The organism is Streptomyces sp. NPDC001868, assembly GCF_040297125.1.
Taxonomy (GTDB): Bacteria; Actinomycetota; Actinomycetes; order Streptomycetales; family Streptomycetaceae; genus Streptomyces.
Genome location: NZ_JBEOYO010000012.1, coordinates 1 through 115343, shown reverse-complemented (window position 1 = coordinate 115343; position 115343 = coordinate 1). Strand labels below are relative to the sequence as shown.

Annotated in this window: 93 protein-coding genes, 1 tRNA gene, 2 pseudogenes and 1 riboswitch (1 of these 97 running past the window's edge); of the genes and pseudogenes, 60 read left to right on the top strand and 36 right to left on the bottom strand. The window is 71.4% G+C overall.

The window, feature by feature from the left end; translation table 11 throughout:
• Positions 1 to 734, top strand: the end of a protein-coding gene (locus ABT147_RS16880) for an ABC transporter permease (protein WP_351406547.1). 1846 nt of this gene lie to the left of the window's left edge; the window shows 734 of its 2580 coding nt (coding positions 1847-2580); its start codon lies off the left edge, out of view; the stop codon is at positions 732 to 734.
• 119 nt (positions 735 to 853) lie between these two features.
• Here ABT147_RS16880 and ABT147_RS16875 read toward each other — a convergent pair whose 3' ends face one another.
• Positions 854 to 2317 (bottom strand): DUF2079 domain-containing protein, encoded by a 1464-nt coding sequence (locus ABT147_RS16875; protein ID WP_351406545.1) that lies wholly within the window; start codon positions 2315 to 2317, stop codon positions 854 to 856.
• 367 nt (positions 2318 to 2684) lie between these two features.
• On the opposite strand from ABT147_RS16875, the gene mfd reads away from it, so the two are divergent.
• Positions 2685 to 6218 (top strand): transcription-repair coupling factor, encoded by a 3534-nt coding sequence (mfd, locus tag ABT147_RS16870; RefSeq protein ID WP_351406542.1) that lies wholly within the window; start codon positions 2685 to 2687, stop codon positions 6216 to 6218.
• Positions 6219 to 6246: 28 nt separating this feature from the next.
• Here mfd and ABT147_RS16865 read toward each other — a convergent pair whose 3' ends face one another.
• Complete coding sequence (locus tag ABT147_RS16865) at positions 6247 to 6918, bottom strand: TetR/AcrR family transcriptional regulator (RefSeq protein WP_351406540.1); 672 nt, start codon at positions 6916 to 6918, stop codon at positions 6247 to 6249.
• Positions 6919 to 7147: 229 nt separating this feature from the next.
• Here ABT147_RS16865 and ABT147_RS16860 point away from each other — a divergent pair, with 229 nt between their 5' ends.
• On the top strand, positions 7148 to 7984 hold the full coding sequence (locus ABT147_RS16860; RefSeq protein WP_502983098.1) for an SCO6745 family protein: 837 nt from the start codon (positions 7148 to 7150) through the stop codon (positions 7982 to 7984).
• A 247-nt stretch (positions 7985 to 8231) separates the two neighbouring features.
• Positions 8232 to 8951, top strand: coding sequence for an HNH endonuclease family protein (locus ABT147_RS16855; protein WP_351406535.1), 720 nt, complete (start codon positions 8232 to 8234; stop codon positions 8949 to 8951).
• A 49-nt stretch (positions 8952 to 9000) separates the two neighbouring features.
• On the opposite strand, the gene ABT147_RS16850 is transcribed toward ABT147_RS16855, so the two are convergent.
• Positions 9001 to 9738, bottom strand: coding sequence for a hypothetical protein (locus ABT147_RS16850; RefSeq protein WP_351406533.1), 738 nt, complete (start codon positions 9736 to 9738; stop codon positions 9001 to 9003).
• A gap of 213 nt (positions 9739 to 9951) precedes the next feature.
• Here ABT147_RS16850 and ABT147_RS16845 point away from each other — a divergent pair, with 213 nt between their 5' ends.
• From ABT147_RS16845 to ABT147_RS16820, 6 genes are all read left to right on the top strand, one after another.
• Positions 9952 to 11979, top strand: a complete 2028-nt coding sequence (locus ABT147_RS16845; RefSeq protein ID WP_351406531.1) for an N-6 DNA methylase — start codon at positions 9952 to 9954, stop codon at positions 11977 to 11979.
• 179 nt (positions 11980 to 12158) lie between these two features.
• The gene (locus ABT147_RS16840; protein ID WP_351406528.1) at positions 12159 to 12779 is read left to right on the top strand and encodes a hypothetical protein; all 621 of its coding nucleotides are present in this window, start codon (positions 12159 to 12161) and stop codon (positions 12777 to 12779) included.
• Between the two features lie 44 nt (positions 12780 to 12823).
• Positions 12824 to 14317, top strand: coding sequence for a serine/threonine-protein kinase (locus ABT147_RS16835; RefSeq protein WP_351406741.1), 1494 nt, complete (start codon positions 12824 to 12826; stop codon positions 14315 to 14317).
• 63 nt (positions 14318 to 14380) lie between these two features.
• Positions 14381 to 15259 carry a glycoside hydrolase domain-containing protein gene (locus ABT147_RS16830; protein ID WP_351406526.1) on the top strand — a complete coding sequence of 293 codons (879 nt, stop codon included), beginning with the start codon at positions 14381 to 14383 and terminating at the stop codon, positions 15257 to 15259.
• 215 nt (positions 15260 to 15474) lie between these two features.
• The gene (locus ABT147_RS16825) at positions 15475 to 16146 is read left to right on the top strand and encodes a SurA N-terminal domain-containing protein (protein ID WP_351406524.1); all 672 of its coding nucleotides are present in this window, start codon (positions 15475 to 15477) and stop codon (positions 16144 to 16146) included.
• A gap of 70 nt (positions 16147 to 16216) precedes the next feature.
• Positions 16217 to 17314, top strand: a complete 1098-nt coding sequence (locus tag ABT147_RS16820; RefSeq protein WP_351406521.1) for a nucleoside triphosphate pyrophosphohydrolase — start codon at positions 16217 to 16219, stop codon at positions 17312 to 17314.
• A 54-nt stretch (positions 17315 to 17368) separates the two neighbouring features.
• Here ABT147_RS16820 and ABT147_RS16815 read toward each other — a convergent pair.
• Positions 17369 to 17536: pseudogene (locus ABT147_RS16815) on the bottom strand (IS110 family transposase); the annotation flags it as partial.
• 106 nt (positions 17537 to 17642) lie between these two features.
• Between ABT147_RS16815 and ABT147_RS16810 the strand changes: the two are divergent.
• The 11 genes from ABT147_RS16810 to ABT147_RS16760 all read left to right on the top strand — a co-directional run bounded on the left by ABT147_RS16810 (position 17643) and on the right by ABT147_RS16760 (position 30102).
• Positions 17643 to 18947: a cytochrome P450 family protein gene (locus tag ABT147_RS16810; RefSeq protein WP_351406519.1), complete on the top strand. Its 1305-nt coding sequence runs from the start codon at positions 17643 to 17645 to the stop codon at positions 18945 to 18947.
• A 186-nt stretch (positions 18948 to 19133) separates the two neighbouring features.
• On the top strand, positions 19134 to 19958 hold the full coding sequence (locus ABT147_RS16805) for an RNA-guided endonuclease TnpB family protein (protein WP_351406517.1): 825 nt from the start codon (positions 19134 to 19136) through the stop codon (positions 19956 to 19958).
• Positions 19840 to 20268 (top strand): zinc ribbon domain-containing protein, encoded by a 429-nt coding sequence (locus ABT147_RS16800; RefSeq protein WP_351406739.1) that lies wholly within the window; start codon positions 19840 to 19842, stop codon positions 20266 to 20268. Before ABT147_RS16805 ends, ABT147_RS16800 begins: the two co-directional genes overlap by 119 nt.
• Before the next feature lie 230 nt (positions 20269 to 20498).
• Positions 20499 to 21557, top strand: coding sequence for a LysM peptidoglycan-binding domain-containing protein (locus ABT147_RS16795; RefSeq protein ID WP_351406737.1), 1059 nt, complete (start codon positions 20499 to 20501; stop codon positions 21555 to 21557).
• Between the two features lie 183 nt (positions 21558 to 21740).
• Positions 21741 to 21940: riboswitch (cyclic di-AMP (ydaO/yuaA leader) on the top strand.
• Positions 21941 to 21944: 4 nt separating this feature from the next.
• The gene (locus tag ABT147_RS16790) at positions 21945 to 22649 is read left to right on the top strand and encodes a transglycosylase family protein (protein ID WP_351406515.1); all 705 of its coding nucleotides are present in this window, start codon (positions 21945 to 21947) and stop codon (positions 22647 to 22649) included.
• Positions 22650 to 23123: 474 nt separating this feature from the next.
• Entirely contained in the window at positions 23124 to 24404 is a 1281-nt protein-coding gene (gene eno, locus ABT147_RS16785) for a phosphopyruvate hydratase (RefSeq protein WP_013003053.1), read from the top strand.
• 127 nt (positions 24405 to 24531) lie between these two features.
• Positions 24532 to 25014 carry an FtsB family cell division protein gene (locus ABT147_RS16780; protein WP_351406513.1) on the top strand — a complete coding sequence of 161 codons (483 nt, stop codon included), beginning with the start codon at positions 24532 to 24534 and terminating at the stop codon, positions 25012 to 25014.
• 71 nt (positions 25015 to 25085) lie between these two features.
• Complete coding sequence (locus ABT147_RS16775; RefSeq protein WP_351406511.1) at positions 25086 to 25640, top strand: DUF501 domain-containing protein; 555 nt, start codon at positions 25086 to 25088, stop codon at positions 25638 to 25640.
• A complete protein-coding gene (locus tag ABT147_RS16770; protein WP_351406509.1) occupies positions 25637 to 26578 on the top strand; it encodes a Ppx/GppA phosphatase family protein in 942 nt (313 codons plus the stop codon). The genes ABT147_RS16775 and ABT147_RS16770 overlap by 4 nt, the downstream gene beginning before the upstream one ends.
• A gap of 483 nt (positions 26579 to 27061) precedes the next feature.
• Positions 27062 to 28447 (top strand): NAD(P)/FAD-dependent oxidoreductase, encoded by a 1386-nt coding sequence (locus ABT147_RS16765; protein WP_351406507.1) that lies wholly within the window; start codon positions 27062 to 27064, stop codon positions 28445 to 28447.
• Between the two features lie 353 nt (positions 28448 to 28800).
• Positions 28801 to 30102 (top strand): class I SAM-dependent methyltransferase, encoded by a 1302-nt coding sequence (locus ABT147_RS16760; protein WP_351406505.1) that lies wholly within the window; start codon positions 28801 to 28803, stop codon positions 30100 to 30102.
• 67 nt (positions 30103 to 30169) lie between these two features.
• On the opposite strand, the gene ABT147_RS16755 is transcribed toward ABT147_RS16760, so the two are convergent.
• The gene (locus tag ABT147_RS16755) at positions 30170 to 32710 is read right to left on the bottom strand and encodes an ABC transporter permease (protein WP_351406503.1); all 2541 of its coding nucleotides are present in this window, start codon (positions 32708 to 32710) and stop codon (positions 30170 to 30172) included.
• Positions 32711 to 32784: 74 nt separating this feature from the next.
• The gene (locus ABT147_RS16750) at positions 32785 to 33555 is read right to left on the bottom strand and encodes an ABC transporter ATP-binding protein (RefSeq protein ID WP_351406500.1); all 771 of its coding nucleotides are present in this window, start codon (positions 33553 to 33555) and stop codon (positions 32785 to 32787) included.
• Between the two features lie 513 nt (positions 33556 to 34068).
• On the opposite strand from ABT147_RS16750, the gene ABT147_RS16745 reads away from it, so the two are divergent.
• Together ABT147_RS16745 and ABT147_RS16740 are read left to right on the top strand one after the other, a co-directional pair.
• Positions 34069 to 34151 (top strand) — tRNA-Leu (locus ABT147_RS16745).
• Between the two features lie 300 nt (positions 34152 to 34451).
• Complete coding sequence (locus ABT147_RS16740) at positions 34452 to 35333, top strand: Bax inhibitor-1/YccA family protein (RefSeq protein WP_351406498.1); 882 nt, start codon at positions 34452 to 34454, stop codon at positions 35331 to 35333.
• 87 nt (positions 35334 to 35420) lie between these two features.
• Here ABT147_RS16740 and ABT147_RS16735 read toward each other — a convergent pair whose 3' ends face one another.
• A complete protein-coding gene (locus ABT147_RS16735) occupies positions 35421 to 35651 on the bottom strand; it encodes a DUF4287 domain-containing protein (protein ID WP_152169414.1) in 231 nt (76 codons plus the stop codon).
• 103 nt (positions 35652 to 35754) lie between these two features.
• Between ABT147_RS16735 and ABT147_RS16730 the strand changes: the two genes are divergently transcribed.
• Positions 35755 to 36066, top strand: a complete 312-nt coding sequence (locus ABT147_RS16730; RefSeq protein ID WP_351406496.1) for a hypothetical protein — start codon at positions 35755 to 35757, stop codon at positions 36064 to 36066.
• 136 nt (positions 36067 to 36202) lie between these two features.
• Here ABT147_RS16730 and ABT147_RS16725 read toward each other — a convergent pair whose 3' ends face one another.
• The 3 genes from ABT147_RS16725 to ABT147_RS16715 form a co-directional block, all read right to left on the bottom strand.
• Positions 36203 to 36985, bottom strand: a complete 783-nt coding sequence (locus ABT147_RS16725) for a hypothetical protein (protein WP_351406734.1) — start codon at positions 36983 to 36985, stop codon at positions 36203 to 36205.
• 314 nt (positions 36986 to 37299) lie between these two features.
• Positions 37300 to 38517, bottom strand: coding sequence for an acetyl-CoA C-acetyltransferase (locus ABT147_RS16720; protein WP_351406494.1), 1218 nt, complete (start codon positions 38515 to 38517; stop codon positions 37300 to 37302).
• A 552-nt stretch (positions 38518 to 39069) separates the two neighbouring features.
• The gene (locus ABT147_RS16715; protein ID WP_351406491.1) at positions 39070 to 40173 is read right to left on the bottom strand and encodes an SGNH/GDSL hydrolase family protein; all 1104 of its coding nucleotides are present in this window, start codon (positions 40171 to 40173) and stop codon (positions 39070 to 39072) included.
• Between the two features lie 158 nt (positions 40174 to 40331).
• Here ABT147_RS16715 and ABT147_RS16710 point away from each other — a divergent pair, with 158 nt between their 5' ends.
• Entirely contained in the window at positions 40332 to 41726 is a 1395-nt protein-coding gene (locus ABT147_RS16710; RefSeq protein WP_351406489.1) for a cystathionine beta-synthase, read from the top strand.
• A 428-nt stretch (positions 41727 to 42154) separates the two neighbouring features.
• Here ABT147_RS16710 and ABT147_RS16705 read toward each other — a convergent pair whose 3' ends face one another.
• Positions 42155 to 42604 (bottom strand): hypothetical protein, encoded by a 450-nt coding sequence (locus ABT147_RS16705; protein ID WP_351406487.1) that lies wholly within the window; start codon positions 42602 to 42604, stop codon positions 42155 to 42157.
• 192 nt (positions 42605 to 42796) lie between these two features.
• Here ABT147_RS16705 and ABT147_RS16700 point away from each other — a divergent pair, with 192 nt between their 5' ends.
• From ABT147_RS16700 to ABT147_RS16690, 3 genes are all read left to right on the top strand, one after another.
• Positions 42797 to 44386: an aromatic amino acid ammonia-lyase gene (locus ABT147_RS16700; RefSeq protein WP_351406485.1), complete on the top strand. Its 1590-nt coding sequence runs from the start codon at positions 42797 to 42799 to the stop codon at positions 44384 to 44386.
• Positions 44383 to 45243, top strand: a complete 861-nt coding sequence (locus ABT147_RS16695; protein WP_351406482.1) for a MurR/RpiR family transcriptional regulator — start codon at positions 44383 to 44385, stop codon at positions 45241 to 45243. The genes ABT147_RS16700 and ABT147_RS16695 overlap by 4 nt, the downstream gene beginning before the upstream one ends.
• 153 nt (positions 45244 to 45396) lie before the next feature.
• Positions 45397 to 45969 carry a hypothetical protein gene (locus ABT147_RS16690; protein ID WP_351406480.1) on the top strand — a complete coding sequence of 191 codons (573 nt, stop codon included), beginning with the start codon at positions 45397 to 45399 and terminating at the stop codon, positions 45967 to 45969.
• 94 nt (positions 45970 to 46063) lie between these two features.
• Here ABT147_RS16690 and ABT147_RS16685 read toward each other — a convergent pair whose 3' ends face one another.
• From ABT147_RS16685 to ABT147_RS16660, 6 genes are all read right to left on the bottom strand, one after another.
• Entirely contained in the window at positions 46064 to 46771 is a 708-nt protein-coding gene (locus tag ABT147_RS16685; protein ID WP_351406478.1) for a lipoprotein, read from the bottom strand.
• 88 nt (positions 46772 to 46859) lie between these two features.
• Positions 46860 to 47234: a roadblock/LC7 domain-containing protein gene (locus ABT147_RS16680; RefSeq protein ID WP_351406475.1), complete on the bottom strand. Its 375-nt coding sequence runs from the start codon at positions 47232 to 47234 to the stop codon at positions 46860 to 46862.
• A gap of 16 nt (positions 47235 to 47250) precedes the next feature.
• On the bottom strand, positions 47251 to 47859 hold the full coding sequence (locus tag ABT147_RS16675) for a roadblock/LC7 domain-containing protein (protein ID WP_351406472.1): 609 nt from the start codon (positions 47857 to 47859) through the stop codon (positions 47251 to 47253).
• Between the two features lie 37 nt (positions 47860 to 47896).
• Complete coding sequence (locus ABT147_RS16670; protein WP_351406470.1) at positions 47897 to 48931, bottom strand: hypothetical protein; 1035 nt, start codon at positions 48929 to 48931, stop codon at positions 47897 to 47899.
• The gene (locus ABT147_RS16665) at positions 48928 to 49326 is read right to left on the bottom strand and encodes a hypothetical protein (protein WP_009327980.1); all 399 of its coding nucleotides are present in this window, start codon (positions 49324 to 49326) and stop codon (positions 48928 to 48930) included. Before ABT147_RS16665 ends, ABT147_RS16670 begins: the two co-directional genes overlap by 4 nt.
• Before the next feature lie 382 nt (positions 49327 to 49708).
• The gene (locus ABT147_RS16660; RefSeq protein WP_351406468.1) at positions 49709 to 51151 is read right to left on the bottom strand and encodes a type III PLP-dependent enzyme domain-containing protein; all 1443 of its coding nucleotides are present in this window, start codon (positions 51149 to 51151) and stop codon (positions 49709 to 49711) included.
• Positions 51152 to 51319: 168 nt separating this feature from the next.
• On the opposite strand from ABT147_RS16660, the gene hutU reads away from it, so the two are divergent.
• The 4 genes from hutU to hutI all read left to right on the top strand — a co-directional run bounded on the left by hutU (position 51320) and on the right by hutI (position 57031).
• Entirely contained in the window at positions 51320 to 52984 is a 1665-nt protein-coding gene (gene hutU / locus ABT147_RS16655) for a urocanate hydratase (protein ID WP_351406466.1), read from the top strand.
• A 179-nt stretch (positions 52985 to 53163) separates the two neighbouring features.
• Entirely contained in the window at positions 53164 to 54369 is a 1206-nt protein-coding gene (locus ABT147_RS16650) for an allantoate amidohydrolase (RefSeq protein ID WP_351406732.1), read from the top strand.
• Positions 54366 to 55724, top strand: coding sequence for a formimidoylglutamate deiminase (locus ABT147_RS16645; RefSeq protein ID WP_351406463.1), 1359 nt, complete (start codon positions 54366 to 54368; stop codon positions 55722 to 55724). Before ABT147_RS16650 ends, ABT147_RS16645 begins: the two co-directional genes overlap by 4 nt.
• On the top strand, positions 55721 to 57031 hold the full coding sequence (gene hutI, locus ABT147_RS16640; protein WP_351406461.1) for an imidazolonepropionase: 1311 nt from the start codon (positions 55721 to 55723) through the stop codon (positions 57029 to 57031). The genes ABT147_RS16645 and hutI overlap by 4 nt, the downstream gene beginning before the upstream one ends.
• Positions 57032 to 57129: 98 nt before the next feature.
• Here the strand turns inward: hutI and ABT147_RS47330 are convergent, their stop codons facing one another.
• A complete protein-coding gene (locus ABT147_RS47330; RefSeq protein ID WP_502983097.1) occupies positions 57130 to 59478 on the bottom strand; it encodes a ricin-type beta-trefoil lectin domain protein in 2349 nt (782 codons plus the stop codon).
• A gap of 296 nt (positions 59479 to 59774) precedes the next feature.
• On the bottom strand, positions 59775 to 60689 hold the full coding sequence (locus ABT147_RS16625) for an RNA polymerase sigma factor SigF (RefSeq protein WP_351406459.1): 915 nt from the start codon (positions 60687 to 60689) through the stop codon (positions 59775 to 59777).
• 235 nt (positions 60690 to 60924) lie between these two features.
• On the opposite strand from ABT147_RS16625, the gene ABT147_RS16620 reads away from it, so the two are divergent.
• The 4 genes from ABT147_RS16620 to ABT147_RS16605 all read left to right on the top strand — a co-directional run bounded on the left by ABT147_RS16620 (position 60925) and on the right by ABT147_RS16605 (position 64591).
• Positions 60925 to 61293, top strand: coding sequence for an STAS domain-containing protein (locus ABT147_RS16620; RefSeq protein WP_351406456.1), 369 nt, complete (start codon positions 60925 to 60927; stop codon positions 61291 to 61293).
• Positions 61294 to 61790: 497 nt separating this feature from the next.
• On the top strand, positions 61791 to 62306 hold the full coding sequence (locus ABT147_RS16615; RefSeq protein ID WP_351406454.1) for an ATP-binding protein: 516 nt from the start codon (positions 61791 to 61793) through the stop codon (positions 62304 to 62306).
• Between the two features lie 310 nt (positions 62307 to 62616).
• Positions 62617 to 63369, top strand: coding sequence for an LPXTG cell wall anchor domain-containing protein (locus tag ABT147_RS16610; RefSeq protein WP_351406453.1), 753 nt, complete (start codon positions 62617 to 62619; stop codon positions 63367 to 63369).
• Between the two features lie 190 nt (positions 63370 to 63559).
• The gene (locus tag ABT147_RS16605; protein ID WP_351406728.1) at positions 63560 to 64591 is read left to right on the top strand and encodes a hypothetical protein; all 1032 of its coding nucleotides are present in this window, start codon (positions 63560 to 63562) and stop codon (positions 64589 to 64591) included.
• 72 nt (positions 64592 to 64663) lie between these two features.
• On the opposite strand, the gene ABT147_RS16600 is transcribed toward ABT147_RS16605, so the two are convergent.
• Positions 64664 to 66208 carry a peptide MFS transporter gene (locus tag ABT147_RS16600; RefSeq protein ID WP_351406450.1) on the bottom strand — a complete coding sequence of 515 codons (1545 nt, stop codon included), beginning with the start codon at positions 66206 to 66208 and terminating at the stop codon, positions 64664 to 64666.
• Positions 66209 to 66844: 636 nt separating this feature from the next.
• On the opposite strand from ABT147_RS16600, the gene ABT147_RS16595 reads away from it, so the two are divergent.
• Both ABT147_RS16595 and ABT147_RS16590 read left to right on the top strand, forming a co-directional pair.
• A complete protein-coding gene (locus ABT147_RS16595; protein WP_351406448.1) occupies positions 66845 to 67522 on the top strand; it encodes a response regulator transcription factor in 678 nt (225 codons plus the stop codon).
• Positions 67523 to 67765: 243 nt separating this feature from the next.
• A complete protein-coding gene (locus tag ABT147_RS16590; RefSeq protein WP_351406446.1) occupies positions 67766 to 69034 on the top strand; it encodes a sensor histidine kinase in 1269 nt (422 codons plus the stop codon).
• A 311-nt stretch (positions 69035 to 69345) separates the two neighbouring features.
• Here the strand turns inward: ABT147_RS16590 and ABT147_RS16585 are convergent, their stop codons facing one another.
• On the bottom strand, positions 69346 to 69909 hold the full coding sequence (locus ABT147_RS16585; protein WP_351406443.1) for a GtrA family protein: 564 nt from the start codon (positions 69907 to 69909) through the stop codon (positions 69346 to 69348).
• A 262-nt stretch (positions 69910 to 70171) separates the two neighbouring features.
• Here ABT147_RS16585 and ABT147_RS16580 point away from each other — a divergent pair, with 262 nt between their 5' ends.
• From ABT147_RS16580 to ABT147_RS16565, 4 genes and pseudogenes are all read left to right on the top strand, one after another.
• Positions 70172 to 71332, top strand: coding sequence for a 5-(carboxyamino)imidazole ribonucleotide synthase (locus tag ABT147_RS16580; RefSeq protein ID WP_351406441.1), 1161 nt, complete (start codon positions 70172 to 70174; stop codon positions 71330 to 71332).
• The gene (gene purE / locus ABT147_RS16575) at positions 71329 to 71853 is read left to right on the top strand and encodes a 5-(carboxyamino)imidazole ribonucleotide mutase (RefSeq protein ID WP_351406439.1); all 525 of its coding nucleotides are present in this window, start codon (positions 71329 to 71331) and stop codon (positions 71851 to 71853) included. Before ABT147_RS16580 ends, purE begins: the two co-directional genes overlap by 4 nt.
• 58 nt (positions 71854 to 71911) lie before the next feature.
• Positions 71912 to 73099: a dipeptidase gene (locus ABT147_RS16570; RefSeq protein WP_351406725.1), complete on the top strand. Its 1188-nt coding sequence runs from the start codon at positions 71912 to 71914 to the stop codon at positions 73097 to 73099.
• 537 nt (positions 73100 to 73636) lie between these two features.
• A pseudogene (locus ABT147_RS16565) lies at positions 73637 to 74746 on the top strand (dipeptidase); the annotation flags it as partial.
• A gap of 140 nt (positions 74747 to 74886) precedes the next feature.
• Here the strand turns inward: ABT147_RS16565 and ABT147_RS16560 are convergent.
• Positions 74887 to 75249 carry a VOC family protein gene (locus ABT147_RS16560; protein ID WP_351406437.1) on the bottom strand — a complete coding sequence of 121 codons (363 nt, stop codon included), beginning with the start codon at positions 75247 to 75249 and terminating at the stop codon, positions 74887 to 74889.
• Positions 75250 to 75353: 104 nt separating this feature from the next.
• On the opposite strand from ABT147_RS16560, the gene ABT147_RS16555 reads away from it, so the two are divergent.
• Positions 75354 to 75860: a CGNR zinc finger domain-containing protein gene (locus ABT147_RS16555; RefSeq protein WP_351406435.1), complete on the top strand. Its 507-nt coding sequence runs from the start codon at positions 75354 to 75356 to the stop codon at positions 75858 to 75860.
• A 148-nt stretch (positions 75861 to 76008) separates the two neighbouring features.
• On the opposite strand, the gene ABT147_RS16550 is transcribed toward ABT147_RS16555, so the two are convergent.
• On the bottom strand, positions 76009 to 77352 hold the full coding sequence (locus ABT147_RS16550) for a UDP-glucose dehydrogenase family protein (protein WP_351406433.1): 1344 nt from the start codon (positions 77350 to 77352) through the stop codon (positions 76009 to 76011).
• A 216-nt stretch (positions 77353 to 77568) separates the two neighbouring features.
• Between ABT147_RS16550 and ABT147_RS16545 the strand changes: the two genes are divergently transcribed.
• Positions 77569 to 78726, top strand: coding sequence for an acyl-CoA dehydrogenase (locus ABT147_RS16545; RefSeq protein WP_351406430.1), 1158 nt, complete (start codon positions 77569 to 77571; stop codon positions 78724 to 78726).
• 179 nt (positions 78727 to 78905) lie between these two features.
• Positions 78906 to 79271: a four-helix bundle copper-binding protein gene (locus ABT147_RS16540; protein ID WP_351406428.1), complete on the top strand. Its 366-nt coding sequence runs from the start codon at positions 78906 to 78908 to the stop codon at positions 79269 to 79271.
• 82 nt (positions 79272 to 79353) lie between these two features.
• On the opposite strand, the gene ABT147_RS16535 is transcribed toward ABT147_RS16540, so the two are convergent.
• Together ABT147_RS16535 and ABT147_RS16530 are read right to left on the bottom strand one after the other, a co-directional pair.
• Positions 79354 to 80625 carry an LCP family protein gene (locus ABT147_RS16535; protein WP_351406426.1) on the bottom strand — a complete coding sequence of 424 codons (1272 nt, stop codon included), beginning with the start codon at positions 80623 to 80625 and terminating at the stop codon, positions 79354 to 79356.
• 202 nt (positions 80626 to 80827) lie between these two features.
• Positions 80828 to 82270 carry an LCP family protein gene (locus ABT147_RS16530; RefSeq protein WP_502983096.1) on the bottom strand — a complete coding sequence of 481 codons (1443 nt, stop codon included), beginning with the start codon at positions 82268 to 82270 and terminating at the stop codon, positions 80828 to 80830.
• Between the two features lie 144 nt (positions 82271 to 82414).
• Here ABT147_RS16530 and ABT147_RS16525 point away from each other — a divergent pair, with 144 nt between their 5' ends.
• Complete coding sequence (locus tag ABT147_RS16525; RefSeq protein ID WP_351406421.1) at positions 82415 to 83443, top strand: glycosyltransferase family 2 protein; 1029 nt, start codon at positions 82415 to 82417, stop codon at positions 83441 to 83443.
• 70 nt (positions 83444 to 83513) lie between these two features.
• On the opposite strand, the gene ABT147_RS16520 is transcribed toward ABT147_RS16525, so the two are convergent.
• From ABT147_RS16520 to ABT147_RS16505, 4 genes are all read right to left on the bottom strand, one after another.
• The gene (locus tag ABT147_RS16520; protein WP_351406419.1) at positions 83514 to 85196 is read right to left on the bottom strand and encodes an LCP family protein; all 1683 of its coding nucleotides are present in this window, start codon (positions 85194 to 85196) and stop codon (positions 83514 to 83516) included.
• Between the two features lie 291 nt (positions 85197 to 85487).
• Positions 85488 to 87230 carry an LCP family protein gene (locus tag ABT147_RS16515; protein WP_351406417.1) on the bottom strand — a complete coding sequence of 581 codons (1743 nt, stop codon included), beginning with the start codon at positions 87228 to 87230 and terminating at the stop codon, positions 85488 to 85490.
• Between the two features lie 244 nt (positions 87231 to 87474).
• Positions 87475 to 88668: an LCP family protein gene (locus tag ABT147_RS16510; protein WP_351406414.1), complete on the bottom strand. Its 1194-nt coding sequence runs from the start codon at positions 88666 to 88668 to the stop codon at positions 87475 to 87477.
• Between the two features lie 210 nt (positions 88669 to 88878).
• Positions 88879 to 89634, bottom strand: coding sequence for a TIGR03089 family protein (locus tag ABT147_RS16505; RefSeq protein ID WP_351406412.1), 756 nt, complete (start codon positions 89632 to 89634; stop codon positions 88879 to 88881).
• Positions 89635 to 89755: 121 nt separating this feature from the next.
• On the opposite strand from ABT147_RS16505, the gene ABT147_RS16500 reads away from it, so the two are divergent.
• Positions 89756 to 91204, top strand: a complete 1449-nt coding sequence (locus tag ABT147_RS16500) for a peptidoglycan recognition protein family protein (protein WP_351406723.1) — start codon at positions 89756 to 89758, stop codon at positions 91202 to 91204.
• 211 nt (positions 91205 to 91415) lie between these two features.
• Complete coding sequence (gene manB, locus ABT147_RS16495; protein WP_351406410.1) at positions 91416 to 92498, top strand: mannose-1-phosphate guanylyltransferase; 1083 nt, start codon at positions 91416 to 91418, stop codon at positions 92496 to 92498.
• Positions 92499 to 92766: 268 nt separating this feature from the next.
• Here manB and ABT147_RS16490 read toward each other — a convergent pair whose 3' ends face one another.
• From ABT147_RS16490 to ABT147_RS16475, 4 genes are all read right to left on the bottom strand, one after another.
• Positions 92767 to 93768: a DNA-3-methyladenine glycosylase family protein gene (locus ABT147_RS16490; RefSeq protein WP_351406407.1), complete on the bottom strand. Its 1002-nt coding sequence runs from the start codon at positions 93766 to 93768 to the stop codon at positions 92767 to 92769.
• A 186-nt stretch (positions 93769 to 93954) separates the two neighbouring features.
• A complete protein-coding gene (locus ABT147_RS16485; protein WP_351406405.1) occupies positions 93955 to 95268 on the bottom strand; it encodes a coenzyme F420-0:L-glutamate ligase in 1314 nt (437 codons plus the stop codon).
• A gap of 11 nt (positions 95269 to 95279) precedes the next feature.
• Entirely contained in the window at positions 95280 to 96239 is a 960-nt protein-coding gene (gene cofD, locus ABT147_RS16480) for a 2-phospho-L-lactate transferase (RefSeq protein ID WP_351406403.1), read from the bottom strand.
• A 73-nt stretch (positions 96240 to 96312) separates the two neighbouring features.
• On the bottom strand, positions 96313 to 96810 hold the full coding sequence (locus ABT147_RS16475; RefSeq protein ID WP_351406400.1) for a cysteine dioxygenase: 498 nt from the start codon (positions 96808 to 96810) through the stop codon (positions 96313 to 96315).
• 627 nt (positions 96811 to 97437) lie between these two features.
• On the opposite strand from ABT147_RS16475, the gene ABT147_RS16470 reads away from it, so the two are divergent.
• The 3 genes from ABT147_RS16470 to ABT147_RS16460 all read left to right on the top strand — a co-directional run bounded on the left by ABT147_RS16470 (position 97438) and on the right by ABT147_RS16460 (position 103063).
• A complete protein-coding gene (locus tag ABT147_RS16470) occupies positions 97438 to 97701 on the top strand; it encodes a WhiB family transcriptional regulator (RefSeq protein ID WP_109380992.1) in 264 nt (87 codons plus the stop codon).
• A 209-nt stretch (positions 97702 to 97910) separates the two neighbouring features.
• Positions 97911 to 101546, top strand: coding sequence for a glycosyltransferase (locus tag ABT147_RS16465; protein ID WP_351406398.1), 3636 nt, complete (start codon positions 97911 to 97913; stop codon positions 101544 to 101546).
• Positions 101543 to 103063, top strand: a complete 1521-nt coding sequence (locus ABT147_RS16460; protein ID WP_351406395.1) for a DUF5719 family protein — start codon at positions 101543 to 101545, stop codon at positions 103061 to 103063. The genes ABT147_RS16465 and ABT147_RS16460 overlap by 4 nt, the downstream gene beginning before the upstream one ends.
• Before the next feature lie 235 nt (positions 103064 to 103298).
• Here the strand turns inward: ABT147_RS16460 and ABT147_RS16455 are convergent, their stop codons facing one another.
• Positions 103299 to 103754 carry a metallopeptidase family protein gene (locus ABT147_RS16455; protein WP_351406721.1) on the bottom strand — a complete coding sequence of 152 codons (456 nt, stop codon included), beginning with the start codon at positions 103752 to 103754 and terminating at the stop codon, positions 103299 to 103301.
• A 360-nt stretch (positions 103755 to 104114) separates the two neighbouring features.
• Between ABT147_RS16455 and ABT147_RS16450 the strand changes: the two genes are divergently transcribed.
• The 8 genes from ABT147_RS16450 to ABT147_RS16415 all read left to right on the top strand — a co-directional run bounded on the left by ABT147_RS16450 (position 104115) and on the right by ABT147_RS16415 (position 112604).
• A complete protein-coding gene (locus ABT147_RS16450) occupies positions 104115 to 104537 on the top strand; it encodes a DUF3499 domain-containing protein (RefSeq protein ID WP_351406393.1) in 423 nt (140 codons plus the stop codon).
• 138 nt (positions 104538 to 104675) lie between these two features.
• Complete coding sequence (locus ABT147_RS16445) at positions 104676 to 106040, top strand: phosphomannomutase/phosphoglucomutase (RefSeq protein WP_351406390.1); 1365 nt, start codon at positions 104676 to 104678, stop codon at positions 106038 to 106040.
• Between the two features lie 211 nt (positions 106041 to 106251).
• Positions 106252 to 106422, top strand: a complete 171-nt coding sequence (locus ABT147_RS16440) for a Trm112 family protein (RefSeq protein ID WP_152169360.1) — start codon at positions 106252 to 106254, stop codon at positions 106420 to 106422.
• 99 nt (positions 106423 to 106521) lie between these two features.
• Entirely contained in the window at positions 106522 to 107649 is a 1128-nt protein-coding gene (locus ABT147_RS16435) for an SIS domain-containing protein (protein ID WP_351406388.1), read from the top strand.
• A gap of 66 nt (positions 107650 to 107715) precedes the next feature.
• On the top strand, positions 107716 to 108867 hold the full coding sequence (manA, locus tag ABT147_RS16430; RefSeq protein WP_351406385.1) for a mannose-6-phosphate isomerase, class I: 1152 nt from the start codon (positions 107716 to 107718) through the stop codon (positions 108865 to 108867).
• Positions 108868 to 109054: 187 nt separating this feature from the next.
• Positions 109055 to 110032 carry a cation diffusion facilitator family transporter gene (locus ABT147_RS16425; RefSeq protein ID WP_351406384.1) on the top strand — a complete coding sequence of 326 codons (978 nt, stop codon included), beginning with the start codon at positions 109055 to 109057 and terminating at the stop codon, positions 110030 to 110032.
• Positions 110033 to 110369: 337 nt separating this feature from the next.
• Positions 110370 to 111827 (top strand): adenosylhomocysteinase, encoded by a 1458-nt coding sequence (ahcY, locus tag ABT147_RS16420; protein WP_351406383.1) that lies wholly within the window; start codon positions 110370 to 110372, stop codon positions 111825 to 111827.
• A gap of 162 nt (positions 111828 to 111989) precedes the next feature.
• The gene (locus tag ABT147_RS16415) at positions 111990 to 112604 is read left to right on the top strand and encodes a hypothetical protein (RefSeq protein ID WP_351406382.1); all 615 of its coding nucleotides are present in this window, start codon (positions 111990 to 111992) and stop codon (positions 112602 to 112604) included.
• 95 nt (positions 112605 to 112699) lie between these two features.
• Here ABT147_RS16415 and ABT147_RS16410 read toward each other — a convergent pair whose 3' ends face one another.
• Complete coding sequence (locus ABT147_RS16410; protein ID WP_351406380.1) at positions 112700 to 113692, bottom strand: RDD family protein; 993 nt, start codon at positions 113690 to 113692, stop codon at positions 112700 to 112702.
• A 140-nt stretch (positions 113693 to 113832) separates the two neighbouring features.
• Here ABT147_RS16410 and ABT147_RS16405 point away from each other — a divergent pair, with 140 nt between their 5' ends.
• The gene (locus ABT147_RS16405; protein ID WP_351406379.1) at positions 113833 to 114840 is read left to right on the top strand and encodes a stage II sporulation protein M; all 1008 of its coding nucleotides are present in this window, start codon (positions 113833 to 113835) and stop codon (positions 114838 to 114840) included.
• Between the two features lie 257 nt (positions 114841 to 115097).
• Here the strand turns inward: ABT147_RS16405 and ABT147_RS16400 are convergent.
• A partial coding sequence (locus ABT147_RS16400) for a hypothetical protein (protein ID WP_351406378.1) occupies positions 115098 to 115343 on the bottom strand: 246 nt, incomplete at its 5' end.

Below are 115343 nucleotides of genomic sequence, written 5' to 3'. Positions count from 1 at the left end.
CCGTCCACGAGAAGTTCGCCAAGGACCACGGCGTCGAGCTCGGCTCGAAGATCGCCGTCGACTTCAAGGACGGCTCCACGGCCGACCTGACCGTCCGCGCGATCACCAGCAGCGACGTCGTCATCGACGCCGGGGCGATGTACACCTCCATCGACACGATGGCCAAGTACGTCCCCGCCGACAAGATGCCACTCGACCAGCTGCTCTTCGCCTCGGCGAAGGAGGGCCAGGACGCGGCCGCGTACAAGTCCCTCAAGGACGCGCTGCACGACTACCCGCAGTACGAGGTCCGCGACCAGACCGACTACAAGGAAGCCCTGAAGGGCCAGATCGACCAGCTCCTCAACATGATCTACGGCCTGCTCGCCCTGGCGATCATCGTCGCGATCCTGGGAGTCGTGAACACACTGGCCCTGTCGGTCGTCGAGCGGACGAGGGAGATCGGCCTGATGCGCGCCATCGGCCTCTCCCGCCGCCAGCTGCGCCGCATGATCCGCCTGGAGTCGGTCGTCATCGCCCTCTTCGGCGCACTCCTCGGCCTGGGGCTGGGCATGGGCTGGGGCGCCACCGCGCAGCAGCTCCTCGCCCTGGAGGGCCTGAAGGTCCTCGACATCCCGTGGCCGACGATCATCGGCGTCTTCATCGGCTCGGCCTTCGTGGGCCTGTTCGCCGCGCTGGTCCCGGCGTTCCGGGCGGGCCGGATGAACGTCCTGAACGCGATCGCCACCGAGTAGCCACGGAGGCCACCGAGACGGGGGACACGGGGGACACGGGGGAACGGGGACACGGGGGAAACCGGGGGAGAGCCCGGCGCCGGGAAGCGGAGGCTTCCGGGCGCCGGGCTCCACCCGTCTCAGGAGGGCGTGGACGTGGACTTGGTCGCGGGGGACGTCCGCTTCAGCAGCACGTATCCCTGGATGACACCCCGCAGTACGTACGTGTCGCGCGGGTGCAGCTGGCGGGCGAACCCGGGGACGTCCTTCACCCAGCCCGAGTTGTTGTTGAAGACGATGTAGTCGGGGGCGAGGCCCTTGGTCCGGCCGATCCAGAAGACGCGGCAGCGGGAGGTCAGCCGGGCGATCGGGCCGATGTTGGACTCGACGGTCGACCCGTCGGGGATGGTGCCGATCAGCTTCTCCACGGCCTTGACGCCGTCCGGCACCCGATAGGCGTCGGCCTTGGTCAGGTTGCCCAGCGGCAGCGCGGTCGTCAGGGCGAGCGAGGCCGCGAGGACGGCGGCGGGCAGGTGCAGCGCGTACGAGCGCAGCCAGGGGCGGGAGCTGTGGCGGGCGGCCGGGAGCACGTCGACGAGCGCGAGGGTGATGATCGGCATCAGGACGGCGCTGTAGTGCCAGGCCGTGCCCCAGTAGTTGTCGTCGGAGGAGACGAACCGCCAGCCCAGGGTGGGCAGGACGGCGATGAGCACGGGGGAGCGAAGGGCGAGCAGTCCGCTGGTCGGGATCAGCAGCCAGAGAACGGTGCGGATCTTGACGTCCAGGCCGTCGAGGGGGCCGGCGCCGCCGACCTTGGACAGGTAGTCGGAGGTGCCGGTGGTGTTGAAGGCGGGGATGATCATGGTGAAGGTGAGCAGTGTGGCGACCGCGCCGAACGCCGCGACCCCGAGGGCGTACGGCACCACAGGGGACGCGCCGTGCCGCCGGGCCCGGAGCGCGACGACGACCGCGATCATCGCCAGCGTCAGCCCCTGGTCCTCCTTGACCAGCACCAGCGGCAGCCCCCAGAGCAGCGCCGCCCGCCATCGCCGCCGGAGCAGCGCCTCCAGGGAGAACGCGATCAGCGGCACCGCGAAGCAGATCTCGTGGAAGTCGAAGTCCACGGCGTTCTGCAGCCCCCACGACAGCCCGTACGCCACCCCGAGCGCGAGCCCCCGGGCCCGCCCCAGCGCCCGGGTCGCCGCCCGGGTCACCGGCACCGCCGACAGCGCGAACAGCGCGGCCTGGATCACCAGCAGCGTCACGGGGGACGGAAACACCCGGTAGAACGGCGCGAGCAGCATGATGACCGGGCTGAAGTGATCCCCGAGCACGCTGTACCCCGGCCCCTTCAGCTCCACGATCGGCGCCTGGAAGTGCGCGTACGCCCGTATCGCCTGCTCGTAGATGCCCAGGTCGTACGACCGGGTCCCCATCCGCAGGTACCGCCCGACGGACACCGCCGCATACGCCACGAACAGCACGACGGCGAGCACATACGGCTCCCGGCCCACGAGGGAGAACCGCCGGTCACGGGGCGGTGGCGGAACCGAGGCCGCGACCGGCGCAGGTATGAGCGCGGGGGGCGGGGTGCTCGGGGGCATGGGTACTCGCGTTCGACGTGGGAAGGGCGTGACAGCTGATTCAAGAGACTAGGCGGCCGAGAAGAGCACGGGGCGCGGCCCCTGCTCTTCTTCCAGGGGCGCGGGGAACTGCGCGATCAACCACGACGCTCCCGCACGTACACACACAAAGGCGCAGGGGCCGGGGCTTGGGGGTCGAAGGGGCGCAGCCCCTGGAGGATGGGACGGGTAGGGGCGGCGGGGGCGTAAAAAGCCGTCCACACCCCCCACACCGCGCGTCGTACCCTGGACACCCCCGGCCGTTCACACGAGTCCGGGCGTTCGTGTTGCCCCAGCAGCTGACCCACAGCCCCACAGCCGAGCCCACCCGGACGGGAAAACGCCCCGAATGAGCCTCCACGGTCTGCTAGACGCCGTAGTCAAGGACGCCCCTCTCGCCGAAGCGATCAGGGCGGCATCCGAAGGCCACCGCACCCACATCGACCTGGTGGGTCCCCCGGCGGCCCGCCCCTTCGCGGTGGCCGCCCTCGCCCGGGACGCCGGCCGCCCCGTCCTCGCCGTCACGGCGACGGGCCGCGAGGCCGAGGACCTGGCGGCGGCCCTGCGCTCGCTGCTCCCCCCGGACGGCGTCGTGGAGTACCCGGCCTGGGAGACCCTGCCGCACGAGCGCCTCAGCCCGCGCAGCGACACCGTCGGCCGCCGTCTCGCCGTACTGCGCCGCCTGACCCACCCGCGCCCGGACGATCCGGAGACCGGCCCGGTCTCGGTGGTCGTCGCCCCCGTCCGCTCGGTCCTCCAGCCCCAGGTCAAGGGCCTCGGAGACCTGGAACCGGTCGCCCTGCGCACGGGCGGGACGGCCGACCTGAACCGTACGGTCGAGGCGCTGGCGGCAGCGGCGTACTCCCGTGTCGAACTGGTCGAGAAGCGCGGCGAGTTCGCCGTACGCGGCGGCATCCTGGACGTCTTCCCGCCGACCGAGGAGCACCCCCTGCGGGTGGAGTTCTGGGGCGACGACGTCGAGGAGATCCGGTACTTCAAGGTCGCCGACCAGCGCTCCCTGGAGGTCGCCGAGCACGGCCTGTGGGCGCCCCCCTGCCGCGAGCTGCTCCTCACCGACGACGTACGCGCCCGCGCGCGCGCCCTCGCCGAGCGCCACCCGGAGCTGGGCGAACTCCTCAACAAGATCGCCGAGGGTATCGCCGTCGAGGGGATGGAGTCCCTCGCCCCGGTCCTCGTCGACGACATGGAACTGCTGATCGACGTGATGCCGAAGGGCGCGATGACGGTCGTCTGCGACCCGGAGCGGGTGCGGACGCGGGCGGCGGACCTGGTGGCCACCTCGCAGGAGTTCCTGCACGCGTCCTGGGCGGCGACCGCCGGGGGCGGCGAGGCGCCCATCGACGTCGGCGCGGCCTCCCTGTGGTCCATCGCGGACGTCCGCGACCGGGCCCGTGAGCTGGACATGATGTGGTGGTCGGTGTCGCCGTTCGCGGCGGACGAGGAACTGGACGCCGACACCCTCAAGCTGGGCATGCACGCCCCCGAGACCTACCGCGGCGACACCGCCAAGGCGCTCGCCGACACCAAGGGCTGGCTCGCCGACGGCTGGCGCACGGTGTTCGTGACCGAGGCCCACGGCCCGGCCGCCCGCACGGTCGAGGTCCTCGGCGGGGAGGGCATCGCGGCCCGGCTGGAGGGCGAGCTGGGGCAGATCTCCCCGGCGGTCGTGCATGTGGCGTGCGGCTCGATCGACTACGGCTTCGTCGACCCCGCGCTCAAGCTCGCGGTCCTCACCGAGACCGACCTCACCGGCCAGAAGGCGGCCGGCAAGGACGGCGCCCGGATGCCCGCCCGCCGCCGCAAGACCATCGACCCGCTCACCCTGGAGCCGGGCGACTACATCGTCCACGAGCAGCACGGCGTCGGCCGCTACATCGAGATGGTCCAGCGGACCGTGCAGGGCGCGACCCGCGAGTACCTGGTCGTCGAGTACGCCCCCGCCAAGCGCGGCCAGCCCGGCGACCGCCTCTACATCCCCACCGACCAGCTGGAACAGATCACCAAGTACGTCGGTGGTGAGGCCCCGACCCTGCACCGTCTCGGCGGCGCCGACTGGACGAAGACGAAGGCGCGGGCGAAGAAGGCGGTCAAGGAGATCGCCGCCGACCTCATCAAGCTCTACAGCGCGCGGATGGCGGCCCCGGGCCACGCGTTCGGCGCGGACACGCCCTGGCAGCGGGAGCTGGAGGACGCCTTCCCGTACGCGGAGACGCCCGATCAGCTGACGACGATCGCCGAGGTCAAGGAGGACATGGAGAAGACGGTCCCGATGGACCGTCTGATCTGCGGCGACGTCGGCTACGGCAAGACGGAGATCGCGGTCCGGGCCGCCTTCAAGGCCGTCCAGGACGGCAAGCAGGTGGCCGTCCTGGTGCCCACGACCCTGCTGGTGCAGCAGCACTTCGGCACGTTCAGCGAGCGGTACTCGCAGTTCCCGGTGAACGTCCGGGCCCTGTCCCGCTTCCAGACCGACACCGAGGCCAAGGCCACGCTGGAGGGCCTGCGCGAGGGCGCCGTCGACATCGTCATCGGCACGCACCGCCTGTTCTCCTCCGAGACCAAGTTCAAGGACCTGGGGCTGGTCATCGTCGACGAGGAGCAGCGGTTCGGCGTCGAGCACAAGGAGCAGCTGAAGAAGCTGCGCGCGAACGTGGACGTGCTGACGATGTCGGCCACTCCGATCCCCCGCACCCTGGAGATGGCGGTCACGGGCATCCGGGAGATGTCGACGATCACGACACCCCCGGAGGAGCGCCACCCGGTGCTGACCTTCGTCGGCCCGTACGAGGAGAAGCAGATCGGCGCGGCGATCCGCCGCGAACTGCTGCGCGAGGGCCAGGTCTTCTACATCCACAACCGGGTGGAGTCCATCGACCGCGCGGCGGCCCGGCTGCGGGAGATCGTCCCGGAGGCGCGCATCGCGACCGCCCACGGCCAGATGTCCGAACAGGCCCTGGAACAGGTCGTCGTCGACTTCTGGGAGAAGAAGTTCGACGTCCTCGTCTCCACGACGATCGTGGAGTCGGGCATCGACATCTCGAACGCGAACACGCTGATCGTGGAGCGCGGTGACACCTTCGGCCTGTCGCAGCTGCACCAGCTGCGGGGGCGTGTCGGCCGGGGCCGGGAGCGGGGCTACTCGTACTTCCTGTACCCGCCGGAGAAGCCCCTGACGGAGACCGCCCACGAGCGGCTCGCCACCATCGCCCAGCACACGGAGATGGGCGCGGGCATGTACGTGGCGATGAAGGACCTGGAGATCCGGGGCGCGGGCAATCTGCTGGGCGGCGAACAGTCCGGGCACATCGCGGGCGTCGGCTTCGACCTGTACGTCCGGATGGTCGGCGAGGCGGTCGCGGACTACCGCCGCCAGCTGGAGACCGGGGAGATCGAGGAGGAGCCCCCGCTCGAAGTCAAGATCGAGCTGCCGGTCGACGCGCATGTCCCGCACGACTACGCGCCCGGCGAGCGGCTGCGTCTCCAGGCGTACCGCTCGATCGCCTCCATCAACAACGAGGCCGACGTCGCCGCCGTACGCGAGGAACTCGTCGACCGCTACGGCAAGTTGCCCGAGCCGGTGGAGAACCTGCTGCTGGTCGCCGGGCTGCGGATGCTCGCCCGGGCGTGCGGGGTGGGCGAGATCGTGCTCCAGGGCACCAACATCCGCTTCGCGCCGGTGGAGTTGCGGGAGTCGCAGGAGCTGCGCCTCAAGCGGCTGTACCCGGGGACGGTCATCAAGCCGGCCGCCCACCAGGTGCTGGTGCCCCGCCCGAAGACGGCGAAGGTGGGCGGGAAACCGCTGGTCGGCCGGGATCTGCTGGGCTGGACCGGGGAGTTCCTGGCTTCGATCCTGGGGTCGTAGTGGCGTAGCGGGCGTGGGTCGTCCTGGGTCAGGGGGATGGTGGCGCGGTCGGGAACAGCAGCTCCGTGGCCGTGCGAAAGACCTCTTCGGGGTCCTGGTCGCCCACGACCCCGGTGAGGTTGCCGCTGAGCAACAGCGTGGCGAAGCCGTGGGAGAGGGACCAGGCGGCGATGCCGGCCAGCCGGGGGTCGGCGCCGACGGGGTCGAGGGTCCCGGGGCGTGCGCCGGTGACGGCGGTGCGCAGTCGCTCGCGTGACAGGGCGCGGGCGGTGGTCAGTTCGAGGTCGTCCTCGCGGAGCAGTTCCGGTCGGAACATCACCTGGAAGTGCGCGGGGTGCTCGCGCGCGAAGCGGACGTAGCGCACGCCCGCGTCCCGCAGGTCCCCGGCCTCCGCGAGCGTGGCCGCCAGCAGTGTGTGTCCCTCCGCCGCGATGGCCGTGAGCAGGCCCGTGCGGTCCTTGAAGTGATGGGCCGGCGCGGCATGCGAGACCCCGGCGCGCCGGGCCAGATCCCGCAGGCTCAGCGCCGAGGGGCCGTCGGTGGCGATGGCGTCGAGCGCGGCGTGGAGGATCGCTCGGCGGAGGTCGCCGTGGTGGTAGGGGCGTTCGGGCTGCGTTGACTGTCCGGGCTGTTTGGGCTGCGCGGACGGTCCGGGCTGCGCGGGCTGTTTGGGTTGGTCGGCCGTGGTGTTGCGAGGCATGGGGCCCAGCGTAGGCCCCTCGGAGCGTTCAATCTAGTCGTTGACAAGTTCGGTGCGGTTCGGCAATCTAGTCAATGTCAAGTTCGGATCCGGTCTTCACCATGGCCGGGGAGTGGCAGGGGGATGCGTCATGTCCGAGAACGTCAACGGGAGCGGTACGGCGGCGCGAGGCGAGGCCGAACACCGCGAAGCCGAAGGCGGCCCCGTGGGCCTGGGCGAGGTGCGCCGTATGTGGCACCTGCTGGAGCCCTTGCACGCCGTCCTCTACTACGCGCCGGAGGCCTTCGAGGAGGCGGCCGCGCTGGGGTACGACGTGGCGGAGCGGTGGCCGAGCTACTTCCCGTTCCGGGCGGCGCCCTTGGGCGCGGTCGGAGTGGAGCGGACGGCCTCCGCCTTCTACAGCTTCAGCCCCCGTATGGTCGCGCGGAACATCGAACCGGCCTGGAAGGGGGCGACTCCGGACGCCGTGCTGGAGGCCAGGGACCGGGCGATGGACCGGGCCTGCCGTGCGCTGTTCGGTGACCGCGTGGACAGCGCCGAACTCGCCGAGGCCGCCGTCCTGGCCCGTCGTGCGGCGGGGTCCGCGAACACCGCGGGTCGCCCCCTCGCCGCGGCCAACGCCGAGCTGCCCTGGCCCGAGCCCGCCCACCTCCAACTCTGGCGGGCAGCCACGATCCTGCGCGAACACCGGGGTGACGGCCACCTCGTGGCCCTGCTGACCGCGGACCTCGACCCCGCCGAAAGCCTCGTCTCCTTCGCCGCGACAGGCGCCGCCTCGGTGGAGCGTTTCGCGAGCCGTGGCTGGAGCCCGGGGGAATGGGCCGCGGCCCGAGACCGCCTCACGGCACGCGGCCTGGTCCACCCGGACGGTACGGCCACGGAGACCGGCCGGACCCTGCGCCGACAGGTCGAGCTGCACACCGACCGGCTGGCCGCCGCCCCCTGGCAGTTTCTCGGCGCCACCGATACCGCCCGACTCGCCGATCTGCTGGGCGAGTTCTGGGTCGCCGTCATCGGCTCGGGCCTGCTGCCGTCGGAGACCACGTTGGGGATAGGCAAGGTGTGAACGGCCCCTGACGGGCCTGACGGGCCTGACGGGCCTGACGGGCCTGACGGACCGGGCCGGCTGACGGACCTCCGCCGCGTGCTCACCCCTCACCACCGGAGGTACGCCCGGCGTGCGCCCGCTGACCGTTGATGACAGTCGGATGCCGGTATGGCCGAACCCGGTGGCCGCTACGGTGTTGAGCAGGTCGGACGGGGAACCCCATGCGGGACCGCGTGAGAGCACGGACAGAGGAAAGGGGTGTCGCGTGGTGCGTCTGAGGGGTGGGGTCGCCGTCGCCGCTCTGGTTCTGGTCGCCGTGACCGGCTGCGAGCCGGCCACGGAGGGCTCGGCCGGACCGGTGGAGAACCCCGGCGGGGGCGGCGGTGCCGCGTTCGCCGCCGCGGAGGCGCTGACCGTCAAGGGGCGGGCGCCGAAGACCGATTACGACCGCGGGGAGTTCGGCAGCGCCTGGGCCGACACGGACTCCAACAGCTGCGACACCCGCGACGACATACTCAAACGCGACCTGGACGACGTGAAGTTCCGTTCCGACGACTGCACGGTGGTCTCCGGGCTGCTCGACCCGGACCCGTACACCGGTGAGGACGTGCCGTACGTCCGGGGCCGCAGCAAGGTCGACGTGGACCACATCGTGGCCCTCTCCGACGCCTGGCAGAAGGGCGCCCAGAAATGGGACGACAGCAAGCGCATAGCCCTGGCCAACGATCCGCTGAACCTGCTCGCGGTCGACTCCGGCACCAACCGCGGCAAGGGCGACGGTGACACGGCCACCTGGCTCCCGCCCAACAAGGCGTACCGCTGCACCTATGTGGCCGCCCAGGTCGCCGTGAAGACGAAGTACGGCCTCTGGGTGACCTCCGCCGAACAGGACGCCATGAAGCGTGTCCTGACCACCTGCCCCGAGCAGAAACTGCCCACGGGCGGCAACCCGACGAAGGCCCCGGCCCGCTTCCACGCGGACTGAGACCTTCGTGGGCTGAGACTCTCGCGGTGCCGCGGCGCGCAGGGGCCCGTCAGCCGAAGTCCTCGTCCAGGTCGATGACCTTGCCCTTGGGGGCCTGGGCCGGAACGGGCTTGTCGTAGTCGGTGAAGACGAGGTCGCCGGGCTCCTTGCCGGACTTGCTGACGACCCGCAGGAGGTACGGCTCGCCCTCGGTGGCGACGTACAGGGTGTAGCGGTCCTTGCCGTCCTTCTCGTCGAGGAGGATCGCGGGAGCGCCGTCGACCTCGGCGGTCTTGCCGCGTGTGGCGTCGGAGTTGACGTCCTCGAAGTCGGCGAGGACGGTGTCGAGGTCGCAGAAGCCCGCGATGTCCTTGGAGTCCTCGGCGGTCGCGGAGGTCTTGGCCCACTTGCCGGCGAGCATGTCGACCACCATGTCGGCCTCCTCCTTGGAGGAGTCCTTCGACTGGGCGCGCAGGAACGCCTCGTCGTACTTCATGTAGAGGGTGTCGCCGGCCTTGATCAGTTCGGCCTCGCCCTCGCCGTTCATGCTCAGCGTGCCGGCGCAGTCGCCCTTCTTGTTCATCGCCATGTCCAGCCGGACCTTGCCGCCGGCGGACTCGTCCTGGATCTCGCCCTTCATCCGGAGCGAGTCGGCGCCCGAGGTGGCCTTCACGGCCTTGTCGGCGATCTCACCGCCGGTCAGCCCGGCGAACGGGCCGTCGGCCTTGTCCTCGCCCGGCAGGCAGCCGGTGAGCGAGAAGGTGGCCGCGGCGGCGACACAGAGAGCGGCGAGTGCGGTACGACGCATGGGAGTTCCCCCCTGGGAATGGTGACAGCGCAACCGACGTGTGTGACCACCCGGATCGGGCGGTCCGTCGTTCGATGGGTCAATGACAGCAGAGGCTGTGAACCGAGTCAACACGGTTCACGGGTTCAAGTGTGTACACGGCGTGTATGGGTAGATCTTGCGTGCGTCGGTATGCTCGACGTCACACCACCAGCGGCGAGGGGAGCCGGGCGCGTGCAGGGGAACGGGACAGAGGTCACCGCGGCGGACATCGCGCGGCTCGCCGGGGTGGGTCGCGCCGCCGTCAGCAACTGGCGTCGCCGGCACGCCGACTTCCCCAAACCGGTCGGCGGCACCGAGACCAGCCCGGCCTTCGCGCTCAGCGAGGTCGAGGAGTGGCTGCGCGTTCAGGGCAAGCTCGCCGAGGTGCCCCTGAAGGAGCGTGTCTGGCAGCAGGTCACCGGCCACCCGGAGGGCCCCGTCACCGCCCTGGTGCACGCGGGCTGCGCCCTGCTCTACCTCCACGACCGGCCCCTGGCCTGGCTGGAGTTGAGCGCCTGCCCCGACGACGAACAGCTGGCCCGGATCCTGCCCGAACCGCTGTGGCACGTCCTCACCCCGCGCTTCGGCCTGGTCCGCGAGCCGGCCGTGCCGCATCCGACACCCGCCGAGTTCCTGCCCTCGATCCCGCTGCTGCGCGGCGCCACCGAACTCGCGGCCGACCTGGGCGCCCGGCAGACCTTCGAGTTCCTGCTCGCCCGGCACCTCGACGCCAACCCGCGCCAGTACACACTCACTCCGGGCGAACTCGCCGAGCTGATGGCCGAACTCGCCGGGCCCGCCCGCTCGGTGCTCGACCCCGCCTGCGGCACCGGCGCCCTCCTGCGCGCCGTCGCGGCCCGCCCCGGCCAGGAGCTGTACGGCCAGGACAGCGTCCGTGAACTGGCCGCCCTCACCGCGCTCCGCCTCGCCCTGCGCACCAAGAGCACCATCCGCACCGCCCCCGGGGACAGCCTCCGCGCGGACGCCCACGAGCACCTCAGGGCCGAGGCCGTCCTGTGCCACCCGCCGTTCAACGAGCGCAACTGGGGCCATGACGAACTCGCCTACGACCCGCGCTGGGAGTACGGCTTCCCGGCCCGTACGGAATCCGAACTCGCCTGGGTGCAGCACGCGCTGGCCCGCCTGGCGGACGGCGGCACCGCCGTCCTGCTGATGCCGCCGTCCGCCGCCAGCCGCCGCTCGGGGCGCCGTATCCGCGCCGACCTGCTGCGCCGGGGTGCCCTGCGCGCCGTGATCGCCCTGCCGGTCGGCGCGGCACCCCCGTACAACATCCCGCTGCACCTGTGGGTGCTGCGCCGGCCCGGCAAGGCGGCCGTGCCGCCCGAGTTGCTGCTCGTCGACACCGGGCGGCTCGGCGCGGAGGGGCGCGGCGGGTTCGACTGGGCGGCGGTGCGCACCGCCGTGCTCGACGCCTGGCGGCCCTTCGACCGGGCGGGCGAGGTGGCGGAGCGGCCGGGGCTCAGCCGTTCGGTGCCGGTCATCGAACTGCTCGACGACGACGTGGACCTGGCCCCCGCCCGGCATCTGCCGCCCCCGGCCGCGGGCGGCGGCGCCGAGGAGCTGACCGTCGTACGCGAACGCCTCGGCGAGACCCTCCGGCTGGCCGCCGACCTCACGCCCCCGCTCGCCGACGACGCGCGGCCCGCGCGCTGGCCGCTCACCACGGTCGGCGAACTCGCGCGCGGGGGAGCCCTGGTGCTGCGCACGGGCGGGCACGGCCCCCACGCGCGCGTGCTGACCGACCACGACGTCCTGGCCGGCACGGCACCCTCGGGAACCCTGCCGGAGAACGGCGAGGTCCCCGTGCTCGTGGAGCCCGGCGACATCGTCGTCCCCGTCCTCGGCGGCGGCGGGGTCGCACGGGTGATCGACGAGGAGACCGCGGGCGCCGCCCTGGGCCGCAACCTCACCCTGCTGCGCCCCGACGGGTCAGCGCTCGACGCCTGGTTCGTCGCCGGGTTCCTGCGCGGCACCGCCAACAGCCGCCAGGCCAGCAGCTACGCCTCCACCGCGTCCCGCCTCGACGTACGCCGCCTCCAACTGCCCCGGCTCCCGCTGGACCAGCAGCGCCGCTACGGCGACCGGTTCCGCGCCCTCGCCGCCTTCGAGGACACCCTCCGCCAGGCCGGCCGCCTCGGCGAACGCCTCGTGCGCGGCATGTACGACGGACTGACGGACGGCACGGTCGCCCCGGACTGAGCCCCCGCCAACTCCCCCTACGATCACCCCTACCGGACGGAACCGCTCCGCCTGCGGCGGCGTGACCTGCACTGCGGTACTACAACGGTTGTCCACAACCCTGGACCTCATGTCGTGGTCGACCGATACCCTCGGGACGACATCGCACATTCGCTCTCACCAGGCCCTCAGGAGCAGCCATGCAAGGCCACGGCTACGCGCCGACACCGCCCCCCGGCCCCGATCAGGGGGGCCAGGTCACACTCCGTGTGATCTTCGTGGTGGTCGCGGTCATGAGCTGTGGCCTGCTCGCCTGGGCCTGCCTGCTGCGGCTCGCCTCGGTGACCCGCAGGCCCCGCGACTGGTGGCTGTTCGCCCTGGCGCTGGTCCACATCGTCGTGACGCTGTACATCATCGGCAGCGACCCGGGCAAGGAGGAGTTCACCACCTGGCGCGGCGACGTCGGCATGGGGTTGCTCCTCGGCGGACTCGCGGCGATCGTCGCCTACTACCTGTACGCGGACATACGCCACTTCAACCGGTCGAGGCAGGCCCCGCCGTCGCCGTACGCACAGACCACGGCGTACTCGCGGCAGACCGGGTACAACCCCCAGCAGACCGGATACAGCTACCCGCCGGTCCAGGTCCCGCAGCCCTACACCCCCGCCCCGCCGGTCCAGCAGCCGCACGTGCAGCAGCCCCCGCCCCAGCCCCAGCCGGCGCCGGATCCGCAGCGCCCCGGGCCCGCCCGGATCGACCAGGTCCGTGCCGAGCTGGACGAGCTGAGTGACTATCTCCGCAAGCACGAAGGAGACCGGTGATCCAGGGGCAGGGCACCGGACGCGTGATCACCGGCCGCTACGAGCTGTCCACGCTCATCGGCCAGGGCGGCATGGGCCAGGTCTGGACGGCGTACGACCAGCGTCTCGACCGGCGCGTGGCGGTGAAGCTGCTGCGCCCGGACAAGGTCGCGGGCCAGGAGGCCGACGAGTTGCGCCGCCGCTTCGTGCGCGAGTGCCGCGTCACGGCCCAGGTCGACCACCCCGGCCTGGTCACGGTCCATGACGCGGGCAGCGAGGGCGAGGAGCTGTTCCTCGTCATGCAGTACGTCGACGGCGCCGACCTCGCCGACCACCTCGCCGAGCACGACCCGTACCCCTGGCAGTGGACCGTCTCGGTCGCCGCCCAGCTGTGCGCCGTGCTGTCCGCCGTGCACGCGGTGCCGATCATCCACCGCGACCTCAAGCCGCGGAACGTCATGGTCAAGCAGGACGGCACGGTCACCGTCCTCGACCTCGGCGTCGCCTCCGTGATGGACACCGACACCACCCGCCTCACCCACACCGGCTCGCCCATCGGCAGCCCCGCCTACATGGCCCCCGAACAGGCCATGGGCGGCGCGGTCGGCCCGTACACCGACCTGTACGCGCTGGGTGTGCTGATCCACGAACTGCTCAGCGGGAACGTCCCGTTCACCGGCTCCACGGCCCTCGGCGTCCTCCACCGCCACCTCTACGAGCCGCCGGTCCCCGTCCGCCGACTGCGCCCCGAGGTCCCCGAGAGCCTGGAGGCCCTGGTCCTGCGGCTGCTCTCCAAGGACCCGCAGCACCGCCCGTCCTCCGCGCAGGAGACGTACGAACAGCTCCTCCCGCTGCTCCCCGCGCGCGGGATGCCCACCGGCTCCCCGCTCGACCCCACACGCCCCTTCCTGCGCCCGCACGCCCCCTGGCCGGACCGCGCCCGCATACCCGCCCCGCAGCCGTCCGCCGCGCCCGACCCCGCGCCCGCCGCCGACAAGCCCGACGTCGCGGGCGCCGTGGACGAGGTCAAGCGACTCCTCGGCGAGGGCCGCATCACCCAGGCCGTCGACATCCTCGGCGCGATCCTCCCGGCCGCCGCCGCCCAGCACGGCGAGCACTCACCCGTCGTCCGCACCCTGCGCAAGCAGTACGCGGCCACGCTGATGGACGACGGCCAGTACCGCCGCGCCCTGCCCGAGCTGCGCCGCCTCGCCGACGAGCGCGCCACCGAGGCCGGCCAGGCCGACCCCCAGGCGCTGCGCTTCCGCTACGACTCCGCCCAGTGCCTCGAACAACTCGGCGAACCGGCCGCGGCCCTCGCCGAGTACCGCTCCCTGCTGCCGTACTACGAGAACCAGTACGTCGGCGGCGACCCCGAACTCTCCCTCGACGTCCGCCGCCGCATAGGCCATCTGCTCCTCGCCCTCGGCGACCGCGGCGCCGCCCACGAGACCCTGGGCCGTCTGCTGCTCGACGTGGAACGGCTGCGGGGGCCCGGCCATCCGCTGGCCGGCGAGGTCCGGCGCACCCTGCAGTGGCTGGGCCAGGTGCGCGGCTGATCGACACCGTTCAGCCACGCGCACACACACGACGATCGACTAATTCCAGGGGTGGGGTCACGCATGTCCGACAACAAGGCCGACGACCGGAAATCCGGCATAGCCGGTCACAAGTCCGGTCACCGGCGGTCCAGGAGGCGCAGATACGTCGCCTGGACCGCGGCCGGAGCCGCCGTCCTCGCCGGAGCCGGGCTCGCCGCGCAGAACTCCCTGGCCGCGCCCACGGCCTGGCCCGCCGCCAAGGTCTACACGGGCCGCGCCTTCGACACCTGCACGGCCCCGTCCCTGTCCGCGATGAAAGCCTGGAAGACCGGCTTCTACGGCGCGGCGGCGGTCTACATCGGCGGCAAGAACCGAGGCTGCAGGCAGCCGAACCTCACCGCCCCCTGGGTCAAGTCCGTGACCGGCCTCGGCTGGAAACTCGTCCCGCTCTACGTCGGTGCCCAGCCGCCGTGCCAGACCGGCTCCAGCCCCGAGGTGATCACCGCCTCGACCGCCGCCTCCCAGGGCGCGGCCGACGGAGCGGACGCCGTCGCCAAGGCCGCCGCGCTCGGCATGAAGGCGGGCAGCGCGCTCTACCTCGACGTGGAGGCGTACGACATCACGGACACGGCCTGCAACGACGCCGTCCTCACCTATGTCCGCGCCTGGCACAAGGCACTCGAAGCCAAGCGGTACCGCTCCGGTTTCTACGGCTTCAGCGGCTCCAGCGCGAAGGCCGTCGCCACCGCCACCGACCGCACGAACCTGCCGGGCAACCTCTGGTACGCCAAGTGGGACAAGGTGAACACGACGACCACCGACTGGCCGTTCGACCCGAAGCTGTACACCGGGCACCACCGCGCCCACCAGTACATGGTCAACAGCAAGGAGACCCGCGGCGGCCACACGATCACCGTGGACCGCAACGCGTGGGACGCCCCGGTGGCGATCGTGGGCTGAATCGGGCATCGGACGGCCGTCCGATGCCCGCCGCCCGGTGCCGCCCGGTGCCGCCCGGTGCCGGGCGGGGCCGGTGGTGGCACGCTCCCGGCGCGACGGTGCCCGAAGTCCGCGTGAATCGTTGGTCGAATGGCTGGCCGAGAGCAGGGCCACTGCCTACCATCGATCACCGCAAGACTTTGTGCACCGCCGCACAATCTCCTCGGGAGGCCCACTTGCACCGCCGCCGTCGCACCGCGCTCCTCCTCTCCGCCGCGATCACCGCCGCGGCCCCGCTCCTCACCGCCTGCGGAAGCGATGCGCATCCCGGCGCGGCGGCCGTCGTCGGCGACGACCGGATCACCGTCGCGCAACTGGAGAACCGGGTGAACGAGGTGCGCACCGCCCAGCGCGCCGCCAGCGCGGACCAGAGCCAGTACCAGCAGGCCGTCGCCCAGAGCAGCGCCCTCACCCGCAACACCCTGAACGGCATGGTCCTGGAGAAGGTCCTCGACCAGGCGCTGAAGGACGCGGGTGTGACCGTCACCCGCAAGGAAGTGCAGAAGTACCGTTCCGACCTGGAAGCGGAGGCCGGTGGCGCCGAGGCCCTGGAAACGGCCTATCTGCAGCGCTACAGCGTCGCCCCCGACCAGCTGGAGGAGAGCCTCCGCAGCGACGTCGAGGTCCAGAAACTCTCCACCGCCCTCGGCGCCGACCTGAACACCCAGGAGGGCGGCACGGTCTTCTGGAAGGCCCTCTCCGAGGCCTCCAAGAAACTCGACGTGGACCTCAACCCCCGCTACGGCAGCTGGGGCGTCGACCCGGCGTCCGGCCGCGTCGGCCTGCTGGAGGCCAAGACGCCGTGGCTGAAGGAGGTCACCGGGACGGGGACGCGGGAGACGGCGTAGCGGGCGAGCCCGTCCCCTCAGCCTGTGGATAACTTCGGGGGTCGTCCGTGACGTGGGTTACGTTCGTGGGGTGAACGCACACCGCCCCGACGGCACCTCCGCCACCACGGCCCCCGCCACCAAGGCTTCCGGGACCACGGCTCCCGAGACCACGGCCTCCGCCCCCGGTCCCGGCCGAGTCGTCCTGCTCACCACCAGCCACCGTGTCGCACCGGGCCTGCTGTCCTGGCCCGCCTGGCAGGCACTGCACGGGGCGGACCGCGTTCTCTGCGCGGACGAGGCACACCCCCAGCTCCCCTACCTCCGCGAGGCGGGCATAGAGGTGGAGCAGGCGGCCCCGACCGCCGAGGAACTGGTCGACGCCTGCGCCGACGGTCGCACGGTGGTCGTGGTGGCCACCGCCGAGGGCGAGCCCCGCCTCACCGACGGCCTCGCCCGCCTCGCCGGCTCCGGCCGCGTCCGGATGCCGTCCCTGGAACTCCTGCCCGCCTCGTACGACCTCCCCGGCGCCCGCCTCCTCGACCTCGTCCAGGTCATGGACCGGATCCGCGCCGAATGCCCCTGGTCCTCCCGGCAGACCCACCAGGGCCTCGCCAAGTACGGCATCGAGGAGGCGTACGAACTCGTCGAGGCCATCGAGGAGGGCGACCGCGACGAACTCCGCGAGGAACTGGGCGACGTCCTCCTCCAGGTCGTCTTCCACGCCCGCATCGCCGAGGACGACCCCGACACCCCCTTCTCCATCGACGACGTGGCCGCCGGCCTCATCACCAAGCTCATCCACCGCCACCCCCATGTCTTCGGCGACGCCACGGCCACGACCCCGGAGGACGTCAAGGCGCACTGGCTCCGCACCAAAGCCATAGAGAAGCAGCGCGACTCAGTGACGGACGGCATCCCCCTGGGCCAGCCCGGCCTAGCCCTCGCCGCCAAACTCTCCTCCCGCGTACGCACCGCCGGCCTCGACGTCCCGATACCCCCCACCGGCCACATCGGCTACGAACTCCTCACCCTCGCCGCCCAAGCCGACTCCGAGGGCATCGACCCGGAGACGGCCCTACGAGCGGCGGCCCGCGCCTACCGGGACGCGATCCGGGCCGCGGAAGGAGTGGACACCGTGAAGCAGGAGCAGACGGACGAGGACCCGGAGGAGGACAGCGCCGAGTAGGTGGGGACGGAGGGGAGGGGAGCAGGAGTAGGGAGAGGCAGGGGGTGCCCTATGGGTGCCTGGGACGACGACGGTTTGTTCGTCCAGTGCGGTGAGGATGTCCTCGACGAGCACGGCCGGGTGTGGGCCGCGCGGGCCCAGGACCCGCTCCAGCGACGGGTGGACCTGGGTGAGCAGGCCCCGCAGGCAGTTGCTGATGCGGGTTGCTTCACCGGCCGGGTCGTGGCTTCGCCGGGATAGAGGTCGGCGAGGGGAGAGCCCAGAGGGACACTGAGGGAGGCCCCCGACACAGGGAGAGGCCCCCCGAAACGCCGGATACCGTCGGTGAGTGACCAACCAGCCCGCATCCACTCCCGCGTCCAGCCCCGCAACCCCCGCCGCCGCCCCCCTGGGCACCGGCGCGCCCGAGCTCTTCACCTGGGAGTTCGCCACCGACCCCTACCCGGCGTACGCCTGGCTTCGCGACCATGCCCCCGTCCACAGGACACGTCTTCCCAGTGGGGTGGAGGCCTGGCTGGTCACCAGGTACGGGGACGCGAAGCAGGCGCTCGCCGACGGGCGTCTCTCCAAGAACCCGGCGCATCACGACGAGCCCGCGCACGCCAAGGGGAAGACGGGTATCCCCGGTGAGCGCAAGGCCGAGTTGATGACGCATCTGCTGAACATCGATCCGCCGGATCACACGCGTCTGCGCCGTCTCGTCTCGAAGGCGTTCACACCCCGCCGGGTCGCCGAGTTCGCCCCCCGGGTCCAGGAGCTGACCGATCAGCTCATCGACCGGTTCGTGGACAAGGGCGAGGCCGACCTCATCCACGAGTTCGCCTTCCCCCTCCCCATCTACGCCATCTGCGACCTGCTCGGCGTCCCCCGGGAGGACCAGGACGACTTCCGGGACTGGGCGGGGATGATGATCCGCCACGGCGGCGGGCCGAGGGGTGGGGTCGCCCGGTCGGTGAAGAAGATGCGCGGCTATCTCGCCGAGCTCATCCACCGCAAGCGGGAAGGCCTCACCGACCACCCCGCCCCCGGCGAGGACCTCATCTCCGCACTCATCCGGGCCTCCGACCACGGTGAGCACCTCACCGAGAACGAGGCCGCGGCGATGGCGTTCATCCTGCTGTTCGCCGGGTTCGAGACGACCGTCAACCTCATCGGGAACGGCACGTACGCCCTCCTCACCCATCCCGACCAGCGAGCCCGCCTCCAGGTCTCCCTCGCCGCCCAGGAGACCGCGCTGCTCGAAACCGGCGTCGAGGAACTGCTCCGCTACGACGGCCCCGTCGAACTCGCCACCTGGCGCTTCGCGACCCAGCCCCTCACCCTCGGCGGGCAGGACATCGCCCCCGGCGACCCCGTCCTCGTCGTCCTCGCGGCGGCCGACCGCGACCCGGCCCGCTTCGACGACCCCGACCGCCTCGACCTCTCCCGCCGTGACAACCAGCACCTCGGCTACGGCCACGGCATCCACTACTGCCTCGGTGCGCCCCTCGCCCGTCTGGAGGGGCAGACGGCGTTGGCCACCCTTCTCACCCGCCTGCCGGATCTCCGACTCGCGGTGGATCCGACCGACCTGAGGTGGCGCGGCGGGCTCATCATGCGCGGACTGCGCACATTGCCAGTGGAGTTCACCTGATTCGGGATCAGGAGGGCTGGCCAGAAGAAGCAGGGAAAACGAACGATTGTCCTGAGGTTCGCCCGTCATGGTGATCGTGAGTCGAGTGGCGGCCGTATGTGCGGCTGTCGCACTACGGTCCGATGTCATGAAGCTGGTGGTGCAGGTGAAGCTGCTGCCGACGCCGAGCAGGCGTCGGCGCTGGACGTGACCCTGAGCGCCTGCAACCGGGCTGCCACCTATGCCTCTGCCATCGCCTTCGCCAAGGACTTGACGGACCGTAACGGTCTACAGAAGGACGTGTATGCGGATCTGAAGGCGACCTTCGGGTTGTCCGCACAGCCGGTGGTGCGGGTGGTGAAGAAGGTGGTCGACGCCTACGCGACTCTGAAAGCCAATCTGAGGGCTGGCAATTTGGGGCCGTCCGCCTCGAAGCGGTACCGCAAGGCGATCGGCGCCCCGATCGTCTTCCGGCCGGAGGCGGCGCAGCCGTTCGACGACCGCTGCCTGTCCTGGCAGTGCGACGCACGCACGGTGTCCATCTGGACGGTGAATGGGCGCATGAAGGGCATCCGTTTCGCCTGCTCGCCCGACCAGCTCAAGATGCTCATGGCGTATCGCAAGGGTGAGAGCGACCTGGTCCAGCGGGGTGGCAAGTGGTTCCTCATCGCTACCTGCGAGATTTCCGAGCCGGACGTTTACGAACCGGTCGACTGGATCGGAGTGGATCGGGGCATCGTGAACCTGGCCACCACCTCCGACGGCGCCAACCATCAAGGGCGCGGCCTGACTCGCTATCGACGTTGGCAGGCTTGCAAGCGCGCTGAGTTGCAGCAGAAGAACACCCGCTCGGCCCGGCGGCGCCTGGCTTGCCGCAGGCAGAAGGAGAAGCGCCATACCACCCACGTGAACCATCGGATCAGTAAGGAGATCGTGTCCGTCGCCATGGGGGCCCCTCCCGCGCGAGCGAAGCCGAGCGTGGGGGAGCACCGGTCGCGGCATCGCTGTCGAAGCACTCGGCGGCATTCGTGAGCGGGTACGGCCTCGCGGCGACCAGCGGGACAGGATCTCCTCCTGGCCTTTCCACCAGCTCGGGCAGCATCTCGCATATAAGGCCCGCAGGGCTGGGGTGCCATTCCTGGAGGTGGATGCGGCCTACACATCGCAGCGTTGTCCGCGCTGCGGCCACACCGAGCGGGCCAACCGGTCCGACCGGGATCACTTCCGTTGTCGTCGGTGCGGCCTCGCTGGGCCTGCCGATGTCGTCGCCGGGGTCAACGTGCGCAACCGCGCACGCTCGGCGTGGGCATTCGTCACCATGCCCGTCCCGTCACCGGTGTAGCCGACAGCGGGAGATGCGACCTGTGACCGTCCTGTCGTAGAGGGCAGTCGGGAGCGCGACGCGGTGTGAACTGTCATGCGGCAGCCTGATGGTTCACGGCCGAGATGGTGACGTGATCTGCGCTGCATCGACTTGTTATAAACGATCGTCTGCGGCTACGTTCACACGTCAGTGCGAAGGGCCACCACACCCGTCGCACAGGCCACCGCTGTCGTGTGAAAGGCAACCGCATGCTCTCCGGGAACGGTCGTCACCGTCGCCCCCGTCAGGCTCCGGCTCTCCTCGTCGCGGCCGGAGTGACCGGATCGGCCATCGCGATTCCACTCCTCGGCGCCACCGGCGCGAGCGCGGCCAGCGGAACCACCTGGGACCAGGTGGCGGAGTGCGAGAGCGGCGCCTCCTGGAGCGCGGACACCGGGAACGGACGCTACGGCGGCCTCCAGTTGACCCAGGCGAACTGGGAGAAGTACGGCGGCCTCGACTACGCCACGAGCGCCGACCAGGCCAGCCGTTCGCAGCAGATAGCGGTCGCCGAGAAGGTGCTCGCCGACCAGGGCGTCGGCGTCTGGGCCACCTGTGGGCTGCTCCACAACCTGGGCGGCGACTCTGGTTCCGCCGACGTGGACACGGGCGTGGTGGACGACTCGACGAAGTCGGGCAGTTCATCTGACGCATCCGGTTCATCCGGTTCGTCTAGTTCATCCGGTTCGACCGATGCGACCGACCCGGACAAGTCGGCCGACGGCACCGGCTCCGGCGAATCGACCGATTCGAAGGACTCGCAGGATTCGGCTGGTTCATCCGAATCGTCCGAATCATCCGCATCACCCCCCGGCACCTTCGAAGGCTCCACCAAGACCAAGCCCGGCACCGACTCGGACGACTCCACGGACTCCGGCAGCACCAACTCGGACAAGTCGGCACAGAACGACAGCTCTTCGACTGTCGACGGCGGTGAAGGCGGCACCGGCCGCCATCGCGGCACCAGTGCCGACGAGAGCGCGGGCACGGGCGCCGGCGCCGGCGAGGACGCGGCCGGCACCTCCCGGGCCGACTCCACGCCCTCCGGCCGTCACGCCTCCCGTGGCGGCGACGCGGCGCGCGAGGCCGCCGAAGGCGCCTACACCGTCCGTGTGGGCGACAGTCTGACGGGCATCGTGAACTCGCTCGGGCTGGACGGCGGGTGGCGGGGGCTGTACGCCGAGAACGAGACCACGGTCGGAACTGACCCGGACCTTATCCTTCCCGGTCAGACCCTCGAAGTCGGTGCCGAAACGGGCGAAAAGTAGCGACAGTTCGGGTCCCGGTTCGACCCCGAATGCCCGTTTTGATCTACATGGGAGATGAATCACAGACCCCGTGATCGGCTTTGAAATTCGGGCAATCACCTGTTTACGGTCGTGACCGCTCGCCACTGGTGGGCCCATGCGGTCGGCACGCCGAATCCTGCCAGCGACCGCAAGGAACAGTCGTCGCGTCAAGCGCCGTAGGCAGGAGCGGGGGACCCAAGGTAAGTGCCGGGTCCGGCAGTTGAGGCCCTTCGGGGCAGCACCGCCGGAATCGGCTTGGGGTGAAGCCGCGCGACGTGAGCCGAAAGGCGAGCGGGCGCGGCCGGGCAACTCAACCGGCCCGAACCCGACAGCTCACCTCGCAGGCGTCGGTGAGGGGATCACTCCATGCTGTTTTCCAGCAAGGGCAAGCACCGTCGTCCGTCCAAGGCCGTTCGTGCCATCGCCGTCGCCGGTGTCACCGGCGCCGCCGCCGTGGCCGCTCCGCTGATGGTCGCCGGCAGCGCCTCCGCCGCCACCGCCTCCGAGTGGGACGCCGTCGCCCAGTGCGAGTCCGGCGGCGACTGGACCATCAACACCGGCAACGGCTACTACGGCGGTCTGCAGTTCTCCGCCTCCACCTGGGCCGCCTACGGCGGTACGCAGTACGCCTCCACCGCCAACCAGGCGAGCAAGGCCCAGCAGATCGCGGTCGCCGAGAAGGTCCTCGCGGGCCAGGGCAAGGGCGCCTGGCCGGTCTGCGGCACCGGCCTGTCCAGCGCCTCCTACGACGGCGCCGCCGCCTCCAGCGGCAACACGAACTCCGGCTCCGCGCAGGAGAGCACCCAGCAGAACACGCAGAAGAGCGCCAAGAAGAGCACCGAGGACACCCGCGCCTCCCGCTCCTCCGAGCGTGCCACCGTCGAGACCCCGACCGGCAAGAAGGTCAAGAAGGGCGACGGCGAGTACAAGGTCGTCAGCGGCGACACCCTCAGTGCCATCGCCGAGAAGAAGAACGTCAAGGGTGGCTGGGAGAAGCTCTTCGAGCTGAACAAGGACATCATCGACGACGCCGACTTCATCTACCCGGGCCAGCAGCTCCACCTGAGCTGACCCACGGCGATCACGACGGCCACCGGCCGCCTGCCATCCCCCACGGCCGCCCCCACGGCCGGGCAGGCGACCGGGCAGGCGGGGCGGGTTCGGCAGGGCCGAGAAATCGGGCCGCTCCCCGGCTGAACCACAGCCCGCTCACATCCGTGTCCTCCATAGTGAAGACCTCGTGAGGGCCGTCCCCCCGTCCCCACGGGCTCCCCGCCTCGGTGCGCATTCCCCCGTACGCACCGGGGCGGGGCTTTTCTTTGCCCGTTTCCCGGGCCTCTCCCCCTCTGTTCACCCGCTCCGCGCACGCTCCTTCTGTTCACTTTCTTGCCCACCCCCCTTTGTTCCGGCCTGAAACAATGGGTACGGTCTGTCTGTCCACGGGACGGTCGGTCGGCTGCCGACAGCCCGGGGGCGGTTAGGCTCTAGTCGCAAGGCCCAAGCGGCCCCGCACAACCAGCGTCACATCCCATGAAGGAGATGCTCGTGCCGTCCATCGACGTCGTCGTAGCCCGGGAAATCCTCGACTCGCGAGGCAACCCCACCGTCGAGGTCGAGGTCGGCCTCGACGACGGCAGCACCGGTCGTGCCGCCGTTCCGTCCGGCGCCTCCACGGGTGCCTTCGAGGCCATCGAGCTCCGTGACGGCGACCCCAACCGCTACCTCGGCAAGGGTGTGGAGAAGGCCGTCCTCGCGGTCATCGAGCAGATCGGCCCGGAGCTCGTCGGCTACGACGCCACCGAGCAGCGCCTGATCGACCAGGCGATGTTCGACCTGGACGCCACCGACAACAAGGGCTCGCTGGGCGCCAACGCCATCCTCGGCGTCTCCCTCGCCGTCGCCCACGCCGCCTCCGAGGCCAGCGACCTGCCGCTCTTCCGCTACCTGGGCGGCCCGAACGCGCACCTGCTGCCCGTTCCGATGATGAACATCCTGAACGGCGGCTCGCACGCCGACTCCAACGTGGACATCCAGGAGTTCATGATCGCCCCGATCGGCGCGGAGTCCTTCTCCGAGGCCCTGCGCTGGGGCGCCGAGGTCTACCACACCCTCAAGAAGGTGCTGAAGACCAAGGGCCTGTCCACCGGCCTCGGCGACGAGGGCGGCTTCGCCCCGAACCTGGAGTCCAACCGCGCCGCCCTCGACCTCATCCTCGAGGCCATCAAGGAAGCCGGTTACACCCCGGGCGAGCAGATCGCCCTCGCGCTCGACGTCGCCGCCTCCGAGTTCTACAAGGACGGCGTCTACACCTTCGAGGGCAAGGAGCGCTCCGCCGCCGAGATGACGGAGTACTACGCCGACCTCGTCGCGTCGTACCCGCTCGTCTCCATCGAGGACCCGCTGTTCGAGGACGACTGGGCCGGCTGGAACACCATCACCGAGAAGCTGGGCGACAAGGTCCAGATCGTCGGCGACGACCTCTTCGTCACCAACCCCGAGCGTCTCGCCCGCGGCATCGAGGAGGGCTCCGCCAACGCCCTGCTCGTCAAGGTCAACCAGATCGGCTCGCTGACCGAGACCCTGGACGCCGTCGAGATGGCCCAGCGCAACGGCTTCAAGTGCATGATGTCCCACCGCTCCGGCGAGACCGAGGACGTCACCATCGCCGACCTCGCCGTCGCCGTGAACTGCGGCCAGATCAAGACCGGCGCCCCGGCCCGCTCGGACCGCGTCGCCAAGTACAACCAGCTGCTGCGCATCGAGGAGATCCTCGACGACGCCGCGGTGTACGCCGGCCGCTCCGCCTTCCCCCGCTTCAAGGGCTGACACCGCCGCTGACAGCAGCGGGTCGGCACGTAGGAAGCGTCGTACGTACGTCCCCGTACTCGGTCCCGTACCGTGTGCGGGGACGTACGCACATGCACGCGGGAGAAGGCGGAAGGGGAAGCGGGACATGGCCGTGAAGGACCGGGACCGGGACCGTTTCTCCACCGCGACCCGGCTGAAGGTGCTCGGTGAGCAGACGGCCGCCCGGGTCTACCGCTCCCAGACCAAGCGCCAGGCCCGCCGCTCCCGGCTGACCGGCCGGGCCGCGCTCCTCGCCCTCGTCCTCTGCTCGATGATCGTGGCGCTCGCCTATCCCATGAGGCAGTACGTCTCCCAGCGCGCCGAGATCGCCGATGTTCGGCGGCAGCGCCAGGAGGCGCGCGAGCGGGTCGAGGAGTTGCGCGACCTCAAGGCGCGCTGGCAGGACGACGCGTACGCCGAGCAGCGCATCCGGGAGCGGCTGCACTATGTGATGCCGGGCGAGACCGGCTACACGATGATCGACCCGGACGCGGCGAAGCAGTCCCGTACGACGCAGGGGGCCGCCGACCGCCCCTGGTACACCAATGTCTGGGACGGCGTCGACAAGGCCGACGCCGCCGACAGCTGAACGGTCACCCCGTGATCGTCACCCCGTGACCGTGAACCGATGAGCCACACCGAGGACTTGAGTAGCAGGTTATGCAGACCCCTCCGCCGCCCACCCCGCGCACCGAGCCGACCGACGCCGATGTCGAGGCCTTCCAGCAGCAGTTGGGCCGCCCGCCGCGCGGGCTGCGCGCGATCGCGCACCGCTGCCCCTGCGGTCAGCCGGACGTCGTCGAGACGGCGCCGCGCCTGCCGGACGGTACGCCCTTCCCCACGACGTACTACCTGACGTGCCCGCGCGCGGCCTCCGCGATCGGCACGCTGGAGGCGAACGGCGTGATGAAGGAGATGACGGAACGGCTGGCGACGGACCCCGAGCTGGCCGCCGCCTACCGGGCCGCGCACGAGGACTACATCGCCCGCCGCGACGAGATCGAGGTCCTGGAGGGCTTCCCGAGCGCGGGCGGCATGCCGGACCGCGTGAAGTGCCTGCACGTCCTCGTCGGGCACTCGCTGGCCGCCGGGCCGGGCGTCAACCCGCTGGGCGACGAGGCGATCGCGATGCTGCCGGAGTGGTGGGCGAAGGGCCCGTGCGTGGTGCCCGCGCAGGAGCCCTCGCGGCAGCCCGCGAAGGGGGACGAGCAGTGACCCGGGTCGCCGCCGTCGACTGCGGTACGAACTCCATCCGGCTCCTCGTCGCCGACGCTGACCCGGCCACGGGTGAACTCGTCGAGCTGGACCGGCGGATGATCATCGTCCGGCTCGGCCAGGGCGTCGACCGTACGGGCCGGCTGGCCCCCGAGGCGCTGGAGCGGACCTTCGCGGCCTGCCGGGAGTACGCGGCGGTCATCAAGGAGCTGGGCGCCGAGCGGGTCCGATTCGTGGCCACCTCCGCCTCCCGCGACGCCGAGAACCGGGACGACTTCGTCCGCGGGGTGTTCGACATCCTCGGGGTCGAGCCCGAGGTGATCTCCGGCGACCAGGAGGCCGAGTTCTCCTTCACGGGCGCGACCGAGGAGTTGAAGGAGCGCGCCGATCTTGCCAGGCCGTATCTGGTCGTGGACATCGGCGGCGGCTCGACCGAGTTCGTCGTCGGCGACGACCACGTGCGCGGCGCCCGTTCCGTGGACATCGGCTGCGTACGGCTGACCGAGCGGCACCTCGTACGGGACGGTGTGGTCGTCGATCCGCCGCTGCCGGAGCAGATCGCCGCGATCCGGGCCGACATCGAGGCCGCGCTGGACCTCGCCGAGGAGAACGTGCCGCTGCGCGAGGCGCACACCCTCGTGGGGCTCGCCGGCTCGGTCACCACCCTGTCGGCGATCGCCCAGGACCTGCCCGCGTACGACTCGGCGGCCATCCACCACTCCCGGATCACCTACGACCGCGTCCGCGAGATCACCGAGTGGCTGCTGCGGTCCACGCACGCCGAGCGGGAGGCGGTCCCGTCGATGCATCCGGGGCGGGTGGACGTGATCGCGGCGGGCGCCCTCGTCCTCCTGTCGATCATGGAGCGGATCGGGGCGGCGGAGGTCGTGGTGAGCGAACACGACATTCTGGATGGAATCGCCTGGTCCGTCGCCTAGGGCGCGGGCCGGTCCCGGAGTGCCTCCCAGTGCTTCGGCGGCGCTTGTGAGCAAGTGTTTACTACTCGCCGGTAGCCTCGCTTGAGCTGTTCGGATAACGTATGAGCGCGTCCGAGGGGTGCTCCGGCGCCCCTCGTCGATCCGCCGCCGAGAAAGTTCGTGAAGTTCTTCACAAGAGAATCGGCCCTGTTGAGCGATGTTTTGAGGCTGCGCAGAGCCTTCGAGGGCTCCGGGGGGTCAACGGGGCGTCCCCGAGGGGGTTTCGCGGGGGTCTCGTCCGTGTGAAACCAGAGGGTGGTCCAGGGGGTTCACGGGCCCGGAAGAGCAGTTCACGCGGCATTGACAACGGTCATTTCCGCAGGCCGGTTCCCCTGGTCCGCCATGGCCTGGGCAATGAGGGCCGCGCAGTGTAGCAGAGGGTGTGAAGAAGCTTGTGAAGGGGCGCACGAGCGACCCCCGGATGGCGGGTACATACTCGATGGCATGAGCACCACGGAGCGTCCCAGGATCCTCGTAGTAGGCGGTGGGTACGTAGGCCTGTACGCAGCTCGGCGCATCCTCAAGAAGATGCGCTACGGAGAGGCGACCGTCACGGTCGTCGACCCCCGGTCGTACATGACCTACCAGCCCTTCCTCCCCGAAGCCGCCGCCGGCAGCATCTCCCCGCGGCACGTCGTCGTCCCACTGCGACGCGTGCTCCCCAAGGCGGAGGTCCTCACCGGCCGGGTCACCACCATCGACCAGGACCGCAAGGTCGCCACGATCGCCCCGCTGGTCGGCGAGGCGTACGAGCTGCCCTTCGACTACCTGGTGATCGCGCTCGGCGCGGTCTCCCGCACCTTCCCGATCCCCGGCCTCGCCGAGCAGGGCATCGGCATGAAGGGCATCGAGGAGGCCATCGGCCTGCGCAACCACGTGCTTGAGCAGCTCGACAAGGCCGACTCCACGACCGACGAGGACGTCCGCCGCAAGGCGCTGACCTTCGTCTTCGTGGGCGGTGGCTTCGCCGGCGCCGAGACCATCGGCGAGGTCGAGGACATGGCGCGCGACGCCGCGAAGTACTACAAGAACGTGTCCCGCGAGGACATGCGCTTCGTGCTCGTCGACGCCGCCGACAAGATCCTCCCCGAGGTCGGCCCGAAGCTCGGCCTGTACGGCAAGGAGCACCTTGAAGGCCGTGGGGTCGAGGTCTACCTCAACACCTCCATGGACTCCTGCGTCGACGGCCACGTCGTGCTGAAGAACGGCCTGGAGGTCGACTCCAACACGATCGTCTGGACCGCCGGCGTCAAGCCGAACCCGGTCCTCTCCCGCTACGGTCTCCCGCTCGGCCCCCGTGGCCACGTGGACGCGTCGCCGACCCTCCAGGTCACCGGCACCGACTACATCTGGGCCGCCGGCGACAACGCCCAGGTCCCGGACGTCGCCGCCCGCAAGGCCGGCGTCGAGAACGCCTGGTGCCCGCCGAACGCGCAGCACGCGCTGCGTCAGGCCAAGGTCCTCGGCGACAACGTGGTCTCCGGTATGCGGGGCTTCCCGCAGAAGGAGTACGCGCACTCCAACAAGGGTGCGGTGGCGGGCCTCGGCCTCCACAAGGGCGTCGCGATGATCGTCATGGGCAAGATGAAGATCAAGCTCAAGGGGCGTCTGGCCTGGTACATGCACCGTGGCTACCACGGTCTGGCCATGCCGACCTGGAACCGCAAGATCCGGGTCTTCGCCGACTGGACGCTCGCGATGTTCCTCAAGCGTGAGGTCGTCTCGCTCGGCGCGATCGAGACTCCTCGTGAGGAGTTCTACGAGGCGGCCAAGCCTGCGCCGGTCGCTGCCGCTCCGGCCAAGACCGAGGAGAAGGCCAAGGCCTCCTGACCTCCCCCGGTCACCTTTGTTCGACCCGAAGGACCTCCCGCCATCCGTGGTGCGGGGGGTTCTTTGGCGTTCGCGGTCGGGCTCGGGGGTGCCTGTGCGTCGGCGGCTGCGGGTACGTCGTGGTCGCTCGCGCAGTTCCCCGCGCCCCTTAAGGGCCTACGGCCCTTTCGGGCCGAAAAGCGAAGCGGGGCGCAGCCCCTGCTTTGCTTTTCAGGGGCGCGGGGAACTGCGCGGCCCGCCCCCACGCATGCGCGGCCGAAAAACACACCTCCCTCCGGGAATACGGCACAGCCCCGCAGGTGATTACCGTGGCGTTGGACATTCCGGGATCTCTTGTCACGGAGGTGTGCGCCATGCAGGACGCCGCGTCGCGGCTGAAGACCCTGTTCGAGCAGCTGTCGGGAGCCCCGCTCCCGGTCCGGCTGCGGGCCTGGGACGGATCGACGGCCGGCCCGCCGGAGGCCCCCGCCCTGGTGGTACGGAACCGCAGGGCCCTGCGCCGGCTGCTGTGGAAGCCCGGCGAGCTGGGTCTCGCCCGCGCCTGGGTCGCCGGTGACCTCGGCGTCGACGGGGACCTGTACGCCGTACTGGACCTGATCGCCGGCCATGTGTGGGAGCGGGACGAGGACGCCCGGAGTCTCACCGAGGCCCTGCGCGACCCGGAGGTCCGGACGGCGGTCAAGGAGCTGCTGAAGCTGGCCGGTCCCGCCGTCCTCGTCCCGCCCGAACCGCCCCGCGAAGAGGTCCGCGCCCGCCACCTGCACACCAGGCGCACCGACAGACGGGCCGTCAGCCACCACTACGACGTGGGCAACGACTTCTACGAGATCGTCCTCGGCCCGTCGATGGTGTACTCCTGCGCCTACTGGCCGGCCGCCGACGGCACCGCCACCCTCGAAGCCGCCCAGCACGACAAGCTCGACCTCATCTGCCGGAAACTCGACCTGACCCCGGGGCAGCGGCTCCTCGACGTCGGCTGCGGCTGGGGCTCCATGGCCGTGCACGCCGCCCGGGAGTACGGCGTGCGGGTCGTCGGCGTCACCCTCTCCCAGGAGCAGGCCGCGTACGCCCGTAAACGCGTCGCGGAAGAGGGACTGACCGACCGTGTCGAGATCCGTGTCCAGGACTACCGGGACGTCACCGACGGGCCCTACGACGCGATCTCGTCCGTCGGCATGGCCGAACACGTCGGCGCCGACAGGTACTTGGCGTACGCCGAGGACCTGTACCGGCTCCTCGCCCCCGGCGGACGGCTGCTGAACCACCAGATCTCCCGGCGCCCGCAGCGCGACGAGAGCACCTACGCCGTCGACGGCTTCATCGACGCGTACGTCTTCCCGGACGGCGAACTCGCCCCCGTCGGCACCACCGTCACCCAGCTCGAACGCGCCGGGTTCGAGGTCCGTGACGTGGAGTCCCTGCGCGAGCACTACGCCCTCACCCTGCGCGCCTGGGTCGCCAACCTCGAAGCCGACTGGGCCCACGCGGTCGCCCTCGTCGGTCCCGGCCGCGCCCGCGTCTGGCGCCTCTACATGGCCGCCTCCGCCCTCGGCTTCGAACACAACCGCCTCGGCGTCAACCAGGTACTGGCCGTACGGCCCCCGGAAGGGGGTGCGTCGGGGCTGCCGCTCAGGGCCCGGACCTGGGGGGCCTGAACACCCGTACGGGGGCGTGTGCGGCCATGCACACGCCCCCGTACGTACGCCTACGCCTACGCCGCCGTCACTCCGACTTGATCGCGCTGAGCATGTTGAGCTTCGCCGCGCGGCGGGCCGGCCACAGGGCGGCCAGGATGCCGACCGTGGCGGCCAGGAGCAGGAAGACGGCCATCCGGGCCCAGGGCAGGACCAGTTCGTACGTCGGCATCTTGCTGGCGATGAGTTCGCCGGCGGCCCAGCCGAAGAAGACGCCGAGGCCGATGCCGAGGACACCGCCGAAGAGGGAGATGACGAGGGACTCCAGGCGGACCATCCGCTTGATGCCGCGCCGGTCGAGACCGATCGCGCGGAGCATGCCGATCTCCTGCGAACGCTCGAACACGGACATGGCCAGGGTGTTGATGACCCCGAGGACGGCGACGATCACGGCCATGGCCAGCAGGCCGTACAGCATGTTCAGCATCAGGGTGAACATCTTCGCGATGTCGTCGGAGAGGTCCTGTCCGCTCTGGACCTTGATCGCCGGGTTCTCGCCGAGGGCCTTCTCCAGCCGGTCCTTGGTGGCGTCGGAGGCACCGGCCGAGGTCTTGACCATGACCATCATGTCGGCCGGGTCGGCGGCGGCCGGCAGCCGCTCGGTCAGCGTCGCGTTGTCCAGGAGGATGCCCCGGATCAGCTCGTTGTTCTCGTAGACCCCGGCGACCGTCAGCTTCTGCTTCTCGCCGCCCTCGAAGGCGGCGGTGAACTCCGAACCGGCCTTCCAGCCGCGCCGCTCGGCGGTGTCCGCGTCCACGACGACATCCGGGCCGCCGACCTTGAACGTGCCGCTGTCGATGGGCAGGTCCGTCAGCTTGCCGATGGACGAGCCGTTGACCCCGGTGAGGTACTCGGTCTCGTCCCCGATGCGGGACTCGGCGTTGCGCAGCGGCGAGACGTCCGTGACGCCCTCGGTGGCGGAGAGTTCCTTCTCCACGTCGGGGGAGAGCATGTTGCCGTTGGCCATCGAGACGACGTAGTCCGCCTTGATCGCGTCGGCGGCCATCCTGTTGATGGCCTGCTGCAGGCTGCCCGCCATCACCGTCATACCGGTGATCAGCGTCAGGCCGATCATCAGCGCCGAGGCGGTCGCGGCGGTGCGGCGCGGATTGCGTACCGAGTTCTGCCGGGCGAGCTTGCCGGAGATCCCGAAGACACGCATGAGGGGTGCCGCGGCGGCGATCAGGGGACGGGAGAGGAGGGGGGTGAGGACGAAGACGCCGATGATCAGGAGCACCGCGCCGATGCCCATGGGGGCCTGGCCGTCCGAGCCGTCCATGGTGGTGGCGTACAGGACGGTGGCGACACCCGCGCCGGCGAGCAGCGCGCCGATCGTGTTCCGTACGACGAGCGACTTGGTCGTCGCCTTCGCGTGGACACTGCTCATCGCGGCGACCGGCGGGATCTTCGCCGCGCGGCGGCCCGGCAGCCAGGCGGCCAGCATGGTGATCAGCACACCGACCAGCAGGGCGGTGACGACCGTGCCCGGGGAGACCACCAGCGGGCCGTCGGGGACGGTCTCGCCGAGGGTGCCGATCAGGGCCCGCATCCCGGCGCCGATGCCGACACCGGCGGCGAGGCCGGTGACCGCGGCGACCGTGCCCACGACGAACGCCTCGATCAGTACGGACCGGGTGACCTGGCGGCGGGAGGCGCCGACCGCGCGCAGCAGGGCCAGCTCCTTGGTGCGCTGGGCGACCAGCATCGTGAAGGTGTTGGCGATGATGAACGTGCCCACGAACAGGGCGATCCCGGCGAAGACCAGCAGTCCGTTCTTCAGGCCGCTCATCTCGGTCGCGATCTGCGCGGCCTGGTCGTCGGCGAGCTGCCGGCCGGTGGTGGTGAGGGCGGTGTCGTCGGGCAGGATCTTCTCGATCGCGGACCGCAGCTGTGCCTGGCTGGTCCCGGCGGCCGCCGTCACGGTGATCTCGTCGTACTCGCCCTCGCTGTGGAAGAGCTTCTGCGCGGTCGCCGTGTCGAACAGGGCGAGGCTGCCGCCGGCCGCGACATTGCCGTCGTCCGTGGTGAAGATCCCGGTGACGGTGGGGGTGAGCACCGGGCCGTCGACGGACATCCGGATGGTGTCGCCGACCTTGTACCCGCCCCGCTTCGCGGTCTCCGAGTCGATGGCGATCTCGCCCGCGCCCTCGGGCGCGCGGCCGCCGCCCTGGATCGGATAGCGGGGGTCGTCGGTCCCCCAGAGGTTCCCGCCCTGCGACTGGAAGCCGCCGCCGATCAGCTTGCCGTCCTTGTCGGCGAGGGCGGTGAACCCGCTCACCACACCGATCGCCGACTCGGCGCCGGGCGCCCGCTCGACCTTCTTCAGGATCTCCGGCGTCAGCTTCGGCTGCTCCGCGACGCTGTCGCTCTCGTTCGTCCGGTATCCCGGCTCGATCGCGACGTCGACGTGGTCGAAGCCCTTGGCCGAGCTCTTCTGGAGCGCGTCCGAGATGGTGTTGGTGAAGACCAGCGTGCCCGACACGAAGGCGACGCCGAGCATCACCGCGAGCACGGTCATGAGAAGCCTGGCCTTGTGCGAGAGCACGTTGCGCAGGGCGGTACGGAACATGAAGGGGTCCCTGTTTCGGGGTCGTTGGCTCAGTGGACTCAGCGGACGGGAAGGGGCGGCGGGGGCGAACTCCCCTAGCTCGTACGCACCTTGGTGTCGAACCTCTTCATGCGGTCCAGGACGGAGTCCGCCGTCGGCTCGTGGATCTCGTCCACGAGCCGTCCGTCGGCGAGGAAGACCACCCGGTCCGCGTACGCCGCGGCCACCGGGTCGTGCGTCACCATCACCACGGTCTGCCCCAACTCCCGTACGGAGTTGCGCAGGAAGCCCAGCACCTCGGCGCCCGAACGCGAGTCCAGGTTTCCGGTCGGCTCGTCCCCGAAGATGATGTCGGGCCGGGAGGCGAGCGCCCGCGCCACGGCCACGCGCTGCTGCTGGCCGCCGGAGAGCTGGGCGGGCCGGTGGCTCAGCCGGTCGGCGAGGCCCACCATCCGGATCACGGTGTCCAGCCACTGCTTGTCCGGCTTGCGGCCCGCGATGTCCATCGGGAGGGTGATGTTCTCCAGCGCCGTCAGCGTCGGCAGCAGGTTGAACGCCTGGAAGATGAAGCCGATCTTGTCCCGGCGGAGCTTGGTGAGCTGCTTGTCCTTCAGCGAGCCCAACTCGGTCTCACCGATGCGGACGGAGCCCGCCGAGAAGGTGTCCAGGCCCGCCACACAGTGCATCAGCGTGGACTTGCCGGAGCCCGAGGGGCCCATGATCGCGGTGAACTGGGCCTGCCGGAAGTCGATGGAGACCTGGTCCAGCGCGACCACCCGGGTCTCGCCCTGTCCGTAGACCTTCGACAGTTCCGTGGCGCGTGCGGCCACGGTGGTGGCCCGGTCGGCGAGGGGAGTGGTCGTCACGGGTGGGAACTCCTTGCGGGGCGACGGCGTTTGGGAATGTCTCCATCGTCGCGACGAAGGGGCGCCGTGTAGTCAGCCGCTGTCCTGGTTCCGGGGGCAGACTTCGGAGGGACGGACGGGCGTCGCGTCATACCTGGGGATGACGGTGGACTCCGACCGGAGTGCGGCACTGTCCGTGACCGACGCGCCGGGCCCGTGGTCACCGATGCGCGGGGTCGCGCTCAGGGACGTGCGGGGTCGTGCTGAGAGATGTGCGGGGTTGCGATGACCGACGCGAGTCGGCGCGTCACCGCGCGTGTTCTCGGCGGAGCGCTCGTTCGGGCGGTGAAATTCCGTCATTCCGCATACACCCGGTCGTGCCGTCCGAAAGGCTACTGGCAAGTGCGGATGGCGTGTTCCGTGGGCTGATGCACCCTCAGACGTCAATAAAATAAGACAACATCGGTCCGCTCGTCGACTGTTCGAGGGAAGCGTCCCGATAGGCTCGGAAGCTCAGCGCGGAGCCCATGGCCTGCCCGGATGGTGGAATGCAGACACGGCGAGCTTAAACCTCGCTGCCCCTCGCGGGCGTACCGGTTCAAGTCCGGTTCCGGGCACCTCCGACCAAACCCGCACATTTCTCCCCATGTCCCCGCATGTCGCCCTGAGTGACATGCGCCCGCCGAAGAGCCGGGCACCGTCTCGCTCGCGGGGGCCGGTGATGGTTGATCTCCGTACGATCGCGGGCCTGTACCGGGTTGGTCATGGGTTGAGGGGGATGGGACGGGGAATCACGGAAACGCGTAGCGTGTTCGATGACATGGCAGGGAAAGATCCTCCCCAAGCACTAGGGTTAATCCTTTGCCTACCTATTACTCTTGAGCCAAGGCCACGCAGGGTGGCCATGGAGGAGTGAAATGAGGAGCAGCAACCCGGTCTTCTCGCGACGGGGGTTCAGCCGCGACAACGGCCACGCGGGCTTCAACACCGCGCCGCAGGCCGGGGGAGCAGCTGTCGGTACCCAGGGCAACCCCTACGCCCAGCAGGGCGGGAACCCGTACGCGACGAACCCGTACGCCCAGCAGGACGTGCAGCACGGCGTCCCGCCGCAGGCCCCCGCCCGCACGGGCGCCATGACCATGGACGACGTCGTCGTGCGCTCGGCCATGACGCTCGGCACGGTCGTCGTCGGCGCGGTCCTCGCCTGGGCCCTCCTGCCGGTGTCGCCCACGAGCTACGGCCTGGCCATCGGCGCCGCGCTCATCGCTTTCGTCCTGGCGATGGTGCAGTCCTTCAAGCGCAAGGCCTCGCCCGCGCTGATCCTGACGTACGCCGCCTTCGAGGGTGTCTTCCTCGGCGTGCTCAGCGAGATGTTCAACTCCGAGTGGAGCGGCGCGCCCTTCCAGGCGGTGCTCGGCACCATGGCCGTCTCCGGCGCCACCCTTCTGGTCTACAAGGCGGGCTGGATCCGGGTCACCGCGCGCTACGCCCGCATCGGTATGACCATCGCGATCGCCTTCATCCTCGTCATGGCGGTCAATCTGCTCCTCGTCGTCTTCGGGCTCGCCCCGGACGGCGGACTGCGCAGCATGGGCCCGCTCGGCGCGATCGTCGGCATCCTCGCGATCCTGCTCGGCGCGTTCTTCCTGACCCTCGACTTCAAGCAGATCGAGGACGGCATCGCCTACGGCGCCCCGCGCGAGGAGGCCTGGCTGGCCGCGTTCGGCCTGACCATGACCCTCGTGTGGATCTACGTCGAGATGCTCCGTCTGGTCGCCATCTTCAGCGGCGACGACTAGGACGACGAGCACGACGAGCACGACCGGCAGTGATGAAGGGCCCCCGAACCTCACGGTTCGGGGGCCCTTCGTAGGTTCTCGGCGGCTTCAGCGGAGCTTCCGCGCGGCCCTCCTCAGGTCGTACTCGTGAATGATCGCTTTGGCGTGTCCGTACGCGAGGTCGTACTCGTGCCGGAGCCAGCTGACCTTCTCCTCGAAGTTGAAGAGAGCGGGGCCTTCGTCGACTTTGCGGAGCCAGTCGGAGACTTCACGACCGGTGCAATGGGGGATGCGGGCGAGCAGGTTGCGATGGGTCTCCTCAGAGAAGACTTGGGACATCGGCGCCTCCGGACGAAAGGGAATGTAAGCCGGTCCTTCAGGTCACGTTGCCTGAGTGGCGGCCTGTTGGCAACAGTCCGGCCCGGGCGCGTACTCTCGCGGCGTGCTTGATACGACGCCGTTGACCCGTGCCGTGGACCATTTCGCCGACCGGTTGCGGGCGGCCCCGCAGAGCCGGCTGCAGCGGGGAGGTGCGGCGGAGGCGCTGGCGCTGGCCAGGGAGATGGCGGTGCGAGCCCAGCTTCTGGAGGCGCCCGGGGGGCCGGTTCATGAGATGCCGGACGCGGGGATGTTCGCGGCGGCGGATCAGGTGACCGTCGCGGGGAACGATCTCGCGCTGGTGCTGGTGGACGAGGGGGCGCTCGCGGAGGCGGTGGCGCTGGTGGAGGCGGCTCAGCGGCGGGCCGGGGTGTGAGGTCGGGCGCCTCGTAGCTCGGGGGTGCCCGCTTCGTCGGCGGGTGCGGGGCCGGTGGGCTTCTCGCGCAGTTCCCCGCGCCCCTTCAGGGCGCGGCCGGCGGCGTGGAGAACGCCCCCCCTTCAGGGCATCGCCTCTACAGCGACGCGATCACCCGGTCCGCCAGGATGTAGACCATGTCCTCGCCGCACTCGAAGGTGAGGGTGTAGGCGCCGGAGATGCCCGAGCCGCCCAGGAGGACCGGGACGTCGCCGGTCTGGAGGGCCGTGGCGAGGCGTTCGGCGGTCTCGCGGTGGCCGGGGGTCATACAGAGCGTGGTGCCGTCGGCGAAGACGTAGACGTCGAGGGTGCCGAGGGGGCCCGGGCGGACGTCGGCCAGCTCGGTGCGGGAGGCGGCGAGGTCCTCCAGGCAGGCGACCGTGCGCTCGTGGTCGTTGGTGACAGGTGACTGCACCGGCACGAAATCGGGGTGCGAGGGGTGGCGGCGGCGGGCCGCGGCCAGCTCCGCGGAGTCCCCGGCGAACTCGTCGCCCTCAAGGCTCGGCTCGATCACCGGCTCCAGATGCTCCAGACCCGCGAAATCGGACTGCCGGGGCAGGAACAGGTCGCTGTCGGGCAGACCCAGCAGCGAGGGCGCGTCGGAGACGTCACGCGACTCCTGGGCGGCCCAGAAGGCCCGCGCCTCGGCCAGCTCACGCTCCCGCTCCTCGGCGAGGGCCTCGGCGACGGCGGCGCGTATCTCCTCGGTGTCGGCGGCCGGACGGGCAGCCGGCACCACGGCCCGCACACCGGCGGCGCGGCTCTCGGCCAGCTCCGTGCGCAAGGCAGCGACCTGTCGGCGCAGCCCCGTGAGGGTGCGCAGGACGGCGACGCCCACGGCGGCGGTGGCGGCCGTGGTGAGCAGCAAGGCGATCGGCATAGCGCTCACTGACGTACTCCCGGTTCAAAGTCGACCCCCGACTTCCTACATCAGCTTGAAGGGCGGACTAACCAGCTGTCAGTGCGTAACGTCACGAAACGGGCAGGATCTTTGCCCCGATGTTTGGTGTTGAAACGGCTCTGACCTGCGTAAATCGCTCTCCGGGGGGAGATAGGTCACATCCTGGGGGAGATTGGATCACAAAACGGCCCGGAGTCCCACAGAATCGGGGACTCCGGGCCACAGCATCACGGTGCGCATCCGTGCGGCTACGGTCGCGAGGCGGCCGGGCGGCTCCGCACGGGTGCGGTCGGTCAGCTGAGGCGCTCGATGACCATCGCCATGCCCTGGCCGCCGCCGACGCACATCGTCTCCAGGCCGAACTGCTTGTCGTGGAACTGGAGGGAATTGATGAGCGTGCCGGTGATCCGGGCGCCGGTCATGCCGAAGGGGTGGCCGACGGCGATGGCGCCGCCGTTCACGTTCAGCTTGTCCAGCGGGATGTCCAGGTCACGGTAGGAGGGGATCACCTGGGCGGCGAAGGCCTCGTTGATCTCGAACAGGTCGATGTCGTCGACGGTGAGGCCCGCGCGGGACAGGGCCTGCTTCGACGCCTCCACGGGGCCGTAGCCCATGATCTCGGGGGAGAGGCCGGAGACGCCGGTGGAGACGATCCGGGCGAGCGGGGTGAGGCCGAGGTCCCGCGCCTTGGTGTCGGACATGATCACCAGGGCGGCGGCGCCGTCGTTCAGCGGGCAGCAGTTGCCGGCGGTGACCAGGCCGTCCTCGCGGAAGACCGGCTTCAGGCCCTGTACGGCCTCCAGGGTGACGCCCGCGCGCGGGCCGTCGTCCTTGGCGACGACCGTGCCGTCGGGCAGCGTCACCGGGGTGATCTCGCGCTCCCAGAAGCCCTTCTTGATGGCTTCCTCGGCGAGGTTCTGCGAGCGGACACCGAACTCGTCCATGTCCTCGCGGGTCACGCCCCACTGGCGGGCCAGGTTCTCGGCGGTCTGACCCATCGCGATGTACGGGTCGGGGAGCAGGCCGTCCTCGCGCGGGTCGTGCCAGGAGGCGCCTACCGACTTGGAGACGGCCTCGGTGCGGGCCTCGGCCTCGGCGAAGAGGGGGTTGCGGGCGGTGGGGATGTCGCTCGTGCCGCGCGCGGTGCTGCTGACGACCTCCACGCCCGCCGAGATGAAGACGTCGCCCTCGCCGGCCTTGATGGCGTGCAGGGCCATGCGGGAGGTCTGGAGCGAGGAGGAACAGTAACGGGTGACCGTGCAGCCCGGCAGGTGGTCCATGCCCAGCTGTACGGCGACGATCCGGCCCAGGTTGTGGCCCTGCTCGCCGCCGGGGAGGCCGCAGCCGAGCATCAGGTCGTCGATGTCCCTCGGGTCCAGCTCCGGGACCTTCGCGAGGGCGGCCGCGACGATGGTGGCGGTCAGGTCGTCGGGGCGCAGATCCTTCAGCGAGCCCTTGAAAGCGCGGCCGATGGGGGAGCGGGCGGCTGAGACGATCACGGCTTCGGGCATCACGGCTCCATGTTCAAAAGGTGCGGCGCGCAGCGCCTAGTTGAGGGGCGGTGGTCGGGCGACGGGCGGGAGTACGGAAAGCGGGACTGTGGGGGAAGTTACCCGTACGTATGGGCGGGGTCACGGGATGTGGGGTGTGACTCCGACCGCACTTTTCTAAGCGCTTGCTTTTTTGGGTGGGGCGCCTAGTGGGGTGGGGGTGCGGTTCGTTGGCGGGTGCGGGTCCGGTGGGGGCTGGTCGCGCAGTTCCCCGCGCCCCTGAAAGATTCAGGCCCCTGCGGGCCTGAAAACCACGGCCCCGCGGGCCGGAAAGGCGAGGGGGCGGCGGGCCCGAAACGTGACGGGGCGGCGGGCCCGAAAGGCGACGGGGCTGCGGGCCCGAAAGGCGACGGGGCTGCGGGCCCGAAACGCGACGGGGCTGCGGGCCTGAAAGGCGACGGGGCTGCGGGGTGAAAAGCGTGGGGCGCAGCCCCCGCTTTTCAGGGGCGCGGGGAACTGCGCGAGAAGCCTCACCGGAGCCGCAGTCGCCGACGCACCCGCACCCCCGGGCCACTAGGCGCCCGGCTGCGCCTCCGCCGCAGCGGAAGGGGCCGGGTCCGACACCGGCACCCTCCGCCGACGCCGCCGCTTCAGCAGAGCCCAGGGCCCACGCGGCCCCGTAGGCATCGCGGCCGTCACCTCGGTGCCGGCCTCCGACGCGGCCTCGGCGGCGGCCCGGGCGACCGGCAGGAACCCCTCGCGGCGGCTGGCGTCCGGCCGCTCCTCCTCCGCCGGCCAGAGCCCCAGCGTCGCGCAGACCGTCGGCAGAACGGCCATCGCCGCGGTCGCGTACCCCTCCGCCGAGGGGTGGTAGTTGTCCGGGCCGAACAGCTCGCGGGGGTTCTGTTCGAACTCGGGTCCGAGGAGGTCGCCCAGCGACACGGTACGGCCGCCCTGTTCGACGGTTCCGATCGTCTGGGCGGCCGCCAGCTGCCGCGAGGCCCGGCGGGCGAGCCAGCGCAACGGCTGCTGCACGGGCTCGATCGTGCCCAGGTCGGGACAGGTGCCCACCACCACCTCGGCCCCGGCCGTCCGCAGCCGCCGTACCGCCGCGGAGAGGTGGCGGACCGAGCGGGTCGGCGGCATCCGGTGGGTCACGTCGTTCGCGCCGATCATGATCACACAGACGTCGGGGACCTGGGCCGGGTCCTCCAGGACCAGCGCCACCTGCCGGTCGAGGTCGTCCGACTGGGCCCCCGGCAGCGCGACGTTGCGCAGCCGCACCGGGCGCTCGGCCACCGCCGCGAGCCCCGAGGCGATGAGGGCGCCCGGGGTCTGCCTGGCCCGGTGGACGCCCTGCCCGGCGGCCGTGGAGTCGCCGAGCATGACGAGCCGGAGCGGGGGATCGTGAGGGGAGTCGTACGTGTCGCCGTAGGAGCCGTACGCGCCGTACGCGCCGTGCCCACGGCCGTACCGGCTGCCGTACGCGCGGCCGTACAGGCCCTCCGCGCTGGGCGGATGCGGACTGTGTCCGTTGCCCACGACCCGCTTGGCCATCCGTAGCTCGGCCAGCACCACACCCACGGCCGCCGCACCGACCAGCCCGATGCCACCACCGCCGTACGCCGCGCCCGCCGCGATGCGGCGGGCCACCCTCGCCCTGGACATGCTCGACATCAGTCGCCGCCACCTCCTCCTAGCCGTACACCCACTCATTGCCCCGTAGCGCCCCTCGGCCAATCCCGCCCGGAGGTGAACAGGGGGAAGAAGAGTGAGGGTGGGGCTTAGGCTGGCGGAACATTACGACCATCCCTTTTGCGGCTCCGGAGACAACGGTGCAATTCCACGACTCGATGATCAGCCTCGTCGGCAACACCCCGCTGCTGAGGCTCAACAGCGTGACCGAGGGCATCCAGGCGACCGTCCTGGCCAAGGTCGAGTACTTCAATCCCGGCGGTTCCGTGAAGGACCGCATCGCGCTGCGCATGATCGAGGCGGCGGAGAAGAGCGGCGAGCTGCTGCCCGGCGGCACGATCGTCGAGCCCACCAGCGGAAACACGGGCGTCGGGCTCGCCATCGTGGCGCAGCAGAAGGGGTACAAGTGCATCTTCGTGTGCCCCGACAAGGTGAGCACCGACAAGATCAACGTGCTGCGGGCGTACGGCGCCGAGGTCGTCGTCTGCCCCACCGCCGTCGACCCCGAGCACCCCGACTCGTACTACAACGTGTCCGACCGGCTGGTCCGGGAGACGCCCGGCGCCTGGAAGCCGGACCAGTACTCCAACCCCAACAACCCGCTCTCCCACTACCACTCGACCGGCCCTGAGCTGTGGGAGCAGACGGAGGGACGGATCACGCACTTCGTGGCGGGCGTGGGGACCGGCGGGACCATCTCCGGCACCGGGCGGTACCTCAAGGACGCCAGTGAGGGGCGCGTCCAGGTGATCGGCGCCGACCCCGAGGGGTCCGTGTACTCCGGCGGCTCCGGGCGGCCGTACCTCGTCGAGGGCGTCGGTGAGGACTTCTGGCCGACCGCGTACGACCGGACCGTCGCCGACGAGATCGTCGCCGTGTCCGACAAGGACTCCTTCCAGATGACCCGGCGGCTGGCGAAGGAGGAGGGCCTGCTCGTCGGCGGCTCCTGCGGCATGGCCGTGGTCGCCGCGCTGCGCGTCGCCGAGCGGCTCGGCCCGGACGACGTCGTGGTCGTTCTGCTGCCGGACAGCGGGCGCGGCTACCTCAGCAAGATCTTCAACGACGAATGGATGGCCGACTACGGCTTCCTGGAGGACGAGGGGCCCAGCGCCCGTGTCGCCGACGTCCTCAACGACAAGGAGCACGGCGCCATCCCCTCCCTCGTCCATATGCACCCGGACGAGACGGTCGGCCAGGCGATCGAGGTGCTGCGGGAGTACGGCGTCTCGCAGATGCCGATCGTGAAGCCGGGCGCCGGACACCCGGACGTCATGGCCGCCGAGGTGGTCGGGTCCGTCGTCGAACGGGAGCTGCTGGACGCCCTGTTCACCCAGCGCGCCTCGCTCGACGACCCGCTGGAGAAGCACATGTCGGCCCCGCTGCCGCAGGTCGGTTCCGGTGAGCCGGTCGGCGACCTGATGTCCGTGCTCGGCTCGGCGGACGCGGCGATCGTGCTCGTCGAGGGCAAGCCGACGGGTGTCGTCAGCCGGCAGGACCTGCTCGCGTTCCTCGCCAAGGGCGGGGTCAAGTCGTAGCGGTGCCCGGCCCGAGGGCCGGGTGAAGTCGTGGAGGTCCCGGCCGAGGGCGGGGCGAAGTCGTGGAGGAGCCCGATTCCGGGACGAAACCCCGGTAAAGGGCCCTTCGCGTCGAAGATTTGCCCGGGTCGGAGGTTTGACTTCGCAGAAGTGGTACGAGCGCGTCACGTCCACGCAGCACCCGCTTAACACGGGTCCGGCACATTAGTGGGTGTCGGCAGGGCGGGAGCGGCTCCCCGCCCGGGCCGACGACCGAAACGGCGCCAAGGACCTCCGGAGCGGCTCCCGGACCTCCATGGACGCCAAGGACGCGTAAGCCCGGTCCTGACCCGGCCCGCGTCCCTCGCGGGGACCGCCGTCGTCCCGCCCCCCGTCACACGGGGGTGCGGCGGTCCCCGCGCATATCTTTTTCGGGAGCCCCGGCGGGGTCACTCCTCCCAGTCCGAGTCCCCGCCCTTGCCCCGGCGCCGGCCCAGGGTCGGTGAACCGCGCAGCGCCCACGCCACGTTCACGCCCACGATGCCCGCCCAGGTGACGAAGAGACCGGGGAGTTCGGCCACGCCGCCGCCGATGCCGGACAGGGGGATGGCGACGACGAGGGAGACCACGCCGAAGCCGTAGCGTTCGCCCCAGGTGTCGGTGGACTTGTCGGGGGAGCGGCTGCCGCGGGCCACCACCATCTGCTGCTCGGCGACCTGACGGCGGACCCGGCGGTCGACCGCGCCGTCGATGCGCTGGTCGACCTTCTCCAGGAACGAGTCGACGAGCGCGGACTCGTAGTCCTCGCCCAGCTCTCTGCGGGCGTGCAGGGTGGCGGCGAGTTCCTTCTTCAGCTCGGTGTCCCCGAGCCCCGCGTCACGGGCATCCATACCGGTCATGGTGTTCACGGTAGGGAGCCGGGGGCCGCTTGGCACTGGGGTTAGCCCCCCAGTTCCCCGGCCGGTTCCCCGCCGTCCCTTGCCCGGCCTGTATAGCCTCATGCAGAGTTCTCGGTGTCTGAATATTCGGAGTCCGTTCGGACTCCGATCGGAGCCGGCTCGGAGTCGGCTCGGGGTTGGAGGCTGTGGGTGATGTCCTCTCGGATCATGGGCGCGTCGGACGCCCCCGCCGTCGCGGTGGCGGCCGTTCCGGCCGGTCTAGTCGTCCTCGACGGGCATGCGCTCGGTGTCGCGGACGTCGTGCGGCTGGCCGACGGGACCGCGCGGCCGGTGCCCGGCAGTGAGGCGATGCGGCGGGTCGAGGAGTCCTGGGACGCGGCCCGGCAGATCGCGGCGACCGGACGCGTGTACGGCCGCTCCACCGGCGTCGGCGCCAACCGCAGCGAGGACGTGCCCACCGAGGCCGCCGCCGAGCACGGACTGCGGCTGCTGCGCAGCCACGCCGGGGCCATCGGCGAGGAGCTGCCCGCCCGGGAGGTACGGGCCATGCTCGCCGTACGCGCCAATCAGCTGCTCGCGGGCGGCGCCGGGCTCAGGCCGACCGTGGTCACCGCGCTCTGTGAGGCGCTGGAGAGCGGGGCGTACCCCGTGGTGAACGAATTCGGGTCGGTCGGAACGGGAGACATCGCCGCGCTGGCCCAGATGGGGCTGGCGCTGGCGGGGGAGCACCCGTGGCGGGGGCCGGGCACGGAGGCCGGGGCGCGGTTCGGGTCCGGCTCCGGTGTGCCCGAGGCGCAGCCGCTCGACAACAACGACGCCCTCGCGCTGATCAGCAGCAACGCGCTCACGCTCGGACAGGCCGCGCTCGCGCTCCACGAGTTGCGGGGGCTGATCGCCGCCACGCAGGTCGTCGCCGCGCTGTCCCTGCTCGCCGTGGACGGCTCGCACGAGGCGTACGCGGCGCCCGTGCACCTCGCGCGCCCCCACCGGGGGTCGCGCGAAGTGGCCCGGCGCATGCGGGAGCTGATCGGCGCCGCCGACCGCCCCACACCCCCGCTGGGGCGGATCCAGGACCCGTACGGTTTCCGGTGTGTGCCGCAGATCCACGGGCCCGCGCTGGACGCGGCGGACGCGCTGGAGGGCGTCCTGGAGGTGGAGGTCAACGCGGCGGCGGAGAACCCGCTGATCTGCCCCGAGGACATGGCCGCCTACCACCACGGCGGCTTCTACCAGGCCCAACTCGCCCTCGCCCTGGACCACTTCAGACTGGCCGTGACCCAGGTGGCGCGACTGTCGACGTCCCGGCTCTCCTCGCTCAACGAGCCCGCGTACACCCGGCTCAGGCCCTTCCTCGCCGATCACGAGCCCGCCTCGTCGGGTGTGATGATCCTGGAGTACGCCGCCGGGGCCGCCCTGGGTGACCTGCGGGCCTTCTCCGCGCCCGCGTCGCTCGGCCACGCTGTACTCTCCCGGGGCGTCGAGGAACAGGCCAGCTTCGCCTCGCTCGCCGCCCGGCAGACACTGCGGGCGTGCGGCGCGTACCGGCTCGTCGTCGGCTGCGAACTCGTCGCCGCGGTACGGGCGCTGCGGCAGCGGGACCTGCGGCCGGATCCGGAGCTGCCCGTGGGGCGGGCGCTGGAGCTGGCGGAGTCCGTGCTCGACGCGGACCCGGCCGACCGGCCGCTGACGGCCGACGTGAGCGCGGCGGCCGTACTGCTCGATCGGTTCACCGAGATCTGGACGGACGTCCAGGCGGACCCGCTGAGGGGGAGCGCGTCATGAGCGCGGACAAGGGCACGGGCGTGACGGACAGTCCCGCCGCGCGGCTGCAGGCGCTCTTCGAGGGGCACCGGCTGACGCCCACCCAGCGGCGTATCGCCCACAGCATGGTGCGGCGGGCCGCCGATGTGCCGTTCCTGTCGAGCGTGGAGCTGGCGGAGCTGGCCGGGGTCAGCCAGCCGTCCGTGACCCGCTTCGCGGTGGCGCTGGGCTTCGACGGCTACCCGGCGCTGCGCCGGCATCTGCGGGACGTCGCGCCCGCCGAACCGGCCCCGGACACCACCGCCTACAACGAGTACCAGCAGGCCGTCGAGGCCGAGATCGAGAACCTGCGGCATCTCGCCGAGGTGCTCGCCGACCCCGCCCCGGTGGCGCGGGCCGGGCGGCTGCTGGCCGCGTCCCGGCCGCTGCCGGTGCTCGGCCTGCGGGCCGCGGCCTCCCAGGCGTACGGCTTCGCGTACTTCGCCGCCAAGGTCCACCCCGACGTACGGCCGCTGCACGAGGGCGGCAGCATGCTCCAGGACCGCATCGACGCGGCGGTACGGGCCGGTGCGACCGCCCTGCTCTGCTTCGCGCTGCCCCGGCATCCGCGCGAGGTCGTCGAGACCCTGGCGTACGCCAAGGAGGCGGGGCTCTTCGTCGTCACCGTCGCCGACTCCGCGTTCGCGCCCGTAGCCAAGGTCTCCGACCTGCTCCTGCCCGCCGCCGTCGGCACCGGGCTCGCCTTCGACACCGCCTGCGCCCCGATGCTCCTCGGCCGGGTGCTCCTGGAGGCCATGTGCGACGACCTGCCTCAGGCCCAGGCCCGGCTGGAGGAGTTCGACGCGAAGGCGGCGACCAGGGGTCTGTTCGTCGAGTAGCCCTCCGGGTCGGAAAAGATCCGCGATTCTCAGGCGCGTTTCACGTTCTCTGGTTACCGTGCCCGCGACTGCCGTACGACCTTGGGATGTCGTACGGCCTCGGGGTGCCGTACGGGATGGCGTACGGCCGTGGGATCGCGGGAGGCGGGGAGCGTGGCGCGCGGAGGGCAGGGGCTTGCTCGGGTGGCCGTCGTGGTGCGGGCCGGGGCGGCGCCGTTGTGGTGGCTGGGAGTGGTCGCGGCGGGGGCCGGCGTGGTGCCGTCGGGGCTGACCGGGCGGCGGATCGGGGTGCTGGCCGGGGCCGTGCTGTTCCTCGTCGCCGCCGGCGCGGTGGCGTGGGCCCGGCGCGGGCGGTATCTCGCGCCGGCGCGCGCGGCCGTGCGCGCCGGCAAGCACGATGTCCTCCAGGACCGTGCCGTGACCCTGCGCGGCTGGCGCCGGGGCCACCGCTGGTGGCTGCTGCTCGGCTTCGCGGCCGCCCTGGGCTCGTCCTTCGCCGTCCCCGCGGCGGGCGGCATGCTCCTCGCCGGCCTCGGCACCGGGCTGTGGCTCAAGGCGGCCTGGATCGGCCGCCGAGAGCTCGCCGAGGGCCGGCTCTTCTGGGTCCGCGTGGACTGGCTGTCCGGGCGGGGCGGCCGACCGACGGGCAAGCGGGTCGCCGCGTACCGGGTCACGGGGATCGGCGCGGGGGACGCGGCGCCCGGGGGCGGGCGCCGACGGGCGTAGAAGGGCTGGGGCTCGGCTCCGGGCTCGGGGCCGAGCACTCGTTCGAGGCCGCTCTCCTCGGCGGATGCGGGCGCACTGGTGGTGCGCGCCGAGCTCAGCTGGTGCGCAGGGTCTTCCTGGCCAGCTCGTACGCCGGGAGCATCTCCTCGTGTTCCTGGGTGTCGAGGCCGCCGAGGTGGACGACGACGGGCCCGTCCGGGGTGACCGTGACGAAGGCCCGCTCCTTCTTGGTCTCGTCCAGGGCCTCGCTGGTGTAGAGGTACGCGACCTCGGTGCCGGAGACGTCGGAGTCCGAGGTGAACGCGCTGTACTTCGCCTCGCTGGTGCTGCCCTCGGCCGCCACGAACTCCTTCAGCAGCGCCTCCGCGTCCCCCGCCTTCGCGCCCGCCTCGCCGGTCCACACGCGGAGGAAGCCGATGTTCCCGGCCGGCTTGGCGTCGATCTCGCACGCGGCGGTGAACGGGCCCTGGCGCAGCAGCCCCTCGGCCAGCTCGGCCGCGAGCTCGTCCTCCTCGGAACCGGTTCCGCCGGCGGGCGTCCCGGTCTCGACGGCCTCCGGCCGCCACTTCTCGGCCGTGTCGAAGGTGACCGGCAGTTCGCAGGCGGAACCGGCCGCGCCGACACTGCCGCCGCTCTTCACGGCGTCCTTCGCGTCAGCCGTCGCCGACCCGGCGGTGCTGCTCGCCGACGGCTTCGCGTCGCCGCCCTCCGCCGGCTCCGAGCACCCCGTCAGCACCCCGGCCAGCAGAGCCATCTGCGCCAGCACCGTCCCCCGTACCGCTCTTCCCACAGTCACCCTCATCTCTTGGTTCAGGTCGGACACGGTAGCGGAGCGCTCCGGCGGCGCTCCCCGCGTGGGGTGCGCCGCCGGAGCTTCGGTGCCGGGTGGGTCAGACCTCCAACTCCGCCTCGATCCGCTTCAACTGGTGCCTGGCCATGGCCAGGTTCGCCCGCTTGGCGTCGAGCACCAGATAGAGGAAGAGGCCGTTGCCGCCGCGGCCGGTCAGCAGGCGGATCAGGTGGTACGCGTCGGACAGGGTGATCAGGATGTCCTCGATCTCGCCCTTGAGGCCGAGGTGTTCCATGGTGCGCAGCTTGGCTCGGACGACGTCGGTGTTCCCGGCGGCGGCGACATTGAGGTCGAAGCCCTTGCTGCCGCCGATCGTGCCCAGTGCCATGCCGCTGGTGTAGTCGACCAGGGCGGCGCCGGTCGCGCCCTCGATGGACGCGAGGGCCTCTTTCAACGCGGTCTCGGTGTTGGCCATGGTGTGCGGTGTCCTTTCAACTCTCAGTGGTGGTAGGTGCGTTGGGAGTGGTTCGGGGGGTGGGGCGGGGGGCGGCGGTACGCGGGGTCCGCCGGGGCATGGTCGACCTGACCGTGGCCTTGGCCGGTGTCGGGGACGAGGCGGTGGCCGCGCCCGGGGCCGTGTTCGCGGTGGCGTTCGTGGTCTTCGCCAGCGACCGGGCCGCGTTCCTGGCGGCGGTCTTGGCGCCTGCCGCGGCCGTGTCGTCGGGCCGGGGCAGGGCGTCCATCAGCTCGCCGATCCGGCCGCCGGCGCGGCGGCCCTCCAGATGCAGCCGGCCCACGTTGACCCGGTCCTGGGCCAGCAGCGTCAGTACGGCCGAGTCACCCGCCGCGTACGTCGCCACATAGCCGTGGTCGCCGCGCAGCAGCAGCTCACGCAGCTCGCCCCGGCCGGCGGCGTCCGTCATCCGGACGGCGACACCGAGCGCGGCGGCGGTGAGCGCCGCCAGGCCCTCCGGTTCCACACCGGGGGTGTCGTGGGCGAGGACCAACCCGTCCACACTGGCCGCGAGCACGCCGGTCAACTGGGGTACACGGGCCCTCAACCGGTGCAGTTCGTCGAGGACTTCGGCCTCCGCGGCCATGAGCAGTCTCCTCTCGGCGGGACGCTCCCGCTGCCGCTCAAAGGGCCTCCAGCGCATCCCTGAGCCTTTGCAGTAGAGCCACGTCGGGGTCTGTGGTGGTGAGCGGCCAAGGTGGGGCGGGGAGTGAGGCCGCGCCGACGGCCAGGGGTGCGCCCGACACGTCATGACCAGGGACGAACGGCCCTGACGCGTCAGGGCCCGGGTCGGCGGGCGGGGTGTGGTCGGGGTGGACGGCAGGGGTGTGACCCTCGTGGGTGGCAGGGGCATGGCCCTGGTGGGTGACGGGGGCGAGGTCCGGGCCGGTCGGGGCCGAGGACCGGAACGGTGGCGGGACCGGCGGCAGGACCGGTGGTGTTCTCGCCGGGCTGTCCCGGGCCGGGGAGACGAGCCCCGCGGCCGCCAGTCGCCGTACGTCAACCAGGGTGTGGAAGGCGGGGCGCCCGAGGGTCACGGAGATCTCGGCGGCCGTGCGGAAGCCGTTCACCTGGCCGAGCACGGCTCCCTGGCGGGCTGGGACCGGTGGCCCGTCGAGGCCGACGGCCCTGACCAACGGGGCGTCGTCCGTCGCCGGGTCGGGCCAGATGCGGTGCAGCAGGTCGCGGCGGCGCCGGGCCTCCCGCTCCACGGCGGCCACCGGCACCGGGCGGATCGGTCCCAGCCAGTGCGCGGCCCCGTAACGGAAGCTGGCCGGCGCGCCGCCCGGGCCGAGGACGAAGTACGCCGCGTCGAAGAGCGCCCCCGCGTGGCACAGCTCCAGCGCGCCCCGGGCGACCCGGCCGCTGTCCACGAGGAACCGCCCGACCCGCAGCCCGGCCCCGGCCGTGTCGACCGCCTCCCGCCAGCCGTCGGTGTCCAGGATGCCGCCGGTGGTGAGCAGCACGTCGAGACCCGGCGACCGGGGGCTCTCGGCGTGCACGACCGCCCCCTCGGACAGATACAGCGAACCGCTCTCGCGCAGCAGTACGCCGGTGGCCCGCTCGGCGGCGAGCCGGCTCAGCATCGGGGAGACGGCCTGCCGGAAGTGCTCGCCGCGCACGGGCAGCGGGGGCGCCGGAGTGGTGATCACGCTCATGCCAGCACCAGCCGTCCCGCCATCTCGCCGAGCCGGATCCGGGCCAGCGCGAGGTTGCCGTCCGTACGGGCCAGCCACAGATGCAGGAACACACTGCTGTCGAACGTCGTCCGCACGAACCGCAGCACGTGGTACGTGTCCCGGTTGCTGACGATCAGGTCCTCGACCGGCAGATCCGCCCCGGACCAGTCCGAGCCCTCCTCCGGCGCGAACGCCCGGTGCTCCGCCGCGAGCCGCGCCAGCTCGGCCGCCTCCGCCGCGGTCGTCTCGTGGTCACCGCCGGGTGCCTCCCCGACCGTGCCCAGCGCCAGTCCGCTGGTCCAGTCGACCACCGCGGCGCCCAAGGCACCGGGCAGCCTCATGGCCTCCACCAGACACTCGTCGATTCCGGGCACCGTGGCTCCCCTCCTGCCTGCGGTTCGGCTGAGTGACGCAGACGCTACGCAACGTGTGCGCGAGGGGTGAGAGATCTGGCATTTTCCAGCGGAACATGCCGACAGGCGACTAAGGTAGGTCGACTTGCCTGCTTTTCACCGCTGTTGGGGCCCAGAGGCGCGCCACCGCGCTGAGGTGGGCATATGCGCCCGACCCGCACGCCGGGCGCGGACGAGGCGCCGGGCGTCCATCATTCTGGGGGGCGTGAGGGGCGCAGGAAGGGGAGCGGTCGCCCCTGCCGGGCGCCGCCAGGTCTTTCAGTGGCGCGGGGAACTGCGCGACCAGCCACGACCGACCGGCCGCCGCCACCCCACAGTCCCCACCCGAATGCGAAGGCGAACGTCAGAGCCCCAGAAGCCCCGACCTCTCGACTCCCCCTGCCTCCGCCACGATCTCCTCCACACTCTGCGCCTTGCGGACCACCGCGAACCGCATCTCCCTCTCCCCGTGCTCCCCGGGCGCGTACCCGTAGATCCCGGGCCGGGGCAGAGAGTTGTACGCGTAGTGGTGCGCGAAGTAATACGCGCCGGTGTCCAACGCGGCCGCGTAGTCCCCCGGTTCGAACAACGGCAGCGAACGCCCCTCCGCCAGCAGATCCCCCGCGAAACAGGCGGGCCCCGCCACGTCCTGCACCACCGCCGGCCCCGCCTTCGGCCGCCCCTTCGCGTCGTACGCGGAGATCCGCAGCGGCCAGGACCCGGGCGCGTACACCGTCCGGGTCGCCACCTGCACCCCGGCATGCGTGACCGCGATGGCCCGCCCGCCCGCGCTCTTGGTGTACTCCACCCGGGCGACGACCGTCCCGTGCTTCGCCAGCAGCGACCTCCCGAACTCGGTCACCAGCCCGTACCGCCCGTCGAACAGCCCCGGCACCGCCTCCGCCAGCAGCCGCGCGTACTGCTCGTACGTCGGTGTCGCCGCCTCCGACGCGAAGTTCACCGGCAGCCCGCCGCCGATGTCGATCGTGTCGATCTGCCGGCGCCCGATCCGCCGGTTGATCTCCTCCGCCAGCTCGTACGTCTCGGTGATCCCCCGGGTCATCAGCGACAGCGGAATCCCCTGCGAGCCGGTGTGCGCGTGCAGCCGGCTCAGCCAGGGGCGGTCCAGATACGCCTGGACGACCCACTCCCGGGCACTCTCGTCCCGCAGCGCCACCCCGAACTTCGACGTGGCCGTCGCCGTGGACAGCGCGTCGATCGCACCGCCGCCGACCTGCGGGTTCACCCGGATGCCGATCGGGGAGCGGGTGGTGGCCGACCGGACGAGCGCGTCGATACGGGCCAGCTCCTGCGGATTGTCCGCGTTGACCGCGATACCCAGCGCCAGCGCCTCCCGCAGCTCCGCCGGGGTCTTGGCGGGCGAGTCGAGCACGGTCCGGCCCGGCGACATCCCGGCCGCCCGCGCCAGGGCCAGCTCCCCGGCGCTCGCCACCTCCGCGCCGATCCCCGCCCCACGCAGCAGCCGCAGCACGGGCACCAGCGGTGTCGCCTTCACCGCGAACGCGTGCAGTACGGGCGTCCCGGGCGCCGTCACCGCGTCGAACGCCCTGCGCAGTGCCCCCGCCGAGGCCCGGATCCCGGTGACGTCGAGGAGCGCCACCACCGGGGTGCCGGTGCCGAGCAGCCCCTGCTCCACCGCCGCCCGCACGGCCTCGTCCCGCCGTGCGGCCCGCTCGCCGTCGGTGTCGAACAGCCGCAGCGTGCGCTCGGTGTCCTCCTCGTCCTGCGGGTGGGCCCGGCCCCCGGCCGGCCCCTCCCCAACGCTCCCGTTCGTCACGTCTCCCATCTCTTCCCCCGCTGTCGTGTCGTCCGTCGTGTCGTCGTCCGAGCCCAGAGGGCCGATGGGTCCAGCCAAACATCCACGGCCCGCCGTCGCTGGCCCTACGGCTGTATTGACTAGTTCTATTCATCAGGTCAGGATGTGAATAGTTGCTGTAAAGCGAGGAGGCAGACCGTGTCAGGACCCCGCCCCGTCCGAGCGCCACGCGGTACGGAACTCAGCACCCTGGGCTGGCAGCAGGAAGCCGCCCTGCGCATGCTGCAGAACAACCTCGACCCCGAGGTCGCCGAACACCCCGACAAGCTCGTCGTCTACGGCGGCACGGGCAAGGCCGCCCGTGACTGGCGCTCCTTCGACGCCATGGTCCGCACCCTGCGAACCCTGAAGCAGGACGAGACGATGCTCGTCCAGTCCGGCCGCCCCGTCGGCGTCATGCAGACCCACGAGTGGGCACCCCGTGTCCTCATCGCCAACTCCAACCTCGTCGGCGACTGGGCCAACTGGGAGGAGTTCCGCCGCCTGGAGGCCCTCGGCCTGACCATGTACGGCCAGATGACCGCCGGCTCCTGGATCTACATCGGCACCCAGGGCATCCTCCAGGGCACCTACGAGACCTTCTCCGCCGTCGCCGCCAAGAAGTTCGACGGCACCCTCGCCGGGACGATCACCCTCACCGCCGGCCTCGGCGGCATGGGCGGCGCCCAGCCCCTCGCCGTGACCATGAACGACGGCGTCGCGATCTGTATCGACTGCGACCCGCGCGCGATCGAGCGCCGCATCGAGCACCGGTACCTGGACGTCAAGGCCGACAGCCTGGAACACGCCCTCCAGCTCGCGGTCGAGGCCCGGGACGCCCGCCGCCCGCTCTCCATCGGCCTGCTGGGCAACGCCGCCGAGCTGCTGCCCCGCATGCTCGCCGAGGGCGCCCCCATCGACATCGTCACCGACCAGACCTCCGCGCACGATCCGCTGGCGTACCTCCCGGTGGGCGTGGACTTCGACGACATGGCGTCGTACGCGGCGAAGGACCCGGCCGGGTTCACCACCCGCGCGCGTGAGTCGATGGCCCGGCACGTCGAGGCCATGGTCGGCTTCATGGACGCCGGCGCCGAGGTCTTCGACTACGGCAACTCGATCCGCGGCGAGGCCCAACTCGCCGGATACGAGCGGGCGTTCGCCTTCCCCGGCTTCGTCCCCGCCTACATCCGGCCGCTGTTCTGCGAGGGCAAGGGCCCCTTCCGTTGGGCGGCACTCTCCGGCGACCCCGCCGACATCGCCAAGACGGACAAGGCGATCCTCGACCTCTTCCCCGAGAACGAGTCCCTCCACCGCTGGATCAAGATGGCCGGGGAGCGGGTCCACTTCCAGGGCCTTCCCGCGCGTATCTGCTGGCTCGGCTACGGCGAGCGGGACAAGGCCGGCGAGCGGTTCAACGACATGGTCGCCTCCGGTGAACTGGCCGCGCCGCTCGCCATCGGCCGCGACCACCTCGACTGCGGCTCCGTCGCCTCCCCCTACCGCGAGACCGAGGCCATGCTCGACGGCTCCGACGCGATCGCCGACTGGCCGCTGCTGAACGCGATGGTCAACGTGGCGTCCGGGGCGTCCTGGGTCTCCCTCCACCACGGGGGCGGCGTGGGCATGGGCCGCTCCATCCACGCCGGTCAGGTGACGGTGGCCGACGGCACGAAGCTGGGCGGGGAGAAGATCCGCCGGGTGCTGACCAATGACCCGGGGATGGGTGTGATCCGGCACGTGGACGCGGGCTACGACATCGCGGAGTCGGTGGCCGATGAGCGGGGTGTGCGGGTGCCGATGCGTGAGGGTGGCGACGCGTGACCCAGTGTGAAAGCGGGCCCGGCGGCAGCGCCTCGGCGGGGGCGGATGCCTCGTCGCCGGCTGCGGGTCCGGCTGTGCCCACCCGTTCCGCCCTGCGGAACGACTGCCCACAGCCTGTAGCAGCGACTGACCGGGCCGACGGCCCGCAGCCCGCCCCCGGTGGCGCCTCCTTCCACGAGATGTGGCGGGAGCTCAGGCCCATCGGGCGGCACCCCGAGTCCGGTGGGTATCGGCGGTTCGCCTGGACCGGGGCCGATGCCGAGTGCCGGGCCTGGTTCGAGGAGCAGGCGCGGAATCGGGGGCTGGGATACGAGGTCGACCGGAACGGGAATCAGTGGGCCTGGCTCGGGGATCCGGCCGCTGGGGACGCCGTCGTCACCGGGTCGCATCTCGACTCCGTGCCCGATGGCGGGGCCTTCGACGGGCCCCTCGGTGTCGTGTCCTCCTTCGCCGCGCTCGACGAACTGCGGGCCCGGGGTGCGCGGTTCGACAAGCCGCTCGCCATCGTCAACTTCGGTGATGAGGAAGGCGCGCGGTTCGGGCTGGCCTGTGTCGGGTCCCGGCTGGCCTCCGGGCAGCTGACCGTCGAGCAGGCGGGGCGGCTGACCGACGGGGACGGGGTCACCCTGCCGCAGGCGATGGAGGCCGCCGGGTACGACCCGGAGGGCATCGGGCCGGACCCCGAGCGGCTCGCGCGGATCGGGGCGTTCGTCGAGCTGCACGTCGAGCAGGGGCGGGCCCTGGACCTGTCCGGGGACGCCGTCGGCATCGCCAGCGCGATCTGGCCGCACGGCCGGTGGCGGTTCGACTTCCGGGGCGAGGCCAACCACGCCGGGACGACCCGGCTCGTCGACCGCCGGGACCCCATGCTGTCGTACGCGGAGACCGTCCTCGCCGCCCGACGTGAGGCACGGCTCGCCGGGGCCGTGGCCACCTTCGGCAAGATCTCCGTCGAACCGAACGGCGTCAACGCCATCCCCTCCCTCGTCCGCGGCTGGCTCGACTCCCGCGCCGAGGACCAGGCGACTCTGGACACGGTCGTCGGCGCGATCGAGGAGGCGGCCCGCGACTACGCCCGCGAGCACGGGATCGAGCTGGACGTCGTCCGGGAGTCCTTCACCCCCGTCGTCGAGTTCGAGCACGCGCTGCGGGACGAGATCGCCCGCATCCTGGGCCGGGACACGGCCGACCTGAAGGTCCCCGTGCTCGGGACCGGCGCCGGACACGACGCCGGGATCCTCTCCGGGACCGTCCCGACCGCCATGCTGTTCGTGCGCAACCCGACAGGCGTCTCGCACTCCCCGGCCGAGCACGCCGCCGAGGACGACTGCCTGGCCGGGGTGACCGCGCTCGCCGACGTACTGGAAGGGCTGGCCCGCAGGTGACGGAGACGACCTACTGGCTCGAACACGCCTGGCTCGGCACGAACGTCGAGCCCGGTGTGACCCTCACGGTGACCACAGGCGGTTCCGGCGGCCCCGACGGCCGCATCACCGCCGTACGCACCGAGACACCCACCCCGCCCCCGGGCGCGGTCGCCCTGCGCGGCCTCACCCTGCCCGGCCTCGCCAACGCCCACAGCCACGCCTTCCACCGGGCCCTGCGCGGTACCGTCCAGGTCGGCTCGGGCACCTTCTGGACCTGGCGCGAGGTCATGTACCGGGTGGCGGACCGGCTGACCCCGGACACGTACCACGCCCTCGCGCGGGCCGTGTACGCGGAGATGGTGCTGGCCGGGATCACGGCGGTGGGCGAGTTCCACTATGTGCACCACGCCCCCGGCGGCACCCCCTACGCCGACCCGAACGCCATGGGGGAGGCGCTCATCGAGGCCGCCGCCGAGGCGGGCATCCGGATCACCCTCCTCGACACGGCCTACCTCTCCGCCGGCTTCGGCAAGGGCCCCGACCGCCACCAGCTCCGCTTCTCCGACGGCACGGCTGAGGCCTGGGCCGAACGCTGTTCAGTTCTCAAGGACCGGGATCACGTACGGATCGGGGCGGCCGTGCACTCCGTACGGGCCGTGCCGGCCGGGCAGTTGGCGACCGTGGCGCGGTGGGCCGAGGAGCGGCGGGCCCCGCTGCATGTGCACCTGTCGGAGCAGACGGCGGAGAACGACGCCTGCCACGAGGCGCACGGACGCACCCCCACCCAACTCCTCGCCGACCACGGTGTGCTGGGCCCCCGCACGACCGGCGTCCACAACACCCACCTCACCGACGAGGACATCGCCCTCATCGGCGACAGCGGCACCGGTACCTGCATGTGCCCCACGACCGAACGGGACCTCGCCGACGGCATCGGACCCGCCGCCGCCCTGCAACGGGCCGGTTCCCCGCTCTCCCTCGGCTCGGACAGCCACGCCGTCATCGACCTGCTCGAAGAGGCGCGCGCGATGGAACTGAACGAGCGGCTGCGCACCCGTACGCGCGGTCACTGGACGGCGGCGGCCCTCCTGCGGGCGGCCTCGGCCGACGGCCACGCGGCGATCGGCTGGGACGACGCCGGCGCCCTGGAGACGGGCGCGCTCGCCGACTTCACGACGATCGCCCTCGACTCGGTCAGGACAGCGGGGCCGCTTCCACGGCTCGGCGCGGAGACGGCGGTATTCGCCGCGTCGGCAGCGGACGTGTCGCACACGGTGGTGGGAGGTCGGCACGTCGTACGGGACGGGGCGCACACGCTCGTACCGGATGTGCCGGGAGCCCTCGCGGACGCCGTCGCAGCGCTGCGCGGATGATTCCGGCCGGGCCGCCCGCGCGCCCGGCCCTCTCCTCGGACTCCCCGGCCCCCGCATTCGACCCGACCGCCGACCAAGCAACCAAGGAAGCCATGAGCAGCCCGACGAAGGTCAGCCCCGCCGACTCGGCGAGCACCGCAAGCACGCTCATCACCAACATCGCTGCCCTGGTCACCAACGACCCCTCCCTCGGCGACAGATCCCCCCTCGGACTGATCCAGGACGCGGCCGTCGTCATCGACGGTGAACGCATCGCGTGGACCGGTGATCAAAGCAAAGCACCCGCCACTGACAATCGGGTCGACGCCGGTGGGCGGGCGGTGATCCCGGGGTTCGTGGACTCCCACTCCCACCTCGTCTTCGCGGGCGACCGCACCGCCGAGTTCAACGCCCGCATGTCCGGCCGGGCCTACAGCGCGGGCGGCATCCGTACGACCGTCGCCGCCACCCGCGCCGCCACCGACGAGGAGCTGGAGGCCAACCTCACCCGTTACCTCCGCGAGGCCCTCCGCCAGGGCACGACCACCTTCGAGACGAAGTCGGGCTACGGCCTGACCGTCGAGGACGAGGCCCGGGCGCTGCGCATCGCCGCGCGGCACACGGACGAGGTGACGTACCTCGGCGCCCACATCGTGTCCCCGGACCACGCCGAGGACCCCGCCGCGTACGTGGCACTGGTCACCGGCGAGATGCTCGACGCCTGCGCCCCGTACGCCCGTTGGATCGACGTCTTCTGCGAGAAGGGCGCCTTCGACGGCGACCAGGCCCGCGCGATCCTCACGGCGGGCAAGGCCAGGGGCCTGCACCCGCGCATCCACGCCAACCAGCTGTCGTACGGCCCCGGCGTCCAGCTCGCCGTGGAACTGGACGCGGCCAGCGCGGACCACTGCACCCACCTCACCGACGCCGACGTGGACGCCCTGGCGAGCGGCCGTACGGTCGCCACGCTGCTGCCCGGTGCCGAGTTCTCCACCCGCGCCGAGTGGCCGGACGCCCGCCGCCTCCTCGACGCGGGCGTCACCGTGGCCCTCTCGACGGACTGCAACCCGGGGTCGTCCTTCACCTCGTCCGTCCCGTTTTGCGTCGCGCTCGCCGTACGGGACATGGGGATGACGCCGGACGAGGCGGTCTGGTCGGCCACGGCCGGGGGCGCGCGGGCGCTCCGCCGCGACGACGTGGGCAGGCTCACGCCGGGCGCGTACGCGGACCTCGCGCTGCTGGACGCGCCCAGCCATGTCCACCTCGCCTACCGGCCGGGAGTTCCCCTGGTCACGGGTGTGTGGCGCAGGGGCGTACGCGTGGTCTGACCGGGGCTGGGGTCGGCCCCCAGGACCGACCCCAAGGGCCCGCAGGACTGACCCGCAGGGCCCGCAGGACCGAGCCTCAGGACCCGCAGGACCGACCCTCAGGCGTGGACCGGACCGGCCCCCGCCCGCCACCGCTGTCCGTCGCGCCCCGACACCTTGGTGAAGTCGACGGAGCCGAGCGCGTCCGGGGTCACGGCGTGCCCCGGCGCGATCGCCGGGCGGATCACGCCCCGGGAGTCGACCTCGAACCTGAGGTTCTCGGCGTTGTCCCCGTCCAGCGCGTCGCACTCCCAGATGCCCACGCCGTCGTCGGTCGCCCCACGGCTGTCGAGGCACAGGTCGGGGTCGGCGAACGACTGGAGGGCGTTCCGGTGGGAGTCGACGCGCCAGCGCTGGGTGGCCCGTCCGGAGCAGGTGGCCGTGACGACGTCGGTGCCCTTCTTCAACTCGCCCCGGATGTCCAGGCACAGCCCCGAGCCGACGTTCACCACCTGGCTGTAGGCACCGTTCAGTGGCGGCCCGTACGGCAGCGAGGGCGTCGGGAGGCCGGACTTCGACGGACTCGGACTCGGACTCGGCCTCTTCGTCGGCTTCTCCTTCTCCGGGGGCTTCGAGGGGCTCGCGGTCTCCGACGGGGTCGGCGACGGCGTCGGGCTCGGCGGGACCGTCGGGGTCACGGGGTCCGACGGCGGCGTCGCGGGCGTACCGACGGAGTCCGCCGCGCCGTCGGACGACGAGCCGACGGAGCCCGAGAACACCAGGAACGCCAGCAGCGGCGCCAACGCCACCCCGAGGGCCACCGAGGTCAGCGCGATCCGCCGGGACGACGACCACCCGCCCCCCGACGCCCCCGCATCGGCCCCATTCCCGGCCGTGGCCCGGTTCACCGCCGCCGTGGCCCCGTTGTCGGCCCCCGCCGCCCAGGCATCGGCCCCGTCGCCGCCCCTGACCGCCGCTCCGGCCCCAGCCGCTGTACCGGCCCCGTCCCAGCTTCCAACCGCGCTCGCCGGGCCGGTCCCGTCCCAACTCCCGGTCGCGGCAGCCGGGTCGGCCCCCGCACCGGGTGCCGCGCCGGCGCGAGCATCGGAACCGGGACCTTCCCACGCCTCCGCCCCGGCTCGGGCACCGGCGTCGGGACCTGTCCAGGCCTCCGCCCCGCCCAGGGCATCACCCCTGCTCTCGGCCCCTGCCCCGTCCGCTGCACGCCCCCTGCCACCGGAGTCCGAGCCGGAGCCCGAACCGCTGCCGGAGCCCATGCCAGGCCCCATGCCTGGGCCGGAGCCCGCGCCTGGGCCGGACTCCGCCCATGCCTCTGCCGCGGCGGCAGTCGCAGCCGCCGCCCCCGCCCAACCACCCGCTCTGGAACCCGCCCCGGCCCCCGTCCGTGGCCCGGTCCCTGTCTTCGCCCGCGCTCCCGTCCCGGCCCCGCCCACCTCCGGTTCCGCGAAGCCCTCCGGGCCCTCCACTCCGGCGCCCGCCCGGCCGCCGCCCCACGTGTCGGCCCCGTCCCACGCATCGGCTCCGCCATGCCCCCCGACCCCGACCCCGTCGGCCCCGCCCCGCGCATCCGCGCCGTCACGCGCCCTCGCCCCACTGCGCGTGTACGCCGTACCGCCCCACGGCAGCAAGCCCTCCGCGAGCGTCGCGCGCGGGCTGTCGCGCAGGGCGCAGAGCTCCTCGTACGCGCCGGCGCAGTGGGTGCAGTGCTCCATGTGCGTGCGCAGGTCGGGGCTGTGGCGAGGGGTGTCCGGTCGTACGGACTCCTCGATCAGCCGGCGGAAGTCCTGGCAGCGAGGGTCGTCGGAGGCGGCGAGGCGCACTCTGAGACAGGCCTGACGCAGGGCGTGGAGCGCGGAGTCCCGCTTGTACGTCACGTCGTCGGGGGTGAGGCCGAGCAGCACGGCCGTACGGTTGTCCGGTTCCTGCTCCACGGCGCCGTACCAGATGAGGCCCTGGGGGCGGGGCGGCAGGGACCGGAACGCCGCCAGCAGGGGCGGGACGGGACCGTCGGGCCCCGCCGCGTCCAGCACGGGGCGCAGGGCGGGGGTGAGACCGGTCGCGCCGCCGTCCGCGGCCCAGGCGGCAGCCACCCGGACGGTCAGCAGGAGCAGTTGATGGCGCCAGGGGACGGTCGGTTCGATGCCGCGTGCCGTCTCCCGGGTGGCGAGCGTGAACGCCTGCGTCGACAGCTCCCGTGCCGAGGACTCGCTCGCGGCGCACAGCCGGGCGTAGGCGAGGACCGACGGGTGGTGGCGTTCGCGCAACTCGCGCAGAGCCGTGTACGCGGTCGGCGAGTCCGCGCGTAACAGCGCGGTCAGCCGCGCGTCGGACGCGTGCGCGTACCGGTGCTCGGCCCCGTCGTCGGGGCGTGCGCCCGGCGCGCCGGTGTCCTGTTGGTTCTCATGGCCGACGTCGCCGCCGGGGCGCTCGTCCCGAGCCCGAGTCATCCTCGTGCCTCCTCGCACCCCCGTGTCCGCCCGTCGGCTTCTGGCATACCGAACAGTCTGGCGCGTGACCATAGTGACGGAAGGCGAACCAGAGGGAAGGGGTTTCTTGCGGTAAGGGGGCGAGATGGATGGCAGGCCGACAACAGTTCGGCCGGGTACGCCAGGAGTGTCGTAACTCCTGGCGTACCCGGCCGACTTCTGTCACCGTCCCTGGCGCTGTCGACAGCGCCAGTCCATGGCGGTGGACGGCGCTGTGCACGGCGCCGCGCACGGCACCGTTCGGCGCGCGCCCGCGCTCACTCCTCCAGCGTCAGGCCCTTGCGCAGCCGTACCAGCGTGCGGGACAGCAGCCGGGAGACGTGCATCTGGGAGATGCCCAGCTCGTCCCCGATCTCGGACTGCGTCATGTTGGCCACGAACCGCAGGGAAAGGATCTGCCGGTCGCGCGGGGGCAGTCCGGCGATCAGCGGCTTCAGGGACTCGACGTACTCGATGCCTTCGAGCCCGTGGTCCTCGTAACCGATCCGGTCCGCCAGCGCGCCCTCGGAGTCGTCCTCCTCGGGCTGGGCGTCCAGCGACGAGGCGGTGTACGCGTTCGACGCCGCCATGCCCTCGACGACCTCGTCGTTCGTCAGCCCGAGGCGCTCCGCCAGCTCTCCCACCGTAGGAGCGCGATCGAGTTTCTGAGCGAGTTCGTCACCGGCCTTGGCCAGGTCGAGCCGGAGTTCCTGAAGTCTGCGCGGCACGCGCACGGACCAACTCGTGTCGCGGAAGAAACGCTTGATCTCGCCGACGATGGTTGGCATCGCGAACGTGGGGAACTCGACGCCACGGCTCAGTTCGAAGCGGTCGATCGCCTTGATCAGGCCGATCGTGCCGACCTGGATGATGTCCTCCATGGGCTCGCTGCGGGAGCGGAACCGGGAGGCGGCGAACTTGACCAGGGCCAGGTTGAGTTCGACCAGGGTGTTGCGGACGTACGAGTACTCGTACGTGCCTTCCTCGAGGGACTCCAGCCGCTCGAAGAGGGTCTTGGACAACGCCCGCGCGTCCACCGGTCCCACCTCGTCGTACGGGGGGATCTCCGGCAGGTCGGCGAGCGCGTCGCCCGAATCGTGGGCGAGGCCGTCCTGTGTCTCTTCCGGGGCGGATGCCGACGTCGCCCTCTGGGTATGCGATTCGTCGAGCCGGGGTGACATGATGTCCTCCATCGTTCTCGGCATATGGCCGCCGATGCCAATACGTGCACTGCGGTGTGCGGCGCCTCCAAAGCCGGCCGTGTCGATTGGTGTCACTACTAGCCCTACCCGGTTTCACGACGTCGTCGCAAGTGCGTACTGTGCCGAAATGTCCCTTTTCGAGGGATTGTTCGGGTGTCGGAGAGTGTGGAGAAGGCGTAGTGTTCGAGGGCGAGTCAGCAGTCACGACGGTCGGGAGAGAGACGGCATGGACCGTGGGACGGTCGGCAGCGCACAGTCGGGCCGGCTACGGGTCGAGGTGCGGGAAGAGGGCCTCAGCGCCGTCGTGACCCCGGCGGGTGAGCTCGATCACCACACCGCCGATCTGTTGCGTGAGCCACTCGAAAGCTGCCTGGAAAAAGGATTCACGCGTCTGGTGGTGGACTGTTCGCGCCTGGAGTTCTGCGACTCCACCGGGCTGAACGTCCTGCTGGGCGTCCGGCTGGGGGCGGAGTCGGCGGGCGGCGGCGTCCATCTGGCGGGAATGCTCCCGGCGGTGGCGCGGGTCTTCGAGATCACCGGGGCGGACGCGGTCTTCACCGTCCACGACACCCTTGAAACGGCCCTGGGCGACTAGGGCCGTGCCCGGCCCGGCCGTGGCCCCCGCCGAGGGGTGCCGTCCGACCGGCCGGCCGGACCGGTCGGAGCCGTCGGAGCGGTGGTCCCGTGCGCGAGGACGACCCCCGGGTGCCCCCTCCCGGCCGGCGCGTTATTCGCGTCACAGCTTCTGTGCCGAAAACGTGGGTGTTCTGACGGTTCGCTCGGGCAGGAGACATCCTGAACGGGTCGGCGAACAGGTCGACGGTGGCCCGGAAGGGGCCCGGCGACAGCTCGGCGGAGGCGAAGCGGGGTGGTGGCCCGGTGGCGGCTCGCGGAGGCGGGGCCGTGACCCGGCAGCGGCTCGGCAGCGGCCTGGCAGTGGCCCGGTGGCGGTCGGGCGGTACGACGGATTGCGACGGAAGTACGGATGGCGCAACGGATGACAGCAGAAAACGGCATGCACCGCGGGCCTTCGTCCCGCACCCCTGACAAGTCCTGAATCGTGAACTGGTGAATCGGTGAGGTGAAGCGCTGATGAGCACCACCCGGCCTTTCTCGCCGGGCGACCGCGGCCCGGAACCGGGTGCCGGCGGCGCTTCCGGGGTGCCAGGCGGAGACCCGCCCGGGGCCCCCGCCACGAGTCGTCAGTCCCGTCGGCTCGGCTTCGACGGCGAGAGCGGGGTGGTGCCGCTCGCCCGTGACTTCACCCGCCAGGCGCTGTACGCGTGGGGGTGGCTGCCCGCCGCGACCGCGGACCATCGGGCGGCGGCGGAGGATGTGCTGCTGGTGGTGTCCGAGCTGGTCACCAACGCCTGTCTCCACGCGGGAGGCCCGGCCGAGCTGCGGATCGCGTGCGACAACAAGGTGCTGCGGATCGAGGTGTCCGACCGGGGCACGGGGAATCCGGCGCCACGGACGCCGCATCGGGCCGGGCGGCCCGGCGGGCACGGGATGTTCATCGTGCAGCGGCTGTGTCTGGACTGGGGGGTCGTACGGGCTCCCGGCGCCGCCGGGAAGACGGTGTGGGCGGAGCTGGGGGCGCCTGCCTGAGCGTTGTGGGCGGAGCCGGGGGGCATCTGCCGAGCGTTGTGGGTGGAGCCGAGGGGTGTCTGCCTGAGCGTTGTGGGGGCGTTGCGCGTTCGCGGCCGCGGGTTCTCGTGGCCGAACGCGGCGGAGCGGTGGAGCGGTTGAGCGGTTGAGCGGCGGATGTCGCCATGGTCCCGCGTCCCTCGGGTTTCCCCGGCGTACCCACCGCCGCGAGGCGAGCCCGGTCCATCGACACACATCCGACACCTGCGTGTGTCTTCCTTCTCCACGGGCCCCGGCGTACCTTGAGCCGCCGATCTGATGTTCCGTCAGAATGTGGGGTGCCGAGGTGTCGTACCGGACGTACCAGAAACGAACCGCCGCGCTCGCGTCCCTCGCGGCCCTGGCCGGCTCGGCGGTGCTGCTGGCCGCCCCGGTGGCCCATGCCGAGGTCGTGGACGTCGAGTACAACTGCAAGACGCCGATCGGGGACAAGTCCGCGGTGTCGCCGATCGACATCAAGGGCGTCGAGACCGGCGACGTCTACAGGATCACGATGTCGTGGCAGAAGGGCGTCTCGTCGAGCCCGGTCGAACTGGGCAAGGGCGCGATGACGCCGAGCGCCACGATCGAACTGGGCGGGGTCGACAGCGGCACGCTCAAGGTCACGGGGCCGGCGAACGACGAGGCGATTCCGGCCAACACACCGATCAAGATCAATGACCTGAGCGGTATCTACGCCCCGAAGAAGACCGGCAAGGTCGACTTCACCGCGGGCGTCCTCACCATCGAGGCCCTCGGCACGGTGACGACCTGCACACCGGGCAACGATCCCGGCCCGTCACTGACGCTCGACGTCACCGCGGCGGGCGGGGGCGGTACGGGGGGTGGGTCCGACGGCGGGGGCTCGGGCGGGTCGAGTGGGTCCGGCGGTTCGGGCGGTTCCGGTGGTTCCGGTGGTGAGCTTCCGCAGACCGGGCCCCTGGACTCGGCGGTCGCGCTCGGCACGCTCGGCGGGACGGTGCTGCTCGCGGGGACGGCGGGCGTGCTGTGGGTGACGCGCAGGAACCAGGCGGTACGTCGCTGACGGGAGCCGGAACGTGATCAGTGGGCGACGGACCCCGGCGTCGTACGCGACCTCGACCTCGACCTTGGCCTCGACCTCGACCGTGGCTTCGATCTCGGCGAGGGCGCTCATGGTGGTGGCGCTCGCCCTCGCCATGGTGCTCGGAGCGCCGCTCACGGCCGGGCTCGCGCAGTCGCAGCCGCAGGCATGGATGCAGGCTCAGACGGCGACGCCGACGGCGGCCGCCGACAAGCCGACCGTGCGGCTGTCCAAGTCGCAGGCGGGCACCGGTGGTTCGGTCACCGTGACCGGTGCCGGCTGGCGGCCGAAGGCGATCCTGATGGTGCTCATCTGCGGTCGGTCGACGCCGTCGCGGGGTGTGCCCGGCGGCACCGACTCCTGTGCCAACGCCGAAGGGCGGGCCGTCACCGCCGACGACAAGGGCGCATTCCGCCGGGAGTTGCCGGTGGCCGAGCCTCCGGTGTCGTGCCCGTGTGTCGTGCACGTCTCCACCATCACGGGGCCGAAGGCGGAGGCCGACGCGGCTTTCCAGGTCGCCGGGCACTCGGTCGAGCCGTTGCCGAGGGAGGCGGCCGGCGGACACCTCTCGCTCCTGACGGACAGCCGACTGGAGGGCTCAAGTGGGCTGTTGACATGGTTCGGGGCACCACCCGCCCGCGAACTGGTGCTCACCGTCGGCAACGTCGGCACCTCCCCGGTCAGGAACCCCGTCTTCCAGGTCGGCACCTCCCACGGAGTGTTCGCGCCGCGCTGGGAGGAACAGCAGTGGCGCGGCACCATCCAGCCGGGCCGCGAGGCCCGCATCACCCTGCCCGTGACCCTCGCGGCCGGGGCCCACGGCGACTACACCGTCTCCCTCGAACACGGCGGCAAGGTCCTCACCGAACAGCCCTGGAACGTCGGCCGCCCCTGGGGCGTCACCCTCTTCTGGCTGATGCTCTGCCTCGTCGTACCGGCCGCGCTGTTCCGGATCGGGATGGCGGGGGTGGAGCGGGTGCGGCCGGGGCGCGAGGCTCCCGAACGGAGGCGGCGGAGGCCGAGGATGCCCGGACTTCCCGGATGGGTGTCCGGGCCGGCCGCCTCGACCGCCGCGCACGCGCAGCCCCGCACGCCGTCCCCGTCGCGTACGAGGTCGGCGCTGCCCTGGTTCACACCGGACACCGATCCGGGGGCGACGCGGCCGACGGGGCTCTCCTCGGCTCAGGAGGACCCGTCCACGTAGGAGCCGAGAGGACGGGACAGGGCCGCCGCACCCGGAGGTACGGCGGCCCTGTCCCGTTCGGTCTTGCCGAGGTCAGTTGACGTCGCCGGTGAGGGCCCTGACCTTCTTGCGGTACATGTAGATCGCGAAGCCGGCGAGGACGGCGAGGGTGGCCTCGACGGCGACCATGCCGGAGCCGCTGAGGTCGAAGCCGCCGACGGCGGGGTTGGACAGCAGGCCGGTGACGGAGTCACCCGCGGTGACCGCGAGGAACCACACGCCCATCATCTGGCTGGCGTACTTGGCCGGGGCCATCTTCGTCGTCACCGACAGGCCGACCGGGGAGAGGCACAGCTCACCGACGGTCTGGATGAAGTAGATGCCCACCAGCCACATCGGGCTGGCCAGGGTGCCGTCCGCCGCCATCCCCAGCGGGATCAGGAAGAAGAAGAACGAGACGCCGATGAGCACCAGGGCCATGGCGAACTTCACGGCCGTGCTGGGCTCCCTGCCCTGGCGGTTCAGCCACAGCCAGAGCCAGGCGAACACCGGGGCCAGCGCCATGATGAACAGCGGGTTCAGCGACTGGTACCAGGAGGTCGGGAACTCGAAGCCGAGCAGTGAGCCGGCCACCTTCTCGTCGTTCGAGCCGAAGGCCTGGACCGTGGACGCGCCCTGGTCGTAGATCATCCAGAAGACGGCGGCGGCAACGAAGAACCAGATGTAGCCGGTCATCTTCGACTGCTCGGCGGTGGTCAGTTCCTTGTCCCGCTTGATGCGCAGCAGCACACCGGCGGGGACGACCAGACCGATGACGGTGAGCGGGATCATCGCCCAGTTCAGGGTGAAGTGGCCGCTGAGACCCACGGCGCCGTAGAAGACGGCCGCGACGGCCAGCCAGAGCAGACCCTTGCGCAGCCAGGAGGCACGCTCCTCGGCGGCCAGCGGCTTGGGGACGACATCGCTCGTCGGGCTCAGGGTCCGGCTGCCGGCGAGGAAGACGGCGAGACCGATGGCCATGCCGACCGCGGCGAGACCGAAGCCGAGGTGCCAGTTGACCTCCTGGCCGACGGTGCCGATGGCCAGCGGCGCGAAGAAGGCACCCGCGTTGATGCCCATGTAGAAGATCGTGAAGCCGCCGTCGCGTCGCGGGTCCCCGGGGCCGTCGTAGAGGTGGCCCACCATCGTGGAGATGTTGGCCTTCAGCAGCCCGGAGCCGGCCGCGACCAGTGCCAGGCCCGCGAAGAACGGTGCCTGACCGCCCGGCAGGGCGAGCACCAGGTGCCCGGACATGATCGTGACCGCGGCGATCGTCACCGTCCTGCGGGGGCCCCAGACACGGTCGCCGAGCCAGCCGCCGGGCATCGCGAGCAGGTACACCATCGCCGAGTAGACGGCGACGATCGTGGTGGTGGTGGCCAGGTCCATGGCCAGGCCGCCGCCCATGCTCCCCTTGCCGGCGTCGGGGCCGCCGGAGAGCAGATAGACGGTGAGGAGAGCCTTCATGCCGTAGTAGGAGAATCGTTCCCACATCTCGGTCATGAAGAGAGTGGCCAGTCCGCGGGGGTGGCCGAAGAAGGTGGTCTCGGGGCCGGGGGTTCCCCGGCCGGGCGAGTCCTTCGTCAGGCTGGACGCCATGGTCGTTCCTTGCAGGTCGGGACGGCGTCGTGGGGGCGCGCGCCCGGTGGAGGGGCGGCCGGCACCGGCCGGCCGGGACGTCCACCCCACGCCCACGGGGATTCCGCCCCGGGTCACGGGGCGGCGGACGGCGGCCACCGGGATCCACGCCCCTCTACGCGCGTCAACGCATCGATGCGTCCCGCGGGTTCGGGGCCCGGCCACAGGTCATTACGCACATAAAAGAGACCTTCAGCGTCGATATGCCGCCAAAGGTCCCCACGTGTTGCTACAGGCGTTCCGTCACCATACGTCAGAAGACTGAGGGAAACGGAAGGGCTTGAGAGGCGGATCACAGGTAAGAAGGCAACCGTGCGCGCCTATTCGAAGGTCAATCATGGGTTCGTGATGAGGAGACGCAGGGTGTCGTGCCGGGGTGCGCGGCCCGGTCGCGTCGTCTTCACGGGATCGGCGCGTGATTCGCACCGGACCCGGGCGCCTTCTCCACGCGACGGCCCGGATCTTCACCCGGGCGGGACGAAACGCCCGTCGCAGTGGATCATGCCCCGGTGAAGTAAGAGAACCGTTGGACAAAGGTGTGAATCGTGCTTGCCGATCACCCTCCACCTGCGGTTCTCGGCGGACTACCATCACTCCATGACCCGTGTACTGCTCGCCGAGGACGACGCGTCCATCTCGGAGCCGTTGGCTCGCGCACTGCGCCGGGAAGGGTACGAGGTGGAGGTCCGTGAGGACGGACCCACCGCGCTGGACGCCGGAATGCAGGGTGGCATCGACCTGGTCGTCCTGGATCTGGGGCTGCCCGGCATGGACGGTCTGGAGGTGGCCCGTCGGCTGCGCGCCGAGGGCCACGCCATCCCGATCCTCATCCTGACCGCGCGCGCCGACGAGGTGGACACCGTCGTCGGCCTCGACGCGGGCGCCGACGACTACGTCACCAAGCCCTTCCGGCTGGCCGAGCTGCTCGCCCGCGTCCGGGCCCTGCTCCGGCGCGGCGCCACGGAGCCGGCGCAGCCGCCCGCCACCCACGGGGTACGGATCGACGTCGAGTCGCACCGGGCGTGGATGGGGGACGAGGAGTTGCAGCTCACCGCGAAGGAGTTCGACCTGCTGCGGGTGCTGGTGCGTGACGCGGGGCGGGTCGTCACCCGTGACCAGCTGATGCGTGAGGTGTGGGACACGACGTGGTGGTCGTCGACCAAGACGCTGGACATGCACATCTCCTGGCTGCGGAAGAAGCTGGGGGACGACGCGGCGAATCCTCGGTACATCGCGACGGTGCGGGGGGTCGGGTTCCGGTTCGAGAAGAACTGATCCCTGCCGGGTGTGGGGTGAGCCGGGCGCCCCAGGGGTCGGGGGTGTGGGTTGTGTGGCGGCTGCGGGTGGGTGGTGGCTGGTCGCGCGGTTCCCCGCGCCCCTGGAGGGGCCTTCGGCCCTCAAGAGGCGCATCGCCGCCCTGTCGGCGCAGGTAAGCGACACCGGCCCCCGCTCGGCGGCAGGCGCCGGGTGCCGCACAATCGAAGGTCCCAGAACACCCGCCCCGCCCGGAGGGCAACCGTGCGTCGCCGTCTCATTCAGTCCACCCTCGCCGTCGTCCTCGTCGTCATCGCGGTCTTCGGTGTCTCCCTCGTCATCGTCGAGACCCGCACGATCAGCAACAGCGCCGAGGAACGCGTGGAGTCCGAGGCGGTCCAGCTGACGAGCATCGTGGACAGCCGGATCATCGGCGACGAACGGATCACGGCCGAGGTCCTCCGGGACCAGGTCGGCGACGAGCGCTACGCCCGGATCGAGATCCCCGGCCAGAACACCATCGAGATCGGCGAGAAGCCCGTCGGTGACGTCATCCGCCATGAGGCCAAGGGCGAGAAGGACGAGGTCGTCACGGTCGAGGAGTCCCGCTCGGCCGTCAGCCGCGAGGTCGGCCGTACGCTGCTGATCATCGCGGCGGTCGCCCTGCTCGCCGTCATCGCCGCCGTCCTCCTCGCGGTACGCCAGGCCAACCGCCTCGCCTCCCCCCTCACCGACCTCGCCGAGACCGCCGAACGGCTCGGCTCAGGCGACCCGCGCCCCCGCCACAAGCGGTACGGCGTCCCCGAGCTGGACCGGGTCGCGGACGTGCTGGACTCCTCCGCCGAGCGCATCGGCCGCATGCTGACCGCCGAGCGGCGCCTCGCGGCGGACGCGTCGCACCAGCTGCGTACGCCGCTGACCGCGCTGTCGATGCGGCTGGAGGAGATCACCCTCACCGACGACCTCGCCACGGTGAAGGAGGAGGCGCACATCGCGCTCACCCAGGTCGAGCGGCTCACGGACGTCGTGGAGCGGCTTCTCACCAACTCCCGCGACCCCCGCAACGGCTCCGCCGTCTCCTTCGAGCTCGACGAGGTCATCAAGCAGCAGCTGGAGGAGTGGCGGCCGGCCTACCGCAGCGCCGGGCGGGCCGTCGTCAGCTCCGGCAAGCGGCACCTTCAGGCCGTGGGCACGCCGGGCGCGGTCGCGCAGGTGCTGGCCGCGCTGATCGAGAACTCGCTGATGCACGGCGGTGGCACGGTGGCGCTGCGGACGCGGGTCACCGGGAACCAGGCGGTGATCGAGGTCACCGACGAGGGGCCCGGCGTTCCCGCCGACCTCGGGGCGCGGATCTTCGAGCGGGCGATCAGTGGGCGCAACTCGACGGGGATCGGGCTGGCGGTGGCGCGGGACCTCGCGGAGGCGGACGGGGGGCGGCTGGAGATGCTTCAGGCGCAGCCGCCGGTGTTCGGGTTGTTCCTGTCGCGGACGCCGGTACGGACGCCGTCCGGCGAGGACCGGCCGGTCAGGTAGGCCGGCGGTCGCTCGGCTCTCGGCGGTCGGCGGTCGGTGTGAGGGGGTTCGCGGATGCGTCGCGGCCTCCGGGCGTTCGTCGGCGACCGCGGGCCGGTGGGGCTTCTCGCGCAGTTCCCCGTGCCCCTGAAAAGCCGGGGGGTGCGCCGTTTGGAAAGCCGGGGCTGCGCCCGCCCGAAAAGCCGGGGCTGCGCCCCGCTGAGAAGCCGAGGGCGCGCCCAGCCTGAAAGCCGCGGGTGCGCCCAGTCTGGAAAGCCGGGGTGCGCCCCGCGTGGGAAGCCAGGGCTGTGGGCCCCGTGCCCCGTGCCCTTCTACGGCCTGTTGTTCGTTCGCTTCGCCGCACCCCCAGTGAGGGCGGGTGGGTGGGCAGCCCCCGTTTCGAGGAACGATTCCGCGTTTGCCACCGCCTCGCGAGCCGGGAGGGCCCGGAACACCCAGGTTCGGTACGACCAGAAGCGGAAGAGGGTGGCGACGCCGATGCCGAGGAACTTGAAGATGTTGGACTGCAGGGGGCTGTCCCAGCCGAAGCCGTACGTGGCGGTGTAGAGCACCCCGTTCTCGATCACCAGCCCGACCGCGCTGAACAGCAGGAACAGCGACATCTCCTTCGTACGGCCGCTCTTGTCACGGTCCCGGTACGTGAAGTAGCGGAACCCGACGTAGTTGAACGCGATGGCGACGACCGTGGCTATGACACTGGCCCGGACCACCTGGAGGTCGGTGGTGTGCCGCACGAGGTTGAAGACGGCGAGGTTCACCAGGAGCCCCGCACCGCCCACCGCGCCGAACTTGGCGACCTCCCGTACGAGCAGGTCGATCCGGCGGCGCAGGGCGCCGCGGGGCTTCGTATCAGGCCCCGAGGTGGTATTTCCCATCGTGTGCGGCCCCCGTCGTTCGGTCCGGTCGGTGTCGTGCCGGTGGTCAGCCGGTCGCTGCCCCGTCCGAAATGATCTGGTATGAGTTGATCTTCGGTCGAAATCCACTGGTTCAGCCATGCTAACCAGCGCCCCTGGGCAACGCCTGTGCGGGAGCTCACAGCCGGGATACGAGGGAGGTCCTGGGGCGGTCCAGTGGGGAAATGGGCGGGGAAATCGGGCACCCGGGAGTGGCCGATTCCGTGGCCGATACCCTGGGGGCGTGACGTTCCCGGTAGTCGGCATGGTCGGCGGGGGGCAGCTCGCTCGTATGACACACGAGGCGGGCATCCCGCTCGGCATCAGGTTCAAGCTCCTCAGTGACACCCCTCAGGATTCCGCGGCGCAGGTCGTCGGCGATGTCGTCATCGGCGACTACCGCGACCTCGACACGCTGCGTGCGTTCGCGCAGGGCTGCGACGTGATCACGTTCGATCACGAACATGTACCCACCGAGCATCTACGGGCGCTGGAGGCGGACGGCATCCCCGTACGCCCGGGCCCGGACGCGCTCCAGCACGCCCAGGACAAGGGGGTGATGCGCGCGAGGCTCGACGCGATCGGCGTGCCCTGTCCACGGCACCGCATCGTCGCGGACCCCGACGACGTGGCCGCTTTCGCCGCCGAGGGACTCCCCGAGGGCGCCGAGGGCGATGGGTTTCCGGTCATCCTCAAGACGGTCCGCGGCGGCTACGACGGCAAGGGCGTGTGGGTCGTCCGGTCCGTCGAGGACGCCGCCGAGCCCTTCCGGGCCGGTGTCCCGGTCCTCGCGGAGGAGAAGGTCGACTTCGTACGGGAGCTGGCCGCCAACGTCGTACGGTCGCCGCACGGCCAGGCCGTCGCGTACCCGGTCGTGGAGTCGCGGCAGGTGAACGGCGTCTGTGACACCGTGATCGCCCCGGCGCCCGACCTGGACGAAACGCTCGCGCTGCGCGCCGAGGAGATGGCCCTGCGCATCGCCAAGGAACTGGACGTCGTCGGCCATCTCGCCGTCGAGCTGTTCCAGACCCGCGACGGCCGCATCCTCGTCAACGAGCTGGCCATGCGCCCCCACAACTCCGGCCACTGGAGCCAGGACGGCGCGATCACCTCGCAGTTCGCCAACCACGTACGGGCCGTCCTCGACCTCCCGCTCGGCGACCCGCGCCCCCGCGCGAAGTGGACCGTCATGGTCAACGTCCTCGGCGGCGACTACCCCGACATGTACTCCGCGTACCTGCACTGCATGGCCCGCGACCCGCAGCTCAAGATCCACATGTACGGCAAGGACGTGAAGCCCGGCCGTAAGGTCGGTCATGTCAACACCTACGGCGACGACCTCGACGACGTGCTGGAGCGCGCCCGTCACGCCGCCGGCTATCTGAGAGGCACGATCACCGAATGAGCCCGGTCGTAGGAATCGTCATGGGGTCGGACTCCGACTGGCCCGTCATGGAGGCCGCCGCGGCGGCCCTCGACGAGTTCGAGATCGCGTACGAGGTCGATGTCGTCTCCGCCCACCGGATGCCGCGCGAGATGATCGCGTACGGCGAGGGGGCGGCCGACCGGGGCCTCAAGGTGATCATCGCGGGTGCGGGCGGCGCCGCCCATCTGCCCGGCATGCTCGCCTCCGTGACCCCGCTGCCGGTCATCGGTGTGCCCGTGCCGCTGAAGTACCTCGACGGCATGGACTCCCTGCTGTCGATCGTGCAGATGCCGGCCGGTGTGCCCGTCGCGACGGTCTCCGTCGCCGGGGCCCGCAACGCCGGTCTGCTGGCCGCGCGCATCCTCGCCACGCAGGACGAGGAACTTCTCGGCCGGATGCGGGAGTTCCAGCAGGAGCTGAACGACCAGGCCACCGAGAAGGGCAAGCGCCTGCGCACCAAGGTCGAGGGCGCGGGCAACGGCTTCGGCTTCGGGAAGTAGACGTAACGGAATGTCGGGGATCACGGGGGACACGGGGGGCATGAGTATGGGCATGGACATGGCATCGCTGGAGGCGGCTCGGGAGCTGCTGCGGGAGTTCCCGGTCGCGGACGGGCACAACGACCTGCCCTGGGCGCTGCGCGAGCAGGTCCGCTACGACCTGGGCGCGCGGGACATCGCCGTCGACCAGAGCGCCTTCCTCCACACCGACCTGGCGCGGCTGCGCGCGGGCGGGGTCGGCGCGCAGTTCTGGTCGGTGTACGTCCCCTCGCACGCCGACGCCCTGCCGAGCGCGGTCCCGGCCACCCTCGAACAGATCGACTGCGTACGGCAGTTGATCGACCGTTACCCCGCCGAGCTGCGGGCCGCGCTGACCGCCGCCGACATGGAGGCGGCCCGCGCCGAGGGCCGTGTCGCCTCCCTGATGGGCGCCGAGGGCGGCCACTCCATCGACAGCAGCCTCGCCACCCTGCGGGCGCTGTACGCGCTCGGCGTCCGCTATATGACGCTCACCCACAACGACAACATCCCCTGGGCGGACTCCGCGACGGACGAGCCGGCGGTCGGCGGTCTGTCCGCCTTCGGCCGGGCGGTCGTCCGGGAGATGAACCGCGAGGGCATGCTCGTCGACCTCTCGCACGTCGCCGCGACGACGATGCGCGACGCGCTGGACACCTCCGTCGCCCCGGTGATCTTCTCCCACTCCTCGTCGCGGGCCGTCTGCGACCACCCCCGCAACATCCCGGACGACGTCCTGGAGCGGCTCCCGGCCAACGGGGGAGTGGCGATGGTGACGTTCGTGCCGAAGTTCGTGCTCCAGGCCGCCGTCGACTGGACGGCCGCCGCCGACGAGAACATGCGGGCCCACGGCTTCCACCACCTCGACACCACCCCCGAGGGGATGGCGGTCCACCGTGCCTTCGAGGAGCGCACTCCGCGCCCGGTCGCCACGGTGTCCACGGTCGCCGACCATCTCGACCACATGCGCGAGGTCGCCGGCATCGACCACCTCGGCATCGGCGGCGACTACGACGGCACGGCCTTCACCCCGGACGGCCTGGGCGACGTCTCCTGCTACCCGAACCTGATCGCCGAGCTCCTCGACCGCGGCTGGTCCCGGCCCGACCTCGCCAAGCTGACCTGGCGGAACGCGGTCCGGGTGCTGGGCGCGGCGGAGGACGTGGCCCGGGACCTCCAGGCCCGCACGGGCCCGTCGAACGCGACGCCGGCGCAGCTGGACGGGTGACGCCGGGCGCCACCCGGACCACCACCGGACCGCCGCTCGTACGTCCCCCGGGCCTCACCCGGGTGGCGTACGGCGGCCCCGCCACGGCCGTACAACCCGAACGCCCCACCCACCAGGAAGGCGCGCGGCCCCCGTGCCACGGTGACGAGTACTGCGATCACCCAACGGCTACGGAGGTCCGCCATGGCAGATCTGCAGGACGAACTGCAAGCGGCGGGGGAGGCGGGGGAACTCGACACCCCGCCCACCACCGACACGAAGCGAAAGCCGAAACCGGGCCACCGGCCGCCGGACGAGGAGCCGATAGCCCCCGGCGGTGATCGGGCCGACGGCGGCAGCCGAGCCGACGGCAGTCGGACAAACGGCAGCCGCGCTTACGCCGGGCACACCGAGGCGACCGCCGACGCCCCCGTTGCCTCCCGCCCCGGCCGCGAGCGACCCGAGGCCGGGCAGGACCGGGGCCGCACCGCCGAGGACAGGACCGCCAAGCGCTCCGCGGCGACCGCTACAGCGGCGACTGCGACAGCGGCGACCACGACGGCCGAACCCGGCCTCACCGAACCCGGCCTCACCGAACCCGGCCTCACCGAGCCCGGCCTCGCCGAACCCGGCCTCACCGACCCCGATGCCGTAGAGCCCCCCTCCGAGCTGGACGAGGCCCACGCGTTCCTCGTCGCGCACCCCGTGGCCGACGGGTACAGCGGGCTGCCGTGGGTGTTGCGTCAGTTGCCCCGGTACGACCTGGAGCTGGGCGAGGGCGGGGTGGACACCGATGTGCCGCGGATGCGCAAGGGCCACATCGGGGCGCTGTTCTGGTCGCTGCACCTGCCGGAGGGTCTGACGGGTGAGCGGGCCGTCGGCGCCACGCTGGAGCAGCTGGACCTGGTCCGGACGGTCGTCCACGCCCACCCCGAGGGCCTGCGGCTCGTGCACAGCGCGGGGGAGACCACCGACGCCCGCAACTGCGGCCGTGTCGCCGTGCTGCTCGGCCCCGCCGGAGCCCCGGCGATCGGCGACTCCCTCGGTATCCTGCGCGCCCTGCACGGGCTCGGCCTCAAGGCCCTCACCTTGGCCGGCGCGTCCTGGGCGGGCGAGTCCGGGCTGAGCCGGTTCGGCGAGGAGGTGGTCCGCGAGATGAACCGCATCGGTGTCCTCGCCGACCTCTCCGGCGCCTCCGAGCCGACCGTCCGCCGGGCGCTCGCGGTCTCCCGCGCCCCGGTCGTGTGCACCCGCTCGGCGGCCGGCGCCCTGCGGTCCCACCCCGCCAACCTTTCCGACGACCTCCTCGCCGCGCTGGGCGAGGCCCGGGGCCTGTGCATGGTGCCGCTCACCGCCGAGCAGACCGGCCCGTCCGTCCGCGACGTCGCCGACCACCTCGACCACGTCCGCGCGATCGCCGGCCCCGAGTGCGTCGGCCTGTCCGGCACCTACGACTCCGGCGCCGCCCACCCCCGGGACCTCACCGACGCCTCCTGCTACCCCCACCTCGTCGCCGAACTGATGCACCGAGGCTGGTCCGAACCCGACCTCGCCCTCCTCACCTGGGGCAACGTCCAACGAGTCCTCCGCACGGCCGACTTCACGGCCAGAGCGGCGAAGGACCGCCGAGAGGCCTCGACGGCGAGAATCGCGGAGCTGGACGGATAGCCGTCACCCCGCGCCCCCTTTCAACCTGGGGGCGCGGGGACGCTTTTCAGCGGCGCGGGGAACTGCGCGACCAGCCACGACGAACCCGCAGCCGCCGAACCCACCCCGCGCCCCTCCCCCTACCGCGACCCACCCCTCACTCAGTCGCGGCAAAGACAGAACGGATGCCCCGCAGGATCCGCGTACACCCGGAACCCCCGCTCACGATCCGCCGCGTCCAGCACCGTCGCCCCCAACGCCAGCACCTGCTTCTCCGCCGCGTCCATGTCCTCCACACCGAGATCGAGATGGAACTGCTGCGACCGCTCAGGCGAGGGCCACTCGGGCGCCACGAACCCCGGCGCCCGCTGGAACGCCAGCCGCGCGCCCCCGCCCGGCACCTCCAGGTCCACCCACTCCCCCTCCCCGCTGACCTTCCCGCCGACCACCTCGGCGTAGAACCCGGCGAGGGCGGCCGGGTCGGGACAGTCCAGAACGACGACATCCAGCTTGGCGATGGCCATGGCCTTCTCCTTGCTCGTTCCTGCTCGCGTGTGCGGTTACCTCTAGAGCAGAGTAACCAGTAACGGTTACCTCATGCATCCCCATAAGAGGTAACGTCGCCGATGTGAGTGAGAGAGCATCCGCCCCCGGCGACCTGGCCCTCGTCGAGCGGCTGGTGAACACGCTGGACCTGGAGTCGGGCGCCGACGCCCTGGACACGCCGGAGGGCCGCGCCCGCCTGGACCTGGCGGCCGACGAGGACCTCACGGCCGTACGCGCGCTGCGGGAGTCCCTCCGGGCGGCCCTCCTCGCGCACGCCGGTCACGCACCGCACGGCCCGGTGACCCCGCTCGGCGATCTCCTGGCCGCCGCGCCCCTGATCGTCGCGGTCTCCGCCGAGGACGGCTCCGCGGCCCTGCGCCCCGCCGCCGACCCGGCCGCGCTCGTCTCCCGGGTGGCCGCGGCCGTCGCCGAGGCCCTCGCGGCGGGCACCTGGCAGCGTCTCAAGGCCTGTGAGGCCCCCGACTGCCACTGGGCGTACTACGACCGCAGCCCCGCCGGACGGGGCCGCTGGTGCTCGATGCAGGTGTGCGGCGCCCGCGCGAAGATGCGCCGCTACCGAGCGAAGTAAGCGCTTCGCCCCCGTCGGCCGCCGGAACGGTGGACAATATGAGAAGACGCCGTTCCGGCCGACTGAGCCTCGGCCGGAACGGCGTCACCTTCTGCTGCCATGAGGCACCCTCAGCAGGCTCCCCACCAGGCGCCCCTTGCGAGGCGTCCTACGCGGTCGGCCGCCCCATCGCCCGGTACGTCCACCCGGCCCGTCGCCACAGCTCCGGGTCCAGCGCGTTGCGCCCGTCCAGCACGAGCCGCGTCGACGCGACCTCGCCCAGCGCCGCCGGGTCCAGCTCACGGAACTCGCGCCACTCGGTCAGGTGCAGCACTATGTCGGCGCCCCGTACGGCCGCGAGCGCGGAGTCGGCGTATCCGAGCGTCGGGAAGAGGCGGCGGGCGTTGTCCATGCCCTTGGGGTCGTAGACGGTGACCTGGCCGCCCTGGAGGTGGATCTGCCCGGCCACGTTGAGGGCGGGGGAGTCGCGTACGTCGTCGGAGTCGGGCTTGAAGGTGGCGCCGAGCACGCCGACCCGCTTGCCCAGGAAGGACCCGCCGCCCAGCGCCTGCCGCGCCAGCTCCACCATCTGACCGCGCTGGCGCATGTTGATGGAGTCGATCTCGCGCAGGAACGTCAGCGCCTGGTCGGCGCCCAGCTCACCGGCGCGGGCCATGAACGCCCGGATGTCCTTCGGCAGACAGCCGCCGCCGAAGCCGATACCGGCCCGCAGGAACTTCTTGCCGATCCGGTCGTCGTGCCCGATGGCCTCCGCCAGCTTGGCGACATCGCCCCCGGCGGCCTCGCACACCTCGGCCATGGCGTTGATGAAGGAGATCTTCGTGGCGAGGAAGGAGTTCGCGGAGGTCTTCACCAGCTCGGCGGTCGGGAAGTCGGTGAGCACGAAGGGCGAGCCCTCGCCGACCGGCGTCGCGTACACCTCGCGCAGCAGCTTCTCGGCCTTCTCGCTGCGCACACCCACCACGATCCGGTCCGGGTGGAGCGTGTCGTTCACGGCGAAGCCCTCGCGCAGGAACTCCGGGTTCCAGGCCAGCTCGGCGTCCGCCCCGGCCGGCGCGTGCTCGGCGAGATAGGCGGCCAGCCGGTCGGCGGACCCCACCGGCACCGTCGACTTGCCGACCACCAGGGCCGGGCCCGTCAGATGCGGGGCGAGCGAGGCGAAGGCCGCGTCGACGTAACTCATGTCGCAGGCGTACTCGCCGTGCCGCTGCGGGGTGTTCACACAGACGAAGTGGACATCGCCGAAGGCCGCGACCTCGGCGTAGTCGGTCGTGAAGCGCAGCCGCCCGCTCGACCCCTCGATCCCGGCGACATGCTTGCGCAGCAGCTGCTCAAGACCCGGCTCGTACATCGGGACCTCGCCCCGCCGGAGCATGTCGATCTTCTCTTCGACGACATCGAGCCCGAGCACCTCGAACCCCAGCTCGGCCATGGCCGCGGCGTGGGTGGCGCCGAGATAGCCGGTGCCGATCACGGTGATCTTGAGGGCCATGGGGTGCTCCTGGGATGTCCGGCCGGCGATTGTGCACGCGTGCACAACCGATGTGCACGCGTGCACGTGAGCATAGTCGGGGCGTGTTCGAGCCCTTCACCGGGCAGATTCCCCGAGGGTTCGCGGCCCTGTCGTCAAACTCACGTCCCCGTCGCACGGGCAGGCCACTAAAATTGGGTTACTTAACGGTAGTTAGCGTCAGGAGCGTGAGAGACCTTGGCCGGATCGGCTGATTTCGACCTGTACCGCCCGTCCGAGGAGCACGACATGCTCCGTGACGCGATCCGTTCCCTCGCCGAGGCGAAGATCGCGCCCTACGCCGCCGCCGTGGACGAGGAGGCCCGCTTCCCGCAGGAGGCGCTGGACGCGCTGGTCGCCAACGACCTGCACGCCGTCCATGTCCCCGAGGAGTACGGCGGCGCCGGCGCCGACGCGCTCGCCACGGTCATCGTGATCGAGGAGGTGGCCCGCGCCTGTGTGTCCTCCTCCCTGATCCCGGCCGTCAACAAGCTCGGCTCGCTGCCCGTGATCCTCTCCGGCTCCGAGGAGCTGAAGAAGAAGTACCTGGGCCCGCTCGCCAAGGGCGACGCGATGTTCTCGTACTGTCTCTCCGAGCCGGACGCGGGCTCCGACGCGGCCGGGATGAAGACCCGCGCGGTCCGCGACGGCGACCACTGGATCCTCAACGGCGTGAAGCGCTGGATCACCAACGCGGGCGTCTCCGACTACTACACGGTCATGGCCGTCACGGACCCGGAGAAGCGTTCCAAGGGAATCTCCGCCTTCGTCGTCGAGAAGTCCGACGAGGGTGTCTCCTTCGGCGCCCCGGAGAAGAAGCTCGGCATCAAGGGCTCCCCGACCCGCGAGGTCTACCTCGACAACGTCCGCATCCCCGCCGACCGCATCATCGGCGAGGAGGGCACCGGCTTCGCCACGGCGATGAAGACCCTGGACCACACCCGCATCACCATCGCCGCCCAGGCCCTCGGTGTCGCCCAGGGCGCCCTCGACTACGCCAAGGGCTATGTCCAGGAGCGCAAGCAGTTCGGCAAGCCGATCGCCGACTTCCAGGGCATCCAGTTCATGCTGGCCGACATGGCCATGAAGGTCGAGGCCGCCCGCGCCCTGACGTACCAGGCGGCGGCGAAGTCCGAGCGCGGCGACAAGGACCTCACCTTCCAGGGCGCCGCCGCCAAGTGCTTCGCCTCCGACGTCGCCATGGAGGTCACCACGGACGCCGTCCAGCTCCTCGGCGGGTACGGCTACACCCGTGACTACCCGGTCGAGCGCATGATGCGCGACGCCAAGATCACGCAGATCTACGAGGGCACCAACCAGGTCCAGCGCATCGTCATGGCCCGCAACCTGCCGTAACCCCTTCGGCGCAATCCGTGCACAGCCCCCGGCATCCCGCCGGGGGCTGTTGTCGTACGGGACGGATGGGGCGGATTGTTTCCGTCCGCCCGATGGCGGGCGGGGGCCGGGAGGCGTAGGACGGAAGTGCGCGGGGCCCGCCCCCGGACCCCGCTCCCACCCCGCCCCCAGGAGGAGCCATGCAGCAGAACGCCGGAGCCATGACCGCGATGAGCAAGGAGATGCAGGACTGCGTCAACGCCTGCATGACGTGCCACGGCGTGTGCGAGGAGACCATGAGCTCCTGCATGCAGGCCGGCGGCCAGGCCCAGATGCAGATCATGCGCGCCCTGATGGACTGCGCCGAGATGACCCGTATGTGCGCGGACATGATGATGCGCCGCTCGCCGCTGTCCGCCGAGATGTGCGCGATGTGCGCCCGCGCCTGTGACATGTGCGCCGAGGCGTGTATGTCCATGCCGGACGATCAGCAGATGATGCGATGTGCCGAGGCGTGTCGCCGCTGCTCCGAGACGTGCCGGACGATGGCGGGCGCGACCGCCTGACCCGCACGGAACGAGCGAGGGGCACCCCGTCACCAGGGTGCCCCTCAGCCGTGCCGTGCCGTGTCGTGCGGTGCGGTGCGGGTCAGTTGCCCGTCACCGTCACCGTCTCGTCGTTCTTCAACTGCTCCACCAGCTGCTTCACCTTCGCGGTGTCCCACTGGAGGTTGCCGTTGCCGGCGTTGCCCGAGATCGGCATGTTCATGGACTTGCCGTCGCCGCCGGTCACGCCCTTCATCGCCCAGAACATGTCGGCCAGGTCGAACAGGCTCATGTCCTTGTCGACGATCAGGGTGTCCAGGCCGGCGCTCATCGTCGGGTACAGCTTGAACGGGTTCAGCACCGTGCTCGGCGTCGCCGTCTGGCTGGCGAGGGCCGCGAGGAACTTCTGCTGGTTCTTCGTACGGTCCAGGTCGCTGCGCGCGAGGGCGTAGCGGGTGCGGACGAAGGCGAGGGACTGCTCGCCGTTCAGCGTCTGCTTGCCCGCCTCGAAGTCGGCACCGGACTTGGTGTCCTTCAGACCGCCCTTGGGGATGTCGATCTCCACGCCGCCGACCGCGTCGACGATGTTCGCGAAGCCCGCGAAGCCGATCTCCACATAGTGGTCGATGTGCAGCCCCGTGTTGGCCTCGACGGTACGGACCAGCAGCTCGGGCCCGTCCTCCGCGTACGCCGCGTTCAGCTTCACCTGGCGGCCGGTGCCCTTGAAGGTCTTGCCGGACTCGGAGCCGACGAACGTCGGGATCTCGACGTTGGAGTCACGGGGCAGGGATATGAGCGTCGGGCCGTTGGAGCCGGTGTGCAGGATCATCATCGAGTCCGTGCGCTTGCCGTCGGCGGACCCGGTGTGGAGCTCCTTCTTCTGCTCGTCGGACAGGCCCTCACGGCTGTCGGAGCCGACGATCAGGTAGTTGGTGCCCTCGCCCGCCTCCGGCCGCTCGATGACCTTCGACAGGTCGACCTCGCGGTTCAGCTTGGAGTCGGCCCAGAAGTACGTGCCGATCGTCGTCGCGAGCACCACCACGGTGACCGTGATCGCCGTCACCTTGATGCGGCGCCGCCAGTTCGGCGCGGGGCGCTCACCCCGGCCACCGCCGTAGCCGTCACCGCCGGCGCCGCCGGAGCCGTACACCTGGCCGGTGTTGTAGTCGCTGTTGTAGCCGCCGCCGTACTGGTCGGGGCCGTTGTTGCCGTAGCCGTCACCGTACGGGTCGCCGTACGACGGCTGCTGGGGCACGCCACCCTGAGGGGGTGCCGACGGGCCGCGACGGACCTGGCGCATCACACGCGGTCCATCGGGCTGGGCGTAGTCGCCGCCGCGGTTGTTGCCGGACCATCCCTCGGGCCAATCGTTCATGCGCCCCAGTGTGCCGGGTCGGGCTGTGCCCTTTACAAGGGTCGATGAAAAACAAAGGCAGGGCTGTTGCGAAGCCGACACAAATTGCACGGTTTTGTAGGGGGCCGGGCGCCTATTGATCTGGGGGGAGCGGTTTGAGGGCGCGTGCGGGTTGTGTTTGGTTGCTCGCGCAGTTCCCCGCGCCCCTTAAGGGGCGCAGCTCCTACGGGGCGCAGGACACCTGGTCGCCCCGGACTACCCCCGACTCACCCTCTTCCGGGTCCTCGGCCCGGACCCGGCGGACCTCCTTGAAGTCCGTGCCGGCGATCACCTTCAGGGTGGGGCCCTGGGCGCGGACCGGGCGGAGTTCCGAGCCCGGGAGGGCGGTGGCCAGGGACTGGGCGGAGCGGTCCCAGCGGGGGTCGTAGACGACGACGGTGCGGCGGATGTTCGGCCGCTCGGCGTTCACCGGGGTCTTCGTGGTGCGGAAGCCGGTGGCGGCCAGCTCGCGGTCCATCTTCTTGCCGAGGCCGGGTACGGCGGTGCCGTTCTCGACCTGGACGCGGATCTGCTGGGGGGCCACGTCGACGAGGGCGTAGGTGCCGCGTGTCTTGTAGGGGGCGAGGGGCCGGTCGTCGCGCAGGGCCTCGAAGAGGCGGGCGGACTTGGCGTCGTCCCACTTCAGGGTCGAGCCGATGCCCTTCACCGCGTACCCCATGCGCCCGATGGGCACGGTGGTGAACTCGGACGAGGCGGGCGTGAGGTTCCGCATGGCCCGGCCGAGGTCGATCAGCTCGCCGGTGCCGAACTCCTTGTCGGCGCGGACGGAGCCGAGGACGGCCTGCGTGATGTCACGGAACTTCATCGGGTTGAGCAGCACACCGGAGGAGGTGGCCTGGGACATCAGGGCCGCCATGAAGCGCTGCTGGCGCTTCATCCGGCCGAGGTCGGAGGAGCCGTCGGCGTGCCGGGAGCGCACGAACTGCAGGGCCTCGCCGCCGTCCAGCTCATGGGTGCCGGCGGCGAGGTCGAGGCCCGTGTACGGGTCCTTGAGGGGGCGGCTGGTGCAGATCTCGACGCCGCCGAGGACGTCGACGGTCCGCATGAAGCTGGTGAAGTCGACCTCGACGTAGTGGTCGATCTTCACCTTGGTCATGTGCTCGACCGTGCGCACGGTGAGCTGCGGGCCGCCCTCCGCGTATGCCGCGTTCAGCTTGACCGGGTGGGCCGGACGGTCCTTCCCGGTGGCGCGGTCGGTGTGGGCCGGGACCTCGGCGTACGAGTCGCGCGGCAGGCTCACGATGCTCGCGCGCTCCCGGTCCTCGGAGATGTGCACGATCATCATCGTGTCCGTGCAGTGGCAGGGGGCGCCGCCCAGCCGGTACTTCCGCCGCTCCTCCTCGCTGATCCGGTCGCGGCCGTCGGTGCCGACCAGCAGGACGTTCATGCCGTGGCCCGCCTCGGGACGGTTCTTCATGTCCTTGAAGGCGTCGACCCGGGTGATCTCGCCGTCCAGCCGGGTCACCACCGCGTGCCCGATGCCCGCGGCGGCCAGTACCACCACCGAGAGCGTGGTCACCGCCCGCATGGCCCAGCTCCGCCGCCGGGGACGGACAGGAGGCCGGGGCTGCTGCGGGCGGGCTGGGCGGCGGGGCGGTGTGGACACGGGGGACACCTCCGCGGGACCGGTCAGGGAAGTCAGGGGAAGTCAGGGATCCGTGAGCACCGTAGGGCCCCGTGATCCGTGCCCTGTCCACGCGCCCGGGCGGCGCGCGTCCGTGTCCCCCGTTCGCGGTAACGTGAGCCCTCTATGAACGCCAAGCCCGACGTGCAGCTCCCCGCCGTGTCCGTGATCATGCCTGTCCTCGACGAGGAGCGGCATCTGCGCGGAGCCGTCCAAGCGATCCTCGCGCAGGAGTACGCCGGCGAGATGGAGGTCGTGATCGCCCTCGGTCCGTCCACGGACCGCACGGACGAGATCGCCGCCGAGCTCGTGGCCGAAGACCCGCGCGTGCACACCGTCCCGAACCCCACCGGCCGTACGCCCGCCGCGCTCAACGCCGCGATCAAGGCCTCCCGCCACCCGATCGTGGTCCGCGTCGACGGCCACGGCATCCTCTCGCCGAACTACATCGCCACCGCCGTACGGCTCCTGGAGGAGACCGGCGCGCAGAACGTCGGCGGCATCATGCACGCCGAGGGCGAGAACGACTGGGAGCACGCGGTCGCCGCCGCCATGACCTCGAAGATCGGCGTCGGCAACGCCGCCTTCCACACGGGCGGCCAGGCCGGCCCGGCCGAGACCGTCTACCTGGGTGTCTTCCGGCGCGAGGCGCTGGAGCGGCAGGACGGCTACAACGTGGAGTTCATCCGCGCCCAGGACTGGGAGCTGAACTTCCGGATCCGCGAGGCGGGCGGCCTCATCTGGTTCTCGCCCGAGCTGCGGGTGTCGTACCGGCCGAGGCCCAGCGTGAAGGCGCTCGCCAAGCAGTACAAGGACTACGGGCGCTGGCGGCACGTCGTCGCCCGCTACCACGAGGGCTCCATCAACCTGCGCTATCTCGCCCCGCCGACCGCCGTGTGCGCGATCGTGGCCGGCGTCCTGGTGGGCGCCCTGCTGACCCCGCTGGGCTTCGTCGTCCCCGGCGGCTATCTCGCGGCGATCGTCGCGGGCTCGGTCCCGGCGGGCAAGGGGCTGCCGCTCAAGGCCCGCCTCCAGATCCCCGTGGCCCTCGCCACCATGCACATGTCCTGGGGCTTCGGCTTCCTCACCAGCCCGAAGTCCCTGGCGAAGAAGGTCATCGCCTCCCGCCGCCCGGCGGTCCTCACCGAGAGCTGAGCACGGACGACGTACGACGCGGGCCCCTCTCCTGATCGAGAGGGGCCCGCGTCGTGTCCGGGGGTGGCGGCTACCAGGTGAAGGCCGGGTTGACCTCCATGCAGGCCTTCTTGTTCGCGCCGTTGAGGGCGTCCGCCGACTCGGGGGTCCTGTCGTCCCCCTTCTCGGCGTCCTCGGCCTTGTACGCCTTGCCCTCGCGCCAGTCGGCGCCGACGACGAGCGTGACCCCGCTGACATCGGTGGACTTCTCCACCTGGCCCAGCGGGATGCCGAGGGCCTTGGCGACCGCCTGGGCGTCGCCCTCCAGCTCGGCGCTCGGGTAGCGCACGACCGTCTTGTCCTCGGTGATCGCGGTGGTCGCGTCGGACGACGACTTGGCGAAGCCCTCCTCGACCAGCAGCTGCGACACCGTGTGCGCACGGCCACTGACCGGGGCGAGGGTGGAGGTCATGGTGCCGTTCTGCACCAGCACCCCGATCTTGTCCTTGGCCGCCGCCGGGTCGTCGGAGGAGGCGTCCTCGGTGGTGGCCTTCTTCTTGTCCTTGCCGTCCAGCGCGATGTCCTCGCGCACCAGCCGGAACAGCTTCTCCGCGTCGCCCTCCTTCGGCACGACACGCGCGCCGACGTAGGTGAACGGCATCGTCGTCATCGTGATCCGGGCCGGCTCGACCTTGCGCAGTTCCGTGCTGAGGTCGTAGAGCTTGGCCACGTCGCCGAGGCCCTCGTCGACGGTCAGCGCGTCCGTGGCCTCCTCGGCGAGCCTGCGCAGCTTGTTCGGGTTGGTGATCGTGGCGTTCTCGCGCAGCTCACGGACCATCGAGTTCATGTACTGGTGCTGCGCCTTGGCCCGGGCGATGTCGCTGCCGTCCTCGAAGCCGTACCGGGTACGCAGCCACTGCAGGGCCTGCTTGCCCTTGATGTACGTGGTGCCCTTCTTCAGCTTCAGCCCCGAGCCCTTGCCCTCGCTGGTGTGCGAGTAGATGTTGGCGTTCACGCACACCGGCACACCGCCGATCGCGTCGGCCATCGACACCACACCGGAGAAGTCGACCATCATGAAGTGGTCGATACGGATCCCGGTCAGCTTCTCCCAGGTGGCGACCGTGCAGCCGGGGCCGCCGCGCTCCAGCGACTGGTTGGTCATCGCGTGCGTGAGCGCCCCGTACACCTCACCGCTGTCGGGGTCGGTGCACTTGGGGATGTCGAGCAGGGTGTCGCGGGGCATGCTGACGACCGACATGTTGGTGCGGTCGGCGGACAGGTGCAGCAGCATCTGGACGTCGGCCAGCGGCGGGCCGCCGAAGTTCTCCTTGGCGCCGCCGAGTTTCTGGTTCTCCTCGGTGTCCCGCGCGTCCGAGCCGATGATCAGGATGTTCAGCGGGATCTGGCCGAAGGCATTGGGCGTCGGCTCGGCGATCTTCGTGTCGCCGAGGTTCAGCTTCTCCTTCTTGATGTTGGCGTTGAGGTGCTGGTAGTAGAGGTAGCCGGCACCCGCGGTGCCGAGTATCACGACCGCCAGAACCGTCGCCGACCAGCGCAGCACCCGTCTGCGCCGGGGTTTCGCGGCGGTCTTCGCACGCCCCCGCCCACCACCGCCGCTCCGCCGGTTCGCCCCGCGCTGCTCGGGGACCCTGACATCCGTGTCGCCGTCCGAGCCGGACGACTCGCCCCCCGCCTCCAGGTCCCCGTCCCGGTCGCCGGGTTCCTCGACGCGCGGTCGCCCCCCGTCCCCGCGCACGTCACTCCGTACCATCTCCCTGCCCCTCCCCACCCTGCCGTGGCGGGGCCGTCCCCGCCTCCTGTTGGACTGTCGAGACCCCAACTCGGATGTACTCATGTTCTGTTGAACGCGTCATGTGTTCCGGCCGGATGACATGCGGACACAGGTCGGTACGGCGGCGGCACCGGCCGCCCCATGGCGTTCCGACAGCTTTCCGACGGCATCCGGAACCGACGGGCGGGCGCGTCCTCGCGCCCGCCCGGCCATCACCGGCGTTCAACTCCACTCGCGTCCGGTAAGACGCGCCATGACCCCCTCAGGTCATCAACTGGCGCACTTTTCCTTGTCCGCGGTGTTCTTCTCGACGTCCAGGTCCGCCGCCGACGCCCCACTCAGCGACACTCCGGCGCCCTTGAAGTCCTCGCCCAGGGTCAGCACCATCGACGGCAGGCCCTGGGAGTTGGTCTCGCTGTTGCCCTTGCCGGGCTTCAGCGCGGAGGCGGACAGACCCATCAGGTCGGCCAGCTTGCGCGCCTGGTCGGCCTGGCCGGGGTCGTACGCGAGGGTCGTCTTCTTCAACGTCTTGTCGGCGTTGCCGAGCTGACTCGACTTGGTCACGCCGACATCGTTCTGCAGCCAGTTGAGAGTGGCCTGTGCGCTGCCGGCCTCGGCCCCGCCGTTGTAGACGCTGACCCGGACCTCGGAGGCGTCGGCGCGCTCGCCCTTGAGCTTCGCGGCCTCCTTCTCCTTGGCCTGCTTCTTCACCTCGGTGAGGGAGATGTCGTTGCGGATCGTGGAGAACAGCTGCTCGGCCTTCTGCGGCTTGGGCAGCACGGTCGCGCCGTCGGTGTTGTCGATGACCGGCACGGTGGTGAAGGTGATGTTCTTCGTCTTGACCTTGCCGACCTCCTTGCCGAGCGAGGCCAGCTTCTTGATGTCGGAGATCTTGGAGTCGACGGACAGCGCGCTGGTCGCGGCCTCCGCGAGGTCCAGCACCTTCGTCGGGTCGGTCAGCGTGTCCTTGGACTTCATCTGCCGGATCATCGAGCTGAGGAACTGCTGTTGCAGCTCGATCCGGCTCAGGTCGCTGCCGAGGCCCACGCTGTAGCGGGTGCGCAGGAACGCCAGCGCCTCCTCGCCCTCGATGGTGTGCTTGCCGGCGCTGAGGTTCAGCTTGGACTTGGAGTCCTTGATGTCCTTCGCCAGACAGACCTCGACACCGCCGATGGCCGTGGAGAGCGTCTTCACCGCGTTGAAGTCGGCCACCATGAAGTGGTCGGGCACGATCCCGGTCAGCTCGGTGACCGTACGCATCGTGCAGCTCGGGGTGCGACCCTCCTGGCCGAGGCTCGTGTTGAACCGGACGTCGGGCGTGCCCGCGATGTTCTTCTCGGACCCGTCCTCCTGCTTGGTCGGGCAGTCCGGGATGTCCACGATCATGTCGCGCGGGATGCTCATCGCGGTCGCGTTCGTACGGTCCTTGGAGACGTGCAGCAGGATCGTGGTGTCCGCGTGACCGACGCTCTCCGAGTCGCCGTACTTGGTGTTGCCCGCGCCGGTCCGCTTGTCCGTGCCGATCACCAGCAGGTTGATCGCCCGGTCCTGGCTGAAGCCGCCGGTGCTCGCGCCGTCTTCCGAGATCTTCTGGATGTTGCCGTTGAGGTGCTGGTAGTAGAGGTAGCCCGCGGCGCTCACCCCGACCACCACGAAGGCCAGCGTGCCGGCCGTCCACACCAGTATCCGTTTGCCCGTCGACTTCTTGGGCTTGGCCTTGCCCCGGCCGCCCCGGCGACCCGGCAGCGGGTCCTCCTCGGGCGCGCCCCGCCGGCGCCGGGGACCCGGCAGCGTGTCCGGGATCGGCCGGGTGTCCGTGCCCACCGACGCGGAACGCGTGGTGGTGGTCGCCCCGGCCCCCGTCGCGGCGGGCGCGGCCCGACGCGGCCTCGGCACCGCCGATTGCGGTGCGGAAGGACTCAGTCGCAGTTCGTATTCACCGGTGCTCGGGTTGAGTACCCACTGGTCTGCGGGGTCGATGTCGTCCGCCCGCCCACGGCCTTGCGCGTCCACGGTTGTCTGATTCCTCCGTCGGGGCCACGCGGCGCCTTCCCCCTCAAAAGACGCTCGGGTCTCGATGCAAGTGGTGCGCGACCGAGAAGGCCTGCGCACCGGATCGCTCACACTAGCCGCACGATCAGGCGTCAAGCGACGGCGGTGACAAATTGCACGTCCCTACAACTGGGCAATCTGCCCATTTCCTAGAGCATTTGTTCCTTGTGTTGACGTGGGCTTTACCTGAGGACCACCGCCGAGGTCACCCGCAGTCCTCCTCCGCGGCCGTACTGCCGCGGAAAGTCGGCATCGGATCCGGTGTCCCGGAGAGGCTTCCCGAAAGCTCTTCCGTATCCCCTTCCCGCATCCCGTCGGGCAGTTCCCGCGCGACCGCCAGAGGCGCGTCGGCGCGCAGCCGTGCGAAAAGGCTGCGTGCCGCCGGTTCGACGAGCTCATCACGATTGGCGTCGTACGCATACGACTTCCGGGGAACGGTCAGGAATTGCACCTTTTCCATGGGGATCGTTCGCAGACCGCGCACAAGGTCGTAGAGCCCGCGCAGACTCGCCAGTCCGGGGTCCGTGGTGAGCGACGACGTGGCCGCGTCCAGCACCGGATACAGCTTCACCGGATTCAGCAGGACGTCATTGCCGCGCACCTTCGTGGCCAGGGCCGCGAGGAATCGCTGCTGCCGGTCCATCCGTTCGGTGTCGCTGCCGTCCCCCAGCGACTTACGGGCCCGTACATACCCGAGCGCCTGTTCTCCGTCGAGCTTCACCTTGCCCGCGGGCAGCCGCAGTTTGGCCTGCTTGTCGTGAATGGGCTCGGAGAGGCACACCTCGACCCCGTCGACGGCGTCGACCATCTCCTTGAAGCCGTTGAAGTCCACGACCACGTGATGGTCGATCCGGATATCGGTCATCCGCTCGACCGTGCGAATGGTGCAGGCCGAACCACCGTTCTGGAACGCGTAGTTGAACATCGTGAACACCGGTTCGGTGCGGCTTCCGTCGGCCCGCCGGCAACTCGGCACATCCACCATCAGGTCCCGTGGCAGCGACACCGCCGTCGCGCTCCGCCGGTCCGCCGCGAGATGCAGCAGGATCGTGGTGTCCGACCGCTCGGTCCCGGAGTCCCGCCCGTACTCGCCGTTCCCGTTCCCCGACCGCGAGTCCGACCCGATCACGAGGATGTTCTGCGCGCCCCGCACCAGCGCGGTGGGCCGCTCCTTCTCGTACCGCGCCAGCTCGTCCGCCGCCGTCCGGTCCGAGGTGATGTTCCCGTCCAGCTTCCGGTACGCCGCCCACCCCACCCCCAGCGCCCCGAGCACCACCAGCGCCGCCCCACCCCCCACCCACCGCACCCACCGTCGGCGCCGACGCCCGAGCCCGGCCCCGGTGGGCGTCCCACCCACACCGGGCCCCAGCCCACGCGCCTTGCCTCCGACGTCGTCCACTTCCGGCCACCCCTCACGGCGTACGAGCGAGTCGTTGCTCTTACGACGATGGCGCGGGAGGGAGGTGGAGGCGGCCGGGGCTAGGCCGAACGGGGGACAGGGCGCCCTATGGACGGGGCTGAGGGCGGCCGCGCCCTTCAGGGGCGCGGGGAACTGCGCGAGCAACCACGGCGCACCCGCGGCCGCCCTACGACCTCACTCCCCACGGCGTCACCGCGCGACAGCCGAAACCCGCTCACTCTCGATCCGCTTGGCCAACGCGTCCTCACCCAACAGCCCCAGGTTCCGACACAGCACCACGGACCCCCCGCTGGCGAGCGGCCCGTACAACCCCGCGGCCAACCCCTCCCACGTGTCGTAGGGCAACCCCGACAACAACCGGGACCCGGGCCCCGTCAGCCCGAGGCCACCCGCTTCCGCCCGGGCCCGCTCCACGACCTCCGCCCCGCTGAACTCCCGCCCGGCCACGACCAACGCCGCCTCCTCGGGAGAGACGGGCGCGTACGCCACGAACCGGTCCCCCTGCGACGGCACCTCGACGGCATAGTCGGCGAACCCCGACGGCACCTGCGGGAACCGCCCCCCGAGCGGCCGCAACGCGAGAGCGACCCGCTCCCCGGAGCACGCCCGGGCCGCGTCCAGCGTGTCCGGCCCGCTCACCACGATGTCGGCGGCCCCCGGATCCCCGGCGACCTCGGCGACCACCCCCACCGACGAACACGCCAGCAGCCACACCGCCGTCTGCCAGTGCGCCGGCAGCAGCAGCGCGACCCGGTCGCCCGGCTCCGCGGTCAGCTCGCCCTGGAGGAGGTTCGCGGTCTTGGCCACCCAATTGGCGAAGGTGGCCACGGACAATTCGACCCGTTCGCCCGTGGCGTCGTCGTAGAAGGTCACCAGGGGGCGCGCGGGATCCGCGGCCAGCGCGGATCGCAGCAGGTCGGCAGGGGTGCGGTCGGTGGCGTTCACGCGCGTAAGCGTACGCGGGGACCACCCGCCCGCGGTCCTTGGGCGGGACCGGAAACGCCACCGGTTCGGCGGAGCGGAGCCGACACCCCGTCAATTCCGCGATGGACAGATATGTATGACTATGTCCAGGATCGGACACATGCGTAGATCACGATTCCTCGCGTCCTCGATCGGCGTCACCTGCGCGGCGGCCCTCGCCCTCCCGGCGGCACTCCCGGCGACGGCATCCGCGGCGACCCCGACGGACTCGTCCTCGACAGCACCCCTGGCCCCGGCGCGGATCTCGGCCCCGACCAGCCCGCTCGCGCCCGCGCCCGCGTCCGGCGGCACCCAGTCGCTCCCCCTCGTCCCCCTCGGCGCGGACCGCAACCTCGGCCCGGCCGCCCCCGAACAGGGCCTCGGCAAGCGGGACGTCCGGTCCTTCTCGCTGGTCGGTGTCGTCTGGGACGACCCGGACACCGAACTCCAGGGCCGCGTACAGGTCCGTACCCGTGCGAAGGGCACCGCCCGCTGGTCCGGCTGGCAGGACGTCGAGACGCACAACCACGAACACGCGGCCGACCCGGACACCGCCGAGCGTTCCTCGGGCCGCGTGCGCGGCTCCACCGCCCCGTTGTGGGTCGGCGACTCGGACGGCGTCGAGGTGCGCGTCCGCGCCGAGACCCAGGGCCGTACGACCGCTCCGGGCGTCCAGATGCTCCCGGACGGCCTACGTCTGGAGCTGGTCGACCCGGGCTCCGGCTTCCCGGAGGGCGCGGCGGGACCGGGAGCCGTGCACGCGGCCGAACCCCCGCCCGTCGGCACCCCCGTGGACACCCCGCGCCTGGGCGCCCTGACCGCCGAGTCGGCCGCCGCCTCCGCCGTCAACGCCGACCTCGCGCCCCTCGGCGCCACCACGATCCCCTCGCTGTCGCGCAAGGAGACGGTGGAGCGGCTGGCGAACGTGGCGCCCGGGGTGAAGCCGTACATCGGACCGCGTCCGCGCATCGTCACGCGGGCCGGCTGGGGTGCCGACGAGAAGCTGCGCGAGCGCGACTTCCGCTACACCAAGCGGGTCAGCGCGGCCTTCGTGCACCACACGGCCTCGGGCAACAACTACAAGTGTGCGCAGGCTCCTTCCGTCATCCGCAGTATCTACCGCTACCACGTAGTGAGCAGCGGCTGGCGGGACATCGGCTACAACTTCCTCGTCGACAAGTGCGGAAACATCTACGAGGGGCGCGCGGGTGGTGTCGCGAAGGCCGTCATGGGTGCCCACACCCTCGGTTTCAACACGAACAGCATGGGCATCGCGGTCCTCGGCAGCTACACGACCACCAAGCCGCCCGCGGTGGCGGTCAAGGGGATCGCGCAACTAACAGCCTGGAAACTCGGTCTTTACGGGGCGAACCCGAATGGCAAGACATACCTCACTTCGGGTGGTGGCAATCTCTACCCAAAAGGTAAGAAGGTACGACTGCACGTGATCTCCGGCCACCGGGACGGGTTCGCGACCGAGTGCCCGGGGGGGCGCCTTTACGGAAAACTCGGCGCGACGCGCAAGGAGGCCGCCCGCTATCAAGGCCGATAGCGCGGCGACAGGGTGATGGGGGGAACCGGGGTGCCAGCACCCCGACCGGAAACCAGTGACCGGCCGGAGAACACAGCGGACACGACCAGCAGCACAGGCCGAGGGCACGCACGCCGTGCCCTCGGCCTGCGAAGGCGCCATGGAACGGTCTGCATACACTGGCCGGTCGAATGACAGTTCGGCCGGTCCCGGCAGGAAGCAGAGACGACAGGTGACAGAAGCGATCCTCCTGGTCGGCGGCAGAGGCACCCGGCTGCGCCCGCTCACGGTGCACACTCCGAAGCCCATGGTCCCGGCGGCCGGAGTCCCCTTCCTCACACACCAGTTGGCGAGAGCCAAGGCGGCGGGAGTCGACCACATAGTTCTCGCCACCTCCTATCTCGCCGAGGTCTTCGAACCCCACTTCGGCGACGGCTCGGCCCTCGGCCTCCACCTCGAATACGTCACGGAGGACGAACCCCTGGGCACGGGCGGCGCGATCCGCAACGCCGCCTCGCATCTGCACTCCGGCCCCGAGGACCCGGTCCTCGTCTTCAACGGCGACATCCTCACCGGCCTGGACATCCGCCGTCTGGTCGCCACCCACGGCACGACCGGCGCGGACGTCTCCCTCCACCTCACCCAGGTGACCGACCCCCGCGCCTACGGCCTCGTCCCCACCGACGAGACGGGCAAGGTCCTCGCCTTCCTCGAAAAGCCCCAGACGCCCGAGGAGATCGTCACCGACCAGATCAACGCGGGGGCGTACGTCTTCCGCCGCTCGGTCATCGACACGATCCCGGCGGGCCGCCCGGTCTCGGTGGAACGCGAGACGTTCCCGGACCTGTTGGCGGCCGGAGCCCACCTCCAGGGCATGGTGGACTCCACCTACTGGCTGGACCTGGGCACCCCCGCGGCCTTCGTCCGCGGCTCGGCCGACCTGGTCCTCGGCCGTGCCCCGTCCCCCGCCGTCCCCGGCCGCTGCGGCGACCGCCTCGTCCTGCCCACCGCCCGGGTCGCGGGCGACGCCAAGCTGACCGGCGGCACGGTGGTGGGGGAGGGCGCGTTCGTCGGCGAGGGCGCCCGCGTCTTCGGCAGCACGGTCCTGGCCGGCGCGGTGGTCGAACCCGGCGCGGTCATCACCGACTCCCTCATCGGCGCCCGCGCCCGCATCGGCGAACGCTCCATCCTCACCGGCGCGGTCGTCGGCGACGGCGCGATCATCGGCGCCGACAACGAACTCCGCACCGGCGTCCGAGTCTGGTGCGACGCCCAGATCCCCACGGGCGCACTCCGCTTCTCGTCGGACCAGTAACTGAGGGGTGCGTCGTCGGGTGCGGGTGAGTGGGGGCTGGTCGCGCAGCTCCCCGCGCCCCTAAAGGCAACGGCCCCTGCGGGCCCCTGAGAAAAGCACGGGGCGCAGCCCCTGCTTTTCTCAGGGGCGCGGGGAACTGCGCGAGAAGCCCCACCGAACCCGCACACACCCACCCACGCCAAACACCCCACCCCTCATCCCACACCCCCTCGGGGTCGAAGGGGCAGCGCCCCTGGGGGATGGGACGGGTAGGGGCGGCGGGGGCGACCTACAACCGCCCGATATCCCCACGACGCATCCGAGGCGCCCGCCGAGCCGGCACCCGCCCCGACAACAGAATCAACCGAGCCGCCCGATGCCGCTGCCCCGCATACGGCTCCAACAACGCCAACATCACCGAGTCGTCCGCATCCCGATCCCCCGCCAACGCGAACCCCACGATCCCCGGCAGATGCAGATCCCCCACGGTCACCGCATCCGCCGCCCCATGACTCCGCTGCACGGTCTCCGCCGAAGTCCACGGCCCGATCCCCGGCACCAACTCCAACCGAGCCCGCGCCTCCCCGGCCGCCATCCCCACGGCCTCCTCCAGCCGCCCCGCCACCCGAACCGCCCGCAGAATCGTCGCCGCCCGCTTGTCGTCGACCCCGGCCCGATGCCACTCCCAGGACGGGATCAACGCCCACTCCCGAGCCGTGGGCATCACGAACATCCCCGGCGGAACGGGCCCCGGCGCCGGCTCCCCGTACTTCCGTACGAGCAGCCGCCACGCCCGGTACGCCTCGTCCGTCGTGACCTTCTGCTCCAGCACCGACGGAATCAACGACTCCAGCACCAGCCCGGTACGCGTCAGCCGCAACCCCGGCCGTCGCCGCCAGGCCATCGCCACGACCCGATGCCGGGGCACGAAGGCATCCGGCTCGTCCAGCGCCCCGAGCAGCGAAGGCACTCGATCGAGCAGCCACTCGGCCCCCGGCCCCCAGGCCTCCGCCTCGACGACCCCACCCCGCAGGGCGACCCGCAAGGTCCCGGCCCCGGCCGGTGTACGACTGGCCCGCCACACGGACCCGTCCGGCACCGCCCGGAAGGTCGGATCCCCGGGCCCACGCCGAAGCGGCCCCAGCACCAGCCCCAGATCGAGCACCCCCTCGGGCACCCAAGTCCGCCGCCGCCCCGCCACCGCCTTCTGCCGAGGCACCCCACCGGGCACGACAACATCCCCACCCCGCACAGTCGTACGAGTGGGCCGCTGAGGAAAACGTCCGGCCACGAGGAGGTCCTAGCTGGTGACGTGATGCTGAGCTGGTGATGCGGTGCCGACGCGAGCGGTGCCCTATGAGCCTAGGGGCACACGACGCTTTTCAGGGGCGCGGGGAACCGCGCGAGAAGCCCCACGCACCCGCACTCGCCCCCCGAACCGAAACCCCCGCGAACCCTAGGCGCCCCGGCCCCCACCTCACCGCACCTCGACAAAAGCCTCCACATCCCGCTCACCCCGAGCCGGGGGCGCCCCGGCCGCATGCCCCACAGCCACCGCCCCCATCGGATCCCACCCCTCCGGAAGCCCCAGCACATCCCGCACGACATCCCGGCAGAACATCGTCGAGGACACCCACGCGGACCCCAACCGCTCCCCGGCCAGCGCGACAAGGAAGTTCTGCACCCCCGCCCCGGCGGCGACCACGAACATCTCCCGCTCGGCACCGTCCCGCCGCGCGTCCCCGTAGTGGTGCGCCCCGTCCATCACCAGACACGGCACCACCAGATACGGCGCGTGGCGCAGCACATCCCCGCGCCGCACCCGCTTCGCGATCGACTCCTCGCTCTTGCCGTCCCGCCGCAGATCCGCGATCCACGCGTCCCGCATGGCGTCGAGCAGCCGCACCCGCGACTCCTCGGACTCCAGCAGCACGAACCGCCACGGCGTCGTGTGATGCGGCGCGGGAGCGGTCACGGCGGCGGCCACGGCCCGCCGCACGGCGCCCGGGTCGACCGGCTCGTCCGTGAACGCCCGGACCGTACGCCGCTGGGTCACCGCCAGCCGTACGGCCTCGGAGGTGCCGAGCCGGAACATGTCGTCCCGCGCCCCCCGGACCAGCGCCCGTGTCCCCTCGCCGTCGTCCTCGGCGACGACATGCCCGAGCCCCCGGACGACGGCGACGGGCAGCCCGGCGGCCTTGCCCTTCACCAGGTCGCCGGCGCCGGCCAGCTCGTCGGCGGTGGCGACGACGGTCGCGCTGAGCGGATTGCCGTGCGCGTCGGTGCCGCCCCGCAGGTCGTCGAGGACGCGCACCCCGGCCGCCCCGATGGCGACGTCCGTCAGCCCGCTGCGCCAGGGTCGCCCGAACGTGTCGGTGACGACGACCCCGACCTCGACCCCGAGCGTGTCCCGGATGCCCTCCCGGATCGCCCGCGCGGACGCGTCGGGGTCCTCGGGCAGCAACAGCACGGTCCCGGACGGTGTGTTGGAGGCGTCGACCCCGGCGGCGGCCATCACCAGCCCCTGCCGGTTCTCCACGATCCGCAGCGCCCCGCGCCGCGCGACCACCCGTACGGTCTCGGCGTCGATGGCGGCCTCCCGGTCGACCGCCTCGACGGTCCGGCCCTCCGCCTTGGAGACGATCTTCGAGGTGACGAGGAGCACGTCCCCGTCGATCAGCCCCGGTTCGGCGGAGGCGATCAGCTTCGCGAGGTCGTCCCCCTCCCGCACCTCGGGAATCCCCGCCAGTGCCCAGACCCGGTACCCGCCACCGGGCGTGACTCTGCTCATGATCTCCTCGCTCACGCGCCCCGCACCTCCTCCGCCAGCGCCAGCGCCTCGCGGGCCATCTCCGTCGTCGCGTCCAGGTCGGTCATCATCAGCGGCACGGCCCGGCACCGGATCCCGGCGCTCTCGACCCGCTCGACGAAGCCCGCGTCGACGGTGTCGACGAGCCAGCCGTCGAGCAGCCCGGAGCCGTAGTGCTCGGCCACGGCGGCGGCCGTGGACTCGACGCCGACGGCGGCGAGGACCTTGTCGGCCATCCCGCGCACGGGCGCGTCGCCGACGATGGGGGAGAGGCCCACGACCGGCACCCCGGCCTCGGCGATGGCCTCCCGGATACCGGGCACGGCGAGGATGGTGCCGACGGAGACGACGGGGTTGGACGGCGGGAAGAGGATCACGTCCGCCTCGGCGACGGCCTCCAGGACCCCGGGCGCCGGCTTCGCCTGCTCGGCGCCGACCGGCACGATCGCCTCGGCCGGCACGGAGGCCCGCAGCCGCACCCAGTACTCCTGGAAGTGGATCGCCTTGCGCTCACCGTCGATCTCGACGGCGACATGGGTCTCGACGCGGTCGTCGGTCATCGGGACGAGCCGCACCCCCGGCTTCCACCGGTCGCACAGCGCCTCGGTGACCGCGCTCAGCGGAAACCCGGCACTGATCATCTGTGTCCGGACGATGTGCGTGGCGAAGTCCCGGTCGCCGAGGCCGAACCACTCGGGCCCGACGCCGTACGCCGCGAGCTCCTCCTTGAGATGGAAGGTCTCGTCGGCCCGGCCCCAGCCCTGCTCCTCGTTGATGCCGTCACCGAGGGTGTACATCACCGTGTCGAGGTCCGGGCAGACCTTCAGGCCGAAGAGGTGGATGTCGTCCCCGGTGTTGCCGATGACCGTGATGTCCGCGTCCGGCGCGGCCCGCTTCAGACCGCGCAGGAACCGGGCACCACCGATGCCGCCTGCCAGAACCACAATGCGCATGGGAGAAGTCTCGCAGGCGGGTACGACAACGGGTCGCCCACCCGCGACCACGGCCGGATTCCCACGGTCCCGGTCAGACCGTGACGGTCGCCGCCTCGGCCGCGCACGCCTTCGGGTGCATCGGCATGTCCGTCAGGCCCGGGTAGTAGACGTGCAGACTGATGGCCGGTTCCAGCGTGTCGTTGACGACCTCGTGCGCGTAACCCGGCGCGAACACCCGCTGCGCGCCCGCGCCGAGCACGCGCGTGCCCCGGTCGGTGCGCTCCGTCAGCGTGCCGTCGAGCACGGTGAGTACGCCGGAGGAGCCCCCGTGGTCGTGCAGCCCGGTGGCCTGCCCCGGCAGCCACGACAGCAGCCACACCTCGTAGCCGGGCCCGGTCAGCAGCCGGTGGTACCAGCGTGTGGTCGCGTCGTACTCGACGAGGTGCTCCCAGCGGGAGCGGTCCTCGGCGAGGGAACGGGCCAGTCCGGCGAACTCGGCCACGGTGACGGGGTGTTGGCGCGGCGCCCGGAGGAGGTGCGGTACTTCGAGAAGGTCGCCGGCGATCTGGAGGTCGCTGTCGCTGTTCATGAAGTGAGGTGGTCCTCGACGATGAGTGCGTGGGGGAGGGCTGGGTGTGACGTGAAGACGGAACAGCAGCCGAGCCGGGACGGGCTCAGTGGCGGCCGGAGCGGGTGGGGCTCAACAGCCGGGACAGCAGCTACAGCGACAGCGGGCAGCACCGAGGGACCCGGCGGTGCGGGTCGAGGTGAGTGCCAAGTGCGCGAGCATGCCCACAAGCACAGCGGTTCACACCTCCGCTGTCAACTTCACGTCCGGTATGTGGATGCCCGTTCACCTCTTCCGGTGCATCCGCGCGGTGAAAGGTTTGTGCTGGGGGTGTCGAGGACACATGGCGCACAACCCGGAACGAGTGAGCGGGATCGCGCCGGAACGAGATCGAACTCCTGGGCGTCCTTTCCCGTAAGGAAGGGAGATCCGGTGGGAACTCCCCTCTGCCGCCGCGCTGCTGTCAGGGTTTATGCCGATTTGAACACTTTCCGCATAGCCTTGGTTCCGCAGAGTGAATAAGGGGCTCAATAGCAGATCTCGGCTTGACTCGCCCGTAGCAGCACACTTGTAATTTCACTCGTGTCGTTCAGCCGAAATCGGTAACGGCCGCACGACGGGGACGCGAAAGACGGACGAGGGGCGCACATGACCGAGCTCGTGCAGCAACTGCTGGTCGACGACGCGGACGAGGAACTCGGCTGGCAGGAGCGCGCGCTCTGCGCCCAGACCGATCCCGAGTCCTTCTTCCCCGAGAAGGGCGGCTCGACCCGCGAGGCCAAGAAGGTCTGCCTCGCCTGCGAGGTCCGCTCCGAGTGCCTCGAGTACGCCCTCGCCAACGACGAGCGGTTCGGTATCTGGGGCGGCCTGTCGGAGCGCGAGCGCCGCCGCCTCAAGAAGGCGGTCGTCTGACCCGCCCGGAACAGCAGCCCGGAAAGCCGCTCGGCACAGTCGAACAGGAACAACCGAACATGTACGGCCCGTCGCTGGTGGGTTATCCACAGGCGGCGGGCCGCCTGGCTGCTCAGCCGTTAGTGTGGGCCCTCGTCCGAGACGTCCCGCTGTCCCCGCCGGACACACAGACGTCCACCGCAGTCCACCGAACCGGGGCCCGTACCTCGATGTCCGTGCACAGCCACACCGCAGCTCACCAAGACGCTGCCACTCCTGAGTTCCCACGTCATGTGGTGACCGCGGTCCTCGTCGCGCACGACGGCGCCCGCTGGCTGCCCGACGCGCTCGCCGGACTGCTCGGCCAGGAGCGCCCCGTGCAGAGCGCCATGGCGGCCGACACCGGCAGCGCGGACGACTCCGCCCGGCTCCTGTCCGACGCCCTCGGCGCGGACCGCGTCCTGCACCTCGCGCGACGGACCGGTTTCGGCCAGGCCGTCGAGGAGGCCAACCGCACCGCGGGCGTCCTCACCCAGGACGACCTGGCCTACCTCAGGCGCCCCAGCGGCTGGGACCCGGTCACCCGCAGCTGGCGCGACGACGCGTACGACATGCCGGAGCTCCCCCACGGAGAACCGGTCCAGTGGCTGTGGCTGCTGCACGACGACTGCGCCCCCGAACCCGACGCCCTCGCCCAGCTGCTGCGGGTCGTGGAGAACGAACGCGAGCTGGGCCGGGACGACGTCGCCGTCGTCGGCCCCAAGCTGCGCGGCTGGTACGACCGCCGTCAGCTCCTGGAGGTCGGCGTCACCATCGCCAACTCCGGCCGCCGCTGGACCGGCCTGGACCGCCGCGAGCAGGACCAGGGCCAGCACGACCACGTCAAGCCCAGCCTCGCCGTGTCCACCGCCGGCATGCTGATCCGCCGCGACGTCTTCGACGAACTGGGCGGCTTCGACCGCCGCCTGCCCCTCATGCGGGACGACGTCGACCTGTGCTGGCGCGCCACCACCGCCGGACACCGCGTCCTCGTCGCCCCCGAGGCCGTCGTACGGCACGCCGAGGCGTCCTCGCGCGAGCGCCGCACCGTCGACTGCGTGGGCCGCAGCGCCGCCTCCCCGCACATGGTCGACAAGGCGGGCGCGGTCTACACCCTCCTCGTCAACTCCCGTACGGCACAGCTCCCCTGGGTGCTGCTGCGCGTCGTCCTCGGCACCCTGCTCAGGACCGTCGCGTATCTCGTCGGCAAGGTGCCCGGACAGGCCGTCGACGAGATCCGAGGTCTGCTGAGCGTGCTGCTGCGGCCCGAGCGGATCATCGCCGGGCGGCGCAGACGAGGCCGTTCACAGCTGGACAAGGGCGAGCTGCGCCCGCTGTTCCCACCGCCCGGCGCGACCGTCCGGGCCACCGTCGAACAGGCCGCGGGCGATCTCTTCGGCCGCTCCGACGCCGAGTCCTCCCAGGCCGGACGGCACGGCGGCGCGGTCGAGTCGGGCCCCGGGGACGACGACGCCGACTTCCTGCAGGTCGAGCAGTTCGCCCGGCTCAAGCGCGTCGCGCGCGCACCCGGGCCGGTGCTCTTCGCACTCCTGCTGCTCGCCTCGCTCGTCGCCTGCCGCGAACTGCTCGGCGGCGGCGCCCTCGCGGGCGGCACCCTGCTGCCCGCCCCCGCCGACTCGGCCGAGCTGTGGTCGCGCTACCTGGACGGCTGGCACCCGGTCGGCGCGGGCGGCGCCGAGGCCGCGCCGCCGTACCTGGCGATCGTGGCCATGCTCGCCTCCCTGCTCTTCGGCTCCGCCGGGCTCGCGGTCACCGTGCTCCTCGTGGCGTCCGTGCCCCTGGCCGGCTTCACCGCGTACTTCGCCTCGCGCCCCCTGGTCGAGTCCCGGCTGCTGCGCGCCTGGGCGGCCGTCGTGTACGCCTTCCTGCCCGCCGTCACCGGCGCGCTCGCCACCGGCCGCATCGGCACCGCCGTCCTCGCGGTCCTGCTGCCCCTCGTCGCCCGCGCGGGTGCGGCGGCCGGCGGCCTCACCAACAGCACGGGGGCGCGCGGCAGCTGGCGTGCCACCTGGGCGTACGCGCTGCTGCTGACGATCACCACCGCGTTCACCCCGATCGTGTGGCCCATCGCGCTGCTCCTCGGCCTCGGCCTGCTCGCCGTGCGCCGCCGCGAACTCACCGCCTACGGCCCGCGCTTCCTCGCCCAGCTGGGCACCCCGCTGCTGATCCTCGCCCCCTGGTCGCTGACGCTCCTGCCGTTCGGCTTCTTCGAGGAGGCCGGTCTGGAGTACGGCAGCGGCACCGCCTCGGCGACCGACCTGCTCGGCATCAGCCCCGGCGGCCCCGGCACGGTCGGCGGGCTGACGCTCATCGGTGTCGTCCTGGCCGCGCTGGCCGCCCTGCTCCGCTCGGAACGGCAGCCGGCGATCCGGACCGCCTGGACCGCCGCCCTGGTGGCCCTGGTCTTCGCGGTCCTCTCCAACGCCTCCACCTGGGCCGGCCCCGCCACCCTCGTCCACGGCATCGCCCTCCTCGCCGCCGCCACCCTGGGTGCCGACGGGGCACGCCACCGCGTGGCCAAGCAGAGCTTCGGCTGGCGGCAGCCGGTGGCCGTGCTCATCGCGCTCGCCGCCGCCGTCGGCCCGCTGCTGGCCGCCGCAGGATGGGTGCTCGGCGGCGCCGACGGCCCCCTGGAGCGCCGCGACCCCGTCCAGGTGCCCGCGTTCGTCGCCGAGGAGAGCGGCACCCGCGACCAGGCCCGCACCCTGGTCCTCGACAGCGACTCCACCGCCGAGGTCGGCTACACCCTGGTCCGAGGCTCCGGCGTCCGCCTCGGCGACGCCGAACTCACCGCCGCCGCCGGGGACAGCGAGCAACTGGACAAGGTCGTCGCCAACCTCGTCGCGGGCTCCGGCGCCGACCAGACCGACGAGCTCGGCGGCTTCGCCGTGCGGTACGTCCTGGTCCGCCCGGGCGCGCCCCGCGAGGTCGCCCGCGTCCTGGACGCCACGCCCGGCCTGAGCCGCCTCAGCCAGCAGGACGGCAGCGCCCTGTGGCGGGTGGACCGCCAGGTCTCCCGCGTCACCATCGAGGCCTCCTCCGGCGAGCCGAAGGCCGTCGCCGCCGGCCCCGTCGACGTGCACACCACCATCCCGGCCGGCGGCTCGGGCCGCGTCCTGCGCCTCGCCGACACCGCCGACGAGTCCTGGACCGCCACCCTCGACGGCAAGCCGCTCACCGCGACCACGGTCGACGGCTGGGCCCAGGGCTTCCAGCTGCCCGTGGACGGCGGCCGGCTGGACGTCACCTTCGACGCCCCCGTCAGCCACACCGGCTGGCTGTGGGCCCAGGGCTCGCTCGCCGTCGTCCTCGTGGTCCTCGCCCTCCCCGGCCGCCGCAGGGACGTCGACGACGACCTCCCCGACGAGCCCGTCGCCGTCCCCGCCCAGGACGTCACGGGCGACGGCCGCCGCGCCCGCCGCCTGCGCGCCCAGGCGGAGGCCGAGGCCGAACAGTCCGCCGACCCCGACCCGACCGCCCCTCCCGAGGAGTTCCCGGTCGCCGCCCCCGTCCCGCAGCAGCAGACGTACGGCGAGTGGGACGCGAACCAGACGGGCGCGGGCGCCGAGTACGGCCAGTACGACCAGCAGTACCAGGGCGCCCAGCAGTACCCGGCGGGCGCGTACGACCAGCAGCAGTACTACCAGGCCGACCCCGACCAGGGCGGCCAGTACGACCCGTACGCCTCCTACGGGGGCAACACCGCCTCGTACGACCAGACGTACACCCAGGGCTACGACGCGACGTACGACCCGTCGCACGGCACCGGCCCCGACAGTGAGCGCCCCGACGGGAGCCAGCAGTGAACCGCCAGACCCTGTCCCTGATCGCCGGCGCGACCGCCCTCGCCGCCGTCACCGGCTTCGCGGTGCTCACCACGCCCGACGCCTCCGGCGGCGACACCACCACGAAGGCGGCCGCCCAACTGCCCGTCCAGCGCACGAGCCTGCTCTGCCCCCAGCCGAGCACCTCGGACCTCGCGGAGACCGCGTACACCTCCTTCACCCCCGTCACCGAGGGCACCGCGGGCAAGGGCGGCGCCGAACTCGTCGCGGCGGGCGCGGAGTCGACGGACCCCGGCAAGGGCGACAAGAGCGAGGACGGCAAGGACGGCAAGGGCGACAAGGCGGCCAAGCCGGTCGTCGAGGTCAAGGAGCCCGGCAAGCCCGTCACCGGCGGCACCGACGGCGGCGACTCACCCGCGCTGATCGGCACGGCCGAGGGGAGGTTCGCGCCCGGCTGGACGGTCCAGGAGACCACCGAGGTCGCCGCCGGCACCGGCCGCGGCCTGCTCGGCGTCAACTGCACCGCCCCGGACACGGAGTTCTGGTTCCCGGGCGCCAGTACCGCCGCCGGCCGCACCGACTACGCCCACCTCGTCAACCCCGACGACTCGGCGGCCGTCGTCGACATCGAGCTGTACGGCAAGGACGGCGCCCTGAAGTCGACGGTCGGGGACGGCATCACGGTCCAGCCCCGCGCCGCCGAGCCGGTCCTGCTGTCGACGCTCGCCACGGCGAAGGAGGCCGACCTCACAGTCCACGTCAGCGTCCGCAGCGGCCGGGTCGCCGCGGCGGTCCAGGCCCTCGACGACAAGCAGGGCGGCGACTGGCTCGCCGCCGCGGCCGACCCGGCCGGCAGCCTGGTCCTCCCCGGCATCCCGAAGGACGCCACCTCCGTGACCCTCGTCGCCTTCACCCCCGGCGAGACCGACGCCGACCTGAAGCTCCGCCTCGCCTCGCCCAACGGCACGATCACCCCGGCCGGCAACGAGACGCTGCACGTCAAGGGGGGGATGACCGCCACCGCCGATCTGGGTGACATCACGCGCGGCGAGGCCGGATCCCTCATCCTCACCCCCACCGGCCAGTCGGTCCCGGTGGTGGCCGCGCTCCGCGTCGTGCGGGGCAAGGGCGCCAACCAGGAGACGGCCTTCATCCCGGCGACCCGCGCGGTCGGCGCGCGCGCCACGGTCGCCGACAACCGTGCCAAGGGCACGACCCTCGCCCTCACCGCCCCGAACGGCGCGGCCGAGGTCAAGGTCACCGCGTCCGCCGGCAGCGGCGGGGGCGAGCCCACGACGAAGACGTTCACGATCAAGGCCGGCACCACCCAGAACGTCGACATGCCCGCCCCGGCCGGCCTCAAGGGCACCTACGCCCTCACCGTCGAACCCACCTCCGGCGGCCCCGTCTACGCCTCCCGCACCCTCGAATCCAAGCTCGACACCGTCCCCGCCTTCACCATCCAAACCCTCCCGGACGACCGAGGCACGGTAGCCGTCCCGGAGGCCCGCCAAGACCTGTCGATCCTGCAGAGGTAGCGCTTCGCGGGAGGGGGTGGGGGGTTCGGTGCGTCGGCGAGTGCGGGTGGGTGGGGGCTGGTCGCGCAGTTCCCCGCGCCCCTAAAAGCTTCAGGCCCCTGCGGGCCTGGAAGTCGACGGGGCTGCGGGCCTGAAATGCACGGGGCGCAGCCCCGGCATCTCAGGAGCGCGGGGAACTGCGCGAGAACCCCCACCGAACCCGCGCCGACCCACCCACCCCGGGCGAACCCACGGTTCAGTCCTCCCCGTACCGAGGATCCACACTCTCCGGATTCAGCCCCAGCAACTCCGCCACCTGCTCCACCACGACCTCATGCACCAGCGCGGCCCGCTCCTCCCGCCCCTTCGTGCGAATCTCCACCGGCCGCCGATACACCACGACCCGAGCCGGCCGCCCCTCCCGCGCCGCCACGGTCCCCCCGAGCGGCACGGCCTCGTCGTTCCAGGCCCCGTCCACCGGCCCGTCGAGCCGAGGCACCTCCAGCACGAGGAAGTCGATGTCCGCCAGCTGCGGCAACCGCCGCTCCAGCCGCTCCACGGAGTCCTGCACCAGATTCGCGAACACATCCGCCCGACTCGCCGAGAGCGGCACCTGCGGCGGCGCGATGGGCCCACGCATCCCCCTGCCGTGCCGATCTCGGCGGCGGGGCCCGGGTGCGGAGGCGGCGCGGGGCGGTACGAGGTTGTCCATCACCTGTGAAGCGTAGTCCCCGCGAGGTCCGCCCGCCCGGCTCCACGCCCCCGGCGGCACGCACCACCAGACACCGCTGACCCGACACCGCTGACCTGGCATGTCCAACCGGCTCGCCGCACGACGGGGTCGCGGCGGCCCGTACGGCATGTCGCGGGATGACCATTCCAGCCAAGGTTGGGCTCGATTCCGTATCTCTCCGAGACCGCCGAACTCACGCCAATTGGCATGGTTTGTACCTAAAGTTGACCGCATTCAGGGCCGTTCGGCATCCCGGACGAGGGGTTACTCGCAGGTCAACGCGGTGGGTCCGGAGGGGCGTGTGGGGCGTTTCACAGCACGACACGGTGGAGTGACCTGGTGGAGAGTCGTCGCGGCCCGCTCAAGAGTGCGGTACCGTCCAACGTCGTGAGCCCTGTACGTCGCTGTTCGCGCACCGCTTGCGGCCGCCCCGCCGTCGCGACGCTGACGTACGTCTACGCCGACTCGACCGCGGTCCTCGGCCCCCTCGCCACCTACGCCGAACCCCACTGCTACGACCTGTGCGCCGAGCACTCCGAGCGCCTCACCGCGCCGCGCGGCTGGGAGGTCGTACGGCTGCTGGACGCCTCGGCCCCCGCGCGCCCCAGCGGTGACGACCTGGAGGCGCTCGCCAACGCCGTGCGCGAGGCGGCCCGCCCGCAGCGGCGCGCCGCGGAAGCCGGTGGCGGCCCACGCACGGCGGACCCGATGGAGGTCGCCCGCCGAGGCCACCTCCGCGTGCTGCGCTCACCCGACAACTGACGCCCCGGCCGGGCCCGTTGCTCTGGCCCGTGGGCGTACTCCCACCGGACCACGGAAGTTCTCAGAGGTCACACAGCCGACTGGCGCCTCGGGCGGGTAGTTTGGGGTGACCGGTGAGGACTTCAGGAGGGTTTGACCGTGGCTGCTGATCTGTCGACGATCGTGAAGGCGTACGACGTACGCGGGGTGGTCCCGGACCAGTGGGACGAGACCCTGGCCGAGCTGTTCGGGGCGGCCTTCGTACGGGTGACCGGTGCGAAAGCCCTGGTGACCGGCCACGACATGCGGCCCTCCTCGCCCGGCCTGTCGCGTGCCTTCGCGCGCGGGGCGGCGGCGCTCGGGGTGAACGTGACCGAGATCGGCCTCTGTTCGACGGACCAGCTGTACTACGCGTCGGGCGCGCTGAACCTGCCCGGCGCGATGTTCACGGCCTCCCACAACCCCGCCCAGTACAACGGCATCAAGATGTGCCGCGCGGGCGCCGCCCCCGTCGGCCAGGACACCGGCCTCGCCGAGATCCGTGAACTGGTCGAGGGCTGGAGCGACTCGGGCGCCCCGGCGCCGGCCGCGACACCGGGAACGATCACCCAGCGAGACACGTTGGAGGATTACGCGGCGCACCTCCGCGGCCTCGTCGACCTGACCTCGATCCGCCCCCTGAAGGTCGTCGTCGACGCGGGCAACGGCATGGGCGGCCACACCGTCCCGACGGTCTTCGCCGGCCTGCCGCTCGACCTGGTCCCCATGTACTTCGAGCTGGACGGCACCTTCCCGAACCACGAGGCCAACCCCCTCGACCCGGCGAACATCGTCGACCTCCAGAAGCGGGTCCGCGAGGAGGGCGCCGACCTCGGCATCGCCTTCGACGGCGACGCCGACCGCTGCTTCGTCGTCGACGAGCAGGGCAACCCCGTCTCGCCCTCCGCGATCACCGCCCTGGTCGCCTCCCGCGAGCTCGCCAGGCACGGCGGCAAGGGCACGGTCATCCACAACCTGATCACGTCCTGGTCCGTCCCGGAGGTGGTGAAGGAGAACGGCGGCACGCCGGTGCGCACCCGCGTCGGCCACTCCTTCATCAAGGCCGAGATGGCCAGGACCGGCGCGATCTTCGGCGGCGAGCACTCCGCCCACTACTACTTCGCCGACTTCTGGAACGCCGACACGGGCATGCTGGCCGCCCTCCACGTCCTCGCCGCCCTCGGCGGCCAGGACGGCCCCCTCTCCGGCCTCGTCGCCCAGTACGACCGCTATGCCGGCTCCGGCGAGATCAACTCCACGGTCGCCGACCAGACGGGCCGCCTCGCGGCGATCAAGGCGGCCTACGAGGGCCAGGAGGGCATCACCCTGGACGAGCTGGACGGCCTCACCGTCACCGCCGCCGACTGGTGGTTCAACGTCCGCCCCTCCAACACGGAACCCCTCCTCCGCCTGAACGCCGAGGCGAGGGACGAGACGACGATGGCGAAGGTGCGGGACGAGGTGCTGGGGATCATCAGGGCGTGAGCCCGCGCCCTGAAGGGGCGCGGGGAACTGCGCGAGAAGCCCCACCGGACGCGCGCTGTGGGGGTCGAAGGGGCGCAGCCCCTGGGGATGGGACGGGTAGGGGCGGCGGGGGCGATACACCCCCTCCCCCCAACCCCGGCACCAACCCCTCCACGGCGGTACTCTGACCAGGCCGCACCGCAAAAACCCCGCCCCCCGAAGGGACCCCGACATGCCGCTCGAAGCCGGCCTCCTGGAGATCCTCGCCTGCCCGGCGTGCCACGCCCCCCTCACGGAGGAGGACACCGAGCTGACGTGCACAAGCCAGGACTGCGGCCTCGCCTACCCGATCCGGGACGGCATCCCCGTACTCCTCGTCGACGAGGCCCGCCGCCCCGAGTGACCCGCGCGACCAAGCTCGCACGCAAGGCGTAACCCCGTACGAACCGGGAAACCCGGCGTACGGGCGACCAGGGCACCCGGCGATCGGAGACTTCCGCCCATGCTCGACGAATCGTTGCTGGACACCCCCGACGCCTTGTCGGAGGCGGACCGCCGCGACCTGCTCCGCGGCGCCGCCGAGGCCGGCGCCCGGGTCCGTACGGCCATCCGCCTCGGTATCGAGGCCGGCATCCCGGACCTGAAACCGGACGGCCGCCCCCGCGCCCTCCTGATCGCGGGCCCCGGCATGGCCTCCGCGGGCGTCGCCGACCTGCTCGGCGCCCTCGCCGGATCGAGCTGCCCCATCATCCGCCTCCACCCCTCCGGCGTGGCCCCCGCCGCGGGCGCCCTCCGCTGGGAGCTCCCCGGCTGGGCGGGCCCGGTCGACCTCCTCCTGGTCGCCACCGCGGACGGCAGCGAACCCGGCCTGGCGCTCCTCGTCGACCAGGCGTACCGCCGGGGCAGCACGGTCGTCGCCGTCGCCCCGGCCCACAGCCCCGTCGCCACGGCGGTCGAAGGCGCCCACGGCCTCTTCGTACCGATGGCGACCGCCCCGTACGAGCAGGAGGTGCCCCTCGGCGCCGCCGCCCCCGGCATCCTGTGGGCGCTGCTCACCCCGATGCTCGCGCTGCTGGACCGCACCGGCCTGGTCGCCGCCCCGCCGGACGCCCTGCAGAAGGTCGCCGACCGCCTCGACCACGTCGCCGAGCGCTGCGGCCCGGCCATCGCCACCTACAGCAACCCCGCCAAGACGCTCGCCGCCGAGCTGGCGGACGTGCTCCCGCTGATCTGGACCGAAGGACAGGCCGCGGGCCCGGTGGGCCGGCGTTTCGCCTCCGCCCTCTCCGAACTGGCGGGCCGCCCCGCGCTCGCCGCCCAGCTCCCTGAGGCCCTCGCCTCGCACACGGTGCTGCTGTCCGGCCCGCTCGCCGCGAACGCCGACCCCGACGACTTCTTCCGCGACCGCGTCGAGGACGCACCCGTGCTGCACGCGCGCGTGGTGCTCGTCCGCGACCGCCCGACCGGGGGCCTGAGCGCCGTACCGTCCGCCCGCGAGCTGGCCCTCGGCCACGACACCGCGATCAGCGAGCTGGAACCCGAGGAGGGCAGCGACCTGGAAACCCTCGCGGAGATGATCGCCATCACGGATTTCGCCGCCGTTTACCTGTCGCTCGCTTCCGGAGCCTGATCTTTACCGGAGCCCGACCCTGACCGGGGCCTCGGCCGGCTCCCCACCTACGGAGAAGCACACACCATGGACCGCCTCGACAACACCGTCCGCCCCTACGCCTGGGGCTCGACCACCGCCATCCCGCAGCTCCTCGGCGTGGCCCCCACCGGCGAGCCGCAGGCGGAGATGTGGATGGGAGCCCACCCCGGCGCCCCCTCGCGCACCGGACGCGGCCCCCTCACCGAGGTGATCGACGAGGCCCCGGAGCGAGAGCTGGGCGCGCGCACCGTCGCCAAGTTCGGCCCCCGCCTCCCGTTCCTCCTCAAGCTCCTCGCCGCCGGAGCCCCCCTCTCCCTCCAGGTCCACCCCGACCTCGAACAGGCCAGGGAGGGCTACGAGGACGAGGAGCGGCGCGGCATCCCGATCGACGCGGGCCACCGCAACTACAAGGACGCCAACCACAAGCCCGAACTGATCTGCGCCCTCACGGAGTTCGACGGCCTCTGCGGCTTCCGCGACCCGCTCCAGGCCGCCGACCTGCTCGCCGCCCTCGACGTCGACTCCCTCAAGCCGTACGCCGACCTCCTGCACGCCCACCCCGAAGAGGCCGCGCTGCGCGAGGTGTTGACCGCCGTCCTGGGCGCCGACCCCGAGGAGATGACCCACACGGTCACCGAGGCCGCGGCCGCCTGCGCCCGCCTCGGCGGCGCCTACGCCCCGTACGCCGACATCGCCCACCACTACCCGGGCGACCCCGGCGTCATCGCCGCGATGCTGCTCAACCACGTACGCCTGCAGCCCGGCGAGGCCCTGTTCCTCGGCGCAGGCATCCCGCACGCCTACCTCAACGGCCTCGGCGTCGAGATCATGGCCAACTCCGACAACGTCCTGCGCTGCGGCCTGACCCCCAAGCACGTCGACGTCCCCGAACTCCTGCGCATCGTCCGCTTCGAGGCGACCGACCCCGGCGTCCTGCGTCCCGAGGCGTCCCCCGACGGCGAGGAGGTCTACGAGACCCCCATCGACGAGTTCCGCCTCTCCCGCTTCGTCCTCCCCGAGGCCACCGCCCCGCACGATCTCACCCGCGCCACCCCGCAGATCCTCCTCTGCACGGCCGGTTCGGTCCGCGCGGGCGAACACACGCTCGCCCCCGGCGAGTCCGTCTTCGTCCCGGCGGACGAGAAGGCGGAGGTGTCCGGACCGGGCACCCTGTTCCGCGCCACCGTGGTCGCCTGAGCCGCGCGAGCCGTCGCGCGAGCGGCGGGAACGGCCCCTGATCCAGAGCCTGGCGCACCGACGCCGGACCGGGCTGCAACAATGCCCCCTGCAAAAGGCGGGCAAAGCCCGGCCGGTGACGGACGGAAGCGTGGGTACCCATGCCCATGCACAGACATACGCGTAGGCGAAGGGACACCTCGGACACATGAGCGCGTCAGGCGGCACCAAGGCGATCGTGGCGGCACTCGCCGCCAACCTCGCGATCGCGGTAGCGAAGTTCGTGGCGTTCGTCTTCAGCGGCTCGTCATCGATGCTCGCGGAGTCCGTGCACTCCCTCGCCGACTCCGGCAACCAGGGCCTGCTCCTCCTCGGCGGCAAGAAGGCCCAGCGCGAGGCGACCCCGCAACACCCCTTCGGCTACGGCCGCGAGCGGTACATCTACGCCTTCCTCGTCTCCATCGTCCTCTTCTCCGTCGGCGGCATGTTCGCCATCTACGAGGGCTACGAGAAGATCAAGGACCCGCACGAGATCGAGAACTGGATCTGGCCGGTCGGCGTCCTCGTCTTCGCGATCATCGCCGAGACCTTCTCCTTCCGGACCGCCATCAAGGAGTCCAACACGCTCCGCGGCACGCAGTCCTGGAAGGGGTTCGTACGCCACGCCAAGGCCCCCGAGCTCCCCGTCGTGCTCCTTGAGGACCTGGGAGCGCTCGTCGGTCTGATCCTCGCCCTCGGCGGCGTCGGCCTGGCCCTCGCCACCGGCGACGGCATCTGGGACGGCATCGGCACGCTCTGCATCGGTGTCCTGCTGATCCTCATCGCGATCGTCCTGGCCGCCGAGACCAAGTCGCTGCTCCTGGGCGAGGCCGCCGGCGTGGAGGACGTCAGGAAGATCGAGGCCGCGATCGTCGACGGCGACACCGTCCCCGCCATCATCCACATGCGCACGCTCCACCTCGGCCCCGAGGAACTGCTCGTCGCCGCCAAGATCGCCGTCCGGCACGACGAAACGGCCACCGAGGTCGCCCACGCGATCGACGCCGCCGAGGCCCGCATCCGTGAGGCCGTCCCGATCGCCCGCGTCATCTACCTCGAACCCGACATCTACAGCGAGACGGAAGCCGCCAAGGGCGCCGACCCCGAGGCCGCCCCCGGCGGCCCGGCCCCCACCGCCGGTCACTGACCCACCGGCACTCCGCAGGACAGCAGGGCCCGTCGCGCACCAACGCGACGGGCCCTGCTTCGTCCCCGGCCCGCCGATCCCCAGCCCCTTCGGCTTGATCTGTACGCAGGCGGACTGGGGCGGCCGGGCCGACCGGTGTAGCTTGGGACGGAGCCAGACGTCGCTGCTGATGGCGGTCGGGCGGTCCCACCGGGACCGGCCGAGGGAGAGAGGGCCTCCGACGGACTGCGCTGCGCGCACGCGGGCATGCCTGTGTCCTCTTCGGGGCACCCCTGTGTCCGCCGCCGCGCAGACCAGCCCTACCCACCCTCGACCCGACACCGAGGAGCAGTTCGCAATGACGACTGTCGACAACCGGCAGGACTTCAAGGTCGCCGACCTCTCCCTGGCCGAGTTCGGCCGCAAGGAGATCACTCTCGCCGAGCACGAGATGCCCGGCCTGATGGCGATCCGCAGGGAGTTCGCCGCCACTCAGCCGCTGGCCGGCGCCCGGATCATGGGCTCGCTGCACATGACCGTGCAGACCGCCGTCCTGATCGAGACCCTGGTCGCCCTGGGCGCCCAGGTCCGCTGGGTGTCCTGCAACATCTTCTCCACCCAGGACCACGCGGCCGCCGCGATCGCGGTCGGCCCGAACGGTACGCCCGAGAACCCGCAGGGCGTCCCGGTCTTCGCCTGGAAGGGCGAGACCCTGGAGGAGTACTGGTGGTGCACGGAGCAGGCGCTGACCTGGCCGAACACCCCCACCGGCGGCCCGAACATGATCCTGGACGACGGCGGCGACGCCACTATGCTCGTCCACAAGGGTGTCCAGTACGAGAAGGAGGGCAAGGTCCCCTCCCTCGACACCGCCGAGTCCGACGAGCACCGCGTCGTCCTCGAACTCCTCGGCCGGACCATCACCGAGGGCTCGCAGAAGTGGACCCAGCTCGCCTCTGAGATCCGCGGCGTGACCGAGGAGACCACCACCGGCGTCCACCGCCTGTACGAGATGCAGCGTGACGGCGACCTGCTGTTCCCGGCGATCAACGTGAACGACGCCGTCACCAAGTCGAAGTTCGACAACAAGTACGGCTGCCGCCACTCCCTGATCGACGGCATCAACCGCGCCACCGACGTCCTCATCGGCGGCAAGACCGCCGTCGTCTTCGGCTACGGCGACGTGGGCAAGGGCTGCGCGGAGTCCCTCCGCGGCCAGGGCGCCCGCGTGATCGTCACCGAGATCGACCCGATCTGCGCGCTCCAGGCAGCGATGGACGGCTACCAGGTCGCCACCCTCGACGACGTCGTCGACAAGGCCGACATCTTCATCACCACGACCGGCAACAAGGACATCATCATGGCCGCCGACATGGCCAAGATGAAGCACCAGGCCATCGTCGGCAACATCGGCCACTTCGACAACGAGATCGACATGGCCGGCCTCGCGAAGATCCCCGGCATCGTCAAGGACGAGGTCAAGCCCCAGGTCCACACCTGGAAGTTCCCCGACGGCAAGGTCCTCATCGTCCTGTCCGAGGGCCGACTGCTGAACCTGGGCAACGCCACCGGTCACCCGTCCTTCGTGATGTCCAACTCCTTCGCGGACCAGACCCTGGCCCAGATCGAGCTGTTCACCAAGCAGGCCGAGTACCCGACCGGCGTCTACACGCTGCCCAAGCACCTCGACGAGAAGGTCGCCCGCCTCCACCTCGACGCGCTCGGCGTGAAGCTCACGACGCTCCGCCCCGAGCAGGCCGCGTACATCGGCGTGCAGGTCGAGGGCCCGTACAAGCCGGATCACTACCGCTACTGATCCGCCACTGATCCGCCCGGCGGCGGGTGCGTCCACGCACGGACCCACCCGTCCCGGCAGCAGCTCCCAGGCAGGCCCCCGCACCCCCGTGCCGGGGGCCTGCCCGTTCGGCCTTCCGCCTCGCTCGCCGGCCGGACCAGCCCGTCAAGACCCAGGACGCCCATGCCCCGCGGCCGGTATTCGCTTCATGACCTGCACGACCACACCCTCCTCGCCGAAGAACACTTCCACTGCGCGCCCGGCCCGTCCGGCTGGCGCTATGTCTCCCAGCTGACCGCCCCGTCCGGCGACCACGTCGGCTCCGTCGACCTGGCCCTCGACGAACTCGGCCGCCCCATCCGCCTCGAACTCCACGCCGCGAGCTGGCAGGTCCGCGGCGCCGCTCTCGACGGCGTCACCTGGGTCCGCACCGACCCCACCGGCACGGAGGCCACCGAAGGCAACGTCCCCGCCCACGCCTTCACCGGCACCTCCCCGGCCTTCCTGGTCGCCACCGCCCGCCTCCTGCGCCTCACCCCCTCCGCGCCCGCCACCCGCGTACGCCTCGTCGCCTTCACCGACCCGGTCCTCGCCCCGCGCACCCTCGACCAGTCCTGGGCCTTGATCGAAAGAGAAGCACACGCCACTGACAACGGCCCTCTGACCGTGGACGAATACCAGGTCACAGCCCTGGACACGGGCGAGCGGCACACCGTTCACCTAGCGGGCGACGTGGTCCTGGCGGCACCCGGAATCGAGCTGGAGCACCTGGAAACACCGCCGTCGACGTTCGACTGACGCCGGTGTCCGGCAGCCAGCGGCTCGGACGACCGCCGATGAGGGCATACGTAGGCGCCGGTGAGGCCTACGCAGCCGCCAACCGCCGGTAAGGCCTACGCAGGCGGCGCGAACCCCGTGCCCGGCCGCTCGGCAGGCGGCTGCGGGGCTCCCGGCGCTTCGGGAACAGCTCCACCGGGAGCGACCCCCGTGGGCCCCGCCGGCGGCACATACCCCGAGGCACCCGTCTGCGGGGACGGGCTCACGTACTGCCCGGGCGGGGCGTACACCGGAGCCGAGGGAGGCTGGGCAGCTGGAGCCACGGGTGGCTGGGCCACCGGAGGTTGAGCCCCGCCCCGCGCGCCCCCGAACGCCTGGCGCGCCTCCCGCGCCTGCCGCTCGTGCACCACCGCCGCCAGATACGCGCCCGGCGGCACCCCGTACGGCGCCGGAGCCCCCGTACGCGCCGCGAGGTCAGCGGCGAGACGTTCCGCCATCGCCGCACCGACCTGCGGGTCCAGCTGCCGCATCCGTGTCAGGTACTGCCGGACGGCCAGCCACAGCCCGTCCGGAACCGCGGACAGGTCCAGCCCGGAGAACTGCCCCGCGAGCCAGGGCGGCGGCGGAGGCACGAACGCCGTCCGCCCGGCCGGCACCCGCTCCCGCACCACCAGCGTCCCCGCGAACACGTCACCCAGCCGCCGCCCCCGCGCCGACACCAGCGAGGCGATGCACGCGACGACCCCGAACGTCACCAGGATCTCGACCACCCCGACCGCACCGCGCACCAGCGCGTGCCGGAACCGGATCGGCCCACCGTCGTCCCGCACCACCCGCAGCCCGCACGCCAGCTTCCCCAGCGAACGCCCATGGCTCAGCGTCTCCACCGCGATCGGCCCACCCACCAGGACGAGCAGGAAGCTCGCGATGGATATCGCCATCTGCGCGGCCTCGTCGAGGCCGGCTGTCGACAGCACCAGGACCAGGACCACCGCGAGATACACGACCATGGCCACGATCAGGTCGAGCAGCACGGCCAGCGCCCGGCTCGGCAGCTTCGCGGGACGCAGCTCCAGCGCCACCGCCTCGCCCGTCACTAGCTCACTCACACCCGTAGTCCTTCCGGTTTCATCCCCTGACCTGCCCCGAGAGTGGCCAGTCTGCCAAGCTGAGGTCACATCGCGCCGCAGTACGACCAGTACGACAAGCCGACACGCAGTAGTGAGAGGGACGAGGAGCAGCACACCCGATGGACCTCGATGTCTTCGTGTCCGCCCATCGTGCCGAGTGGGACCGCCTCGACGCCCTGCTCCGACGCCAGCGCCGCCTCAACGGAGCCGAGGTCGACGAACTCGTCGCTCTCTACCAGCGCACGGCCACCCATCTCTCACTGATCCAGTCGAGCGCTCCGGACCCTCAGCTCACCGGCCGCCTCAGCCAATTGGTGGCACGCGCGCGTAGTGCCGTGACAGGGAACCGCCGTGCCTCCTGGCGCGACGTCACCCGCTTCCTGACCCATGGCTTCCCCGCCGCGGTCTACCGCTCCCGTCACTGGTGGGTCCCCACCGCACTGCTCTCCACCCTCGTCGCCGTGATCCTGGGGTGGTGGATCGGCACCCACCCGGAGGTCCAGGCCTCCATCGCGGCCCCCGACGCACTGCGCGAGATGACCCGCCCCGGCGGCCAGTACGAGACGTACTACTCCAGCCATCCCGCCGCGTCCTTCGCCGCCCAGGTCTGGACGAACAACGCCCAGGCCGCCGCGATGTGCCTGGTCCTGGGCATCTTCCTGGGCCTGCCGGTCCTCTGGATCCTGCTGCTGAACATGCTCAACCTGGGTGTCGGCATCGGCCTGATGACGTCGGCCGGCCGCCTGGACGTCTTCCTCGGCCTGATCCTCCCGCACGGCCTCCTCGAACTGACGGCTGTCTTCGTCGCCGCCGGCACGGGCCTGCGCCTCGGCTGGACCGTCATCGACCCAGGCCCGCGTACGCGCCGTTCGGCACTGGCCGAGGAGGGGCGAGCCGCCGTGGGCATGGCGATAGGCCTGGCGCTGGTCCTCTTCGTCTCCGGCGCCATCGAAGGCTTCGTCACCCCGTCCGGCCTGCCCACCTGGGCCCGCATCACCATCGGCGTCCTCGCCGAGCTCGCCTTCCTCGCGTACGTCTACGTCCTGGGCGGGCGCGCCGTCCGTGCCGGTGACACGGGCGACGTCGAGGAGCACGAACGCAGTGCCGCGGTGCCTACGGCCGCCTGATGTGCATCCACCCCTCCCGGGCTGTTAGTCTCCTCTTCGTTCCCGCAAGAGCCGTTGACACGGTGACTGTGGGGAGGTAGATTAGAACAGTTGCCTAGAGGTGGATATGCCCTAGGGTGACAGTGAAAATCTATCGGCTTCTCGCGAATATGATTTCCCGAGTGAGCCCACTCCGATGATTCAGGATCGAGCGGTCGGTCAGTCCGGCCAAAAACTTCTGATAAAGTCGGACTCGCCGAAAGAAAGCCGAAAGGCAATTAATTAGGCAAGGCCCTCCAACGGCCACCGGAAATGAAATCCGACCGGAAACGGAACGGAAAACGGATCTGGTAAGGTTGGAAACGCAAAACAGCAAGACCGAAGGGAAACTGCCCGGAGGAAAGCCCGAGACTAGCTTGGGTGAGTACAAAGGAAGCGTCCGTTCCTTGAGAACTCAACAGCGTGCCAAAAATCAACGCCAGATATGTTGATACCCCGTTCCCGGCCGGGTCATCCGGTTTGGG

Bases quoted from the DNA above. Each gene is read 5' to 3' on its own strand.
- ABT147_RS16405 (WP_351406379.1), top strand. From the start codon at position 113,833: ATGGACCTCGATGTCTTCGTGTCCGCCCATCGTGCCGAGTGGGACCGC.
- hutI (WP_351406461.1), top strand. From the start codon at position 55,721: ATGATTCCGGCCGGGCCGCCCGCGCGCCCGGCCCTCTCCTCGGACTCC.
- ABT147_RS16600 (WP_351406450.1), bottom strand. From the start codon at position 66,208: ATGGCGTCCAGCCTGACGAAGGACTCGCCCGGCCGGGGAACCCCCGGC.
- ABT147_RS16455 (WP_351406721.1), bottom strand. From the start codon at position 103,754: ATGGACAACCTCGTACCGCCCCGCGCCGCCTCCGCACCCGGGCCCCGC.
- ABT147_RS16650 (WP_351406732.1), top strand. From the start codon at position 53,164: ATGTGGCGGGAGCTCAGGCCCATCGGGCGGCACCCCGAGTCCGGTGGG.
- ABT147_RS16625 (WP_351406459.1), bottom strand. From the start codon at position 60,689: ATGGAGGACATCATGTCACCCCGGCTCGACGAATCGCATACCCAGAGG.
- ahcY (WP_351406383.1), top strand. From the start codon at position 110,370: ATGACGACTGTCGACAACCGGCAGGACTTCAAGGTCGCCGACCTCTCC.
- ABT147_RS16760 (WP_351406505.1), top strand. From the start codon at position 28,801: ATGCAGGACGCCGCGTCGCGGCTGAAGACCCTGTTCGAGCAGCTGTCG.
- ABT147_RS16725 (WP_351406734.1), bottom strand. From the start codon at position 36,985: ATGCCGATCGCCTTGCTGCTCACCACGGCCGCCACCGCCGCCGTGGGC.
- manA (WP_351406385.1), top strand. From the start codon at position 107,716: ATGGACCGCCTCGACAACACCGTCCGCCCCTACGCCTGGGGCTCGACC.
- mfd (WP_351406542.1), top strand. From the start codon at position 2,685: ATGAGCCTCCACGGTCTGCTAGACGCCGTAGTCAAGGACGCCCCTCTC.
- ABT147_RS47330 (WP_502983097.1), bottom strand. From the start codon at position 59,478: ATGACTCGGGCTCGGGACGAGCGCCCCGGCGGCGACGTCGGCCATGAG.
- ABT147_RS16585 (WP_351406443.1), bottom strand. From the start codon at position 69,909: ATGGGAAATACCACCTCGGGGCCTGATACGAAGCCCCGCGGCGCCCTG.
- ABT147_RS16860 (WP_502983098.1), top strand. From the start codon at position 7,148: ATGTGGCACCTGCTGGAGCCCTTGCACGCCGTCCTCTACTACGCGCCG.
- ABT147_RS16615 (WP_351406454.1), top strand. From the start codon at position 61,791: ATGAGCACCACCCGGCCTTTCTCGCCGGGCGACCGCGGCCCGGAACCG.
- ABT147_RS16500 (WP_351406723.1), top strand. From the start codon at position 89,756: ATGTCCAGGATCGGACACATGCGTAGATCACGATTCCTCGCGTCCTCG.
- ABT147_RS16440 (WP_152169360.1), top strand. From the start codon at position 106,252: ATGCCGCTCGAAGCCGGCCTCCTGGAGATCCTCGCCTGCCCGGCGTGC.
- ABT147_RS16660 (WP_351406468.1), bottom strand. From the start codon at position 51,151: ATGGGAGACGTGACGAACGGGAGCGTTGGGGAGGGGCCGGCCGGGGGC.
- ABT147_RS16740 (WP_351406498.1), top strand. From the start codon at position 34,452: ATGAGGAGCAGCAACCCGGTCTTCTCGCGACGGGGGTTCAGCCGCGAC.
- ABT147_RS16680 (WP_351406475.1), bottom strand. From the start codon at position 47,234: ATGGCCAACACCGAGACCGCGTTGAAAGAGGCCCTCGCGTCCATCGAG.
- ABT147_RS16540 (WP_351406428.1), top strand. From the start codon at position 78,906: ATGCAGCAGAACGCCGGAGCCATGACCGCGATGAGCAAGGAGATGCAG.
- ABT147_RS16765 (WP_351406507.1), top strand. From the start codon at position 27,062: ATGAGCACCACGGAGCGTCCCAGGATCCTCGTAGTAGGCGGTGGGTAC.
- ABT147_RS16415 (WP_351406382.1), top strand. From the start codon at position 111,990: ATGCCCCGCGGCCGGTATTCGCTTCATGACCTGCACGACCACACCCTC.
- ABT147_RS16605 (WP_351406728.1), top strand. From the start codon at position 63,560: ATGCAGGCTCAGACGGCGACGCCGACGGCGGCCGCCGACAAGCCGACC.
- ABT147_RS16465 (WP_351406398.1), top strand. From the start codon at position 97,911: ATGTCCGTGCACAGCCACACCGCAGCTCACCAAGACGCTGCCACTCCT.
- ABT147_RS16475 (WP_351406400.1), bottom strand. From the start codon at position 96,810: ATGAACAGCGACAGCGACCTCCAGATCGCCGGCGACCTTCTCGAAGTA.
- ABT147_RS16695 (WP_351406482.1), top strand. From the start codon at position 44,383: ATGAGCGCGGACAAGGGCACGGGCGTGACGGACAGTCCCGCCGCGCGG.
- ABT147_RS16675 (WP_351406472.1), bottom strand. From the start codon at position 47,859: ATGGCCGCGGAGGCCGAAGTCCTCGACGAACTGCACCGGTTGAGGGCC.
- ABT147_RS16715 (WP_351406491.1), bottom strand. From the start codon at position 40,173: ATGTCGAGCATGTCCAGGGCGAGGGTGGCCCGCCGCATCGCGGCGGGC.
- ABT147_RS16425 (WP_351406384.1), top strand. From the start codon at position 109,055: ATGAGCGCGTCAGGCGGCACCAAGGCGATCGTGGCGGCACTCGCCGCC.
- ABT147_RS16865 (WP_351406540.1), bottom strand. From the start codon at position 6,918: ATGCCTCGCAACACCACGGCCGACCAACCCAAACAGCCCGCGCAGCCC.
- ABT147_RS16485 (WP_351406405.1), bottom strand. From the start codon at position 95,268: ATGAGCAGAGTCACGCCCGGTGGCGGGTACCGGGTCTGGGCACTGGCG.
- ABT147_RS16535 (WP_351406426.1), bottom strand. From the start codon at position 80,625: ATGAACGATTGGCCCGAGGGATGGTCCGGCAACAACCGCGGCGGCGAC.
- ABT147_RS16775 (WP_351406511.1), top strand. From the start codon at position 25,086: ATGCAGACCCCTCCGCCGCCCACCCCGCGCACCGAGCCGACCGACGCC.
- ABT147_RS16610 (WP_351406453.1), top strand. From the start codon at position 62,617: ATGTGGGGTGCCGAGGTGTCGTACCGGACGTACCAGAAACGAACCGCC.
- ABT147_RS16570 (WP_351406725.1), top strand. From the start codon at position 71,912: ATGGCATCGCTGGAGGCGGCTCGGGAGCTGCTGCGGGAGTTCCCGGTC.
- ABT147_RS16525 (WP_351406421.1), top strand. From the start codon at position 82,415: ATGAACGCCAAGCCCGACGTGCAGCTCCCCGCCGTGTCCGTGATCATG.
- ABT147_RS16520 (WP_351406419.1), bottom strand. From the start codon at position 85,196: ATGGTACGGAGTGACGTGCGCGGGGACGGGGGGCGACCGCGCGTCGAG.
- ABT147_RS16560 (WP_351406437.1), bottom strand. From the start codon at position 75,249: ATGGCCATCGCCAAGCTGGATGTCGTCGTTCTGGACTGTCCCGACCCG.
- ABT147_RS16830 (WP_351406526.1), top strand. From the start codon at position 14,381: ATGTCCGACAACAAGGCCGACGACCGGAAATCCGGCATAGCCGGTCAC.
- ABT147_RS16620 (WP_351406456.1), top strand. From the start codon at position 60,925: ATGGACCGTGGGACGGTCGGCAGCGCACAGTCGGGCCGGCTACGGGTC.
- ABT147_RS16550 (WP_351406433.1), bottom strand. From the start codon at position 77,352: ATGGCCCTCAAGATCACCGTGATCGGCACCGGCTATCTCGGCGCCACC.
- ABT147_RS16780 (WP_351406513.1), top strand. From the start codon at position 24,532: ATGGCCGTGAAGGACCGGGACCGGGACCGTTTCTCCACCGCGACCCGG.
- cofD (WP_351406403.1), bottom strand. From the start codon at position 96,239: ATGCGCATTGTGGTTCTGGCAGGCGGCATCGGTGGTGCCCGGTTCCTG.
- ABT147_RS16795 (WP_351406737.1), top strand. From the start codon at position 20,499: ATGCTCTCCGGGAACGGTCGTCACCGTCGCCCCCGTCAGGCTCCGGCT.
- ABT147_RS16670 (WP_351406470.1), bottom strand. From the start codon at position 48,931: ATGAGCGTGATCACCACTCCGGCGCCCCCGCTGCCCGTGCGCGGCGAG.
- ABT147_RS16875 (WP_351406545.1), bottom strand. From the start codon at position 2,317: ATGCCCCCGAGCACCCCGCCCCCCGCGCTCATACCTGCGCCGGTCGCG.
- ABT147_RS16790 (WP_351406515.1), top strand. From the start codon at position 21,945: ATGCTGTTTTCCAGCAAGGGCAAGCACCGTCGTCCGTCCAAGGCCGTT.
- ABT147_RS16685 (WP_351406478.1), bottom strand. From the start codon at position 46,771: ATGAGGGTGACTGTGGGAAGAGCGGTACGGGGGACGGTGCTGGCGCAG.
- ABT147_RS16850 (WP_351406533.1), bottom strand. From the start codon at position 9,738: ATGCGTCGTACCGCACTCGCCGCTCTCTGTGTCGCCGCCGCGGCCACC.
- purE (WP_351406439.1), top strand. From the start codon at position 71,329: ATGAGCCCGGTCGTAGGAATCGTCATGGGGTCGGACTCCGACTGGCCC.
- ABT147_RS16735 (WP_152169414.1), bottom strand. From the start codon at position 35,651: ATGTCCCAAGTCTTCTCTGAGGAGACCCATCGCAACCTGCTCGCCCGC.
- ABT147_RS16470 (WP_109380992.1), top strand. From the start codon at position 97,438: ATGACCGAGCTCGTGCAGCAACTGCTGGTCGACGACGCGGACGAGGAA.
- ABT147_RS16435 (WP_351406388.1), top strand. From the start codon at position 106,522: ATGCTCGACGAATCGTTGCTGGACACCCCCGACGCCTTGTCGGAGGCG.
- ABT147_RS16720 (WP_351406494.1), bottom strand. From the start codon at position 38,517: ATGCCCGAAGCCGTGATCGTCTCAGCCGCCCGCTCCCCCATCGGCCGC.
- ABT147_RS16755 (WP_351406503.1), bottom strand. From the start codon at position 32,710: ATGTTCCGTACCGCCCTGCGCAACGTGCTCTCGCACAAGGCCAGGCTT.
- ABT147_RS16840 (WP_351406528.1), top strand. From the start codon at position 12,159: ATGCAAGGCCACGGCTACGCGCCGACACCGCCCCCCGGCCCCGATCAG.
- ABT147_RS16705 (WP_351406487.1), bottom strand. From the start codon at position 42,604: ATGACCGGTATGGATGCCCGTGACGCGGGGCTCGGGGACACCGAGCTG.
- ABT147_RS16700 (WP_351406485.1), top strand. From the start codon at position 42,797: ATGTCCTCTCGGATCATGGGCGCGTCGGACGCCCCCGCCGTCGCGGTG.
- ABT147_RS16595 (WP_351406448.1), top strand. From the start codon at position 66,845: ATGACCCGTGTACTGCTCGCCGAGGACGACGCGTCCATCTCGGAGCCG.